We start from the raw sequence: 115343 nt of genomic DNA, 5'->3' as shown, positions 1-115343 counted from the left end.
ATTCTCTTATCCTTCAGAAATAGGTAGACAAGAAACCACAATAAAATAAATGTGATAAATGGCGCTACAGCCAGCATTGCATATAAGGTAGATAATAGATTAACAAAACCATTCAGCACGTAGCGTCACCTCTTAATTTTCTATCGCTTTAATCATCCTATACACCATACTGTGAAAGGGAAGCTCGAGGCCAACTTCATTCCCCATTTCAACCACGCGGCCATTTAAATAGTCTACTTCCGTTTGGCGTGATGCCTCAATATCTTGCAACATGGAAGAATGGTTCGTCTTGGTTGCCTGACAAACTTCAATGATCGTCTCCCACAGTTCATCTGGAAGCTTAATTCCTTTGGAGACAGCTACTTGGAGCACTTCTCGATAGAGATCCTTCATAAGTGAGCGTGTCCATTCTGATCGTAACAATTCCCCATTTTGAATACGTAAAATAGCTGTTAGCGGGTTAATGACAACATTGATCACGAACTTACTCCAGATTCTGACATCCATATTTTTCGACAATTCCGTTCGAATTCCTGCTAACTCCAACATATGTACGAATAAATTATGACGGCTATACGCACTTAGCCCATCATTTGATTCTAAGCTGCCAACATAAGTAACTCCCCGACCTGTATGTGTAACAGAAGCACAGCTAGTTCGTTTGGCCCCTTCCGTCGTTACAACAAGTAAAAGCCTATCAGGCCCAATAGCTTGACTTAATTTCAATTCATGACCGATTCCGTTTTGAAAACAAATGAGGCACGTATGCTCCGACATTTGACTTTGTATATAAAGGATAAGTTCAGGAGTAATCGCCGTTTGTTTCACCATGAGAAAGATATAATCGATCCCATGAGTGAAAGGAACAACCTCTTCACTTCTCTCATTTAAGTAGCTGCAGAATACGATCGACTTCTCAATAACAGCTTCTTGCGCATCTATACCAATGAAAGTAAGGCCACGTTCAGCGAGCTCTATCGCTTGCTCATGTGTCCTTGTTACTACCGTTAGCTGTGTACAAGATAAGGCAAGCTTAGACGCAAAAAGTAACCCTAGAGATCCCGCTCCAATAATCATAATATGCATGTAATTACAACCCCCAAACTGATGTGACCCTTACTATTATACAATAAAAAAGTCACAGACCAAGGCTTCCCTTGTCCTGTGACTCCTCATATATCCTTTGGTACAACAACTAGTCTACTCTTTCTAAATTCCCATTGGCATCCATTTTGAAGCGTGGCTTCTCTTCTTCCTCTTCTTCAACGAGGAAAGCCATTTTCCTAGCCCGGTCCATAATTTGAATAAGCGCTTTATAATCATCATTGACAACTCGATAATCCGTTTCAACTTCATTCACTTGCTTATTCAACTTATTATTTTCTCTGCCAAGTCTATTGAGTTCGTCCTCTTTGTCCTGCAGCTCTTTTTCCAATGTTTTAATATGGCGATTCATATCCTGATAGGTACTGCGCCACTGCCTTAAGAAACGAATGACAGCATCTATAGAGAGTGTTTCTTCTGTAAACACTTCATTTTTGCCTGTTGATACCTCCGGACTATCAAGTAGACCAATCGAAGAAGAACCGGAAATCGAAACAGGAGCGTGCTTTTTCAACTGCGTCCGTTTCTGACGCTGTGCTTTAGCGATCTGGATCGCCGCTTCATATTTTTTTCTAACAAAACTGTTCCAACGGAACCCACATGCGGCTGCCGTTCGTCCAATGCGCTCCCCTACTTCTTCAAACGCAGATAATTGTGTACTTCCTTCTCGGATATGACGCAATGTCAACTCCGCTAAAATTAAGTCGTCTTCATCGCTCCAAGCATCTTGTCTAATTGCCGACATAAGGCCAAACCTCCTAACATAATATAGGGAGCTTCGATTCCTGATCAAATTCTCTCCTATTGCGGATGCATCATAAAGAAGAATCAATTAATCAGACAGGTATCAATTGATTCGTTGCCATTATTACTATTTCTATGCCCGTACTAGAGTTCATAGAATCTATTTGATACTAAATGGTATTGCCAAATTTTTTGACCCTCATACATGGGATTCGTATAAAAAGACATACTACGTGTATATGATGAAATGTTTTGAAATTCGTCACCGTTTGACGGTTTACACCACTTGGATCAAACGGTATAATGTGTTGTAGTTAAAGTGCAACGTGGTATGAGAGGGGGATGTAACGAGAATGGATCGCATGTTTCGGGTTCTAGGTTTTTGGACACTTGTTATCGCACTAATGAGCTTAGCTGGCGATATGATACCTATGTCTCTGATTTTCTTTTTTCAAACTGCCGTATTCGTCATTCTAGGCTATATGCGCTTGTCAGAACGTACTTACATATTGTTGTTCTGGGGATATATGATTATCTCCTTCAGCGGATTTACGTACTGGTCATTTTTCAAAATGTCCATCTAACGCAGACGACAAACAAAAAGGTGAATCGGCCATTATGCCGGTTCACCTTTTTTAATAGCGATAAAAACCTTAAACAATTCACTCATTCCATCACTTAACAGTAATTGTCGTATCGAACGATTCCTTTTCGATACGGCACTAAAAGGATTGGGATCGTAATGATTTTGCAATTTCTCTAAAATACCTTGCTCGACTAAGAACTGGCGCTGGGTTTGTATAGGACATGATTCAAAACCACTCGCTGCCGCGGCTGCCTGACACATGCTAAAGTTTACATGAGCAGTTATGTCCTGCTCACCTTGAGCAATAAAGGGATTATCATGAGCCTCATGTTTGCGATAGCACATCAATGTCCCCTGATAGCGATGTGACGCAAATAGCTCAGCTTCAACATCCCCATAATCAATCGCGATGACGCACCCTTTAAGGATCCGCTGAGATAGTCGATCATACCAATCTGCCGCCTCCAGATTCACTTCACCCAATTGTCCATCTTGCCACTGAACTTCTAATGAGGTTAAATAGTCTACTATACGCCCAGATTCTAGGGGTAGCCAGATTTCTTCGAAATGCGGCTCTTGCTCTTGCCAGATCACATGTGATTCTTGGTACGCATGATCCTTATATCGAATGCGATGGATAGGGAATGCATCCAGCAATTCATTGGCCAGTACATATACATGTTCCTGTGGCGCCTCATGCAACCACGAAGTTTCATCCAAGAAACGAATATGTTTCTCATGTTCTACGAGCAAATCTTTTTGCAACTGGCAATGATATGGACTCGATTCAATGAGTGTATAACTTAAACGAACATACACATCAGGCGCAGCCCGCTTTAATTCTTCAAGAATTTGAAGTGCCATCCGCCCGCTCCCTCCACCCCATTCAACCAAATTAATGGATTCAGGTAGAGCAGACAGTTGCTGCAGCTGTTTATAAATGAATGCGGCTACCATCTCCCCCATAACAGTTCCTATGGAAGAGCTCGTATAGAAATCCCCTTGTTTACCAATCTTTATTTGATCGTTACGGTAATAGCCTGCCGAATCATGGTACAAACACATTTCCATGTAATCTCGAAAAGGAATACTAAGATTTTCCGCGGTTTGAATGCTTTCTTTTAGTGCTTCCACCACGCCAATGTGCCCTAGTTGATTCACGAATGAAAACCTCCAGTTCTTTACTTACAGACAAATGAATAGGAAACCCTTATAATGATAAAGGATTATGGAAGGAGAGACAGCCCAGCATGACAAAAAAGTGGATTACTCTAACAGCGATAACGGCAATTAGCCTAGTCTCGTTGACAGCCTGTACAGACAATACGAAAGTCAAAGAAGCTTTTCAACAATCGCTTAGCAAACAATCGGAAATGAAATCGTATACCTTCGATGGAAGTACGACGCTCTCGATCAGTGATGGTTTAATGAAATCAGCTAACCCTCTTACGAACGGATTGTTATCTTTGGTCAGAGAAAGCACGATTACGTGGAAGGGCATAAGCAATGTAGATCCCCTTCAATTTCAAACCGACTTACGCATAACGCCTAAGGGATCTACATCCCCTATCGATATACCAATTCTCATTAAAGATAGCAAATTGTATTTTAATATGCCAGCCTTAAATAAGACGGCAGATGAGTATTACACGATTGATATACAGAAAATGAGCGGAACGACTGGTTCACCTTTAACCGTTGACACATTGAAAAATACACCGCAAGTATCTACAACACTGAGCAAATTAATTTTTGAAGGTATAGACGCCAAATGGTTTAAGGAAGCCAAAGACCCCCTTAAATTGAACGACGGAACAACGGCTAAATCCATTCAGGTCGATTTGACAGCCAAAAATGTGAAGGAAATCAACACACAATTCCAAACTAAATTACCTGAGTTCGTTAGTTCCTTACAAACCAATGGTTTCTTGTCGGCTGATAAAGCCGAATCACTAAAGAAAAATGGGCTTGCCTCCCTTGCCATCAAAGCACCAAGCAGTATGAAAATTGCGATTGACGATAAAGGCTTTATTCGCGACCAGTCGCTCGACATCACGTTTACGGTAACGATGGATGGGAAAGCACTCGACAATCATATTACGCTTCATCAAACTTACGATGCTATTAATCAAGCTACGCCTTTGACGAAGGACGTTCCAGCTAAAGTGAAGAGCTTCGATGACATTCTCAAACTGTTAACACCAGCTCCAAAGAAATAGTAATAAGGTGAAATACTTACCTTTCCCCAAAGGTAAGTATTTTTTTGTGCTTCATTTAATAGAAATATGATAATCTATTCATAGGGGGAGAATACCATCAATGAATTCTAAAAAACTCACAGCTCATCTGTTGATTATTGTATTCCTATTACAACTCACATTGCCTTATGGCGGTGCTTTAGCCGAAGAAACCAAATCTTCACAAGACGAAGCCAAAGAGTTAGTCCAAAAAGGACTTACCATTTTCGAAATCGATAAAGAAGTGGCTCGCTTGAATGAGCAAGATGCCAAAATCGGTGAGCAAATCAAACAGAATGAACAAGACATCGTTAAGCAAAATGGCAACGTTGAAGCAACTCGAAAGCATGCGGGCAAAGTATTAAGAGCTTATTATACGGGAGATCGAGATTCGATCTGGATGCTGCTCTTTGCTGCAAACTCTTTCACAGATGTTCTGAAAATGTTTGAATACTTACAAATGATCATTACCAATGATCATCTTGCTCTGGCCTCTTTCACGGATTCGTTCGAAAAGCTCAAAATCTTGCAGACCGAACTCACCAATTCTCGAACTGAGCTGCAAAAAACCAAAGAAAAATTCCTGCAGCAGCGTGAACGGCTCGTCAAGCTTCAAGAAGAACTGGACAAACAGCTGGCGATCAGCGCCCAAGCCCAGGTCATCGCAGCCCAAATCAAGAGCTTGAATGATCAATGGAAACAAGAAGGCTTGCCTTTGGCGAGGGATTACTTAGACAATTTATCTATGGCTTTCCGCGAGCTTCCACAATTTTTGATGAAAGACAGTAAGAACATGGACTTATCTTCTATTAAAACACCCGTCATCAGCCTAACAGACGCAGATTTCAATGCGTATTTACACTCGAAAAGCGAGCTTCTTCAGACGTTAAATTTTGAATTCAAAGATGGGTCTATGATCGCAACAGGTAAGAAAGGTGAGTTGAAAATCTCGATCCAAGGAAACTTCAATCTATTAACGAACGCCGATATGAACGAAGTCCGTTTTGTCGTTGATAATCTTGAATTTAATGACTTCAAACTGCCGGATACGACGATTAACGATTTTTCAAAAGAATTTCAGCTAGGTTTTATTCCGAAAAAAGTAGTGAGCTACCTCGATGTGCTAAGTGTAGAGACGAAAAAAGGCGTGGCAGTTGTGAAACTCAAATTATCTCTGTAAACTAGTAGGGATAATGACGATAAAGTGAGGACGAACAACTATGGAACTCAAAATTGGACTTATGATGGATCTGCCCGATGGGAAAATACCTGGCTTTTACGCCCAGATAGTCAAAGCGCTAGCCGGCAAAGTCGAACTATTCGATCGCGATAAAGAAATGCTGATAGTAAGTAATGAGGAGCAGCAACGTGCTGCCCTTGAAGTCATGGCCCATTTTAACATCGAGACAACGATTATGGAACTTCGTTTGCTCAAAGTTGATGCAGAATTAACGGATTTGTTCAGTGATTATGGTTTTACAAGCCGCGCGGAACATAACTATTTGTATGATAAAATCGTTATTCCTTTCCGTTTCACGGCGACTAGTCCTCCTGCCGAGGTCGATCAAGCGGCTCTTCAAGTTGAAGAGCACCTCATCGCTCAGTACAAGGACGGAGATCACGATGTGTATGTCGTTGATCTACAGCTAGTGGAACTCATGCATGGCATTGCCAAAGCTTATCGTTGCAGTATCGACGTTTTGCGATAATTTGTAAAAAGCCCACATCGTCGGATGTGGGCTTTTCTCATTTACAGCAAATCTGCTGCCAATTGCGCCAAATGAGAGCGTTCGCCGCGCTCTAGTGTGATATGCCCGCTTATGCCTTCCTGTTTGAAGCGCTCTACCACATACGTCAGCCCATTGCTCGATGCGTCTAGGTATGGATGGTCAATTTGATCCGGATCACCTAGGAGGACGATTTTACTTCCCTCACCAACGCGCGATACAATTGTTTTCACTTCATGCTTCGATAAGTTCTGTGCTTCGTCAATGATAATAAATTGACCAGGTATGGACCGTCCACGAATATACGTTAACGCTTCTACTTGAATACTACCTAGACCGGCAAGTATTTTTTCAATATCACCTGGTTTTTTGGTATCAAATAAATATTCCAAATTATCATAGATCGGCTGCATCCAAGGACGCAGCTTTTCATCTTTTTCACCAGGCAGGTAACCGATATCCTTGCCCATCGGGACGACCGGACGAGCAATTAACAGTTTCTTGTATTTACGATCATCCTCAATTTTCATGAGCCCCGCAGCTAACGTAAGCAACGTTTTACCTGTACCCGCTTTCCCAGTTAGGGTGACGAGCGGGATATCGTCATTGAGCAGAAGCTCAAGAGCCATTCTCTGCTGCGCATTGCGCGCGGCAATTCCCCAGATGGGATCGTTGCTCATGTAAAGCGGCTCAAGCTTTTTGGCATCCGGCGTGACTTTGAGCAAAGCTGATTTGGAAGAACCGAGCTCATCGCGCAAGATCACGAATTCGTGAGGATGCAGCATGTAACTCAAATTCAGTGAAGTAACGGTCAAGAATCGATACGAGTAAAATTCATCAATGATCGATGGGTGAACGAACAACGTGATATAGCCGGTATACATATCGGTTTGAGCTACGATTCGATCGGTTAAATAATCCTGCGCTGGAATACCCAGTACATCGGCTTTGATTCGAACCAATGTATCTTTACTAACGATGACGACAGGTCTGGCTTCCTCATTTTCTTGCTCTTCTAGATGATAGTTAAGTGCAACCGCAAGAATGCGATTATCATTGGTTAATTCAGCAAACGTATCTTGCAGCTTGGCAAAGCTGCGATGGTTAAGCTCCACTTTAATGCTGCCCCCATGATCAAGGGTAATGCCATCAGATAAATTGCCTTTGGCTCTTAATCCGTCTAGCAATCTTGAGACATGTCTGGCATTGCGACCGATTTCATCCGCATTTCGTTTCTTAGAATCGATTTCTTCCAACACCACGGCGGGTATGACCACTTCATTATCTTCAAATGCGAATAAAGCATTAGGGTCCTGAAGCAGTACATTGGTATCTAACACGTAAATTTTTTTCATTGGTGTGTCCCCTCCCAGATTTGGCGTTAGATCATTGGTTATATTCATACATACAACCCAACCGTACAGGACAAACTAAACGCGAGATTCAAGGAAAGAAGGGAACGATTCTGGTGAGACTAATATACGTATGTGGACTGATACTGATCCTCGCGGTAGGCTGCAGTCAAGCGCCGAAAAGTGGTGCCCCCTCTCAAGATACGAATCACAAACAAGTAAAAGTTCAACAAATTGCTCCGCAAAAGCTTGAAATCAAAGATTCGAAAGCAGTTGCAGCGCATTTGGAAAACCTAGCATTGAGTATCCCTCAAGTAGAGAGCGCACATTGCGTCGTCTTCGGCAATACTGCTGTCGTGGGCATCAACATTAAGAAGGAGCTTGATCGTGCCAAAGTCGGTACTGTAAAATATTCGGTCGCAGAGGCACTCAAGAAGGATCCTTACGGCGTGAATGCGATTGTCACAGCAGATATGGATTTAGATCAACGCTTACGCAACATTCGGGATAACATTCAAGCAGGAAGGCCGATTACAGGCTTTGCGGAACAAATGGCTGATATCGTTGGTCGTGTTATGCCACAACTGCCTCGCGATATTCGCAATGCTCCAGATATCGATAACGCAGGTCCGAATGGGACGAGCCCACAGGTTCCGACCCGGTAATTCACTGAAGATGACAAAAAGCCTGACTGCATGTGCAGATCTAGGCTTTTTTTATCGCATCAAAAACTTGGCCGAGTGAAAAGATCGTGTCTCGGCTTTCACAAGCTTTCGCATATTCAGCTTTAATCAAGAGTTGGGCGCTATCCATCCATTGCATCGGTGTAGCTGTTAGATGTTCAGCCATATCGTTTGCGCCTCCTACTAGGTGGTTGAAAACGCTCCTTACACTTACAGTATAGCATAGCGAGTGCCAAGCGTTCCACCATTATGTATCTATTTTCAAATCAAGCAGGCTCTCCTTTTTGTCCAGATATACTTTAGTGTACGTTGATTTGGTAAAGTTATGTCCACAGATGTCCACAGCGTTAAACCGCTATTGATTGTTGTAAATGGGGTTCGAATTAATATCAGTCAACAACTTCTCCGCACTCTCACGATCGAAGCAATGCTTATGATATTCCCCTTCCTGCTCATACCCAATCCAAATCTTCATCGGATCCGCAATCGGTAAAATCTCAAGCTTACTAATTCCGTGATCCTCAACTAAAATGAGTGCGAAAAAATCCAACGTATCTTTAGCCGCTTCATCCTCAGGCCGAGCCTGCGACACAATATGCATTTGCAGCCAATTGAAAAAGGCATCCCCCAGCTTCATCTCAGCGTCCATCCTCTCTTAATAGAACAATGTTATAGCCATCTTCTAACCATTGCAACCATTGTTTCGTCCAAGCATTGTGCAGCCCATTGTTCGTTTCAATATGAGCTCCCATTGCTAGCAGCAACGCTCTCGCCTCCTGCCTGTTCAGCAAACGGTCCAGAAAGGCCTCTGCACAGTGTGAAAGGTGAAACGGTTCACCATTAAACACGATATCACCAGAAACCGTTAAATCTAATTCTACGAGGTCTGATCCGCATACGTCTTCATCATCGCTGAGCAGCAGACTCGATTTAAACATCGACAGTAAGCGAGGATGTTGACCTCCTGCTAATTGACGAAACATTTCAAATTCGGGATCGGACAGGATGCACATGCGGTCTTCACCAAGTACGAGCGGTGAATAACCAAGAATCGGTGTTAACCAATATCGGGTCATAAGGAGTCACTCCTATTAAGTCGGCCGCTTGCCGCTTCTTTTCTCAATGAAATAACGAATTCTCACCATAAACATCAGGGATATGGCAACCGCCAAGCAAAGTACAATAGGCAAGCCTACAATTTGAAATACGAGGAGCATCACAGAACCGATCGCTAACAGCACATAAATGAGTGCAGTTTTGAGGATAGGTAATTTGCGCGTACGGAACACTTTATTGTACACATAGGACATGAAAACAAAGATTAATAGATACGTAATTAAGAGGTGATTGGCAAACCATTCATTCAAGGCAGTCAACAAACATACACTCCATTTCGTTAATAAGTTAAAAAAGTTAAGTCATTCCCCATTATCCCTTAAAACCACAATAAAATAAAGGGAAATGCGGCTCGAAAGCCGACATTTCCCTTTATTCGAATACTTTGTGAATTAAACGTTAGCTTCTGCTGTTTTGCGGTGCTTCTCAGCACGCTCGCGCTCGCTCTTGTTCAAGATCTTTTTACGGATACGAACCGATTTCGGTGTAATTTCACAATATTCATCATCGTTCAAATACTCAAGTGCTTGCTCCAATGAGTACATACGAGGAGTTTTCATTTTAACTGTTTCTTCTTTGTTTGCGGAACGAATGTTGTTAACTGCTTTTTCTTTACAGATGTTAACGATGATATCATTGTCGCGTGTATGCTCACCAACAACCATGCCTTCGTAAACTTCGGTTTGAGGATGAACGAACAAGATTCCGCGATCTTCTACAGAAAGAATTCCGTAAAGTGTGGATACGCCTGATTCGCTTGATACGAGTACGCCTTCGTGACGTCCGCCAACGCCTGCACCTTGGTATGGACCATAGCTGTCAAATGCATGATTCATGATTCCGTAGCCGCGAGTCAGTGTCAAGAAGTTCGTTCTGTAACCGATCAAACCACGAGCTGGAATCAAGAATTCCAGACGAACATTTCCGCTGCCGTTGTTGATCATGTTAACCATTTCAGCTTTACGTGAACCTAGGCTTTCCATAACAGAACCCATGCTATCTTCTGGAACGTCGATGATCAAACGCTCAATCGGCTCCATTTTTTGTCCGTCGATTTGACGAATGATAACTTCTGGTTTGGAAACTTGCAATTCAAAGCCTTCACGACGCATATTTTCAATCAAAATACCTAAGTGAAGCTCACCGCGGCCAGATACGATGAATGCATCCGGGCTATCTGTATCTTCAACGCGTAAGCTTACATCTGTTTCAAGCTCTTTGTATAGACGCTCACGGATTTTACGGGAAGTGACCCATTTACCTTCGCGACCAGCGAACGGTGAGTTGTTCACGATAAATGTCATTTGAAGCGTTGGCTCATCGATTTTCAATACTGGCAATGCTTCCGGATTCGCTGGATCAGCTACCGTTTCACCAATGTTGATGTCTTTAATCCCTGCAATAGCAATGATATCCCCTGCAGCTGCTTCTTCAATCTCAATTCGTTTCAAGCCTGTGAAACCGAAAAGTTTCTCGATTCGAGCTTGCTTTTGTCCACCTTCACGTGTCATAACAGCAACGGTTTGACCTTGACGGATTTTACCACGGTTCACACGGCCTACGCCGATACGACCCAAGTACTCATTGTAGTCCATCAATGTAACAAGGAATTGAAGCGGTTGGTCAACGTCTTCCGTTGGAGCTGGGATGTGATTAACAACTGTTTCATAAATAGCTTCCATGTTAGCATCTTGTTTCTCTGGATCAAGACTTGAAGTCCCTTGCAAAGCAGATGCGTATACAACGTGGAAATCAAGTTGCTCGTCAGTTGCGCCTAGCTCGATAAACAAATCAAGAACTTCGTCAACAACTTCTTGCGGACGCGCGTTTGGACGGTCAATTTTGTTTACGACAACTACCGGAGAAAGATTGCTCTCAAGTGCTTTACGTAGAACGAATTTCGTTTGTGGCATTGTACCTTCGAAAGCATCAACAACCAACAAAACGCCGTCTACCATTTTCATGATACGCTCAACTTCTCCGCCGAAGTCAGCATGTCCTGGTGTATCTACGATGTTAATCAAGTAGTCTTTATAGTTAATCGCCGTATTTTTGGCAAGGATGGTAATACCGCGTTCTCTCTCTAGATCGTTGGAGTCCATCGCTCTTTCTTGAATAGCCTCGTTGTCGCGGAATGTTCCTGACTGTTGAAGCAATTTATCTACGAGTGTTGTTTTACCGTGGTCAACGTGTGCGATAATGGCAATGTTGCGAATCTTGTCTCTTGCATGCATGAATGTCAAACCCTCTCTACCCTATAATTTTCGTCTCTGTTCATAAAACAAGCGTCGGACATAAGCGCCGACGCTTGACATTTACCCTTAGTATACGCAGTTTCTCGACATTATGCAAGATAAAAGGCGCATAAAACAAAACTTTTAACTGGAAAAAGGCGAAATCACCACAATCTTCGCTTTCGGAAAATCATGGAAAGTCCAGCAATGACAAGGATCAAAGCGATTACATAAATGCCTAATTTGAATAGTAAAGTCAAGCCGAAAAATGCGGCTGAAATGATTCCCAACACCATGGCTGCGATCCAAATGCTTCGATCACTGCCACGTTCGAATAAATGAAGCTCGTATAACCCAATCGCTACCCCTAGAATAAAGCCCGGCCAAATATAGCTCATCGAACCCCAGCCGAAAAGATTGCAGAAGAAAAACATGAGGGCATAGGTTGTCAAAATGCCTCCAGGGACGAGCATGCCAGCTGGCAGCCTGCGGTTGAAATACAAGAAATGAAATAGCAGTCCGGGGATAAGTAATATAAGGGGCCAAAAAAAGGAAAGAAGTAAATGGAAAACCCCTAATTTGCCTAGCAACAACAGCACTGCCAAGCCAATAAATAAAATGCCAATGGAGTAGCTATTTCTAGCGATACGAATCCCTCCTAAAATGTACAAATGTTGAACGGATGATTCATCGATAAATAAATCGACACCCTTCAACAAATATTTTATCTCACCTAACAGCAAAATGGTAGGTGTTTTCGAGATCCATCTTTTGCGTTCATTTTCCTTCACATGGGTATACTAAAGCACCTGCAGATCCTTTTTTTGCTATGCAAAAATAGTATGCAGGTCAATTAGGGGAGGTATCATGAATCGGACTGTCGTCAGCAATAAGCAACAACGAAAACCACTTTGGACCAAAGCCTTTCTAATCACGGCTTTGGCAAATTTACTGCTTTTTTTCAGTTTTCAAATGCTCATACCAACCATTCCTATCCATCTATCACAATTAGGTGGCGACAATGTGCAAGTTGGTCTTGTGATTGGCATATTCACTATTTCTTCTCTTCTTACCCGGCCATTCGCCGGCAGAGCGTTAGACAAGCTGGGCAGAAAGCATGTACTTCTTGTAGGTTTGGCCATTTGCGCACTTACCATTGCAGGATATTCGTATATTGCAGCTGTTACCCTTATTTTGGCTGCACGTTTTGTTCATGGGATTGGCTGGGGATTATCCACAACATCCTTAGGCACCGTGATCGCCGATATCATCCCTCCCGAGCGCCGCGGGGAAGGAATGGGCTATTACGGATTGTCCAATACGCTCGCGATGGCAGTTGGGCCGCTCACCGGGCTCCGAGTGATACAGGCATACGGTTTTCAGTACGTTCTTTTGATCTCAACGATTTTGGCGATATTATCTTTATTTAGCTCACTTTTCATTACATATCCGAAGCCAACTCGGCCTTTGATGCCTGCGCAGCGAATTCGATTGGTAGATCGATTATGGGAGCGAACCGCGTTACTCCCCTCTGTACTCCTGCTTTGTACAGCGATTTGTTATGGGGGGATCGTGACCTTTATTACCTTATTTGGCCATGAAGCAGGTATTGCCAATGTCGGCCTTTTCTTCTTATGCAACGCAAGCATGGTACTTCTTGTTCGACCTATAACAGGCGTGGTTTTTGATCGTAAAGGACCAGAATGGGTATTGCTCCCTGGCGCGATCTTCACGATTACAGGGCTATTATTACTTTCCTTTGCACATTCCAACTTTAGTCTGGCTATTGCAGCGCTATGCTACGGTGTTGGCTTTGGCTCCATACAACCGGCTCTTCAGGCATGGACCATTTCTCGTTCTTCTCCTGAGCGACGCGGTGCGGCAAACGGAACCTTTTTCTCCGCTAACGACCTTGGAATCGGGTTAGGGGCGATGGTGCTAGGCGCCATAGCGAACTGGAGCGGCAGCTATGCCCTTATGTACCGCTGCTCCACTTCGTTAATTATCGTATTTCTCCTGATTTATGGTTGGTCCTTCTTAGCGCTAACTTTGCCAAAAAAAACAGCACATTGACCTCACAGTCCATGTGCTGAATTCTCATTCATTCCTTGTCTTGAATGGAAGCAATCGCACCCATTTGGCAATACCACCTGATGCAATCACAATAACCGTGGCCATAATGGGGATCCAAACATGCAAAAATTCAAAATCATGCAGCAGCCAATCAATCATCTTCTCATCTTTGACAAACATTTCCCCTGCCGTATATCCAAGAATACCCGCCCCCATATAAACAAGGATCGGATATTTCTGAAGTAAGTTCATGACGATTGTACTTCCCCAAATAATAATGGGAATACTCAATCCAATCCCTAAAATAATAACGGTATTATTCCCATTTCCTTTGGCTGCAATGGCTAAAACATTGTCCAAGCTCATCACGAAATCTGCAACAATGATAGTCCATATGGCTTTGCCCAGCGTTGAAGCTTCCTTAATATTCGAATGCCCATCTTCGTCCGTCAGAAGCTTAATTGCGATCCACAGCAGCAAGATAGAGCCCCCAGCTTGAATAAATGGGATCGTAAGCAAACTTACAGCAACGAGTGTCAGTACTAAACGCAAAGCGATGGCACCGAAAGCCCCCCACCAGATGGCAAGCTTACGCTGCTCTAGAGGTAGATTTTTGCTTGCTAGGGCAATGACTACCGCATTATCTCCGCTTAATACAATATTAATCAACATAATTTGCAAGAATAAAAAGAGCGCATCAATCATACTTCACGACCTCCTGACGAACATGGAGAGCAAGTGATTGGGAAGGGTGCGATTAGAGCTGCAGTGAGGAGCTAGAATAAATGAGCGTTAGATTCCTTTTTCAATTGTCCATGCACGATTTCAATAGTTTCTGTTTCTAAGACCGCTCTTTCAATGAGCTCATTTAGGAATGTCATGCCAGCTTCCAGCTTTTCCACCAAACGCAAGTTGGGATTCGTACTCGGGGAAGGCGGGAGAAATAAGGAACAGCAATCTTCATAGGGTAAAATCGAGATTGGAAACGTTCCAATGGATTCCGCAACACCAATAATCTCTTGCTTGTCCATCATCATCAACGGCTGAAGAAGCGGTAATGTAACCACGCGCCCAATGGCGTGAAGACTTGGCAGTGTTTGACTTGCCACCTGTCCTAAGCTCTCGCCAGTAACTAAGGCACCCAGTTCCTCACGTTCTGCAATACGTTCAGCAATGCGGTACATCGCTCTCCGTATGAGGGTAACCAACAGATTATCATTATACGCACGGTGAATAGAGGTTTGGACCTCCGTGAAGGATACCAGGTGAAGCTTTAATGAATCTGTATAGCCAGCCAGCTGATGAGCAAGCTCAATCACTTTATCCTTCGCAAGTTCGCTGGTATAGGGGTAACTGTGGAAATGTATGGCCTCTAACGTTAATCCCTTTCGCATCGCTAACCAACCTGCTACGGGACTATCAATGCCTCCTGACAGCATCAGTAGCGCTTTACCGCTCGTTCCTGACGGGAACCCCCCTGCACATGCAATGACATCGACATACAAAAGCACCTTATCCTCGCGGATTTCCACACGCAGTTCAACCTCAGGATTTCGAACATCCACTTGTAACCCCGGAATAGCCTGTAGCACATAGCCGCCAACCAAATAGTTCATCTGTTGCGAGTCATGCGGAAATGCTTTATTGACCCTCCGAACCGTTACCTTAAAGGTCGCAGGTTGTTTGGGAAGTGCCTGCATCATCCGCAGGGCCGTCTCTTGAATCGCTTCTAACTCTAGTGGCGCATGATAAGCTGGACTGAAGGATGCAAGTCCAAAAACACGCTGTAGCGCAGCAGAAGCCTGTTCATAATCGGCACCCCCTAGCTCCACATATACGCGTCCAAACTCAGGAATATACCTGACATCAGGAAAAGAACTTAAAACTTTGCGAATTTGAATCATCACACTTCGCTCAAATCGTTTGCGATTTTTACCTTTAAGCATCATTTCACCAAAACGCAATATTAAACAATCCGGCTTCATCTTCGCTTCCCCCTTAGACTGACAGATGGATTTCTCATGGGAGCAAGCTCCTTGACCACCTCTTGTAATGAGCGTAGGAATTGCTCGATATCTTGCTTTTCATTTTCATCAGAAAAGCTCACTCTTAAGCCACTAACAGCCAACTCACGACTGCAGCCTAAAGCCAACATGACTTCACTCGGCTCTGACTCGCCAGACGTACAAGCTGATCGCGTTGAGATGTAGATCCCTTTCTGTTCCAGGGCATGTACGACGACCTCTGCTTTCATGCGGGCAAAAGCAAAGTGAACGATATGCGGAGCCATCTCCCCCTCCACCTCAGAGCCTATAACACTTAGCTCAGGAATTCCCGCGATGCCTGCCAACAATTGCTGTCTAAGCGCATATTTATGAGCCATTTTCACAGATTGATTGTCCATCGAGATACGCAGTGCTTTCGCCATACCCACGATTAACGGGACGTTTTCAGTACCTGAGCGGACACCAAATTCTTGGCCGCCGCCTGCCAGCAATGGTTTCAATTGTACACCTGTTCTCCGATAAAGGAAGCCAACACCTTTCGGTCCTCGAAATTTATGAGCAGACGCGCTGCATAGATCGATTCTCCATGCTTTGGGATGCAGAGGTAACTTAGCAAGACCTTGAACGGCGTCCACGTGAAAAATGATTTTAGGATACCTAGCGAGGTATTGCCCTATTTCTTGAATAGGTTGAATCGTGCCTACTTCGTTATTCACATACATGATACTAACAAGAATCGTATCCTCACAAATCGCAGCTTGAAGATCCTCTAACTTTACTCTTCCTGCACGTGAGACAGGTAAATAAGTGACTCGAAAGCCTTCTTGCTCCAGCCCGGCAAATACTTCTTTGACCGAAGCATGCTCGATTTGCGTAGTAATAAGATGTTTCCCACGATGTTGATAGCTGTATGCTGCGCCTTTGATCGCCAAGTTATTACTTTCAGTCCCACCTGACGTACAAATGACTTCACTAGGCAAAACATCTATAACAGATGCGATAACTTCCTTAGCGCTCTGCAAAAGCTTCTTCGCTTCTACACCTAAACGATGTATAGAGGAGGGATTTCCATAATGTGATTTCATAACCTCAGCGATGGTATCAATAACTTCTTCATAAAGCGGCGACGTTGCCGCGTAATCCATATAAAGCATGGCTTGCTGATTCCCCTTCATAACCATAAACTGCAGCCTCCTTGTCCCCTTGGATGCCTTCCCTTATTAAAGCTTATAAACGACGAGAACTCAAGTAAGCTGGATCAAATGCGAAAAGCTGATCTCCGCATAGAACATGCGAAAACCAGCCAATAGTTACACCCATTATTGAGCAAAATTCTGACGATGATCAAGCACTTTAGAAACGTAAGCTTGCGTCTCTTTCGGCAAAAACTGAAGCTTTTTCGCCAGATCCTGATCTGTCTTAATGCCTAATCGATCTACGCGACCAGGTCCTGCATTATAAGCGGCAAGTGCAACGCCTTCGTTCCCGTTATATTTCTTAAGCAAGCTACTTAGGAATTGAGTACCTGCATCTATGTTCTGTTTCGGATCAAATGGGTTCGTTACCCCATAGCCGCTGCTTGTCCCATCCATGAGCTGCATTAAGCCTTTGGCACCTGCAGAAGAGACAGCCTGATGATTAAAGGATGATTCTTGCTGAATAACCGCCTTAACCAGTGAAGAATCCACCCCATATTTCTGACTAGCTTGCCCAATAAGCCCTTCAAACTGCGAGACGGATGATAACTGAGAGATCGCCTGCAAAGGCGTATATGATTTATTCAAGGCGCCTAGCGCACTTGGGAGATTGCTCAACGATTGTTCAAGTGTTGATGTGTCCAAAGCATTAGTCCCTGTACCCGCACCTTGTCCCATTAAGGTATTTAAAAGCTCACTAAAATCACTTGTATCGTCTGTACTTGAAGATGACGTGTCATCAGAAAACAGACTTAATTTACTCAACGTCTGAAGCTGAAGCAGCTCCTTCAATACTCTAGGGTCAATACTATTCATATTTGTATTCGTGATGCTGTTCATCGCTCAGACCTCGCTTATTCATGATCAATGTACCTATTGTACACGTTTTGAGCCCTGACGACTATACTTTTATTCCAAAACAAAGACATGGGGCACAGTCTATTGACTGTCCCCCCATGCCTTTCAAGAAATATTTTGCTGAAGCATTTCATTGTCATTCAATGATCTTCTCACCGTGACACGTGAAATGCGTAAATGATCGGTTTCTTCTACAATGAACATAAATTCATCATTGTAACTTACCTGCTGATTACGGCTTGGCGGAATTTCGGTTTGAGAATAAATCCAACCACCGATGGTGTCATAATCATCCGACTCGATCTCAAGACCAAAGTATTCGTTTACTTCGTCAATTAACAATAAACCATCAATCGAGAACGTATTCTCATCCTTCATTTCAATCGTTGGGCGTTCCTCATCAAACTCATCTTGAATTTCACCAACGATCTCTTCCATGATATCTTCCAGCGTTACTAAGCCCGATGTGCCGCCATATTCATCAATGAGCAAAGCCATCTGACTCTTGCGTTTTTGCATCATTTTCAGCAGATCGCTTATATGAATCGAATCCGGTACCGTGGTAATCGGGCGAATGATCTTCTTAATGCCTTTGAGATTCGCATCAGGCTTCAGCAAATCCTTTATGTGCACGAAACCAATAATGTTATCCTTATCTGGATCACACACAGGGTATCGTGTACGCATTTCTTTGATCGCGATAGCTAAGTTCTCGGCATAAGAAAGTCCTGCATATAAGCATTCCATTTCCGTACGTGGAATCATAATTTCGCGCGCTGTCGTCTCTGCGAATCCGAATATATTATCAACAAGCGTGAGCTCTGTGTTATCGATTAGTCCGTTTTTGTGACTTTCCTGCATCAGGACTCGAATTTCGTCCTCCGTATGCGCAGATTCGTGTTCCGTAGTGGGCTCAATCCCAGCACGGCGCAGCATCCAATTGGAAATGCCATTCAGTATCCAAATGAAAGGGTACATAATTTTATAGAATAATACCATAGGTCCTGCAGAAAGCAGAGTAATTTGTTCGGCTTTACGAATCGCATACGTCTTAGGAAACTGTTCACCTAATGTGATATGAAGAGTAGTCATTAAAGAAAAGGCAATAATAAATGTAATTGTGTGAAAAACAGTGTCTGGTAATCCCAGCGGAGCGAATAAAGGCTCTAAAATTTTGGCGAACGTCGGTTCACCCACATAACCAAGTCCTAATGATGTGAGCGTAATTCCTAATTGACAAGCACCGAGGTAAGCATCGAGATTATTCATAATCCCTTGAGCGAATTTCGCATTTCGGCGTCCTTCACCGACAAGCGATTCAATCCGACTTCCACGTACTTTCACCATGGCAAATTCAGCTGCGACAAAAAAACCGTTTAACAACACTAGTCCAAACATTAACAGAAAACTGATTAACGTTTCGGGCAAAGGATCTTCCAATACCTTACCTATCCCCTAACAAGTGCAAAAGCTGCACCGAGGAGAGTAGGTACACCTCCCTTAATTTTCGATTTTAATTTTTTAATATCACTACTCATTATATAATAATACTGTAATCATTCAAAGGTGCGAATATGACACTTGAAGCCAAATAGTACGAGCAAATGGGCGTAAACACATTAAAATGAGCCCTTATTGCGCTGTTACACATGAATAATGGCCTTCTTAAGCTCTTTTTCACGTTTTTTTCAGAAAAAAAATAAAGTAAGCCGATTTCTCGGCTTACTTTATCAAAGGTTAAGAATAGTAAGGAACCAATAAAAAATAGGCGGCTACGGCAATTAAACCAAGTGCAACGGACCAAGAGCCCATGCTCTTATTTCCCATTACAAAAGCAATAACACCGAGAATAATACCTGAAATCCCAAGCAATACTGGCCAAACAAATAACGAAGCTAGAGCAACGAACAGCGCTACATACCCCACTGCTTTATTGCGTGTTACAGCTTCTACTAGCTCAGCGACTTCCTCACTAGAAACTGTCGAGGTAGACTCAGAGCCTCGGTTTATTCTAGCCTGAGGTACAGCAATCTCAGCTGCATATTCTTCTTGGGCATGGAGTCCGCTCTCGATACGAAGCTGACTCTTCTGGAATCGCTCCTTGGTGGCATTGTCTAAAGATTTATCCTCTTTATTCATGCGACCTCCGCGTTACACATACCTAATGTTTGGTCGCAGGCTTAAACGTGTGGCAACACGTATTAGCCGCTTTGGTTGCAGTATCATGATGAGTTGTATCAAAAGATTCCTCTGACGCAAATTCTTCATTGTAGCTAGCATTAGCGTGCTGATCAACTTCAATCATAATCGTGTCTGCATGACAGTTGTTTCCTTGTGTCCAATATTCACAATTGGCTACTGCGCATTTGACTGCTGGCATCATCATCACCCCCTTAACAATTTGCCCGCCTTAGGAGTGATCTATGCTTATTGGAGTCTGTCAGATAAGACCAAGAACATGGCATGTGACCAGAGAAGTGGACGTGCAGGCTCACCATGTTTCGCTGCCCATTCCGCATAAACCGCGGGCTCTCGAAGGTTATCATCTACTTGTTCAGGGAAACGTCCCAGCTCGTCAGCCTTACTTGCTATCCAAGATAAACAACGCTGCGCTTCATCTTTATTTCCAAGCTCAAACTGAATCCAGCCATACCAAGCGGTTAACAATAACCACTCGCCGCCTCCATAATACCGATCTTCGAGGTAGCGTTGAATACCGCCATGTTTGAGATCAGCTTCGATTGTTTGAACGGTTCGGAGCATAATAGGATCACTTGGCTCACACACCCCAAACGGTAAGGCGAGCCAGAGTAAACTTGCATCAACGCCACTCAGCGCTGGTTGCCATACTTCATTTACACAGTGAATTGACTTCACGAATCGTCCATTACGAACAGCATTAGTATGTATAAAATGCCGAATTAGTTCAGCTTTCTCTATAAGATCTTGACGTGATTCTAGCTCACCTAGTGCCTTTAGCCCTCCATATAAACAGGCCAATGTTGCAGGATGCACATAATCCGGGTACTCTTCCCAACAATCAAAATTCGGATAATGCCAAAATGTCATGATATAGTCCACTGTCAACTCGATGCTCTCTCTGAATTCTTCCAAGAGTGTCGTATGGCCTGTTAAACGAATATGTTCCACAAGCCCCCATAACCACGCACCATAACCATCCATTTGAAAATGACCCCACTCCGAATGATCGTCTCGACCATCCAAATGATACCGAGTTCCTAGAAATTCCGAACGATCAATCCATTCCTTATTCTCGTGTTTTCGTAACAGTTCAGTAAGCCGCGAACGCTTGTTTTTCAGAACACGATGCACCCAACGGTAAAATTGCTCCGCACTACCTGTTTCTCCTAAGCGATCCATCGAATTAGCAATAAATGTGCCATCCCGCAACCAACTAAAGGAATAAGGGGGAAAAAGAGGAGAAGCCACATAGCCTCCGCTAGGATGCTGATTCAGCTTAATAATTGCAACGCTACTGCTAATTAATTGTTCTAACTCCATAAATGTCCTCCCCTTTTCTAAAAGAAAAAGGATGCGTTGGTCGCATCCCTTTGTATAGTTCTTTTCGATTGCAATTAAACTTTTTCACCTTGCATACGGCGTTGTGTAATGTAATCTGTTTCATAGTAAGCCAGATCTTCTCTAAGCTCTTCAAACACCTTGGACAATTCGATGGTTAAGTCACGAACTTCACGTGAAGGCTTTTTGCGGAAACGAATCGCATCTTGTCCTGTATAAGCGTAGCGACCGTCTTCGGAATAGCACTCATTCTTAGGATAGAAGAAGGTATTAACGCATGTATGATATACCTCATAGAGCACTTTTTCCGAAAAATCAACATTAAAAGTAGGACGTCTCAAGCTAACGCCCAATTTCTCATAAGCCACTTCACAAAAAACAAGAAGATGACGAGTGTCCTGTAAATACCCGCGGTAAAATTCATCCATTGCCGGATCATTTTCCACATTTAACAGTGAGAGCGAATGTTGATTAAGAAACAGTTCCATTTTGGCCGTCGTTTCTTTGAGCTTAGTACGCGTGGAATCACAAATATTTTTCACATTAAAAACAGCCATGTAAGAAGACCTCCTATAATTGCGCTACTTCTATCCTACCATAAATTATCCCGAAGTGGTATATGTAAAACACCAGTTACCATGCATAAAACAATCCCGCTCGCCTAACCCTACTCTTAAAAGGAGGGCTTCATTATGTGGCGTTATCTCACTACCATTACTCTCGTATTAGGATTAGGGGTCGTCCTCTTTCCTGAACTGCCCAATCATCGCACCAAACCTGGACCAGAGGTCTACAGCGCGAAGTATGAAACAACTTCCAAGTTAGCCCTACTCGAACAGGATGTGAAGCTTACTGATGAACTTTGCAGAAGTCAATGTGCCATCGATTATACAACCATGCTCGGTCAAATCCAAGGCGGCGAACCCGTTACGAATGTCCTGAAAAACATGCGAAATCATCATGAGAAAATGGAAGTGCTTGTATGGTCAAAGCGTGGACAGACCTGGGAACAAGGTATTAAATCAGGAGACCTGCCTCCCTCAAACAAAGACCAAGCTGCCACCTATTTGAAAGAAGCTAAAACCGCTGTTGATGGGGGCAAGCATTATCAGTCTCCTAAGTTCGGAGCCGGACATAATGTTTATTTCGTTCAAGGCACTCCTTCAACGAACGGTGAGGATTCTCTCGTTGGAGTTATCCATCAAGATGTGCTTGCACAAGTAACCGATCATCAGATGAAGAACTTAAGACTCGAGCCCTATCCAAACGAAAACCGTTGGAAAGTGGAGTCAGTAGAAACGAATACGTTAAAAGACAAGGTTGTGGATCATCCTGAAGATAATCAAGGCACTAGTCATTACCAGCAGAATGAAGTTGTTGTACGCTTCAAATCGGATCCAACTGAGGCTCAGCTTAATCAAATAAAAACTGAGATCAAAGCTATTTCAGCACAAAAACTAGGGTATACGTACGTTTTCCGCACGGAGGGAATGGACGCCAAAGCATTAATGGCCTATTTCCGCAAATGGAATGTCGCGTATGTTGAACCACATTTCCTTTATATGACCAATGATTACTATGATGATCAAGATCGAGCGGATTCAAACCCTTCCAGCACCAATACTAATACTAATCAGACGCCAGTCACATCGAACTTCATGCCGAATGACAATTTATATCAGCGGTATCAATGGAACCTACCTTTGATTGAAACTGTACAAGGGTGGCAGTTAAACCGCGGCGCCAATGATGTTATTGTTGCAGTTGTTGATACAGGTGTAGATATGAAGCATCCAGACCTGCAAGGACAATTATTGCCTGGTTACAATGTCATCAGCGGAAATGATACTCCGCAAGATGATGTTGGACACGGCACACATGTGACAGGTGTGATTGCTGCGCTTGTCAACAATAATCTGGGTGTTGCCGGGATGACTTGGTTTAACAAAGTTTTACCTGTTAAAGTGCTGGATCAAACAGGGGCAGGCAGCACCTACTCCGTTGCTCAGGGGATCATTTGGGCTACAGACCACGGCGCTAAGGTCATGAATCTCAGCCTGGGTAATTATGCGGATTCTGGCTTTCTCCATGATGCCATTCAATACGCCTACGATAAAGACGTTGCTCTTATCGCGGCAAGCGGCAATGATAATACGGAGCAACCTGGATATCCTGCCGCTTATCCTGAGGTATTCGCTGTAGCAGCTAGTGATTCTAAGAATGAGAAAGCACCATTCTCGAATTACGGCGACTATATAGATGTTACCGCACCTGGTGTCACGATCGCCAGTACGTATCCGAACAACCAGTATGCCGCGTTATCAGGCACTTCCATGGCAAGCCCCCATGTGACAGCACTTGCTGCGTTGATTCGATCTGCTAATCCCAATTTGAAAAATACAGATGTCTACGAGATCATGCGGAAGTCCGCTCAAGATCTTGGAGACAAAGGCCACGATAAATATTTTGGCGATGGGTTAATTGATGTGGCTAAAGCTATAGAAATGGCGAAGCAAGAAACTGCTCCTTTGTCATATTGGCCGCAGGATTTTGCGCGTCAATTGCATTTAGTACCAAGGAAATATGCGGGTAGTATTGAGAGGTAGAGGATAGATAAAAATTTAACCCAAAACACCTTCAATTCCACTAGTGTGGGATTGAAGGTGTTTTTGATTTTGCCGTATAAATGGAAATTTCATGCTATTTATGATGTACAAATGAAATACCCGCAAAGCCTAAGCCTTGCGGGTAACCGACAGTATGGAAAGTTTGCCGTAAGCCGGGTTCTGTACTTCCAGTGGTCATAACGGGCGTCTGCTCCCCTGCCACTATTGAAGCGACAATCATCTATCTAGGCTGTGCATTGCTACACAGCTCAAGCGACCAACCCGAACGCGTCTCAGGCGAAGACTGCTGCCTCGAAAGCAACTTGCGTTCCTCTAGGTCTTGCTCCAAGTGGGGTTTACCAGGATCTATGTCACCATAGAACCTCGTGGTCTCTTACACCACGGTTCCATCCTTGCCTGTGCTATATTTCAAGCCATCGGCGGTCCATTTCTGTGGCCCTATCCTTCAACTCGCGTTGACTGGACGTTATCCAGCACCCTGCCTTATGGAGCCCGGACTTTCCTCTCGCTATGGCTTACCCATAGCCAGCGATTGTCTGTCAAACTTCCCTTTGCATAGGCTAGTATACTAAGAATAGCTTCGAATTACAACACATGATCATTTCCTCAATTTCCATGTGGAGGTGCACGCCTCGTTCCTGCCTATAGGAATTGGAACGGTTCTGTATTGATTGTGGATGCAAGTACCTGCGTATCCGTCTTCGCGAGCTGCGCAGCGAGGTAGTCCGCGACGCCGCGCTTCATGACCTTCTCGACGTTGTGTCCAACGTCGAGGATAGCTAGCCCCGCCGCTAACGCATCGTGCGCGGTGTGGTAGTCGATGTCGCCGGTGACCAGCACATCGGCGCCGGCAAACATGGCGTGCCGCATGTAGCGGCCGCCAGAACCACCCAGCACGGCCACCTTCCGGATAGGCCGTGAGAGATCGCCGACGACGCGCACCGTCGGCACGTCGAACACCGCCTTCGCGTGCTCCGTGAGCTCGCGAAGCGTCATCGCCGCGGGCAGCTTGCCCACGCGGCCCAAACCGAACACTCTACCCTTCAGATCCATCGGGTAGAGGTCATAGGCCACCTCCTCGTAGGGGTGGGCCTTCAACATCGCAGTAACCGCTTTGCGCTGTACGCTAGCGGTTACGATCGTCTCTACGCGTACCTCTTGTACGCGTTCCAGCTTACCAACTTCCCCGATAAACGGATTTGCCCCTTCCTGCGGCAGGAACGTCCCCGTCCCGGGGATATTGAAGCTGCAAGAGCTGTATTGGCCAATGCCGCCTGCTCCCGCTTTAAATAGCGCATCCAGCACCACTTGATGATGCGTCTCAGGTACGAAAACAACGAGCTTTTGCAGCTTCTCTGTATGCACATCTTCCAAATGGGTCATATCCGTTAAGCCAAGTTGCTCCGACAGCAAATCATTTACGCCGCCTTCTGCCACATCTAGGTTCGTATGGGCGATATAAACAGCGATATCATTTTTGATTAATTTTTCGTACAAACGACCTGCCGGTGTTTCTGTTTGAAGATGAGCCAGTGGCCGGAAAATAATCGCATGATGCGCAATAATAAGGTTCGCACCAACTTCAATAGCCTCATCAACAACCGCATCCGTCACATCAAGAGCAACTAGAACCTTTTTGATATCTTTCTGCAACGAACCCAATTGTAAGCCGATTTTATCATCGGCCATCGCGTAATGCTTAGGGGCCAGCTGCTCGAAAAGTTGGATTACGGTTTGACCTTTTGCAAGCACGCGAGTACCTCCTTTATTTCATGCATTTCTCGGCTAACCTGCTCCGCTTTCGCAATGGAAGCTTCAGCAGTCGATAGCTTTAATTGATCTACAATCATCGCAAGCTTTTTCAGTTCGCTCTCCCACTTCACAAACCACACTTCAGGAGCTTCATTTATGAAATAAGGCCCCATTTGAAGTAACCGCTCCTTGGATACCCTGATACCAGCAGGTAACTGACGTTCCTCATATAATGTTTCTAAAGTACTTCGCTCCTCTTGAGCAATAGCAATCGCTGTTAAAATTTCATAAATCTTGCCATCCTCTTCGAGAATAGCCTCTGTCTCCAATTTCCACCCATTCTCCAGTAACCACCGACGAACGTGATCTTCCCCTACATTAGGCTGTAGAATCAAATGCTGAACACCAGGAAGCTTTGACTTACCAGCCTCCAAAATACTTGCCATTAAACTACCGCCCATACCAGCGATCGTAATTACATCTACTTCTCCGGTTTCTATAACCGCAAGCCCATCACCGGATCTTACTTGAATGATTTTGGATAAGCCGCTTTCTAGCACTTGTCTTTGCGCAGCTTCATAAGGTCCCGGATTTACTTCTCCTGCCACTGCTGCTGTAATAATTCCCTGTTGTGCCAAATACGTCGGAAGCAACGCGTGATCCGAACCAATATCCGCTACTTTGGAACCTTTTGGTACACGATCTGCAATCATTTGAAGTCTTTTCGATAATTTAACCATATGCTACATTACCCACTCTACCCATTTTTTTCGCAGCAGAAATAACGCCACGCCTACTGAAACTAATTTTGCTGTAAACGAAATTTGAATGATACGCGAGCTCATTTCTATATCCACAAGAAAGGTCATGGCTTCAGGAATAAACCAAACCACACCTCCCACTAGCATGAGCACGCTAGCCGCTTGTTTATTCGTATGATGTGCAAGCCAAGCCATCCATATGAGTACAACACTCACTGGCACCCAACTTAATTCGAGTGAAAACCATGAAGGTTGATTTAATTTCTGCATTAATAACCAACTATAGGTCCCGACTAGCCCTAACCAACCGCATATTTGGAAAATGGCCATCCGACCAATTAATCCGTTAAATAGCCATATACAACTACAGAACGCCAAATAACCAATATAAGTGGTTGAAGCATGAATACCCGATAAATCCATAATATGCAAGCCCAATAGCAACATGGCTATAGAACCAATACCGCACATTACATAGGATATGACAGGCGTACGACCAAATTGTCTATATGCGACAGCATAACAAATGATGACAAAAAGTGTGGAAATACCAATTTGCATTGGCAATCCAAAAGAGTTAAAATTAAGAGCAGATAAGGCAAGAGCGGCAATTATCGCTAAAGTGCCCAACCATATTTTCCAGTTACTGTTTGTTACAGCCGTTGCTGAAACTCCTAAAAGTGAAGCTGGTTTAGGTGTCATATCATCCACATACAAATTCATTAGAAAATCGCAATAATGCTCGGGAAGCAATTTGCTCCGGCGCCAATGATCGATTTCCCTTACAATTACTTTTCTTCTCTCAGCATCCATCTGTTCGCTCACCTTCCTAGCTACTTTATCGGTGATTTCATGCTCAGATTTTAGTAGATCTTTTTTATTAAGACCACAAAAAAAGACCCCGCCGAATCTGGCAGGGCCCACTCACAGCGATTTTATTCCAAAAAGTCCTTCAATCGTTTACTACGGCTTGGATGTCTTAATTTCCGCAAAGCTTTTGCTTCAATCTGACGAATCCGTTCACGCGTAACACCGAATACTTTCCCTACTTCTTCCAATGTTCTTGTACGTCCATCATCAAGTCCAAAACGCAACCGAAGTACATTTTCTTCTCTTTCCGTTAACGTATCAAGCACGTCTTCAAGCTGTTCTTTTAGAAGCTCATACGCTGCTGCATCTGCTGGTGCTAACGCCTCTTGATCCTCGATAAAATCCCCTAAATGTGAATCATCTTCTTCACCAATCGGTGTTTCTAAGGAAACAGGCTCTTGTGCGATTTTCATGATTTCACGGACTTTATCCGTACTCAAATCCATCTCTTTGGCAATTTCTTCTGGCGTAGGTTCGCGCCCTAATTCCTGCAGCAATTGACGTGAAACACGGATCAATTTGTTAATCGTTTCAACCATATGTACCGGAATACGAATCGTTCTCGCTTGATCGGCAATCGCGCGAGTAATCGCTTGACGAATCCACCAGGTCGCATAGGTACTGAATTTGTAGCCCTTCGTATGATCGAACTTCTCAACAGCCTTGATAAGACCCATATTACCTTCTTGAATCAAGTCGAGGAAAAGCATGCCACGACCCACATAACGTTTTGCAATACTTACAACGAGTCTAAGGTTCGCTTCCGCTAGACGACGCTTCGCTTCCTCATCCCCATTTTCAATACGTTTGGCCAACCCCACTTCGTCTTCCGCGGAAAGAAGCGGTACTCGACCAATTTCTTTCAAATACATCCGAACTGGATCATTAATTTTAATCCCCGGCGGCAAAGCCAGATCATCATCGAAGTTAAATTCATCGCGCTCATTTTCTTCAGGATTCATCGAATCTTCATCCGATTCATTCCCCACATCAATACCTTGCTCGGAAAGCTGTTCAAAGAACTCATCGATTTGTTCAGGATCCTGATCGAAGGGAGCTAATTTCTCCATGATATCCTTGTAAGTTAGTGAGGACCGTTTTTTCCCCTGCTCTATAAGTTGGTCTTTCACCTGGTCCAGGGTCAATTCTGTCTCTAGTTCTGTACGCTGATCATTCGCCATGGTACGGACTCCCTCCTCCCTAGTCATGTCAGTTTAGCTAAGATGACTTCAACCGTTTTTCTAGGGCAATAATTTCAATTGCTATTTGCGCAGCTTTAAGATGGTCGCCCGCGCTTACGGCGCGAACTTGTTCTTCTTTCTTACGTTCAACTTCTTCTTGCATTGGAACTTTGCGAATTTGGCGAATATAGTCGTCAATCACTTGTTCGTTTAATCCATGACCGGCTCCCATCATAACGATGGAACTAGCCAAGCTCTCCAGCTGTTCGTCTTGCAGCATGGCAATGTATCGGCTTGCATCGGGCTCTAAATACTGAGCGTAGTAAGCATATAAATAAGCAGCTAAGACTGCGTGAGCTTCAACATTAAACTGGTCACCCAATTGTGCTTCAACATGTGAGCATACGTCACGATCATGCATCATAACGGCTAAAATCAAACGTTCCGCATTATGATACGCAGGCAGTAACGAAGGTGATTTTTTCTTTGTTCGTTCCGCTGTTCTCCCATTATTCATAACATTATTCCACAGAATTGGTTTATTATCCCCATCTGGTCGGTTTTTTTCCGATTGCAATAAGATTTCATGGAGATCTAACTTCATGGCTTCATACGACGAATCCGGAAACTCTGAAGCTAACTGTTTGAGATAATGTTCGCGTTCCATTGGAGATTGCAACTGGCTAATTAATTTTACAGCGGATTGCAGATAACGTAGTCGGTCACCGTCCTCATGCAATTTAAAATTTTTGCGAATATATAAGAGCTTATATTTCATCGATGGCACGGAAGCTCCAATAATCTCCCGAGCAAATCGGTCAAACCCATATTGACGAACATAATCGTCAGGATCCTTGCCATCTGGCAGCATCGCAACCGTGACTCGGCTTCCTGTATCTTCCAACAACGGAATGCTCTTAAAAGCAGCAGATTGTCCTGCATTGTCTCCATCATAGCAAATGATGATTTCGTCCGCGTTGCGGTTCAGTAAGGATGCATGCTCTTTCGTTAAGGCCGTCCCCATCGTCGCAACACCATTCGTGATGCCAGCTTCCCAAGCTTTAATCAAATCCACATATCCTTCAAAAATAACGGCTTGCTGTAATTTACGCATATTAGGCCGTGCTAAGTGAAGGTTGTATAACGTCCGACTTTTATTAAAAAGTACAGACTCTGGACTATTTAAATATTTGGGTTGCGCATCCCCCATGGCTCTCCCCGCAAATGCGATGACCTTGCCTGTAGAGTCACAAATAGGGAACATGATACGTTCACGGAATTTATCCACGTAGCCATGACCTTCATGTTTGGCAGAAATTAAACCGCCTTTTTCCATAAGGGCTAAATCAAACCCTCTTTTTTCCAATTGTTGAACGAGCGTGTCCCACATTAAAGGTGCATAGCCAATCTGAAACGTGTCAATCAGCTTATCCGAGATCCCTCTAGAAGTCAGATATCCTTTGGCCGCCTTGCCTTGATCGGTATTACCAACGACATAATGATAGAACTTGGCTGCAAATTCATAAGCCTTTAATAAAGTTGCTTTCTCTTGTTGCTGTTCGTTCTGCTCGTCAGATACTTCTTCCCATGTGATGGGAATGTCCGCATCTTCTGCAAGCTTCGTGATCGCTTCAGCAAAGCTCAAGCCTTCAATCTCCATGATGAAGCGGATTAAGTTCCCGCCAGCCTGACAACCAAAGCAACGATAGATCTGTTTCTCTGGCGTGACAGTAAACGATGGACTCTTCTCCGAATGAAAAGGACAAAGTCCCTTCATATAATGCCCTTGTTTGCTTAAATGTACGTGCCTGCCGATGACATCAACGATATCATGACGCTTCAGTACAGCCTCAATTACCTCTTCAGGTATGCGTCCGTACCTCATTTCAATCCACCTACAATTCAGGTCGCTTTTCCGACTAATTACTATTCGCTACTTATTTTCGATTTCCTGCAAATATTCTAAAAGTTTTGTCAAACCATGTAGAAAATTTTTACGATCCGTCTCTGTGAAGGGTTTTGGTCCTTTCGTATGCTTACCATTTCTTCGCATTTTGGCGGAGGCATGGCGGCGTTCCAATAGGTAATCAATCGAACTATCGGTATATTCCTGCCCCCGATTCGTCAAACAGATCGAACCTTTCGCTAGTCCTAAAGCGGCGAGTCCAAAGTCTTGTGTTACCAAAATATCACCTGACCGAATCTGATTGGCAATATATAAATCGACAGATTGATCGGAACGATCTACTTGAACAACCTTCACACCCGGATTTTCCTTCATCTTATGATCGAAAGAAGCAACTAGAACAACTTGTACGCCAAACTGTCTACCTGCCTGCTCGATTTCCGACTTTACAGGACAAGCATCGGCATCAACAATAATACTTCTTGCACTCACGTGTCAGCCCCTGCCTTTAATTGAATCTCACCGTACTATTATATACGATGGACTTACAAAAAATCCTGCAAGCCAGAACATAAAACCTTACTAGATATGTTCGATATGATCCATGATTAAACTTGCAGTTTCTTCTACAGCGCGATTGGATACATCGAAAATGACACACCCGATTTTACTCATAATTTTATCAGCAAAATCCAGTTCTATTTTAATACGTTCTACATTCGCATAGGTTGCATTTTCTGCAAGTCCCAGTGTACGAAGGCGTTCTTGACGTATCACATTCAATTTATCCGGATCAATCCGCAAGCCGATAATTTTATCTTTGGGAACTGTGTAAATGGCAGCAGGAGGCTGCATTTCAGGCACTAGCGGGACATTCGCCACTTTCAATCTTTTGTGCGCCAAATACATCGATAACGGGGTTTTGGACGTACGAGATACACCTAATAGAATGATATCGGCTTTCTGAATGCCGCTAAAATCTCGGCCATCATCATATTTGACAGCAAACTCAACAGCTTCGACTTTTTTGAAATAATCTTCATCCAGTGGATGAATCATACCGGGTTGTCTCCGCGGCTCTTGACGTAAAGCGTGTCCTAACTTGGTGACAACTGGTCCAAGTAAATCGATATAGGGAATATCATATTGATTCGCTTTCGTAATGAGATCATCTCGCAGTTCCGGAATAACTAAGGTAAATACAACGATACCACCATGCGTCCGAATCGAATTGATGACTTTATCTATACCTTCGAAATCATGAATAAACGGCGCTCGCAAAATTTCAACAGGAACAGGATGAAACTGCATGGCAGCTGCCCGAACGACCGATTCTCCTGTTTCCCCGACGGAATCCGAAACTACATAAACCCGAGTAGGTTGTGGATGCTCCATATTCCTAACCCCTTTCAGCAGGGACAAGACCCTACACTAGACATTTGTATGTAAAGAACTACAGAACAGAACGATAGCATGAGAAAAACCTCACCGATATGCGGAGAGCACAAGGGCGAGGTGTTTTCCACCACATCATATCAAAGCGAGAATCACATGTCAAATGAGTCTAGTAGCGGTTAGATATTGTATTTCTCCATCTGTTCAATGAACCCTCTTGATTTCCACTGGACACCAATATGTACGTCCATATAAGCTCGCATACATTGCTTAAGCTGTTCCTTCGTCTCTTCCTTAACTTGAACCGAGCCCAGCCTGCGCATGTCCATTCTCGGGAAAAGTCTAAGCAATTTGTGAGCACCTTCACCAATTGGAATTGCAGATGCATCCTTAAAGCGACAACGTCCGCATAAAGTACCGCCCATGTTTGGGCCAAACGTCGTAATACCTGCTGTTTCACCACAAGATACACAAGCATCGGTGACTGGTAAATAACCAGCTAAATCGAACATTTTCATCTCATAAAGATGAGTAACAATTTGCATATCTTTATTCTCTTCGATCGCCATTAAACCGGCCTTGAGCTGTTCGAATATATAGGTATTGCCCTCTTCATCACCCAACATGCGATCCGTCATCTCCGCTAAATAAGAAGCATAGGCAGACTTATGTAAATCTTCGCGCAGCGCGTGATGAGCTTCGATAATCTCAGCACCGTTCAGCGATCCCATCTGACCTCTTTGTTTGTAAAAAACAAAATCGCCGTACGTGAACAGCTGCGTAACGGCGCCATGTTTGCTCTTCAGTTTCTTCGCCCCCCGAGCCATTACACCAACTTTCCCCAGCTCAGGGGTGAATAAACGAATGATTTTGTTGCCCTCTCCATAGTCCATGCTACGGATGACAATACCTTGAACGCTATGCAGCAAATAGCTTCCCCCATGAATGCCGCTCTGAACACACGAAGCCTTGCTATCACATATTCAGACCATCGAGCGGCTCTTCGTTACTTTGATCTTCTTCTTGCACTTCCGAATCCATGCCAGGTTCTCCCGTTACTTGCTTGTACAGCAGATAGGCGTCCACATCACCGGTCTTTGAAAAATACGTCCACGAAAAATCTTTCATGTTCAGCATCCTCCCCATCGAACGTGATGTTCATAGGATGTGCAGTGGACGCTTCCCTATGCGATGTAAAAACTGGTACTCTCAGGGAATTACTGTTTATTCGTGACGGAAACCAAGATCACGAAGCACTCTGTCTTGATTTCTCCAATCTTTCTTCACTTTCACCCATAACTCGAGGAAAGTTTTGGAACCAAGTAGCGTTTCAATATCGCGGCGAGCTTGTCTGCCGATTTCTTTCAGCAGCGCTCCTTGCTTACCGATGACGATCCCTTTTTGCGATTCGCGTTCTACGAAGATGACGGCTGAAATATGAACAACACCATTCGGTTCAACGCGCATATCCTCGATTTGTACCGCGATCGAGTGAGGAATTTCTTCCCGCGTCATATGCAAAATTTTCTCACGCACGAGTTCCGCGCAAACAAATTGCTCTGGGTGATCTGTAATTTGATCAGCAGGGTAGTACTGAGGACCTTCTGGCAAATAGCGAATAATTTGCTCCAGAAGCGTCGTTACGTTGTTCCCTTTTAACGCGGATACAGGAACGATCTCAGCGAAATTGTACAAGTCTTTATAATTCGTAATGATCGCAAGCAGCGCTTCAGGCTGAACGAGGTCAATTTTGTTCAACACCAAAATAACCGGTGTTTCAATATGCTTCAGCTGCTCAATGATATAACGGTCTCCCCCGCCAATGCCATCAGCTACATCGACTAAGAAAAGGACCGCGTCCACTTCACCAAGGGTTCCATGGGCTACTTTGCTCATGTAATCACCTAGTTTGGACGTAGGCTTATGGATACCAGGCGTATCGAGGAAAACAATTTGTCCGTTATCCGACGTATACACGCCATGAATCTTGTTTCTAGTCGTCTGAGGTTTATCGGACATAATAGCAATCTTCTGACCGATAATTTGGTTCATTAACGTTGATTTACCGACATTCGGTCGTCCGATAATCGCGACAAAACCTGATTTAAATTCTTTTTTGGCCACTTCTACTTATCCTCCATTTGTGTGCAAATCTTTCGTTGTAAAAGCGCCTGGCAATAAAGCAGCCACCGTTGTTTGAACGAAAGCTCCTTTAAGATTACTCAAATAAACCGGCATATCCGGTTCGCACAGTTCAATTAATACTTGTCGACATACGCCGCACGGCGAAATCGGCCCTTCTGTATCTCCAGTTACCGCGATTGCTTGGAACGATCCTCGCGGATGCCCATCAGCAATGGCACGAAATAACGCAGTTCTTTCCGCACAGTTTGTCGGTCCATAGGCAGCATTTTCGACATTGCACCCTAAGTGCACTTGCCCATTCGCATCCAATAGCGCGGCACCGACCTGAAAATTGGAATAAGGCGTATAGGCTCGCTTCATCGCTTCCTTCGCGAATACAATGAGTTCTTGCGGATTCATAGCGATCCACCCTTTTAATAAAATTATAAGAAATTTAAAGTTTCACTCCATAAGTTGGCTATATTTCTTCATAAACGCGCCCGTCCAAGGTGGACAGGGGATCTGTTTATTTTGAGTCATAGTTAAGTTATAGCATGTTTAAGCAGGAAAAAGCGAGGAGCGTCACGACAATGCCAATCATTGCCCCCAAAAAGAGTGCTGGGAATGGCCTTGTTTTCTTATCATACAAGACGATCAGGATAATAATAGAGAGCGTGTAGGCTAATAAAGCGGCAATCGTTTGGGTGACAAGTACCAAAATGACCGTAGCAATGGCAAAAGCAATCGCCGTTAACAAGCTCGGTCGAACTAATTTCCCTTTGTCCGAGAATCGCGTTTCAATAACAATCACAGTTAGCATGACAAGTGCAATTAATATCCATATCGTTCCTGCCGATAGCGGTGTTTCTTGGAGTCTGGCGTGATGCAGCAACTTATCGATCGGTTCATAGAAAACAACCATCCCCACAACGACAGCAAACATCGCAGACACCAATACGGACGCCGCGGCGACGTCCTTCGCAATTTTGGCTAACGGGTGACGATCCGGCATAGCCAGATCCACCGTTTTCTCGACAGCCGTATTAATTAATTCTGTAACAATCATAAGCGTTACCGCTAGTAGGATAAACAAAATATCTGTCTTGGATAAGTGAATGAAAAGTGCAGCTAATAACACGAGAAACGCAACGCAAAAATGAAACTTCATATTCCGTTGCGTGTCTAGTGCGTACTTAATTCCTTCATAGGCATACCGAAAGCTTCTGCGCCATTTACGGAAGCCGCCCGACATTATCGCGTCAAGCCTGCCTTCTGCAAAATGTCCTCCTGCTTAGCGAACATCACTTTCTCTTCTTCTTCGCTCTGATGATCATACCCAATCAGGTGCAAGAAGCCGTGAACAAATAAGAAGCCAAGCTCACGTTCGACGGAATGACCGTAATCTTCCGCTTGCGCAATCGCGCGTGGAACAGAGATGATAATATCACCAAGGGGCTCGATGAATGCTTCAGACACGGTTTCACCTTCTTCAGGCTCTCCCTCCGAATCCTCGCCATCATCCTCGTAATTAATTTGAATCTCATCATCACCAAATTCGCTCATCGCAAAGGACAGAACATCCGTTGGCTTGTCTAAATTACGATATTGTTTATTCAAATCTTGGATCGTCTCATCGTCAACGAACGTAAGGGCAACTTCGCCCTCCTTAACGCCTTCCAGCTCTCCTGCAAGTTTCAAAAGCTCTTCAAGCTTCTCAATGAAAGCTGGTGAGATTTCTTTTTCTTCCTGTTCACTGCTCCACGCTAATGTCAAATCTACACTTGCCATAATGAGTTGCCCTCCTATTATGCTCCTGGCTTCTTAGCCGTTATTTCACTTGGATACTCAATGCGAGAATGGAAGATGCCGAGCAATGTTTCGTTCAGTGTCTTGGCAATCTTATCAAGTTCCTTTAAAGTGAGGTCACATTCGTTGAATTGACCATCATCCAAGCGTGATTTAATAATTTTGGTTACCATGGAATCGATTTGCTCGAGGGTTGGGTTACGCAATGACCGCACCGCTGCCTCTACACTATCAGCAATCCCAACAATCGCTGCTTCCTTCGATTGCGCCTTAGGACCTGGATAACGGAAATCTTCTTCGCGTATCGCTTTCTCACTATTCTCTTCTTCAGCTTGCTTCTTCGCTTTATGATAGAAAAAGTGCAGTAACGTCGTCCCATGATGCTGCTCAGCAATATCCCGAATCGGCTTAGGCATTTTATAATCCTTCAGCATATCAACACCATCGCGAGGATGCGCGATAATAATTGATTTACTTAAGTTCGGATCAATGCGATCATGCGGATTCTCAATATTCGTTTGATTTTCAATAAAATAGCTTGGCCGCTTAGTTTTACCTATATCATGATAATACGAACCCACACGGCATAAGAGCCCATCTGCACCGATGGATTCTGCGGCTGCTTCAGAAAGGTTACCTACCATCACACTGTGATGATATGTGCCTGGTGTTTCTGTCAGCAGCTTTCGTAGCAATGGATGATTCGGATTGGATAGCTCGACAAGCTTCAATGGGGAAAGGATCCCGAACGAAGCTTCGAAAAATGGCAGCAATCCAATAACGAAAACGACCGTCACTAATCCACCCGCAGTCGCAAAAGACAAAGACATCAGAGCTTCTCTTTGTTGAAAGTGATCTTCCATCAGCAGCATCGATGTTATCATTAACATGGAGAAAAAGGCGATCATAAGACCAGCTTTCAAAATAGTTGCACGTTGACTCGCACGTTGAATCGTAAACACAGCACTAAAACAAATGACTAAACTGACCAAACCAAATCTGAAATCGAATAACAAATCGTGCTCCGTATTAAAAATAATACTAGCAATTATTGAAAATAAAACAGATGAAATAAACGCGAGCGGTGCGTCCAGCAATATGGCAATCAGGATACTCCCAAGCGCTGTTGGAGCTAGATACCCGATAAACGGATAATCAAAATTCTGGAGCAGTGAAATGATTTTCATCCCAGCAATATTCAGCAAAAAGATCAAAACGAGCATAACCAGTTGCGAATTATTGTATTTAACCTGTAAGTTACTCTGTCTAACAAACATAAAGATCACGAATGACAAGAGTGCACTAAGAATACCAAGACCAAACTGAGGCAAATGATTCGCCTTATCTTTTAATAATTTCAACTTCTCCAACCGCGTATAAATCTCTTCTGTAATGACATCTCCAGCTTTCACGAGGACATCATTTTTGTTAATATACACAGTCTTCATATTACCTCTAGCCTGTCCTTTGGCATCATCCGTGCCCTTTTGATCAAAAAACTTATTCGGGGTAATCAATGCTCTTGCGATCTCTGTTACCATCTCACGAGACGTATTCTTCGCCAGAGTCGATGTATTCACTACTTCAGCAACTTTGGCCCTCGCTGTTTGAGCATCGAGGATTTGGTCATTCATGAGTTTGGTCACGATCTCTTTCGTCACAGGACGCATGTCCGCGAGATCTTCCTTGGTCAACCGAGGAAGTTTGAAATAAACTTCCTCCGGCAGCGGATATTGCTGATCCGAAAGTCCAAGTTGAATTTGCTCCAATAACAAATCGTTGTACTGCCCGCTATTCCGAAGTGTTTTGATAGCATCGTTCGTCAGGTCAGTAATGAGTTGTGGAATGACGCGACGGTAAATACTAACCTTATCATCGAACTTTACTTCTTCATCTGCATTGATCTGAGATAATTTATCAAAAATAGCATCACTAATGACTTCATTTTTGAGGTTTACGATCCGATAGACAGGCTGGACTCGCTTCGCGGCGTCTTCTTTGGCTTGTTCCGTCGCAACAGCGTTCTCAATCTGCTCAGGGGCGTAAATCGTCTTCTCGCTCTTCATTCCTAACGTAATATCAAAAACTTGTGGTACAAGCTTAGAATAAAGTGAGGCATAAAATAGCAACCCCAAAATGAGAAACAAGAGTATTCTTAAGCCTGTATTGTATTTCCATCCACTCAGCCGGTAATGAAATTTGCCTTTCATCTGCACTTCATTTTTCATTACGGAGGTCATTCCTCTCTATCTATCCAACCTAACTTCGTTACTTATTCACTTCTGCGTTGTAGGCAACAATGATTTTCTGAACGAGTGAATGACGCACAACGTCCCCCTCATCAAAATGAATAAAGCCCAATTCTTCAATACCACTCAGAATTCGTGAAGCTTCAACCAGACCGGAGGACTTGCCTCGCGGTAAATCAATTTGAGTCACATCGCCGGTGATGACCATTTTGGAACCGAATCCAAGTCGGGTTAGAAACATCTTCATTTGCTCAGGAGTCGTGTTCTGTGCTTCATCCAAGATGATAAATGAATCGTCCAACGTACGTCCTCGCATATACGCTAATGGTGCGATTTCGATTAAGCCACGCTCCAGCGACTTCGCTACCTGCTCAGGCCCTAGGACATCATTAAGAGCATCATACAATGGGCGTAAATAGGGGTCAACTTTTTCCTGTAAGTCCCCAGGCAAGAACCCTAAGCTTTCCCCCGCTTCTACGGCTGGACGTGTCAAAACGATGCGTTTTACTGCCCCTTCTTTCAGTCGGGTTACAGCAAGAACAACTGCCAGATACGTCTTCCCTGTCCCTGCTGGACCAATTCCAAAGACAATATCCTTCTTCTTGATCGTTTCCACATATTTCTTCTGACCAATGGTTTTGACACGAATCGGTTTCCCTTTATGTGTGGACGTAATTTCACCTTTGAACAAATCGAGCAATTGATCCGCTTTCATCTGCTTCGCCAGTTCAATCGCATACAGAACATCACGTTCTGTCACGGTGTAATTGTTGCGAATAAGCTGTAAAAGAACTTCAAAGAGCTGCTGAAGTGAGTTCACTTCTGCAGCCCTGCCCTGTATCGTTATTTCGGCTTCGCGCGTAAAGATTTGAGCTTCAATTTCCCTTTCAATAACATGCAAGAATTTATCCTGCGGCCCAAATAAAGCTAGTCCCTCAGCCGGATTTTTCAAAGTAATTTGGACAGATTGCGCATTTTCTATCAACAGGCCTCATTCTCCTTGTGTCACAATTGGTTGTTCTTCGGCAATATTTTCTTCGACCTCAAAATGAACGTCTATATAAATTTTACCATTCTCTGTTTTTTCATGCAAAATTTTTTCTCCGACAATCCTCGCATCCTCACCTGCAGCAGCCAATAATTTGGCTTTAGCCTGCTCGATGCCCACTTTTTTCGCATTCGTCGAATCCACCTGCTCCTCCACCATATGAACTTCCATCACTTTCTCATGAAGCCATCCAAGCGGAAGTGAAAACGACCGCAAAGCGAGTGTTTTACGATCAGGTATCGTTTCAAAATGTTCAAATCCTGTCTTACCGTAACCGGTAAGCTGTAGAGCCCTCGTCCCAAATACAAGGTAGCTTCGATGCACCGTTTCACCCGTATAGACCTTATACTGTTTCGTAAGCGGTGCTTCAATTCGGGAGGTATACCAGACAACTCCTCTTATCTTACCATCTGCGACGACAACTTGACTATTTTGCTCATCACCAATCGTACCTGAGATCAGTACAGCCCCTTTACGAACATACGTATTCGGTTTGACCATCGGCCTTCCCTTTATCGATTGAATTTCGGTCACTAGCGCACTTTTGGAAGCTACAATATTTCGGGGATTTTTCAACGGTCCTCTATTCGGAATGGTCGCCTCAACAACCTTAATCGTGATGTGCGTTCCTCGGATTTCTACTCCAACCCACGCCGCACTCGGCAGCTGCTGCTGAATCGCACGAGAAAGATCCTCCGTCTTAGCCAACCTAAATTTCCACTGGAACTTATGAATGCCTTGCTTGGAGGCCGCTTGCAAAATCTCCGATGCCGCAATCCGATCATTCCCATCCACCGTTACCTGCCAGACAAGAGATGTTAGCACGTATAGACTGATAACGAAAGCCGCCAAACCGACAAATAATACTTTTCTACGTCCAATTTTATCCATAAAAAAAGGCAGCCCGTATCGCTCGACGACGTGCATTCTGCAGCCTGTCCGCTTCAGAAGCGGCCGAATTCGAAAGAAATCCTTGATGAGGATACAGAGCTCCAATTTCCCATCTTTTCCAGCTTGAATATCCCATATGGAGAAGCCGCCCTCCACCATGGGATGAATCAGCCTTTCACAGTCCTTGCCTCGAATTTGAATGCGTACATAGCCACGCAAACGGGCAATGAATAGGGATTGTTTCATGACTCAGCCTCCAGTTCTCATTCACACACATCACACTACCGATTAAGGCATATATTTCACATGATCAATGATGCCCTCAATAAACACTTCTTCCGAAAGAATGGCTCGAATGACCAATTGCTGGCCAGATACCTCCAGTGTTCCTTTCGTCAACTCCAGCTTCAGAATTTCACTGGAAAAATACAGTACGCCCCGATGATTCTCTACATATAGCTGTACGTTGCCGATCATTGTGATTCGCGGCAAATCCTGTACAACATCTTGGGGAAGATCAAGGATCTTGGCCGTGAATTGGTTCCATTTGCGGGTCAAGCGACGCATAGCTGGGCAGTACCCCCTCTAACTAGAAGATCATTAATGCAGAAAAGGCGCATAGACTTTCTACCAAATTATGCGAAGGAAGCCGCATTTATGCAAAAAAACGCCCTTCTCGCTCATGCGAGAGGGCGCTGCTTGATTGATCATCTGCGGTAAGGCTTTTTGGCACGTGGAGGACCTAGTATCTCTGCCCATACAACACCTTGCAGTACTTGTTCACGGCTCGTTTGGTTTAGAAATACACTCGATGATGTTATCTCTTCGGAATAAATAGGTGAATTGACGGGTGTTCCACTTTTCGTCGACTGTGATGGGAAGGGTGACGCCTTCTGCTTAGGCGCAGCTGCCGTGGTTTTACCTAGGCTAGACTGATTAAACTCGTCTCTGACGCGTTCCGAGCGACTCCCTTGCGCTACATTGCCGGGCTGATTTTTCTTCTCTTCTACAGGCCTCCTAGTGTTGCTTGGGCCATTCCCAAAGGTCGGCATGCCTGATCTTGTTGTGCCTTGCTCAGCTCTTTTTCGCCTGCTGCGCAGTTGATAGAAGAAGGTCAAGGCAATAATGACCAGATACCAGTTCTTAAATAAAAACACGATAAGCTGTTCCATCCGATCACCTCGCAAACCTTATTCTTTGTCATTTTTGCCGTCGTTTATTTTTCCAAGCGAGGAACGCATTTGCGTATCAGATTCGATATTTTTGAGATTCATATAATCCATTACACCCAATTGGCCATTGCGAAGTGCTTCAGCCATAGCAAGTGGAACCTGCGACTCCGACTCAACAACCTTGGCACGCATCTCAACAACTCGCGCTTTCATCTCTTGTTCAGCAGCTACAGCCATCGCGCGGCGCTCTTCTGCTTTCGCTTGAGCAATTCGCTTGTCTGCTTCAGCTTGCTCTGTTTGCAGATGTGCGCCAATATTTTTGCCCACATCGACATCTGCAATATCAATGGACAGAATTTCAAAAGCAGTCCCTGCATCCAAGCCTTTGCCAAGCACAGTTCGAGAGATCAAATCTGGATTTTCTAAGACATCCTTGTGGGATTCACTCGAACCTACTGTTGTAACGATCCCCTCACCGACACGTGCAATAATCGTTTCTTCACCGGCACCACCTACGAGCCGATCGATATTGGCACGTACCGTAACCCGAGCAATTACCTTTACCTCAATACCGTTCTTTGCTACAGCAGAAACATTAGGCGTCTCGATCACTCGCGGGTTTACACTCATTTGAACCGCTAACAACACATCACGACCTGCCAAATCAATCGCTGCCGCTCGTTCAAATTCCAAATGAATCTTAGCACGGTGTGCAGCAATTAATGCGTTCACAACGCGATCCACATTACCACCAGCGAGGAAGTGACTCTCAAGTTGATTGACGCTAAGATCAATACCCGCTTTCGTCGCCTTAATCATCGGGTTCACTATTCGACTAGGCGTAACACGGCGAAGTCTCATGGCAATCAAGGTAATAATACTGATTCTCACGCCGGATGCCAAAGCCGAAATCCATAACATGACAGGAACGACACTGAGTAAAACCGATAACACGATAATAATAATGGCCGCAATTAGCACCAAGTATAAGCCTGGTTCAATCGTCATTTTTTCATTTCCTCCTAAGTGTTATGTTGGTTATCTACTTTTCTTACAACAACACGAACCCCTTCTACTTCCACAACGACAATGGATTGACCTACAGAAATGAAGCTTCCATTCGTAACGACATCTACGCGTTCGCCTTGAATCATAGCCGTACCTGCGGGCCGCAGCGGCGTTATTGCTTCACCCGACTTACCAATCAGATAGGATCGATCGGGATTCGATGTAAAGCCCTTACTAGTCGTAAGCTGCTCTTTCAAAATAAAGCGATTCCAAACGCCGCGATGCTTAAATGTCCTAATCGCAACAATGACCGCTACAATAGCCACAAGCAAGGCAATGACTAGCATGAACGCAGCTTCCTTCGGATCCGAAGAAGCCATCATCACGCCGCCAAAAAGGCAGATCGCTCCCAGAACACTGAGAAGTCCAAAGCTAGGAACAACTAGTTCTAAGATCAGTAACACCAAGCCTAGCCCTAGCACAGCCAAATCTCCAAAACTTGCAAAGCCCGCTAAATAAAATCCTAGAAAATACAGTCCAAAGCCAGCAACCCCAGCCAAGGCCAGTAAGCCACTACTGAAAAAAAGCAGTTCAAGCGCGATGCCAATAATGCCAACCATGAGTAAAACCGTAGCCGTCACAGGATGAGTCAGAAAGGCGGATAAGTTATCAAGAAACATCGTCGTTCACTCCTTCCCCCATAAACTTCCTATCACTAGGTATGTACGTATTAGTTTATGAACTGTTTCGGAATTTTAGAAAAAAACAAAGAAAACCTCCTGAAATGGAAAAAAGACCAAGTGGAATAGTCCACTCGGTCTTCACAAAGCATATTTGGTGTTAACCTAATAATTGTTGAACTAACTGATTGATAAGCTTACCATCAGCGCGTCCTTTAACCTGAGGCATCAATGCCGTCATCACTTTGCCCATATCCGCTTTGGAAGAAGCACCAATTTGCTGGATGGTCTGCTGTACAATGGCTTTCACTTCTTCCTCAGAAAGCTGTTGCGGCATGTACTCAGCTAAAATAACAAGTTCCGCCTTCAGGTTGTCGGCAAGATCATCACGACCTGCCTTCGTAAATTCTTGGAGGGAATCCTTACGCTGTTTGATCTCACGAGTTAGAACATCAAGCACTTCATTGTCGTCTAAGGGTCTTTTCAGATCAATCTCAGAATTCTTAATCGTCGAACGCACCATTCGAATTACAGAGAGCTTAAACTTGTCCTGACTCTTCATCGCTTGCTTCATATCTTCGTTCAATCGATCGCTTAAGCTCATGTTGCCTCCTAGAACTTTCTTTTACGAGCAGCCTCAGATTTAAGCTTACGCTTAACGCTAGGCTTGTCATAATGCTTACGTTTCTTAACTTCTGCAAGAACGCCATCCTTAGCGATGGAACGCTTAAAGCGACGAAGTGCAGCATCTATAGTTTCGTTCTTACGAACTCGAGTTTCTGACAACAGTTTTCCCTCCCTCCGAACAGACCATCTAAGACAAAACGGTTCATCAAATCTCATTATAGGTGATAGTAATTAGGGTGTCAATCGCAAAACTGATCTTTCCTACTAGGAACGATTAGTTGTGGACACCAAGGGGTGCCAATCTCGCACCTGCCATCAAATGATAATGAAGATGGTGAACAATTTGACCAGCGTTTGCTCCAATGTTCGTAATCACACGATAACCGGATTCTTCCACCTCTAGCTCTCTAGCAATTTGCGCAGCAACACGCTGCATTTGCCCAACGACAGCCCAATCTTCGGTCTGTCCAGCAGCTAAAGATGCGAAGTGTTTCTTCGGAATGATAAGGACATGAATCGGCGCTGCAGGCTGAATATCATGAAAAGCTAGAATCTGATCATCTTCATAGACTTTCTTAGAGGGAAGGTCCCCTGCTATGATTTTACAAAATATACAATCCGTCATTGATCCGTTCGTCCCCCCGACATTGTTATCCTACTTAGATATAAGTTTATCGGAAAGCCTTCAAAAAATCCAATCCAAATTATATCCGAATTACCGATGAGGTTGGCTTTTGAGGGATTGATGGATCTTCTTCCATTTCGCTTTCTCAGCCGCCTGAAGTCCCTTATCTTCTTTTCGAGCTAAATATGCTAGCTCTTTCTGCAGTTTGACATAATTCTGGAAACGATCTGCAGCCAAAGCCCCCGAACTTAATGCGGCTTTCACTGCACACTTGGGCTCATTCTCATGTTTACAATCTTGGAAAAAGCATTGCTCCGCGAACTCTTCAATATCCTGAAACGAAGTACTTAAACCTTCCGAAGCGTTCCAAAGCTGAAGCTCTCTCATACCCGGCGTGTCGATCAAAATGCCACCGTCAGGCAAAAGAATGAGTTCACGATGTGTCGTTGTATGCTTTCCTTTATCATCACTAGATCGAATATCCCCGGTGTCCAAAATATCTCTGCCATAGATGCGATTCACCAACGTGGACTTCCCCACACCTGACGATCCAAGCAGTGCAACGGTTTGCCCACGAGTCATATAACCTGCTAACTCACTTAATCCGCGATTCTCGGCCGAACTAATAATGTGAATAGGAACCCCAATTGCTACTGACGCGACTTCGTTAGCTAGCTCCTCCGGATTATCGCATAAATCGGATTTACTTAATACGATCACGGGATTAGCTCCGCTTTCCCACGCCAAAACCAAGTACCGCTCGATACGGCGAACATTGAAATCTTGATTCAGAGCGTTTACCAGAAATACGGTATCGACATTCGTAGCTACAATTTGCTCTTCAGTGACTTGACCAGCCACTTTACGGGAAAACTTACTTCGACGAGGAAGCACGGCATGAATCACAGCGCGCTGTTCCCCTTCTCGGAGTGATAAGACAACCCAATCTCCTACAGCAGGGTAATCCTCACGACGTAGAGCTTGATGACGCATTTTGCCAGAAACTTCAGCCAGCATTTCGCCAGATTCCGTTTGAACGCGATACATATGCTTATGTTCTAAGGAGACGCGGCCTGCGACAAATCCTTCTTCGTTTAAATACGGCACAAATGCTCCTTCAAAAAATACATGCCATCCTAAATCTGCTTTATTCAAGTCGATGTTTCATCCTCTCAAGGTATTCTAAAATGAAGTATATACCTAAGATGATAGCCTCACACGGGAAAGAATCATTTAGATGATTTAATCCGAACGGTCGCATAATACATCGGGCAATTCATTTGTAGACTAATAGTCTACTTTTGCATATAATAGGTGTAAACTGATCGCCCGAATGGAGTGAGCGGATGAGCCAATTCATGAGAGCCTCGACCCGCAAAAAGCGTGATGTGATGATGGAAGTTGCCTTAGCGATGTTCATGGAAAAAGGCTATGAGAACGTCTCTGTTGATGATATTATCGCCGCAACCAGCACATCCAAAGGAACCTTTTATCATTATTTCAAAAGTAAAGATGCCATTATTTCAGCGTTATACAGTAAACAAATTAATTTGATTCAGGACTGGGTAAAGCAGCCTCCTTCCAAGGTGCAATCGCTTGAGGGACATATCAATCGTCTATTTTTAGACTTGGCGTCGAATATTCGATTCTCACCTAGACTTATTCGCAGTTTACAGGCACTTTCTTTGCAAAATGATACGGTAAAAATGGAAGAACAACTGCAATTACAGGTACTGACGAATAGCTTGATGCATTGGCTCCCGGAGCCCAAAAAGATCGAACTTCTCGTATGTATGTACACCGGAACGATCCGCACATGGTGCACACAAGATGATGCCGACTTACTCTCCATGATGAAAAACAACTTAGCCTGGCTTTGGGTAGGTCTTCGTTCCGAAGAACCTCACGCATCGCTGCAGGTAGAACCAGTCCCCAAGGAGGAAAACCTAATGAAAGTAGCTATTATCGGCGGAGGTCTTGCTGGATTAACAGCAGCCGCTTATTTGTCCGAAAACCCACATGTAGAAGGTATTTTATTTGAGCGTAGTCCGCAGCTTGGCGGTCGTGCATTTACGTATGAAAAAGCTGGTTTCACGCTCAACTACGGCGCTCACGCCATCTATGGGATCGATCGCCATACATTGACAACCATGGAACGCGAGCTCGGACTATCCTTCTCCTCCAAGCAAGTTGATAAACGCAAAGTCGTCTATGCTAAGCATAACCAACTTACAACTGCACCGCTTGATGCCATTAACCTTTTGAAAACGGATCTACTGAGCACGATTCAAAAAGTCCGTTTTGTCGGGGAAATTGCCGCCATTATTGCTAATATTCACAATATAAAAAATTACGCTACACTAGCCGACTATCTTGCTGAGTCTAATGCGGATGAAGATGTCAAAGAGCTATGGGAGCATCTCGTTTGCTCTAACTTCTTCATTACGCCTGAGGATGCCCGAAATGTATCCGGAGCTGTTATTAGTGAGTATTACCACAACTTGTTCTTATCTAGCAAGCCCGTCAATTACGTCTTGGGCAGCTGGGCTGTCATCACGAATCAGTTGAAACAAAAAATGACCACGTCCGGCAAATGGGAAATCGCCCTTCAAGAAGGAGTCGACGGACTTCGTTATGAGGATCGCAAATTTGTTTTAAAAACGAAAACACGTGAAATGGCGTTTGATAAAGTGATCTTCGCGATGCCAGTTCAGCAAGTTGTGAAGCTGCTTAAAGGTACCGCATGGGAGCCATTCCTAGCTCCGTATGAGTCCAACACGGCAACTGAGGTTATGGTTTACGACATTGGGCTTAGCCGCGTCGTCGCGAGACCGTTTAGTTACATCAGTGATATGGATAATAAGCTGTTCATTAGCGATGTATCAGCGACGGACCATACGTTAGTACCAGAAGGCGGGCAATTACTGCAAGGTATCGCTTATCTAAGTGATAATTTCCAAAGCGACGAAGAACGCAAAGCCTATTTGGACAATAAAACCTCGCAAATGGAAGCCCTATTCGAGATGCACTATCCAGGCTGGCGCGATGTTACCGCAGTTAAGCGTGTATCTAAGAAAGCCATGGTATCGAGCGTGAAAAACATTGCGACCAACAGACTTTTACCAACTCGCGTGGAAAATATTCCGTTCTACTTCTGTGGAGATGGATGCACTGGTAAAGGCGAACTTGCTGAACGAGCCTTCTCCAGCGCACGCAGCGCGGCTCTAGCCATTGTGCAAGAAGTGCAGCAAGCACTGCAAAACGCTTAATTTTATCACCGGAAATGGCAACCATTTATTGACAAAAGCTGCTCAAGATCTGACTTATCGTCAGAAATTGAAGCAGCTTTTATTTGTCGTAGCCTTATTTTGTCGTAATCGTTACCGTTCTGCTTACGCCATCCCAATTGACGGTGCCGCCGAAAGTCTCTCCTACGAATCTGGCAGGTGCAAGTGTGTAACCATTCACTAGTCTAGCCGGCTCTTCCAACTGAATCTCCTTGCCATTGACATATACCGTCGTATGATCAAGTGTCAGCTTCACCGTTGTACTTCCTTTGGTGGCTGTAACCGTTCGGGTTGCCGCTTCATAATCCACTTTGGCTCCCATGGCTTCGAAAATAGCACGCAATGGCGTAAATGTGGATCCATTTACAATGACTGGAGGCTGCTCAAACTCCTGACCGTTTCCATTGATATCCACAGAAACCTGTGAGGATATACCGAAAGTTCGCAAAGCAACCTGTTGTCCAGATTTATTAAGGATACGAAGTTGTAGCACTGAGCCTTCTGGCACATCGCCGGCTTTGAGATCTAACCCGTAAGGTAAGCTCGTTTGAGAGGCAATTACCCGACCATTTAATAGATATTCCACTTTACCGATGTAAACTTCAGGTATTTTGATAAAAGGAATGACCCGAGTTTGCTTGGTGAAAGCTTGATGCTCGGCATCAATCGGCACATAACCCACTTGATCTGCCGGTTTAGCAGCGTCCTTGACCTCAGAAAGTAAATACGGATTTGATATCAATTGACTGTAATAGCTTTGAATTTCAGAAGATGTCGAAAGTGAATAATCGTTCTTCGCATTACTCATTTGCTGGTCAACATTAAAATAGGTAATAGCTTTCAATCTCGGATATTTGTAAGGCATAATTTCATACAAACGTTGGAGATTCAGTTTCGCCCATTCCGTGTAATCTTCACTTGCGGAATGTGAGTAATGCGGAACGCCTGTCTCACTCAGCATCAAAGGCTTACGATCTGCATAAGTGTTGTACAATCTCGTAAGCCTTTCTACGTTACTTGTCGCAAGCATAGATGGCAGAGTTGGATCCCCATTTTCATAAGGTTCAATATACAAGCTGACGCCAACCCAGTCTACATACGCATCACCAGGATAGTAAGGGTCGATATCATTCGCTGGCACATCCCCTGGACTCCACACCATAGCCACATTCGGCGCTTCTGAGGCAAATACATCATGCAGCATTCTAAATTTCGCGATATACTGCGCAGGATTTCCGTGCCATTTCACCCATGCGCCATTCATTTCACCTGCAAAACGCAAGAAGATTGGAATCCCTGCAGCTTTCGCTTCCTTTGCCCAACTCCGCAAATATTCCCCATCTGTAACTGGATCTAGCCCATTATCCGGTTCCCACGCAATTTGCAAGGCCCCACCTGCTTCTTTGGCACGCTTCGCATAGGATGAAGGAAAGCCTTGTCCCCAATGCGCATAAGCTAAGTAAATCGCGTGCTTTTTGCCATAGACGGATTGCATTTTCGTGAATATGTTACCAACTTTGGGATCCTGCTCGGAATAAATACCTAAATATGTACCATAAGCTGGTTCAAATTTTGCGAGGTGTGAACCGGCTGGTTGGGAGAGCTCCTTAACAATGCTTTCTGTACGTTCTTCACGATACAACTCAACCGTTGTCCGTATTTGATCAGCCCGCTGTAATTTAACAGCTCCCCAATCCTTACCTGCATTCACCCAGTACTGATTTTCCTGCTCATAATAATGAATCGCTTGGTCATAATCACCAATCTTGTCAAAATACGCATCTAACTTCCCACTGAACAATGCAGCATTCTCCCAATCCCCAGTGCTCGCGTAGTAATCCGTCAGATATTGCCAATGGGGAACAGCCCCTTTGGAATTCCCCGATGCTTGTAGCGACTCAGCTTGTGTCCAATGATCCCAGACGACATCCGCACGTGCGGGTGTTGGCGATTGCGCGATACCAGCCGCTAAAATACCAACAGCCAGTGATAATATTCCTATTCGTTTATTCATTTTCAAGAAAACAGACTCCCTTTCATCGTGTTGTAAAATATTTGCCTGTACTTGATACGTTATGAGACCTGAAAAAGTAGCACGAAATTCAAAAAAATTACAAAATAATTCCTTTTGTCTGTCAAAATCGAGCAAATTTTCATAGATTCAGCACGACAGTTCGATACCTTCCGCAAATTCTAATTGTTAAAATATAGAAAAAATGATTGTGAGAGGGTTTTTCTTATGAAAAAAATAGGAGCAGCTCTCCTTGTGACGGCTTGTCTTAGTTTCTTAATTATGGGTTGTGAAGCTGCCTTATTACCCTCCGCTGAGAACCTTACGGTCTCCGTCGGAGATGACACCTCTCAGTCCTCACAGCCCGCTAAAACTACCCAGACCTCAAACACTTTACAAGGATGGCAGTCACTTCCAACGACATCAGTTACAGGATCAATCGAGGAAAACAGCAGCGAAGCTAGTCATGTGATGAATACATCGGCTGCATCCCCATCTGTCGTATATGTACAACCGTCTCAACCCAAACAAGAAACGCAAGAGCCGTTACATATCCTCTATGCAGGAGACGCCATGTTCGATTGGTCGGTCAAAGAGGCCATCAACCGTTACGGTCCTGATTATCCTTTCGTACATATTCAATCTGACATTGAACGAGCTGATTTCTCATTCGTCAATCTCGAAACGGCGGTTACTCTGGAAAACGATAAAGATACCAACCAGATTTATAATTTTAAATCTAATCCGGAATCCCTTACGGGTCTTAAACATGCTGGATTTGATATGGTTTCCGTCGCTAACAATCATTCAATGGATTTCTTGCAGAAAGGATTTCTCGATACACTCTCCCATTTGGATAAAGCTGGCTTACTTTATGTTGGAGGCGGTTTGAATGCACAAGAAGCCTACCGAGCAAGAAGCGTTACAATGAAGGGGAAAAAGGTAAAATTCCTCGCCTTCTCTCGATTTATCCCAACGGGAGACTGGTTTGCAGGCCAGAATAAACCTGGAATAGCCCAGGCTTACGATAGAAAGCCCGTTCTAGATGCAATTGCAAGGGAACGCGAAGGAGCAGATTATGTCCTCGTCTACCTTCATTGGGGGGTTGAAATGAATAATCGTCCTGAGCCTTGGCAGCGAGAGTTCGCTCGGCAAATGATTGACGCTGGCGCAGATGCGATTATCGGCAGTCATGTGCATGTGTTACAAGGTTTTGAGTATTACAAAGGAAAGCCCATTGCTTATTCAATCGGCAATTTCCTCTTCCCTGACTATGTAACAGGTCCAAAAGCAGATACAGGTTTACTTCATTTGACGCTAGCTGAAAAGCAGATAGAGATGTCATTTCAACCTTTTTACATTGAGAACAATCAAATCGTGTCCAAAGGTGATGCCTATGTGGATAAACAGATGGCTTATCTAACATCTATATCTTATGGCGTGACGCTTGATGGTCAGACGATTCGGGCAAATGAGGGAATTGCTAGTAGATGATTGGGGGGAGAATGGCAAAATAAAAGTGACGCAATGGGAATCCATACTTAAAGGAACTACGATACGATTGACCAGTTATACGAGGAAATGCCCTCGAATTGTTGGTAATACCGTAAAGTAGTTCCACTTGAGACTAACTTTCAGCTCTGTGATTTTAAATCACGATTACTTATGGGACTTCACCAAAATAGCTCGATTACGCTTCCTTTGCTGCTCTGTCAACGGTTGAACATAAGATGAATCGCCAATAGGCGCCATTCCTTTCACCTTACCTGCAATGAATGTCCCTCCTGCCGCTGGTATTGCCGTTCGCACGCCATAGGACGCCATAACCACACCAATAGGGTTGCTAATGGAACGTAAACCATCCGCAGGACCTGCAAAGTTAAGCGCAGCCGCATAGCGATCACTTGAACGGAGCCAGACGGAACCTGAATCACCTGGGAGTGAGACAGGACCCGTATCTCCAACGATCACCGTCTGATTGCGAAACAGTAAAGTACCGAGACTACCTCCATAAGAAACACGAACATCTACATTATTGGACTCCACAGTTCCTCTAACAAAGCCAGTAGTACGACCTGATTTAAACACTTTAAGTCCGACCGGATAGCTTAAAAGATGTCCTGGAACTGTAACCAACACGCCCGAAGCGCTGCGTAAATAACGAGGATTTAACAAGCTGTTTGTTGTTGGGAGTGCGATTGACGAATCTTGGAAATTAACTGCACCCGTGCGCAAAGGTACAAATTGAAATGCTCTTCCTACGCGATCCGTCCCCGATAACCCGCCATCAGCAGGTCCTGGCTGTACCGTTTCCGAGTAAGCAGTCGAGTTGTCTTTGATTAACACATGATTATTACTTAAAATGTAAAGTTGGTTATTTTTGATTACAATAAGACCCGCTGTTCCTGTGGAAAAGGGATTCGTTTTACCAATACTTACGCCGCCTGGGACAGGGCGATTTCTGCTTTGAAATGTAGTAACCTTATAAACTTTTGGTTTGGGAGCCGTTAGTACGTGAGCTTTGAAAGTACCTGACGAGAGAAAGCGCACGGGTACGGATGAACCTAATTTTGCAGCAACACTTTTGAGGTTGTTTAATCCGGATGGCACAATTTTTTGATGGGTATATACGATGACACTTGCGCCCAAAGTCGGTTTCTTGGGATCTGCATATCCGACCCCGACGGCCATAACTTCTGCTCTTTTCAATAAAACAGGCGAAATTCGTTTCTTATGTTTCAGTGCTTCATGAAATGTTGCCATGCACATTCCCCTTTACGTCATGTTGGAGCAGTGTATGCCAACTTGTACGAATCGGCTTAATACCTTTACCTAGAATCATGGTTTGGAATAAAAAAAAGGCTAATGACGAATACGTCATTAGCTTGTTTGTCCGAATATAAGCAAGAACAGGTTATACCGAAAAAGGACTTCTTGTTGATGACTCAAAGTTCTTCAAGTGAAATGCGACTTCCCCTGCCTGACGGCTCAGCGGGATGAACAATTAATTTGCGAACAAGTCGAGCACGAAGCTCAGGTACGTGAGAGATAACACCTACAGCTAGACGATCCGTATGAAGCTTTTCTAGGGCACCAATCACCATATCCAGCAGCTCTTGATCAAGCGTACCGAAGCCTTCATCAAGGAAGAAAAACTCCAACGGATATTCACCCTTCAACTGAATCTGGGCGGACAATGCTAGTGCTAACGCTAACGAAGTAAGGAAGGTTTCCCCTCCGGAAAGTGTCCCAACTGGACGCTTCACCCCGCCATTCGCATCATCACGAATGACGAAGCCACCACCAGAGTCGACTTCAATGCCGTAACGTCGACGAGTCAACTCGCCGAGTCGCTCGGACGCCGCGCGGCTCACCTGCATTAACTGCTCTTCGGCAAGATACTCGACGAAGGCGTTGGCCTTGAGCACGGCTTGCAGCTTCCCAAGCCGCTCTAGCTGCGTCGCTTGTTCAGCTCGCTGCGCCTCGAGCTCGCACCAGCGCAAGTGCCGCGCAGCGAGCTCGCTTGCGCCCTGCGCCGCCTTGGCCCGCGCCTCCAGCGCGGCCTCAGCGCCGGCTTTCGCGTCGCTCAGCTGCGCCTGCGACTGCGCCCACTCGGCCGCGCTCAACACGCGGCCCTGCAGCTTCGCTGCCAGCTGCGCCAGCTGGGCGCGCAGCGCCTGCTCGCGCTCGCGGTGCTCCGCCGCGAGCTGTGCCCACTGGCGGCGCTGCTCAGGCGCCAGCGCCGCTGCCTCTGCGGCTTCGCGCGACGCGAAGCCGTTGCTTTCGAGCGCGCCGTGCAGCGCGCGCTCGGTTTGCGCCAGCTGCCGCGCGGCAGCGGCAGCGGCTTCGGCGGCGGCGCTGTAGCGCTGCGCAGCCAGGGACTGCTCGCGCTGCGCACCCGCGTGCGCGAGCTTGGTTTGCTGCGCGAGCTGCCGCAGCTGCGCTAACGCGGAGGTCGCCTCCGCGATCAGCTGCGGCACGGCCGCGCCATGCGCGCGCAAGGCGAGCTGCCGCGACTTGTCGGCGGCGAGCTGCGCAAGCCCCTGCAGCCGTTCATGGAGCTGCAAGGCTGTACGATCGTGCTCTTGCGCAGCAAGCTGAAGACTCTCGATGTTAACGAGGAGCTCCTCGAGAAACGGAATGCTTTTCTCAATACGTCCTCTCAGCTCATCGGCGATCCGCTCATTCTCAAGAAGCTGCTGGAGCTGATCATCCACAACATCCCATGAAAGCTCTTGGAACTGTTCATGCCACCAACGAACCTGCGTTGCAACTGACTCCGATAAGCCAGTTAACCTCGATTCTGCATCTGCTAACAAACTAGCAGTTGCTTGTGTTTGTGCACGTAAAACTAGCTCTTGTTGCGCAAAATCAGCATGTTCCTTATGAAGTTCTTGGAAGAGCTTCTCGCAGTCTTCTACTTGAGCGACACTTGAGTGGAACGCTGACTCCAATAGCTGCCATTCCTTTTGCCAGTCCTCCAAGCTCATATTGTCATGAAAGCTGCTCAGCACTTCAAGCGTGACGAACTCCTGACCTGCAGCTGCTTCTTGATACGCAAGCATTAAATGTGCAGGATCCTCTTGTTTTCCAACCATCGCTTCATCTGAAAAAGCCAAATCAGTTGCCTGCTTGTGCACACCAGCCATTCTTCGAACGACTTGCGAACCTTGAAATTGTCGTTCTTTCACAAGCTGCAAAAGCCCCTCACCTTGTTGCATCCATCCTTCTGAAGAGCTTGTCTCACGCGAATCATCAGAAGTCGCTATTGTATTAGGTTGCGCAGGGTGCTCTGTCGAACCACATACCGGACACGGCTCACCCATTTCAAGTTCAGCAGCGAGCAAAGCCGCCAAGAAGTGACGCTCTTGATGCTTCAAAAGCTTTCGTTGTTTATCCAACCAGCTCTGCATACCAGAGACAAAGGATGTAAATAAGCCATCCTGTCTCCTTAAGTGACTTTCATACGTTGTATAAGCCGTAAACCAGCCCTTCAACTTTCCTTGAAGGACACGTTGTTTCTCCAAAATCAATCGGAGCGAATGTTCCACAGAAGCAATAGCTTTTGCTTTGTCATCCCAACTCTTCTTGGCTTCTAACTCTTGTGTCCGAAGTTGGATAATCCCTTTTTTCTCTTGCACGGCGCTTTGCAAAAGCTGCCTCTTCGTGGCATCCGTCTCCACCAGCTTCAATTGCGCTTTCAGCTCTGTTTGTTTCGCTACGGCTTTTTGCTTCGTTTCATTTGTCTTAGCGATTTCATATTCTAGCTTCGTTAGAGATCCCTTTACCTCAGTTTCTTGTGTTTGAGCAGTTTGGATTTGAGAATGTACCTGTTCGAGTTCCTGCCCAATGACGAGCGCTTGTTCCAACTGATCCAAACGGAGCAATAGCGGACCTTCCTGTAAAACCAGTTCCTGTTGGGCTTTCTCAAAGGCTTGTGTCGCTTGTTGGTAGGTTGTGTCCGCGACCGTCTGAGCCGCTGTTGCCGTTTCTAGTTGTGCCTGGCTCGACAATACATCCTTAGCCGCTAACTTATGCTGCGTTAAGTAAGGAATTACCCGTTCCGCTTGTTCCGCGAGCTTCAGGAGCTGTTCTTTTTTAGTAATAAGCCCATCCTGCTCTTGATGCTTCTGCTTCTCTTGCTCTAGCATTTCTGATTCCATCAACCATTGGTAGATTTGCTTATTGACTTCAAAAAGCTTCTCCTGCTGTTCCAAGTGTAGTCGACTCTGAACCGCTTCTCGCTCCGTTTCAAGAAGCCTTGAATTGGCTTCCTCCAAAGCCGATGAGCTCGCATCGCCCAATCCTTGCTGCTCAGCAGCAAGTTGTTTAACCGTGCTGTCCGTTTCTTTAACTTTAGAACTAACTTTTGCGCTTAAGTGGTCACCATAGGTTTCAAGATGAAAAAGCCGCTGCAGCATTTGCCTGCGATCCTTACCTGTCAATGTTAAGAACTCAGCAAACTTTCCTTGCGGAAGTACTACGGCTCTCGTAAAGTCCTGCATCGACAGACCAAGAATATGCTGAACCTGCTGATTGACTTCGCCAGCTTTATCCGCAAGTACGATCGTTTCGTTATCACGAATATGTAAAAGACGCGCAATCGTTCCGTTGATGGACATCTCTGCACCACGCTTGAATTGTCGCTCTACCCGGTAACGCTCTGTACTCGTCGCATTGGTCAGTTCAAATGTAAAAGAAACGAACAGCGTTTGCTCCGCATGATTCATAATCGCTTGCGTGCCCCCGCTAGCTCTTTCCACTTTGCCATACAAAGAAAGCGTTATGGCATCTAAAATGGATGATTTCCCGCTTCCCGTCGGCCCAAATATACCAAACACACCTGCATCAACAAGTTGACTGAAATCGATCGTTTGCAGTTCCCGATAGCTTTGCAGTCCGGACATCTGTAACTGAATTGGACGCATCGTACTTTCCTCCTTTCATTTACCTAATCAAGTTATCCACAAGCACTGATTGGGAATAACTTAACTATCATCTTTCCTCGCTCGCTTACTCGCCGGATGCGTCTCCTAGATCCTTCTCTTGCAGCAGCTCTAAAAACAACTGCACCAAGGCAGGTTCTGGCTGTGCGCCGCCCGTTTGTCGTGCATAGAAGCGTGTAAAATGTTCCTCCATCGAAAAAGCAGCTTTTGGCAACGTCGTACGAACAGCTTCCATTTCCGGATAGATCGGTCGAATATGAACGAAGCCTTCATAAGCTTTACGTAAGGACTGAATTTGTTCAATCGACATCGCGGATGTCATTGTAATCTCCAAATCAATCCAAGCGGTGCTATCCTTTTGCTCATCTAACCATTGATGTACCTGCCCAATGCCTTCCTTAGCCTTCCAACTAACTAGCGGGCGACCAGATGTTAAGAAAATCTCCTGCGGTTCAGCCACCTGCCCTGGTGTAAGATCAAGAATCGTCACGGACTTGGCTTGACCCGCTTCCGAAAAGCTATAGGCAAGCGGCGATCCGCTATACCGTATGGGTGATGAAGCCTTCACATTTTGCGGACGGTGTAAGTGGCCCAAAGCGACGTATTGCGCACCAGCGGTCAAAGCTGATGTATCCACGGTATACGCTCCGCCAACTTGAATCGGTCGCTCGGATTCTGTTTCATGCCCGCCTAATACATATAAATGACTCATAATTAAATTCACTGTATTATCCTCGAAGAAAGCTGCCTGTTTACGAATAAGTGCTCCAACACGTTCTGAATATTTACTGCGCAGCACTTCTTCTTCCGCGACCTCGGAAAGCAGTTCCTTCAATCGAGATTCCGAAGGATAAGGCAAGGCGATTAATCGAGCAAGTTCACCTGTCCGCGTAATCCCAATCGATTGAATGTCCTGAACAGGCAAACCAATTAACGTAATACCTTGCGTAGCCGCCAACGGTCCCGAAGCCGCAAGCCGGTCTGGATGATCGTGATTACCCGAAATGATCGCTACTTGCCTTTTACCACCATCTGCGAGTCTCGCTATCCCCTCGTAAAATAACTGCTCTGCCGCCGCAGGTGGGTTCACACTGTCATAAATATCTCCAGCGATCAGAACGAGATCGATAGCTTGATCCTCCACGATGTGCACTAGCTCATCCATGAAAGCGATCTGCTCCTCCATTCGGCTGCGCCCCTCCAAGGCTCGTCCAAAGTGCCAATCGGCCGTGTGTAAAATTCGCATGTCTCATCTCCTTTCTGAACATCGCATGGGTTCACTCTGTTCAATGACCTGTTCTATGACCCTACATTTCTACTAGCTTGGCACCATCGAAGAAATAAAGGAACTTCCCATGAACCGGACGTTTCCAAATGTGTTCCACAGCCCGAGCATATAGACTTATTTGCTTCTCATAGCGAAGCTGCAGCTCAGAATCTGTGCTTCCTTTTACAGCATCCGTCTTATAGTCGACTAGAACGAGTCCTAGTTCATCTTCAAAGAGACAATCAATTACCCCTTGAATGAGCACAGTCTCTCCTAGCGTTGAAGGATCCGTTTCAGTATAAACCTCACCTGCAGGAAGCCCATAACTAAATGGAACCTCTCGCTGCACATTGTGCGCTTGGATCATCCGTTTGCCAACCGGCGTTTCGAAAAATTTCAAAATGACAGGAATATTTACGACATCTCGCTGATCTTGCGTCATCGTTTGTTTATCCAACATCTCTTGAAGTGTTGACTGTATACTCGCTTCTGTCAGCATGTCAGATAGAGACAAATTCTGCATAACCGCATGGACAACAGTCCCTTTCTCCGCTGCCGTTAACTTCGTCTCTTCCATGAATCTGGGTCTGCGCCAAATCGAGGTTGCTGGCCTACTCATGGCTGGCAAAACTCCTGTATTTGGTGACGATTCAACTCGGATAGGTGACTCGTACTCATCTATGATTCGGTTGACCTCGGATAACCGTTTCATTTCTGAGACCGTCGTTTTGGCAAAGTGCTTTGGGGCATCTGTGAAAGCATATTGCCATGATAAACGATCTTCTAAAGCTTCTTTCCATTTACCCGATGTGTTGACAGCCACACGTTGACCAATCGCCATGAAACGATCGCTATCGGGCACAACAGCCACATCTTCTACGAAATCTTCCATCTGCAAGCTTTCTGGTGTAATCACGGATAGTTTCCATTGAGATGAATCACGCAGCAATCGCACATCGGAAGAAACGTCATTGATCCCCAGCCGCTCACGCCACAAGGCCGCATCTGGGTGCCGAAGAAGAGCAGGTCCTACCCAGTCCAGATAACTCTTCGCTTTAGCCAACTCAAAATCAGGCAAGTACCAAGCCTGTCTAGATAAGTGACGCGCCCAACTGCGCAGAAGCTTTTCGATAGATTTCACAGTTCCAAGTAGATACAATTTCTCGCGGGCTCTGGTAAGTGCAACGTAAAGAACTCGCATTTCTTCTGCTAGTAGCTCTAGCTTTAGCCTCTTTTTAATCGCAAGCGCAGGTAAGGTCGGGTAGCTTACACGCAATGTCGTATCTACAAAACGCGGACCGAAGCCCAGTTCTTTATGCAGTAAGAAAGCCTCATTTAAATCCCGTTGATTGAACATTTTAGCCATGCCAGCTACAAAAACAACCGGAAATTCCAAGCCCTTACTCTTGTGTATGGACATAATGCGAACAACATCTTCCTGCTCACCAAGTGCACGCGCAGTCCCAAGATCGCCGCCGCTTTCTTTCATCCGTTCAATAAAACGTAAAAAGCGGAATAACCCACGAAGGGATGTACTCTCGTATTGTCTCGCACGGTCATACAGCGCTCTTAAATTAGCTTGTCTCTGCATACCGCCAGGCAAACCGCCAGCGAAATCATAATAGCCCGTTTCTCTAAAAATACGCCAAATCAAGTCTGCGAGAGAGCCTTGTCTTGCATCATTGCGCCATTGTTCCAATCGCTCAAGAAACTTCATCAATTTGATTGGCAGGTCATCGAATTCACTGTTACTTGCTTGATGAACGATGCGTAAAACAGACTCATAGAAAGGCACGGATTTATCCGCTACCCGAATTTGCGCCAAGTCCTCTGCTGTTAGCTGTACCATTGGGGAACGTAACACGGCAGCCAAAGGTATGTCTTGATACGGATTGTCAATGACCTTCAACAAAGAAAGCATGGTCTCGACTTCTGTTGCCGAGAAATAACCTGTACTGAGCTCTGCATAAGCAGGAATCCCCTGCTTTTTCAGCTCATCAATTAGAATCGGTGACCAAGCTTGGGTAGCTCGCAATAAGATCACAATATCCCGATAAGTTGCAGGGCGATCGCCACCTGATCTCTTATCAAAAACTTGAAAAGAACCTTGACCAGCGGCACCTAAAAGTCCTTTAATTTCACGCGCAATCGTTCGAGCTTCCAGCTGTGCGGTTTCAAGCTCTTCTGCTTCTAAAGCAGGATCTGCCCCACTTTCAGCATCCTCAAGATTGCGATCATCCCCAAGCTCGTCTGCTTCCTCCGTGAACGAATCGCTTTTGTCCGTTCCATCTTTACCACGGTCAATGATCAGCATCTCAACCGCGCAATCTGATGCGGAAGGCGGATAACCCGCTCCATATACAAGTTCAGCCCGTTCATCGTAGGCAATCTCACCGACGGTTTCATTCATCATTTGCTTAAAAATAAAATTAACAGCATCGACAACTTGAAGTCGACTGCGAAAATTTCGCGCCAAATCAATTCTTCCACCGATCATCGCGCTTTCTGATGCTTCTTCCTTTTTAGAACGATACGCTTTGTACTTTTCCAAGAATAGACCTGGCTCTGCTAGTCGAAACCGATAAATACTTTGTTTCACGTCGCCAACCATAAACCGATTGCCTGGCTTTGATGTTGAAATCAATTCAACAATCGCCTCTTGGACACGATTCGTATCCTGATATTCATCAAGAAGTACCTCAGCGAATTGCTTCCTATACGCTTGTGCCGCTTCAGAAGGATACAATTCGCCTGGCATAGATCCAGGAGCAGTAAGAATCTGCAAACAGTAATGCTCTAGATCAGCAAAATCAATCAGACCCTTGGCTGCTTTGGCCGATTGATACCTTTTGCCGAAATCCACAATGAGATCCACAAGAACGTGAAGCAAAGGAGCCATCTCAGCAATTTCTTGATGAAACTGTTCAGGTGTTCTTCCGAACAATTCTTCTTTTAATTTGTTAATTTGCTCTTTGGCTTTGTTACGCAACTCTTTGACTTCTTCCTGCAGCGTTTTGTCGTAGTCATCGCCTTTGCAGGCTTTGAGCTTTCCGAACTCAACAGTTTGAAAGCCAAGATACAGAACGGACCACGGATACGTCGTTGTTTCCAACAAATTCTGAACGAGCAACAAATCGTCTCGTAAGTTCTCTACATAGGGAGCAGGTCCTCCCGGGGATTCAGCAATGTTAAGGGCTTGCCCCAGCAAATCCGCCGCACCCTCAAGTTCAAGAGAAAGATCACGAACGAGACTTTGCTCCCAAATGGAATAATCGAGCGGCGCAGACGCAGCAGCAACAAAAGGAAGCGCCTCCTCCATGATGGAAGCTGCCTCACCCGCCATTTCCTGTTTCATTTGAGCTGCTGGAGGTCCGAACATCGACGCCGTCTCTCTTAACCAATGCTCCGGCCATGGATGGCTGCGCGAGACATCATACAGCTTCTGAATGAGCTGCATAATCGCAGAATCGTTGCGTTCACCGCTAAAGGAGTCGACTAAGCGCCAGAAGGCGCTGTTCTCATCACTCGCAGCATAATATTCTTCAAGCATCTCACCGAGCAGATCCTGGCGAAGTAAGTCCGCTTCTGTCTCGTTCGCGATACGGAAGCCAGGGTCTAATTTAATAAGACTGAAATATCGCTGTACAACTTCCAAACAAAAGGAGTGCAGCGTTGTAATTGACGCTTTGCCCATCAGAGCAAGCTGCTTCCGCAAGTGTTGTGAATGCGGCTGTTTCATCAGTTCTTTCTCCAGCGCCTCCCGAATCCGATGCTTCATTTCCGAAGCAGCTGCCTTCGTAAAGGTAGCAACGAGTAAACGATCTACGTCAATCGGTTCCCACTCATTGGAGATTCGGCGAATAATGCGCTCCACAAGCACGGCTGTTTTGCCGGAGCCAGCAGCAGCGGCAACCAACATGTTTTGTCCCTTGAGGGTAATGGCATCCCATTGATCATCCGTCCACGTACTACCGATGGGTTTAGGTTCTTGCTGTTGTGTCACCTTGTACGCTCCTCTCTACCTTCACGGTTGGCTTACTTGTTCCGCCAGCTCCGTCCATACCTGATCCTTCGCACGCGGCCGAAATACTTGAATTTCATTCCCTTCGAATAAGGGATCTATTTGACAAATCGCCGTATAGGAACAATGTTGACAGGCTGTTTTCTTCCCTAAGCGATAGGGCGCAATATCGACATGTCCGTCCGTGATATTCGTACCAATTTGTTTAACTTGTTTACGCACATAGGTACGAAGCGTATCCCACTGTTCGTCAGTCGCAACGGAAGAGGTGGAGTAGAAACTTCCATCTTTCTTCAAGGCTACTGGAATCAGCTGTGAATGCCCAGAACTATGGATAAGTTCATCATCCATCAATCCCGCTACTTCAGCATCTGCTGTAATCAAGCCCTTCATTTTGAACCGTTTACGCAGTTCTTTCTCGACAGAATCAGGATCAAGTGCATTTTTTTGCTGAAGCATCGGGTTATGCACGTGGAAATAAAGCACGCCAGCCGGCTTCGCTTCAACACCAAGCCACGTCTCGGCATGTGTAAGAATAACGTCAAGATACGTAAGCATCTGTAAGGATAGACCGTAGTACACCTCTGAAAGCTGCAAGGCCGTTTGACTGGATTTATAGTCAATCACACGTAAAAGAACGCCTTGCTCACCATCAGCTCGATCAACACGGTCGATCCGGCCGATAATCTCCATCGTACAACCGTTTTCCAATTCAAACGTCAGCGATGGCAAATCCTTGCCTGGTCCGAAATCAATTTCCAGCCCAAGAGGTTGAAATTGACCATGCTTGGCATGTTCGCCGAGTATGACAGCCGCCCTGCCAACCACTTGCTTTAGTTTCCGAGTTATATACGCATAGCGACTTGAACTTAACAAAATCTCACCTTGGAGTCTTGGTGCAAGCTCGTCTACGACTAGCGCAGTTCTCTCCATGCACTGCTCTGCGGAAAGTGATCCCCAATCGAGTTGATCCTGCTGCAGCTTCTGAACGAATTGATTCAGCGCAGCGTGGAACAATTGACCGATATCCGGCGCATCCAAGCGATAGACACGGCGCTCCTGTAGGCGTAAGCCATGAGAGACGAAGTGCGAGAAAGGACATGCGACGTACTTTTCCATCCGTGATACACTAGCACGTAAATGCTGGCCGTACAACATCTTGCTCGTCTTGGAAGAGAGTCCCTTTTCTTTGTTCGTGTATTGCAACGCCTGTACCACGGATTGCAATTTCATTTGCCAATCCGGTTGATCGGTATACCAATTGTAAGCATCCCACCAAAGTTCTGACATGCGTCCACCCAGCATCCAGTGTTTCATGCGGACAGCTAAATAGGAGATCGCCTGTGTCGGATGTGATAGATAGGCAACCTGCTCATCTTCGGACGATTCTGCCGATGGCTCTGCAAGTAGGAGCGGCTCATCCGTCCCAGGGACAAGATGACGCATCTGCTTGATTAACTCCGAGGGTAACAACGACTTCCCTTCTTCATCCGCTAACGGGTAACTCATCCAGAGCCGCTTGCCCGGCACGGTCAGTGAGGTGTAGACGATAAATTGCTCGTCTAGCAGCTTCCGGCGGCTCCCGTCAGCCATTGGCAACCCAGAGTCCATAAGTACACTTCGTTCCGCCTCTGTAAGTACCCCTTTTTCAGCCATCTGTGCAGGAATAACCCCATCGTTCACACCTAAAATATAAGCATAACGAATACCACTTGAACGAGTTCGATCCATACTTCCGATCAGTAATTGATCCATCGAAGGCGGAACTAGCCCTAGCTTCATGCTTTCCATGCCTGTTTCAATAAGTCCGTTAAAAAGCTCCAAGGACAGTTCATCTTCACCCATGGTTTCAACCAATTGATCTAGCATATCCATGACACTGTTCCACATTTGGCCATGTTCGCGGGCTTTTTCTGGCTTTCCATCTAATGTGGCTTGCTGCGTCCATGCTTCAAGCTTTTCTGGTGCCTGAACCGTAACCAATAAATCGTAAACGGCTTCAACCTGCTCTTTGACATTACGAGCTCGTCCAAGTCGATTAAATAGGGCAAGCAATGGACCCACAACCCATGATTTACTCGTATTTAAAGCTTGGAGTTCAGCAGTTTGTTCATTAACCTGATCTTCCGCTTGTTCTAAATTAGCGCGAAATTTAAATGTCCAAGGTTTACCATCTGTCCATCTATAACCTTGAATTCCGAAGGCGAGCACATAATTTTCTAATTTATCCAGCTCTGTCCGTGCAGATGCCGCCCCCGAAGGTAATAGTAAATCGGTCTTAATGCATCGAAATACCGCATCATAATGCCAATTGTGTTGGACGACCTCAAGCGCGGACCGAATGAATTCCACAAGTGGATGGTGGAGCACCGATCTCTTCTGATCAAAAAAGTGAGGGATCTCAAAATCGGTAAGCACCGTGTTCAACAAGTCTTGATAGCCTTCCATATTTCTCACCATGATCGCCATCTCGCGCCACCTGACACCATGCTCACGAACGAGCTGCAGCATGTCACGCACTGCGCCTTCAACCTCCGCACGGCGATGCACAGCTTCACGAATTACAAGCTGGTCGGCTATCTTCTCTCCTGGAGAAGCCTTATATTTAGACGCTCCACCACCGATTCGACGATCAAAATTCTGCTCCAAATAGGCAAGTGCAGGACTATCTTCATATCGCGGCGAACGGTCTGGTGCAAGTTGAAGAACTTCAGCAGCACCTAATCCAAGCTGCCATATCATCTCTTGCAAGCGAACCATCGTCGTTGCTGTTGGATGAAATAAATCCAATTCGTCTGGCTTATCTCCTGCTTGCAGCTCTCGATCTAGACATAAGGTAATGGTCACTTGCTTACAAGCCGCAAATAAAGCGCCAAGAGCTTTGAATTCTTGCGGAGTGAAGCCATGAAACCCATCAATCCACACTGAGGCTGATCGTAAATAAGCCGAGTTAGGCACTTGCTCAGCAAGCAGTGTCAAATAATCCTCGCCATCCAAATACTGTTTCGCTAGCACTGCCTCAAACTGCCGATACACCAGTTGAATATCATGCATTTTATCACGAAGCAAACCGTACTCTCCTAGGGTAGTTACTCGTTTGCTCTCATGTGTTTCAAGTTGTTCCGCTGACACACAATAGCGTTTCATTTCCGTAAAAAGCTGATTTAATCGATCAACGAAGCCCATTTGTTCTGCGGAATGACCGAAGAGACGAAGCTCGTCTTTGTATTTATGTAAAATGCTCGTTAAAAGCAATTTTTTTCCTGTATCATCAATGGGCAGTCTTGCTGTGCCGCCTTCTTCCTGCATCACACGCCAAGCTAAACGATGAAAACTAAGCACTTGCGCGCGGATCATACCGCGAATTTTCGGGTCTGAAACAAGCGCATGTTCAGCTTGAAAGGTGGCTTGCTCTGGGACTAGTAAGATGAGAGGATCACCTTCAGGCGCTGTCGCTAACTGCTGTTTGATCTCTGTCAGACAGCGTTCACTTTTTCCGCTTCCGGCTCTACCAATCACGAATCGAATGGACATTCAGGGCCTCCTTACACTTTCCATTAGGAAAGCTTGCTTCGTAAGCATTTCTAGTTTTGTATCTTTCTATTCTATCATATTTCTAGTAGAGAGTCGGCGTGGTAGATGATGGAGGAGTTGCGTAAAGAGCCACATTGAGTTAAATGCGAACGTATATTCTATTATAACATGGAAAACAAAAAAGCAAAGCTAGAAATACCAGCTTTGCCCACTTATGAGATTATTCGTAAGAATCTAGTCTTACTTACTGCGCACTTCAAATATCGCAAATTTCAAATAATGCCCCTCATCTACACCGAGAATACGTGGATGATCCATCCCCGCTCCACGGAATTCGATCAATCGCAAGAGCTTACCTGCATCCGTCGCTGCCGCATGGATGGTCTCTAGGAAAAGTTCAGGATGCATGTGATAGGAACAGCTTGCCGTCACGAGATAGCCACCTTCATTCACAAGCTTCATGCCGTGCAGATTGATATCTTTATAACCGCGGCAAGCTCCTTCTACCGCACTTTTCGTCTTGGCAAAGGCTGGCGGGTCCAGAATAACGACATCCCATGTCCGCCCTCCTGAGCTAACAGGCTTCGAGGTGTCCACTTTAGCTTGTCCTGCAGCGCCTGCTGACGCACGAAGCTTACGTTCATCTAAGCCTTTAACTTGCGTACGTAAATACTCAAAAGCATCTGCAACTACAAATTCAACGCGATCTTCGAATCCATTAAGCGCGACGTTCGTACGTGCACTCTCAATCGCATGTTCGGAAATATCGAGACAAGTTACTTTTTTGGCACCAAATTGGCAAGCATTGAGTGTGAAGCTACCGGTATGCGAGAAGCACTCCAGCACGGAGGCGCCGTCCCAAAGTGGGAACGTAACGACTTTGCCATTTGCATTTACAGGCAACATTTGAGTTACGCCATTCTCTTCTACTTCCGTCAAATTGATGCCGCTGCGGTGACCCCAACCCGTCATTAATGGCGCGATCGCTGCGCGATTCTCACGTTGGTCGAAGAAGTAACCCGTCTTCTGACCTTCCTCAATATCAACTCGGATACGCAGTCCATTTTCTAAAATATCAACATGTTTGGCACAATCACCGTATAGTAACCCCTTAGTCTGCTTTAAACCCTCCAACTCACGAACGGAAACGTCACTTCGCTCATAAATCCCAGCAGGCTTCATGACTTGAACAAGTGCTTCCACGATATTATCTCTACAAAGGTCCATCCCTAATGTCAAAAGTTGAACAACCAAGGTGTTCTCGAATTTATCAACAATTAATCCAGGCAAGAAATCAGCTTCCCCATAGACCAAACGATAGGACAGCGCTCCCTTCACGAAGCGCTGACGATGTTGGAAGCAACGCGTGAATCTTTCTACAAAAAAGTCAGTCGACATCGCTTCAAGCGGGCTGTACGATACAATACGTACCGTTAGCTGAGAAGCTTCGTTATAATAGCCTGTTGCTAGATACTTGCCTAGATGGTTTTGCACAGAGACAAGCTGTCCAGGCACAATGCTCCCATCTGTACGCTCAATTTCACTTTTGTACACCCATGGATGTCCTTGCTCCAAACGTGGTTTGCGTTTCTTATGTAAAAATACTGCTGCCATATCGGTTTAGCCGTCCTTTGCGTGAAACCGTTCACCTACATCATCAGGCTTGTCATGCTTGTCTGTACGGTCACATATATTGGTTGAATAAAGTTAAAGTCGTACACTTGCGAAAAGGAGATCCTTCCCATGATTCATGCTATTATTGTGCCTGTTGTCGCAGGCTTAGCCTTATTTCTGCTTGGAATGAAGCTGATGGAAACCTCGCTTCAAACCTGGGCAGGCCCCCGCCTCCAGCTGTGGCTGGAGCGGTTTACCCGCACACCGGTGCGAGGCCTCGTCACCGGCACTGTGCTCACAGCGGCGCTTCAGAGCAGCACCGCCATCACAGTCATCGCCATCAGCCTCGTCGGCGCCGGCATCCTGTCCTTCCCGAGAACACTAGGCGTGATTCTCGGAACGAACATCGGCACGTGCCTCACCACTGAGCTGATCGGGCTCAGCTTGGGTGGCATCGGCGTGCCGATCCTGCTTGCGAGCGCCAGCGTCTGGCTGGCGAGCTGGCTGGCCGGGCCGCTGCCTCAGGCAAGCAGCCCACGCTACACAGCCGCGCTGCCTTCCGCAGCGGCGGCACCAACGAAGACCGCCGCCATGAACGTCGGCGGTCGCCAGTGGCTGTGCAGCGTCCGCTACGGATCGCTCGCGGTGGCTGGCTTCTCTCTCGTGCTGCTCGGCATCGAGATCATGCAAACCATCGGGCCTGCGCTGCAGTCCCGCGGCCTCTTCGCCTGGTTCGTTCACCAGGCACAAACGAGCCTGCTTTGGGGCATCCTCGCAGGCGCTATCGTCACAGCGCTCGTGCATAGCAGCGCTGCCGTCATCGCGATGGCGATGGGCCTCGCCGCCGGGGGAGGCATTCCCGTCGAGCTCGGGGTCGCAATTACAATCGGTGCCAATGTCGGCACCTGTGTTACCGCCTTGATCGCCGGTATGAGCAGCTCCCGCGCCGGGCGATACGTCGCTTGGTCACATGTGCTGCTCAATGTCGGGGGCGCGATCCTCTTTTTCCCTTTTATTCATGGGCTTGTTAGTCTCTCTGCGCTGCTTGCTGACGACGCCTCTTCACAGATCGCCCGCTCTCAAACCATATTTAATATCGTAGGGTCCTTAGTTGCATTGCCCCTCTGTTATCTTAATATGTGGAAGCGCCTTGAGTTCCGTTCACAATAGCTACGCCTGAGCTCGTACCCAATCTCGTCGCGCCCGCTTCAATCATCGCAATCGCCGTCTCTACATCACGTACGCCGCCTGATGCTTTCACGCCGATCGTACTTGATACATTTTGGCGCATCAAGCGAACGTCTTCTACTGTTGCTCCACCAGGGCCAAAGCCTGTCGAGGTTTTCACGAAATGAGCGCCCGCTTCTTCTGACAGACGGCAAGCTGCAGATTTCTGCTCATCGTTGAGGAAGCCCGTTTCCATGATCACTTTTACAATCGCTTTCCCTTGAACAGCATCTACAACTTGCTTAATATCTGAACGAACAGCATCCAATTGTCCTTCCAAAAGCAAACCAATTGGCAATACCGTATCAATTTCAGCTGCACCGTTTTCAACAGCTTTAGCTGCTTCGAAGGCTTTCACTTCACTCAAGCTCGCGCCAAGTGGAAACCCAACCACAGCAGCAACCTTAACACCAGTTCCTTCAAGCGCTTTAGCAGCGGTTGCAACAAACTGCGAATTCACACACACACTGAAAAATTGATGCTGAGCAGCTTCCTCACACAATTTGTGAATCGCAGCTGTGCTCGCATCTGCTTTTAATAACGTATGGTCAATATAGCTTGCAATTTCTTTGGCATTTAGTGTCATTTTTGAAGCACCTCATCTGATATAGTAGTTACATTCATTCCTTACAAACTCCCGTCTAATGGAGAAAACCTCTAACGCAGTCATTCAAAAAGGAACGACCACGAGTAGAGGTAGGTTATTGCCTTAATCATTTCTTACAAATTCACTACGCCTTCAAGAACGCGCACGAGTTGTCCCTTGCTTTCATTCACACCAGCCTCAGTAACCTTCACACGGCATACTTGGCCAATCATATCTTCCGAACCTTCAAAAACTAGCTGCACATAGTTATCGGAATAACCACTGTACAATCCGCTATCAGGAGCACCTTTGTACGTACGCTCTGGAATGACTTCCAGAACTTGCCCAACAAACTTTTGAGCATACGCTAGCTGCATTTTCTCGGATAGATCAATTAGTTCATGAACACGTGCATTTTTGATTTCCTCGTCCACTTGATCCTCCATCCGCGCAGCAGGTGTACCTGTCCGTTTGGAATAAGGGAAAACGTGCATTTCGGAGAACTTCATTTGCTCCATGAACTTGTAACCATCGCGGAACATCTCTTCCGTCTCTCCAGGGAAACCAACGATGACGTCTGTCGTAATCGCTACATCAGGCATAATTTCGTGCAGACGTTCAATCTTACGAGCAAACTCTGCAGTCGTATATTTGCGACGCATCCGCGCCAGCACTTGATCATCGCCAGCTTGCAGCGGGATGTGCAGATGACGGCACATTTTGTCCGAGGATTTCAGAACTTCAATCACTTCATCTGTAATTTGACTAGCTTCGATCGAGGAAATCCGAATACGTTTCAGTCCTTCAACTTTATCCAGATCCTTCAGCAGCTTCGCCAAACTGTAGTCTTCAATATCTTCGCCATAGCCCCCAGTATGAATACCTGTAAGGACGATTTCTTGATAACCAGCAGCTACTAGCTGCTCCGCTTGTGCAATAACGCTTTGTGGTTCACGACTGCGCATCAATCCGCGGGACCAAGGAATAATGCAGAAGGTACAGAAGTTGTTACAGCCTTCTTGAATTTTCAGAAATGCACGTGTACGGTCTGCAAAATCAGGAACATCTAATTCTTCGAATGTACGTGTTTTCATAATGTTTCTAACCGCATTAATCGGTTGACGATCCGACTCAAATTGTTTCACGAGCGGAATGATCTTTTCCCTATCCTGCGTTCCGATGACCATGTCCACACCTGGGATAGCCATAATTTCTGCAGGTGATGTTTGTGCGTAACAGCCTGTCACAGCGACAATCGCTTCCGGATTACGACGAATTGCGCGACGAATCATTTGACGACTCTTCTTATCCCCTGTATTCGTTACCGTACATGTGTTAATTACATAGACATCTGCCGTATTTTCGAAGTCAACCTGCTCATAGCCCTCATTTTTGAAAAGCTGCCAAATTGCTTCTGTATCATAAAAGTTTACTTTACATCCCAGTGTATGAAACGCTACCGTTGCCATCTTCGCTCATCCTCCCATTTCTCCGGTTTCATAGAACAGACACGTAAGACCTACCATCGCTGCCGTCTCCGTCCGTAAAATGCGATTCCCCAGCGAAACCGAGCGAAAGCCAGCTTCTTCAGCTTGCTTTATTTCTTGCTCTGTGAATCCGCCCTCGGGGCCTACTGCAATCAACACTTGCTTGCCTGGACCAATTTGTCCTGTTGCAATTGCAGACTGAATCGCAGGTTTCAACTGTTGACCGTCTTCCTTCTCATAACAAATCCAAGCGACATCTGCTTCCTTCGCCCGTTGCAGCAGTTGCTTCCACGAATAGACGGATTCAATCTGCGGGACACGGTTGCGATGGGCTTGCTCTGCCGCTTCCTTCGCGATTTTCTGCCAGCGATCTGTGCGCTTAGCTTCCTTCTTCGCATCATATTGCACAATGGTTCGTTCCGATAAAAAAGGAAGAAACCGGGCTGCCCCGATCTCGGTCCCTTTTTGAATAATAAGCTCCATCTTGTCGCCTTTGGGCAAGCTCTGTGCAATCCACACATGAACAGCCGCTTCCGCATCCATGGCTAACTCTTCCACGATTTCAGCAGTGACAGCACCTTTATCTAAATGAGTGATTCGGACGAGCACCTCACGGTCTACGCCATTGCTGCAGATAACCTTATCCCCTACTTCTGCTCGCATAACCCGCCCAAGATGATGAGCGTCGTCCCCCTCGATGGTGACTGTTTGTGTAGCTGCATGGAACTGCTCAAGCGGCAGAAAATAACGTTGCATAGTCAAAGCCTCTCTATCTACGTTCATTTGAAATTCATTTGAACAATAACTTCTGCGTGAAACATCCACACACCATCATACCTCGTTTGACTCTGAAAATCCATATGGAACTCTTTGGCGAGAGTTTACATACCCAATATGTTAGTTATCAAGATTGCAAATTGATTGATAATGTCATCGCCCAAACTTAGATATGGATCTAGCGTAACCTGACGCAAAGGTCTAATGAACACGACTAATAGGAAAATGACGGAAGCCCATTGTTCAAACTTTTGAAGTGTTTCCGTGTATCTAAGGTCTACCAAATCTTGAATAATTCGATACCCGTCAAGCGGCGGAATGGGAATCAAGTTAAACAGGAATAGTGTAATGTTAATGTTCAGCATCAACTTCAAGAACAGGACAATCGCATCGCTGCTACCCTTGGACATCCCATCGAGCCAACCATATTTCTGGAATAGCGCGAAAATAAATAAAGTGATAAAGGCCAAAATCAAATTGCTAATGGGTCCCGCCGCTGTCACAATAATCCCAAACAAGCGAGGACGCTTGAAGTTGCCACGGTTTACTGGTACCGGCTTCGCCCAACCAAAGCCGGCAATCAGGAGCATAATCGTCCCGAAAAGGTCCAAATGGACCATAGGGTTCAATGAAACGCGACCAAACTGATACGCCGTTGAATCTCCTAATTTATAGGCGCTATACGCATGTGCCCATTCATGAATCGTAAACGAGAGCACGAGCACCAAAATTACAAAGGGCAACGTGTTCCAATCGTAAAATAATAAGCCTCCCATAACCCAACACCTACAGCTTTCTAGCTACGATCACAACCCAATTCGAATCATAGTTTTTCTCTACAATCGTGAATTTAGCTGCAACCAGTGCTTTTTCTACATCCGCTTCTTTGTTCGTAATGATGCCTGAAGTTATGTAATAACCGCCTTGCTGCAACACCTCGTACACGTCATCCACGAACATGACAATGACCTCAGCCAAAATATTCGCAACTACAAGCTGAACTGGGATCGATACGCCTAACTGAGTATCCCCTTCGGACTCGCTTTCTTTTAGTACGCCAAGAAGATCGCTAAGTTTCACCGTAATTTTATCTTCGAGTTGGTTCTGCTTCGTATTATCCAATGCACTTGTAACTGCAACCGGATCGAGATCAACGGCCAATACATGCTTCGCGCCAAGCTTAGCTGCAGCAATGGATAAAATACCTGAACCAGTTCCTACGTCAATGACGTCATCTCCAGGCTTCATGACTTTCTCCAACGTTTTCAAACAAAGCGATGTCGTTGCATGTGTCCCCGTTCCGAATGCCATTCCAGGGTCTAATTCCAGGATGATTTCACCCTCGGATGCCGTATAGTCTTCCCACGTTGGCTTAATCGTCAAGCGATCGGATACGCGAATCGGTTTAAAATACGTTTTCCAAGCATGTGCCCAGTCTTCATCATCGACTTCGACAACTTCAAATGTGGGATTTCCCGTATCAATATCAAATTCGGTTAGTTGTTCGACAGATGCCTTCAAATTAGCGAGAACAGGCTCCATGTCTGTGCCATGGTAAAAGTAACCTTTAATCACGGCTCTTCCCTCAGGGATATCGTTGAATGGCGTTTCGTATAATTGACCAAACGAAGTATCTCTCTCTTTATTTAAGGTGCCGGATTCCTCGATGGAAACTCCTCCAGCACCTAATTCATGAACAAAGTTGGTGATCATTTCTATCGCTTCTTCTGTTGTATGTACAGTTAATTCTTGCCAAAGCATCGGTATTGCTCCTCCTGTCGGTTATTCCCTATGTGAAAACTCAAATAGTTCGGGCTATTTTCACAAAGAACATTGTACTACACTTCGCTTCTCGGGTAAAATGAAGACAGCGATGTAAGCGCTATATTTTTATTTATCCTAACAACTTCCTAATATGTTCATGGTACATTGAAGTTGTCATCATTAATATTCATCGTACGAACGGAGACTTCCTATGCGCAAAACACTCATGGTTCTTCCTGTTTTCCTTGCAATGGCACTAATTGCCCCTCTTACAACCAAAACCATGCTGGCTGATAATTACAGCCAAGTTACGGCACATCGCGGAAGTTCAGAGGACGCTCCCGAGAACACGCTGGCTGCATTTCAACAAGCCATCCTCGATCATGCAGGATATGCGGAGTTGGATGTTCAAGAAACAGCTGATGGTGTTGTAATGCTCATGCATGATGACAACGCCTATCGAACGACTGGCATCAACAAAAACATGTGGGAAGTCACCTCTAAAGAACTTAAACAAGCTAGCGCAGGAAGTTGGTTCCATAAGGATTATAAAGAGGAGCATGTTCCTACTCTACATGAAGTTATTAAACTCGCGAAGGGCCATATCAAGCTGAATATCGAGTTAAAAAATAATGGACACGTCATACAGCTTGCAGAAAAGACAGTTGATCTCATCCAATCGCACGATTTTGTAAAAGAATGTACAGTGACCTCCTTCGATGGCGACCTGCTGCATAAAGTGAAAACGCTTAACTCATCGATCAAAACGGGCCTTATCGTTAGCCAAAAGACCGAGGGAATCGATGACCTTATGAAAAACTCTGATTATGATGTAATTTCTGCGGCATACCCGCTTGTTAATGAAGCCTTTATACGGCAAGCCGAAGATCACCATAAAGAAGTATATGTTTGGACCGTAAATGACACAAGGACGATGAGACTAATGCTTGCACTTGGTGTTACGAGCATTATAACGAACCAACCGGATAAGCTCGTCAAATTGATGAGCAATGAATAACCATTTACACTATTAAAAAAGCACCTATCCCTTTGACCCTTAATAGAGGTCTCTTGGAATAGGTGCTTCTTATTTACATTGTGCCACCCGCAGTTTCAATCACACGGACGGCTTGCTCATAGATCCCCTCATCAATCACAGCTGCTAATACAATATCAAGTCCGACGGCATCAACTTCATGATCTTGACTGATTAGACTATCAGCCATTGCCGACTCTAACCCACTGCCGATATCATTCGAGAAGCGGTCAACCTGCACATCGACAGCTCTTAAAGCTTTTAGCTTGGAAGCGGCACCCTCAGCTTGTTCTGGGGAATGAAAATAGGCAAGAATCCCTCTCTCTGCCATTACTGATCTTCCTGTCGATCATCTGCCGCTTGTGCGCGCGCTGCAGCCTCGAAATCATCCTTATCCGCTACTTCTGCTGAAAATTCAACATCCTCCTGCTTCGCAACTGGCAAGTTGTTATTCGCTTGATTCTTCTGATTCTGATTCATGTACCCATGCCTCCTATAAACCGTGAATTTATCAAGTAAAGCCCAGTTTATCGTTTGCCAACCGATGACACTTTATACAAAAACGAGATCAGGTTTATTCCTTTATTTTCTCAACCGAAGCATCATACATACGAAACATCGTTTTGTATCCTGATTCATCTAGCTTAATCCCCACATCCAGCTTCCCCGTGATCAATAGAGGACCCGAGGTATATCTCAGTTTAAGGTAGTCCGGCACGTAAATAATCATGATCTTATTCCAATACGTCTCATCCCCATTATCAAATGGACACTCTGCTCCAGGCTGCGGAATCAGTAGGAACCAATGTTTATCAAAGGAGAGAACTTCCCCCATAAAACCTTTGATCTGGACCGACTTTCCATTCAACTCCCAAAACTTATTGGAAGGTGTTTCTTGCTTAGCTGTATCGAAAAAATCAGTCCATTTGATCTCATTGGACAGTTGAGGTTGTTTTGGTTTAGGTGTTTGTGTTGTGACAGGCTCTGTCGGTTTGGTTGCCATCGTTTCGTCCGTACTTTTAGTTGACTCGGAAGGCGGCTTTGGCGACGACAAAGTGGTTGTAGATTTAAGCTTTTCTGCTCCTGCCTCTGGGACAGGCGATGGTAGGAGTGACGGCGTTGGCGCTGAAGAAATGGCTTGAATTGTAGCACTTGTGCTAGATGCCTCGATGGGAGTCTCCTTAGGAGACTCACTACTGCTTGGCATTTGAGATGCAACAGGCTCCACGTTCGTCACGATACTCCCGAAGGATTGCCCTGCGATCTCGGCCCCCTTTTGCCCGCAGCCTGAAATAATAACGAACATGGCTAACATGATCAGTCCTGTGGTTCTATGTCTTTGTCTCATTCTTCACTCACCTCAAGACCGAAATAATTGCAAGGGATCAACTCTGTAAGCTTGAATCGCTGGTCCGATGGATGCCGCAATGGCAATCAGCAAAGTGACCAACACGAGCAATGACTCCCCTGGTAAGAATGATCCCGCCTGTATTTGTAGACCCGTAGCAGCAAAAACCGCATCGCCACTCAGATAACCTCCGACATGTCCGACAGCTAACCCCAGAAGTAAGCCAATCAAGGTTAAAATAACTCCTTCACCGATCAAAGAAAACCAGATAAACAGCTTCGATTTCCCGATCAGCCGAAGTAGAGCGACATCTCTTTTGCGTTCATGTACCGCAGCAATCAGAGATAATAGAACCGATCCTGCTGCGAGTAAAATACATATCACCGTAACGAACTTCACCGCCTGAGTTCCTTGATCGACCACATTTACAACATCAGCAACAGCTTTGCTCGTATATACAGCCTGCGTATTGTTGTATTGTGCGAATGTCGTTTTTATCGACTGTGCGCCTAGGAGCGATTTCGGTTTAACAACGATCGCTGTGATATCCTTCGCATCACTTTGCTGGCTTTCGTGAACAGCCCACGCATAGTCCAAGGTCGTAAATACAGCTCGATCATCCGATGTGTGTAATTGCGGTAAAATACCCACTACCGTGTAGGTGAAGGAATGATGGTGCTCCTCTTCCTCTGAACTGTTTCCGTCATCCGTTTCCTCCGCTTCGTCCAAACCTTTAATAAGACCATGCGCACCAGTAAACGTGTCTCCCACATGAAGCCCAAGTGAATTTGCCACATAGGACCCAACGATCGTTTCTCCTAGCTTCCCATACAAGTTACCTTGAGCCATTTGTTTGGCTGAGCCATAACGGGTTAAGAAATAACCAGGTTCCATGCCTACAATCGGAAATCCATTGTAATTATCCCCTGTGGTCATAGCATAAGCCGACTCCACGAATTCATTTTTGCGTACCTCTTCTAAAATTGAAAAAGGAATATTCCCAGTAGGTGCACCGATATGGTAGTAGGTATTAAGAGCAAGCTGTGAAGCGCTGCCTTTAGCACCTATGGTTACTTCAAAGGGCCCGTAGCCTTTTTCAGCTCCTTGCTCCACGCCTTGACTACATAGCAGCAGGAAAACAACCAGCGCCGCTGTTATTGCAACGGAGCAGATGGTCAGAAGCGATAAGGTTTTGCGATGCCAGACTTGGCTCCAAAGCAAGGAAAATACTTTCATCCCAATACACTCCTAAGTCTGTCATTCAGTTCATGCATATAGACACGTTTGGGAAACATCTCAGCAATATGTCGATCATGTGTGACTGTCAACAAGGTCAATTGCTCATCCCTACAAATCTCAAGCAGCAATGACATCATCTCACTTGCTGTTTCCCAATCCAAACTGCCCGTCGGCTCATCCGCTAAGAGGAGTGGAGGGTTCGCAATTAATGCACGAACGATGGCTGCTCTTTGCTGTTGGCCTCGAGATAATTGAGAAGGAAGATGATGCCTGCGATCATGTAACCCTACACGTTCAAACCAATAATTAAGCTTTTCTTCTCTTTCCCGCTTCTTCCATGTGCGCGGCAGGATTAATTCCACGTTTTGCTTTACAGTTAGCGAAGAAATTAAATGAAACTCCTGAAATATATAGCCTATTTTTTCTGCTCGGAAACGGTCTCTCTTACTCTCGGCGAAGTGATGAACAGGTTGACCATCCACCCAAATGTCTCCCTGATCCGCTGTAAGAACACCGCTTAGAAGATGCAAAAGCGTACTTTTCCCACAGCCGCTCGGCCCCATTAGCGCAATTCTTTCGCCCCTTTGAACCTGCCACTCGGCAACTTTTAGGATAGGTAAGCTTTGACCGTGCAGTTGGAAAGATTTCGATATGTCTAGCAGTTTGATCACACGAACACCCCACATTTTCGATTCGACTTCAAAAGAAAAGAGGACACAGGGAAGGAGCTCCCCATGTCCGTCTGCTCCTACGATTAATTTTTCACAATGCGCTCGTTGAAGGAATCCCACGTATAGTTTTTACCAGTTAACTGGTTAAAGGCTTCAAGCGGCAGGTAGAGTTTACCGTTATCTACATTGCCAACCCATGCGCTTGCTGCACCATTTACAGTAACCGCACCAGTAGTTACAAGAACAGATACCTTTTGGCTGTCTTTCGTCAATGTAACTGTACGAGTTACTTCATCCCATGCTACTTGAATGCTTAAGGACTCAGCCAAGGATCTTGCTGTGAATAATGTTTTGCTATCTCGTGTTACTTTAAAGAGAGGATATAGATATTTATCCTGCAATTCTTTCGTCGCTGCCGCCAAATCAGCGCCAATCACTTTTGCACCATTTAGAGCAATATCCGTATTATCGACATCGCCTTTCACAAGCGCAGCGATCGGACCGTATGCCCAAACGCCAACATCAACACCCGTATGACCATGACCCGTCCAACCTACACCAAGACGCTTCGACACGACCATGTTATAACCGCCGCCACGACCATAGGAAGAACCATCGCCTTTCAAAATCAGTTGAACTTCTTCATCGGACAGATCCGTGAAGCCAATGTTGTCGGCAACAATTTTACGGATATCATCCGCTGTTTGCGCTTTTTTCAAGAGCGCATCCACATACTCATACGAATGCTTTTCTTTGCCCCACAAATCAACATTCAGTTCATAGACATTGTCTCTTGCAAGTGACAACCCGCCTGTCTCATGATCGGCCGTAACGACTACGGATGTATTCCCATCTTTTTTGGCAAAATCAACTAACGTTTTGAAAGTGGCATCCAATTCTAGCATTTCTTGAATGTTCGCAGGAAGATCGTTGGCATGCCCAGCGTGGTCAATACGACCTTGCTCAACCATCAAGACGAAGCCATTTTTATTTTGGGATAAAATATCCAGTGCTTTTTGCGATAATTGCGGCAGACTAGGCACAGAATCTGTACGGTCTAGCACATAAGGAATTTCGGCATCTGCAAAAAGTCCAAGTGCCTTACCAGCTGTTGCCGGAATCGCATCTAGCCCCTTTTTATCAAACGCTGTTTGGTAGCCTTTTGCTTGAAAATCAGGAATGATATTTTTGTCAGTCCGTTTCCCTTTGTCTTCTTTCGTCATGAAGTTGATCTTACCGCCGCCGAAGAAAACGTTGACGCCACTGTTCAAATACTGTGAAGCAATTGCATTTTGGTTACTGCGTTGACGAACATGAGACGCCCAAACTGCAGGGGTAGCCCCCGTAATGTTGTCTGTTGTTACAAGACCTGTTGCTTTACCTTGCTTGATTGCAGCTTCGATTACGGAAGCATACGGCTTGGCTACTTCGCCGTTCGATACGCTGATGGCGTTGTTGTAGGTTTTATTACCTGTCGAAAAAGCGGTACCCGCTGCAGCAGAATCCGTTACTGCTCCCGATTCCGTCGTATAAGGGCTAGCTTGTGAATAGGTAGTTGCTTTCCCCACATAATAGCCGCCATCCAATTCCAAATGGTCTTTATTCAGAAATTTCTTCGCATAGTAACGAGCCGCTGTTACTTCAGCAGGACCCATCCCATCGCCAATGAGTACAATCAAATTCTTGGAAGGTGCCGCTGGTGGTACTGCTGGCGTTGATGTTGAATCCGCTGCTGATACGGTGCCTGCTAGACTTAGAGCTAATAAGGAGAACGCCATACCTGAACCCATGATTTGCTTTAACCCTTTTTTCAAATGTTTTCCCTCCAGAAATAGTATTCACCTTCCTAGCATAAGGCTCATAGATTTGGAGAGCGTCAATTCTATATGGATTTCTTGTAAAAGTGGTAGATTATGTTAAGTGATGATTAACCGGATCTTTTTATCGGAGGTGGGGATGGATACCATGTATTCTGATTCATTGGATAAATCCAACAGAATGTTTAAAATAAAAAACACCTCAAATGCCTTGAATACACAGAAAAAATCTGCAATTCACGCACTCGAGGTGTCGAATACTCTCTAGTCGCCTAAAAAGGCTCTTTTCATTCGTTCAAAAATAGACTGGCTCTGCTCATGCGTATGCTCACCGCTTTGCTTGCCGAACTGACGAAGCAGATCCTTCTGATCTTCCGACAAATTCGTCGGTGTCATCACAATGACCTTCACGTGTTGATCGCCTTGACCAAAGCCGCGAAGATGTGGAACACCTTTGCCTTTGAGACGGAAATACGTATCGGTTTGCGTGCCTGCTGGGATCTTAAGCTTTACTTTCTCAGTTAATGTTGGGATTTCGATTTCATCGCCAAGCGCTGCCTGCATGAAAGTCAAAGGAACTTCACAGTACACATCATTGCCTTCACGTTGGAAAAACTCATGTGATTTCACGCGGATGACAACGTAAAGATCGCCAGATGGACCTCCACGTGTTCCGCCTTCACCTTCACCAGAAACGCGTAGTTGAGCACCGTCATCCACACCCGCTGGAATCTTAATGTGAATCGTACGTGTTTTCTTCACTTTACCAGCGCCATGACACGTTCCGCATTTTTCTTTGATGATTTTACCCGAACCATTACAAGACGTACAGACACGGCGGTTTACAATACGGCCAAACGCTGTATTCTGTACCACTTCCTGTTGTCCGCTGCCGTGACAGCCGCCACATGTTTCCGGCTTCGTTCCTGCCTTAGCACCTGAACCATGACACGTATCACAATTTTCAGTACGCGGAATGTTAATATCCGTTTCTTTACCGAAAATCGCTTCCTTGAACTCAACTGTCATTGTATACTGCAAATCGTTACCACGCTGTGGTGCATTTGGGTTACGACGATTACCACCACCGCCGCCGCCAAAGAACATATCAAAGATATCCCCGAAGCCGCCGCTGAAGTCTTGGCCGCCCATACCTTGATTAGGATCTACGTGTCCGAATTGATCGTACTGACTACGTTTCTGATCATCGCTCAGAACATCATACGCGTCCTTCGCCTCTTTGAATTTATCTTCTGCGTCCGCCGCTTTGTTCACGTCAGGGTGATATTGACGCGCCATTTTACGGTAAGCCTTCTTGATCTCATCTTGTGAAGCATTCTTACCGAGACCTAACACTTCGTAATAATCACGTTTACTCACTTGTTCCACTCCCATGTTCAAGACTACAAACGGAAAGTCAAAGCCACGGAGAAACCTCCCCTTGGCTTTGACTCTTACGTTAATTGATAACAAACAGTGTTTAAAAAATTTCTTTAAACTTCTATTTAGTTAGAATATGTTTATTTTTTAGGTTCGTCAACCACTTCGTAGTCAGCGTCCACAACATTTTCTCTGCCTTTAGGAGCTTCGCCTGCGCCTGCGCCAGCGTTAGCATCAGGACCTTGATCTTGAGAAGCTTGCTCATATAATTTAACAGAAAGTTGTTGGATAACTTCTGTCAATTCTTCAGTAGCTTTTTTGATCGTTTCAAGATCGTTGCCAGCTAGAGCAGCAGTCACTTTCTCTTTCGCTGCATTCGCTTTGTCGATCTCGCCTTGGTCAACTTTATCGCCAAGATCCTTGATCGTTTTGTCAACGGAGTATACCAATTGATCTGCTTCGTTACGAGCTTCTACAAGCTCTTTACGTGCGCGATCTTCTTCAGCATGTGCTTCCGCATCCTTCACCATTTGTTCAACTTCCGCATCGCTTAAGCCGCTTGAAGAAGTAATAGTGATTTTTTGGCTTTTGCCTGTTCCTTTATCCAAAGCAGACACGTTAACGATACCGTTAGCATCGATATCGAAGCTAACTTCGATTTGCGGTACGCCGCGTGGAGCTGGAGGAATGTCACCTAGCATGAAGCGCCCAAGTGTTTTGTTACCGCTAGCCATCGAACGCTCACCTTGAAGTACGTGGATCTCAACGCTAGTTTGGTTATCTGCATAAGTGGAGTACACTTGTGATTTCGTCGTTGGAATCGTTGTGTTGCGGTCGATCATCTTCGTGAATACGCCGCCTGCTGTTTCGATACCTAAGGAAAGTGGCGTTACGTCAAGAAGAACAACGTCTTTCACTTCACCAGTCAAAACACCAGCTTGAACAGCTGCACCAAGAGCAACAACTTCATCCGGGTTAACGCCTTTGTGAGGCTCTTTACCAGTCAACTTCTTGATTGCTTCTACTACCGCAGGTATACGTGTAGATCCACCAACAAGAACGACTTTGTCGATTTGGCTTGTGGACAAACCGGAATCTTGTAGTGCTTGACGAGTTGGTCCAAGCGTTCTTTCAACAAGGCCAGCAGAAAGTTCTTCGAATTTCGCACGAGTCAAGTTCAACTCCAAATGCTGAGGCACGCCGTCTGCAACCGTAATGAACGGAAGGGAAACAGTCGTAGTCAAAACACCGGAAAGTTCTTTTTTCGCTTTTTCTGCCGCATCTTTCAAACGTTGAACCGCAGCTTTATCTTTGGAAAGGTCAATGCCTTGCTCTTTTTTGAATTCAGCAACAAGGTAATCAATGATCACTTGGTCAAAGTCATCGCCACCCAATTTGTTGTCGCCGCTTGTTGCTTTAACTTCGAAGAAACCATCGCCTAGTTCAAGGATGGATACGTCAAATGTACCGCCACCAAGGTCATAAACGAGAATCGTTTGATCTTCTGTTTTTTCCAAACCGTAAGCTAGTGCTGCTGCTGTTGGCTCATTGACGATACGAAGAACTTCAAGACCAGCAATTTTACCAGCATCCTTCGTCGCTTGACGTTGGCTGTCATTGAAGTAAGCAGGAACCGTAATTACCGCTTGTGTAACGGATTGACCAAGGTAAGCTTCCGCATCAGCTTTTAGCTTTTGCAGGATAATCGCGGAAATTTCTTGTGGCGTGTAGTCTTTGCCATCGATATGTTCCTTGTGGTTCGTACCAATGTGACGCTTGATTGAGCTAATTGTTTTATCAGGGTTTGTGATTGCTTGACGTTTTGCTGTTTCACCAACAACACGCTCGCCATCCTTTTTGAATCCTACAACAGATGGGGTTGTGCGATTACCTTCTGGATTTGGAATTACGACAGCTTCTCCGCCTTCCATTACGGCAACGCAAGAATTTGTAGTACCTAAGTCAATACCAATTACTTTACTCATGTAAAGATGCCTCCTTATGTTCCCTAGGAACGTCATTAGTTTATTTAGATGTTAGAAAAGATAAGAACCCTTATACGCTAACTTTAACCATCGCAGGTCGGATGACCTTATCCTTAAGGATGTAGCCTTTTTGCAATTCTTCTACGACGATACCTTCTTCATGCTCCTCAGATTCCACTTGCATAACGGCTTGATGGAATTCAGGATTGAATGGTTGACCAACCGCTTCGATAGGCTTAAGCCCTTCAGCTGTTAAGAGTTGATCCATGCCACGGTACGTCATATCCAAGCCCTTCACCAATGCGTCGAAATCCTTCGTCTCTTTGCTTGAAGACAGCGCGCGATCAAAGTTATCCACAATCGGTAGTAGCTGTTCAATCAATTTTAGTGAAGCATATTTCGCGAAATCTTCCTTCTCCGCTCTTGCGCGGCGACGGAAGTTGTCGAAGTCCGCTTGAACGCGTAATAAACGCTGATAGTTTTCTTCGGCTTGCACACGCGCCTGTTCCAATTCGCTTGATACATTCGCTTCCTCGGAAACTTCTACGTTGTCAACAACCTCAGCTTGTTCAGTTGTTGCTTCGTTGTCGGCTGCGTATGTAGTGTCGATGTCTTGCTCGGCTGTTTTGTTATCTCCAGTACTCAATTGTCCTTCACCTCCTATACATAATACACGGCTCATTTTGGCTTAGTTTGCCCATCTTTAGTTCTCTTCAAAAGGCTGCTTCATCTTAATCACTGTATGGATACGCAGCACCGCGGCGGCGACTTCACCAGCCGCTTGCAGAGCGTGAATTTTCACATCTGTCGGATCCATGATACCTGCTTCCACGAAATCGGTGATCAGCCCTGTATCACAATCGATGCCTAGGCTGTCCGTATCTTGTGCGAGCTGGGCCGCTTTCAGTTCTTCCACCTTCTCGAGAGGGTTGTAGCCTGCATTCACTACGATTTGCGACAATGGCTTGCGAAGTGCCCCTGCGACAGCGGCCACACCAAAGCCCTCCATGCCCTTCATCGTCTCGCGCACACGCTCCAGATCATGCGCGACGGCCATCTCCGCTGCGCCGCCGCCGGGTAAATACCCGCCGCGCACGGCGGCTTGAACGGCTGACGCAGCGTCCTTCGCGATGCGCGAGCGCTCGTGCGCCGCTTCGCGTGTCGCGGCGCCAACAATCACGGTCACGTGCTGCTCACCGTGACCCTGCGCCACGCGCACGCGCTCTAGCCGCTCGTCATACGCGGTGTAGCCCGCGTGACCGAGCGCAGCGCTCAGCTCCGGCGCGCTTTTGCGCAGCGCCGTGCGCCGCACCGGCCTAGCGCCGGTGTGCTCGCTCAGCAGCTGCAAGTCCCTGCGGGACAGCCGCTGCAGCACGAGAATGCCATGGTCGGAGCAGAACTGCTCCGCCTCGGGGTCAACCCCGCGGTCTGATGCGATTAGACCGACGCCAAGCTCCAGCAGCGAGCCTAGGCTGCTGCGGAAGAGTTCCCGGAGCTGCATGTAGCGCTGGAAGCCTGCCTCGGTGACCAGCGATTCCTCGCTGACCGCTTCAGGCTCCAGGGCATCATGCAGCACGAGGATGCGAGCATCTCGCCGCTCGTGCTCGAGATGCAAATTCATCGGCTTCTGGTTCAACAGAATGCCGGTCCAGACCTCGCTGCTCGCTTCTTCATGTGCAAGCACGCTGTCCGCGAAGCGATAGCCATCTTCGCGCAGCTTCTCCTCACCGACCGCTTCGGCCGCTTGAATAATAAGCTTAGCGATGTCTGTCTGCTCACGACCAGCCGTATATGCGATACGCTGTAGCGCTCGATCTTCCAAGCTCACAATCGACCGGCTTCGACTTTGCAAGCTCGCTACGGCCAATTCAATGCCCTGCAGCATACCAGTGACTACCTTCGCTACAGGAACGCCGCGCGTAACTTGAGCGACTCCTTCTTGCACCATCGCTCCTGCAAGTACGGTAGCCGTCGTTGTGCCATCGCCAATCTGGCGTTGCTGGCTGCGAGCCACTTGGATCATCAGCCTGGCAGCAGGATGAGTAACATCCATCTTTTCCAAAATAGTGACACCATCGTTGGTAATTATGACATCGCCCTGACCACCGACTAGCATGGTATCTAGCCCTTTGGGTCCAAGCGTACCTTCGACTGCTGAGCAAATGGCTCTGACTGCCGCGGCATTGTTAACTAATGTAGAGTAGCGTTCTTCACCTTCACCGTGTATAGGTTTTATTCCACTCATTTGCCATACCAACGTCCTAGGACCAGTTCCATATGCTTCGATAGATGCTCCATCAAACCGATGACTCTGCCATACTCCATGCGTGTAGGCCCCAAAATGCCAATTGTACCTAGCGGCGTGCCGCCAATGGAATAAGAGGCCGTAATCAAACTGCAATTCGATATCGCTTCAATACTATTTTCAGCACCAATTTTAATCTCAATGCCTTCGTTCGATGGGGTAAATAACTTGATCAGGGTCGGCGCTTCCTCCAGAAGATCAAAAATGCTCTTCACTTTCTCCACATCCTTGAACTCAGGCTGTGTGAGCATATTCGTCATTCCACTTAGGAAAACACGATCCTTCTCATCACTTTGGAGCACGCTTTCTACCACACCAAGAAGCTCTTGATACCCATTCACATATTTGCTTAATTCATTAGAAATTTCATTATAAAGCTTAGATTTAAACTGAACCAATGGCACATTCTTAAGCCTTGTATTCAGAATATTAACGACCTTCTCGATTTCCGACATCGGAATTCCTTCCGGTATCGTTACTGTCTTATTTTCAACATGACCCGTATTCATCACCAGGATCGCAACAGCCGTTGTATCCGAGATCGGGATAATTTGGATATGCTTCAATGTCGTGCTAAAAACCTCAGGACCGAGCACAATAGACGTGTAATTCGTAAGATTGGAGAGCATGCCAGCAACGTGCTGAATAACACCTTCCATCTCTTGAATACGTTCTGCGAAGGCACCCTTCATGGAGTCCAAATCATGACTCTGCAAGGAGCCGTGCTTCAACAAATGGTCGACATAATAGCGATAACCTTTGTGGGAAGGAATACGACCTGCGGACGTATGAGGCTGCTCCAGATAGCCCATTTCTTCGAGATCAGACATTTCGTTACGTATGGTTGCAGGACTAAACCCAACATTCCCACGCTTCGAAATACTTCGCGAACCAATCGGCTCCGCTGAACGAACGTAATCATCAATGATTGCACTTAAAATCATGCGTTGGCGCTCAGTCAACATGAGTACCCCTCCTCCTCACTTATCACTATTCGACGCTTTCGTTAGCACTCGTATTTAGTGAGTGCTAAATCCTAATACAAAAATAACAGACCCTAAGGTCTGTTGTCAAGTCAATCCAAACGTTTAAGTACGGCGATTTCATCGCAGCAATACTGTTTTTTGCAATGCATGCAATCTCTCCAAACCTTCTCCGGAAAAATCTCTTTTGGAACGAGTGTAAAACCGTTTTTTTGGAAGAATGCAACTTCATACGTAAGTGCCATAACTTTAATGATGCCTTGGCTTCTTGCCTCTTCAACTAAGAAATTAACAAGCTTACCGCCGATTCCTTGTCCTTTGTAGCCTGGCGTCATCCCAAGTGAGCGAATCTCAACAAGATCTGGCCCCAGCCTCGTCAGTGAACCGCAGCCAATCAATAAGCCGTCAAATTCAGCGACAACAAAGGTATCAATTTGGTCTTGGAGCATTTCCCTGCTCCGCGGCAGCATGATGCCCTGCCCCGCATACCCTTGTATAATTTCGTAAAGCTTATCGATATCATCCACCGAAGCTTTTCTTACGGACACCGTAGTTGATGTATTCATTCTCATCCCACCAATCGCAAAAAATGCATAAAAGCCACGCTAGCGCCCTGCGGCTTTCCGCTGTTTCGCTTGTGGATTCATGTATAAATATACAACAATACGTATAAATGCACAAGCGTTTTTTGCTGATTAGGCCTGTCTTATGTCAAGAACGAAGCGAACACTTCATTACCCAGTAAAATACCATGTTTAGACAATCGATACCCTTCAGAGGTTTGTTCAAGTAAACCTTTTGTCAACCATCCTTGAAGTGTGGTGCCGAATTGAGATTCAATCGTGATGCCGAATTGATCCATGAAATCCTTGTTCCTCACACCCTCAAGCAAGCGTAAGCCAACCATCATGAAATCTTCCATCGCTTCCTGTGGCGTAACTTCGAATTGTTCCAGAATTGGTAAGCCTATCTTGCTCGCATCAATATAAGGTTGAATACCTTTTACGTTCACATGACGTTGCCCATTCATATACCCATGTGCCCCAGCGCCAAGCCCATAATAGGAACGATTGCGCCAATACATCGTGTTGTGTCGGCTCTCGCGGCCAGGCTTTGCAAAGTTGCTGATTTCATATTGTTTATAACCAGCTCCCTCCAACCTTCTCATAATGAGTTCATACATATCAACTTCCTCATCTTCACTTGGGAGCGGCAACTGATTTTTGTTAAACAACGTGTGGAACAACGTGTTTTCTTCGACTTTTAAACTGTAAATCGAGTAATGCTGCAAATCGAGCGACAGCGCCTCATCTAGCGTTGCCTGCATAATGTCCACTGTTTGCTTCGGAAGCCCAAACATCAAATCGATCGATAAGTTATCGAAGCCCAGTTTCTTCGCATTGGCAATACTTCTGTGAACATCATCTGTATTGTGAATGCGACCGATCGCCGCCAGAATGTCATTGTTAAAAGATTGCACACCAAAGCTAATGCGATTCACGCCGCCAGCTTTCATCACAGCTAGCTTATCCTCATCAGTCGTTCCGGGATTGGCTTCCATAGAGAACTCGACTTCCGTGCTGTCAGCAGGGAAATAGGTGCGGACGATGCGTAGGAAGCGTTCCATTTGGTCTGGCAGCAGGACCGTTGGTGTTCCTCCGCCTACGAATATTGTCTCTACCTTCTGCGGGGGATTGTTTCGTACGGTAAGTTCCATTTCGCGTTCAAGTGCATCTAAATATTCCATGACAGGCTGACCTTTGAGAACGTACGAATTGAAATCGCAATAATGACATTTGTTTGTACAAAATGGGATATGAATGTACACCGCCGTTGGCGTTGTATAGGTAACTAACATAAGGGTATTCCTTTCTACCTGCAAATTGAGAAAAAGCCAAGGGACAGCGTACGCTGCCACCCCAGCTTTTCATTCCATGCATCTATTCGTCGATTTTCAGAACTGCCATGAACGCTTCTTGCGGTACTTCTACGCTGCCAACCTGCTTCATGCGTTTCTTACCTTCTTTTTGCTTGTCTAACAATTTACGCTTACGCGAAATGTCACCGCCATAACATTTGGCAAGTACGTTCTTACGCATCGCTTTAACCGTCTCACGAGCCACGATTTTTTGTCCAATCGCCGCTTGAATCGGCACTTCAAACATTTGCCGCGGGATAAGCTCTTTAAGTTTATCACAAATGATTTTGCCGCGGTGATACGCTGTATCACGGTGAACGATGAAGGAAAGAGCATCCACTTGCTCAGCATTGAGTAAAATGTCCATTTTCACAAGATTGGATTTCTTGTAGCCAGATACCTCATAATCAAAGGATGCATACCCTTTGGTCCGTGATTTCAGCATATCGAAGAAATCGTAGACGATCTCAGATAACGGAATTTCATACGTCAATGTAACGCGATTCGTATCTAAGTATTCCATATTCAAATATTCGCCGCGCTTACCTTGGCAAAGCTCCATAATTGTACCTACATAATCATTCGGCACGATAACGGAAGCTTTCACGTAAGGCTCTTCAACGAAATCAATCCTTTGAGGATCCGGGTAGTTTGACGGGTTATCGATATCGATAACATCGCCATTTGTCAACGTAATCCGGTAGATAACGCTAGGTGCTGTTGTAATTAACGGAATGTTGAACTCACGTTCAATCCGCTCTTGAATGATTTCCATGTGCAAGAGCCCTAAGAATCCGCAACGGAATCCGAAGCCTAAGGCTGTCGAGGTTTCAGGCTCGAAGCGCAAGGAAGCATCATTCAGTTCAAGCTTTTGCAGCGCTTCACGAAGATCGTTATAATCCGTCGTTTCAATTGGGTATAATCCGCAGAATACCATTGGATTAATCCGACGATACCCTGGAAGTGCATCCGGTGAAGGACGATCTGCTTCCGTTACCGTGTCACCGACACGCGTGTCTCCGACATTTTTAATACCGGCAACGATAAAACCAACATCCCCAACTTCAAGGGAAGGAACAGATGACATTCTTGGTTTGAACGCACCAACCTCGATGACTTCAAACACTTTGTTCGTCGCCATCATTTTGATTTTGGAGCCTGCTTTAATCGAGCCATCCACAACACGCACATACACGATTACGCCCTTGTAGCTATCGTAATGGGAATCGAAAATCAAAGCTTTCAACGGTGCGTCAGGATTACCTTGCGGAGCTGGTACCTTCAAACAAATTTGCTCGATGATATCTTTAATCCCGATTCCTGCTTTCGCAGAAGCGAGCACCGCATCACTGGCATCAAGTCCGATCACATCTTCGATCTCTTGTTTCACCTTTTCGGGATCCGCACTAGGTAAATCAATTTTATTAATGACTGGTAAGATTTCAAGATTATTTTCCAATGCGAGATATACGTTTGCAAGTGTTTGAGCCTCAATCCCTTGAGCCGCATCTACAACCAACAATGCGCCTTCACAAGCAGCAAGGCTTCGAGATACTTCATACGTAAAGTCTACGTGTCCTGGTGTGTCAATCAGGTTAAGAATATAATCAACGCCATCATCAGCACGGTAAGCCAATCTTACCGCTTGAAGTTTTATCGTAATCCCCCGTTCGCGCTCCAGATCCATCTGGTCGAGAACTTGCTCTTGCATCTCACGTGAAGACAATGCACCTGTATATTCCAGTATACGATCAGCTAGTGTTGATTTACCGTGATCGATATGAGCGATAATTGAAAAATTGCGAATTCTTTGTTGTCTTTCTCGAATGTCCGTCATGCTAAAGACTAACCCCCACTACATGCAAATAATTTTCATTATAGCAGTTGTGTGAAGTCGGGGCAATGCACACCTACCCTTTGCCTAAAACAGCGTCAAACAAAGACACGAACAATTTGATGCCATGGTGCGTCATGATCTGTAGGAATTCACCCAATTTATTGCCAACATGGTTCAGCGAATTGTCGTGATCTGCAACGGGCTCAATCTTTTGCTCTGCTGGTTGTTTCGCTTTGACAGCTGTCTCTTTGACCGAAGGTGGGGGTGAGGCTTTAACGGTTACCCCTGTAGTCACTGTTTTGCCTGTTGTATTGGAAGGTGCTTCCTGCACGGTTGCTTTGGAGGTAGGCTGAGGACCTTCAATACGTTCCATGCCGCTGGACGCCAGACTGACGCCGAACAAAATACAGAATAGCAGCAGTAAACCAAACAAGCCTACCTTGATATAAAAGTGCCTCAGCCTCATCGTTTTTCCTCCTAAGCATTATTCATTCATGCGTTACTATTGCATGGCTTACACATTGTCGCCTCGTCGTGATTTCATTTAGGACTTCTTAGATGTTACTGCCGGTGCATCTACTTTTTTGGCGTTCAAAATAACTTCCGAAATTGCTTCTGCCAGCCAATCTGTCGTACGGTAGCATTCTTCTAGGGTATTGTAAGGTCCCCCTACTTCTATCAAAATACTATTCGGCGAGATGTTCTGGTTATACAAGCCATTGCCCTCGCTCGCTTCTTTCGCATGAATCCCTTTGGAGACGCCCGGGTGCTTCTCTTCAAGTACTTGGTGAATTTTGCTGGCAAATTCCTCGTTCTTCTTCCAGTTTGGATTTTTACCCCCGATTATAAAATACACCTGTGCAACATCCTTACCGTCTATTGTTGCCGTTGTTTTGTTGCGAGCAGCCGAGTCCCGATGAATATCGAAGAAGTATTGTAAATCCTGATGCGAAGCCATCGCTTCTTGCAGCGTTTTTAAAGAATATTTGTAGGAATAAGGATATTCGAAATTTTTGACTGTGCTCGGATACACCGTTTCGGAATGAACAGCGCCAATGCCGTCTTTCTCCAAATTTTGAGCTAGCCGCTGACCGACCGAGATAATATTGACTTTATCGCTGTAAGCTTTATCTGGGTCTGTGACTCCTTTAAGCTCTGGTAGAAAGGATTCATTACTATGCGTTTGATAGATAAAAGCAATGTTGTCGCCTGCGGTTTTCGGTGGTTGGCCCACTGCATTAGGTGTTGGCGTTGCGCTGCTTATTGGTGTTGGATCCGCTGATGGCGATGGGAGTGGGTTCCTAGCCTCAGCCTCTAAATCAGCATTACTTCCCGGGCCGTAATCAATCGGTGAGCTAGGATTTGTTGCACTACCATTCACCAGCACCGTCGAATTATTCGCTTCCATCCCTGGAACTTCGCTCGCGACTAAGCTTTTGGGATCACTCGGATTAATATCTGTTAGGAATTGAAAAGCGAAATGAAAAACATTGTGCTGGGAGAAGGTGAATTTTTTCTGATTCTTATTTAAATGAGGGACTTCCATACCCAGCATATCGATGAAAAACTGATTCGTGACGGAGGCGGCGAGACCTTTCATGGAAGAAACTGGCGAAGTGGTCATCATTCTACTTTGTAGGACGCCACCCAGTCCAATAAGAACAAATAGAGCTAAAGTCGAAGTGCTAAGTACCATAAATGTTTTCCCGACGGAACTGGCGCTCTGAAAGGTTTTGCGAACTTGGCTGAAATTCAAAGTGGCTGATGTCCATTTCATAGTTTGATTCCTCCTAAACTATCTTAATTCAATCTATGAAACGAGCCCGAACGATAGAACTAGTTTCGATAGATTTTTTTGATAGAGGAGGAACAGGAGATGAGATTACAATTCGGGAGACTCGGACGCCAAAAAGAACCGCCCCCACCTTCCAATGGGATCAGTTCTTCTATTTAAAATCAATGAGTATAGGCTGCTACGTTATCGACATCCACTGCGTCATGCAGAGCCGCATTCAAGCCGCTGGCAATAATATTCGCGATGTCCTCAATAAATTGGTCAATCTCCTTCGGCGTGACGAGCAGATCGTGCCCTACGGGGTTAAGTACTTCTTTCACAAGCTGCAATCGCTCATCTTCATTGATATTGTCCAAGAGTCCAAAAATCTGTCCCGTATTGCTCGTTTGGCCGCTGAAATGCTTCTGCATGAGATCAAAGGCATTGTTTACAATCGTTGATGCATACACAACGGTCGGGACGCCAATTGCAATGACGGGTATACCAAGTTGCTCCTTCGTCAAGCCTTTGCGCTTGTTACCGATGCCTGAACCAGGATGGATACCTGTATCCGCAATTTGAATGGTCGTGTTGACACGATCCAAGGATCTTGACGCGAGCGCATCTATTGCGATGATGAAATCAGGTTTGGATTTATCTACAATTCCTTGTACGATGTCGCTGCTTTCAATCCCCGTTGTGCCTAGAACACCAGGTGCCACAGCACTAACAGCCCGATATCCTGGACTCACATCTTCAGGAACTAGCTCAAAATAATGTCGTGTCACCATAATATTCTCAACAACAAGAGGCCCAAGTGCATCGGGGGTTACATTGCCATTCCCCAATCCAATAATAAGGGCTTTCGCGTTTTTCGGAATTCCGATTTGACGCAAAAACTGCTCAAACTCCTGAGCTAGCTTGGTCGCCACACGATCTTGAAGTTGGCTGTCTTTCTCCCGCAGCGCAGGTACTTCTATCGTTATATAATGACCCAGAAGCTTACCAAGCGCTTTGGAGCCTTCTTCATTTAGGACGTTAATTTTGGTGACTCGTATGCCGTTTTCACGTGTAAACTCCTGTTTAATCCCAGGAATCGGCTGCCCCTGATTGGCTGCATGGGCCATATCCCTTGCATCAAGTGCAAGATCCGTTTGTGTGTTAAATAAGCCTAAGTCCATTGGCGGTCCCCTTTCTCACATCCCTTGCATCCCTTATTGTGTGACAGATTACACCCCCTTATACAAAGATGAAGACCACTGAAAACCTATTGACAGCTCTTGCATTTTCAAATATTGCGTGGTAGAATACTTAAAGTTGTCAGCAAACATACAAATGTAACGTTGAACGTGTTTTGTAAGTAGGAGGTGAATTTCATGCCAAACATTAAATCCGCTATTAAACGAGTAAAAGTTAGCGAAAAGCGTCGTCTTCGCAACGCTTCCCACAAGTCCGCTTTGCGTACTGCTGTGAAAGCTTTCGAAACAGCTTTAACCCCTGAAGCTCTAGTTTCTGCTTCTAAGAAATTAGACAAAGCTGCTTCTAAAGGTTTAATCCATAAAAATGCCGCTAACCGCAAGAAGTCCCGTCTAGCTAAAAAGCTAAACGCTCTTACGGCTCAAGCGTAATACACGGACATAAAGCAAAAGACTAATTCTCCTCGGAGAATTAGTCTTTTTTCCATTTCTCCTAGGCAGCCAGCCTAAGCAGGAATAATTCCAACCCTAATACCTTATCGATTTTCCCCGTTTTCATCTGCAAATCGAGATCTGCTAGCTCTCCCATGATCCGGCTCAGCTTGTCACCATCGTACTTCCGCGATTGTCCCTCCGCTACCTTAACTGCAAAAGGATGCAAACCAATCTGTGAAGCCATTTGTTGCTGAGAGTAGCCTTGTTTCCCAAGTTCCTTAACCTGAAGCATAATGCGGAACTGTCTAGCGATGAGCGAAGCGATTTTAATCGGCTCCTCGCGCTGCTTCAGCAGCTCCTCTAAGATCACGAAAGCTCGCTCTAACCGTACATTAACAATATCCTCAATAAGAATAAATACGTTCTGCTCCGTGCTCCGAGCGACCAATTGATCAATGACGTCAGGTGTCGCTTCACCATCAGCGCCTACAAATAGCGAAATTTTCTCAAGCTCGGCCGATAACGATTGCAAATTACCACCAGTGTACAAAATCAGCTGGTCAGCAGCCCCACCTGAGAATGTAAAGCTAAGTTGACTGGCTTGCTTAGCTACCCATTGCGTCAGTTCTTCTGGACTCAAGGAAAGGAAAGGCACAGCGGCTTCCATGTCCTTTAAGGCTTTCACGATCTTCTTACGCTCGTCCAATTTATCTGCATCAACCGTAAACACCACAATGGTGTGCTCCGCGGGTGATTTCAAATAGGCCGTCAATCGATCCAAATTGTGCTCAATCTTCGTATTTTCCTTTGCCCCCGTGAAAAATAACGCATTTTTGGCAATGACCAGTTTCTTCGGCACCATAAAAGGTAACGTTTCAGCGTCATCTAATGCAGAGGATAGCGGCATCTCGCTTAAATCAAACTTACTTACAGCAAATTCGCGATCTTCCGGCCCCATCAACGAATCTGTTAAGATTTGAATAAATTCGCGCATTTTATATTTCTCAGGACCGTAGCACAAATAAACGGGCGCCGGGCGGCCTGCTTGTATATCTTTTAATGCTCGTTTGGCATCCATGACTGGCATTCACCCCTCCACTTCATTTTACCAACAACAAAGGGATTACGTCAAAGTCCGAAGACCTTGAAGCAATCCCTTTGCCAGTCTATTTAAACACCGATTTAAGGCCCTAGAAACCCTAACTCGTGTGGATGAATGAACTGATACTTTGTTCCCTTCTGCTATAGATTACGCAAACTCAGACGATTTGGTGCATATTAATCTTACTTTTATTTATTGACTTCTGTTTTCTCAATCACATCGATAAGGATAGTTTGAATCGTACCTTTACTCGTAACCTCATAAAACAGCTTGTCATCCTTCGACCACTCTAGAAGCGTAATTTGATCATCTGGCTGCCATGCATGTTTGGACGTAAACACAATCTCATGCGTACTGCTATTTCGAATAACAACATGAGCCTCTTCAACAGTTGCCTCATATACACCCGTTGATGACTTAAGCATAGTACCACCAGGAGGTATACTTAAAGAAAGTATACCTTGAGTGGCATTGGTACGGTCAGCATTCGTTGGATCAACGGTTGGCACCGGGGTTATTTTCTTGGCAGACGTATCCGTCTTCGATTCTTTCGATGAATTCGGTACGGTTAAGCCTGCTGCAGGAGTAATGGCCTCTGCATTCGGGTCCATCTTAGCAGCATTCGAAGTCTCCGGATTCTTCAGTTTTTCTGGGGCAGTAGTTGATGGCGATGTCTGTCTAGCCAAAGAGTCAGTCCCACCTAGCGGTGTACTGTAAACACCTGGCTTCTCCAGCTTCGCATCTGTTGTTGCCTGCGGCATGCTACCACTGGCAGCAGACGAATCGGATTTCGGCGTTCCTTTACCAAACTGATCTGTATTTGCAACGCCAGGCAACGCCTCTTTACTCGTTGCGGTTTCCTGCTTTTTAACACTGGCATCATTCTGCTCTGCATTACTCATGTCTGAAGCAGCCGCGGAAGGTTTCTCAGCTAAGCTCTTTGATTCAGAACTTGTTTTGAGCATCAAACCATCCGCATTATCGATAACAGGATGCTGCATATTAAAAGCAAAGAATCCAATAATTAATCCCGCGGCAACGACACCGCTTGCGATTTTCCATGAGAACTGCTCTTTTAGTCGGTTCAAACCTGAACGCTTAGGCACTTCAACAGATTCCGTCCGAGCAACCGTAGAAGAGAAAGATACGACATTGTCCGACTTTGAAATCCCATCTTGCTTATCAAATTGGAGCAGTTGCGGCATAATCGCATCAACCAAACTGAAAGGCGGCATAACCTTAGGTAGCTGGGACAATTCGTCAGACAACGCTTGCAGACGTTCAAACATCTCTGCGCAGTCCAAACAATGCATTAGGTGAGCATGCAGCTCATCTTCCTCATTTGGAGCTAAATCTCCATCTAGCTGTCTTTGCATGTACATCATCACCTCTTGACATTTCATCCCCGAACACCTCCTTTCTGATAATCTTGGAGTAACGACTGTAAGGTGTGTCTAGCTCGGAATAAGTAAGACTTCACCGTATTAAGTGGTAAATTGAGCGATTCTGCAATTTCATGATACGAAAAGTCCTGCAAATAACGAAGTACAACCACAGTGCGGTGGTGTTCGGGAAGCTTTTCAATAGCTTCTCTAATATCTTGGGCTAGGTAGCCCGTCAATATTTCTTGTTCTACATTATTATCAGCTGTAAACGTCATCTCATGCTCATCCATAGAAACCGTTGGTTTCGCTCTGCGAAATTTATCGATGCAGACGTTCGTAACAATCCGCTGCACCCACGTTTTGAACAAGGCTTTTTCTTCGTAGGAATTAATTTTGGTATAAATCCGAAGGAGTGCTTCCTGGGAAGCATCTAGCGCATCCTGTTCATTATTCAAAATATAAAAAGCAGTTCGATAAACGTGAGATTCAATCTCTCGCAATAGGGTAATGAGCGCATCACGATCACCGGCTTGTGCTGATCTTACCAGTTCGGGTGCTATCACTGGGATCCCTCCCCCTTGCAATCTTACAGACGCAATCACATCTCATAAGGTTGCAATTCTTTTAGAATAAATATAATGGTATCTTGCATCTATCAGAATAACAAATAATAAGCCATATAACACCTTTTAGACGTAAAAAAGAAGAATTAGTTTCAAAATCGCTTTGAATTCCATAGAAAAAGCCTTAGAAGAACGCCTCCCAAAGAGGCTGCTCCAGCAAAGGCTTGATCTTCTTTAACCGAATGAATCTGTTCTTGGAAAACAGGATAGACTTCGGATAATACCGCAACTGTATCCTCAATTTCATTCTGTATCGTTTCTGTAATCTGTCCGACATAATCGATCGACTGCTTCGACTGAACCGCTTGCTTGCGAATTTCATCCGCTATGACCATAAAGCCTTTGCCTGCGCTAGCCGCCCAGCTGCGCCACCTCAATTAAAATTATGTCAAAAGACCCTTTATTTTAATAATTTCACGATTCATTCCTTAAAACCTTTCAATCGTGTGAATATCCCTTCTTTACTAACCTCCATTTGCACTTCCCCCATAGTATCAGTACGAAAAATGCCAATATTGGCTGCTTCTAAGCGGTCAATAATTTCAGGAGCTGGGTGCCCATACGTATTCATGGAACCTACCGAAATAACAGCAACAGCTGGCTTCCAATAAGCAAGCCACTCTGGCGTCGTGGAGGTTTTACTGCCGTGGTGAGCGACTTTGAGAACGTCGATTTTATGATAAGCGGTGTTTGGGGGAAGTGAAGAAGATGGAGATGGTTCGTTTTCATGCAAATATTCGAGCACAATCGCTTCAGACTCTTTCTCCATGTCTCCGGTAAACAGCCATCGAGTTCCTTGCATGTCAAGCAAGAAAACAACCGATCTAGCATTCTGCTCTTTGACGATTTCAACCATCGTCTGCTTCGTTTCAATCGGATATATCACCTGTAATCTCGTAAGTGGATCAATGTCAATCCAATCCCCAACCTGCGCTGGTAATAAGGGAACTCGTTTTTGCAAAAGTGTTGAAAAGAGGGTCGTCATGCTCGCACTTTCCTTAAAGGTTCCATTAAAAAGAAACTGTTTTACAGGTATTTGCTCCAAAACTGCCTGTAAACCACCACTATGGTCAGCATCTTCGTGAGTAAGTACAACGAGATCTAGTTGCTGAATCCCCCGTTTCTTCAACAATGGAGTAAGCAATTTTCGACCTACCTCGAAGGGATCTTTGCGAATTTTCCATTCTTCCCCAGGTTTGCGAAACGTGAGCGTTCCTCCTCCATCAATTAAAATGTGACGTCCATAGGGCGTACGGATAAGTATTGAGTCTCCTTGACCGACATCAATAAATTGTACAAGGCCTGTACGTTGAAAGCGATGCGGCGAGTATCCGATCCACAAGAGCAGAAGAAATCCACTTACTGCAAGCCATATGCCTAGTTTCACACTTAAATTGTTTGTGCTTTTCCTGCTATCGAAGTCCAACCGAATGGGCGGCTCTTCGGTAGAGGCCTGATAAACACGGTACCATAGCACATAGATCAGAATTAGAAATCCATAGTAAAAGCAGATCCACGGTATACTTGGCGATGGCCAAATCATTTTGAGATGAGGAATCTGCTGAAGTTGATCCGTAATCCAAAATATAGCTTGATTTAGCCAAGCGATCAGCGAGCCCAATCTTTGCCCTATGGGGAAGTAAAGCAAGCCGAGAGCTAGAGCAACCAAGCCTGCTGGAAACACAATCATGCTGATTACGGGAACCAGTACAGCATTTGCTAGCCAAGACAACAAAGAAAATTGATTAAAATAGTAAATTGAGACGGGAAAGGAGACGGATTGAGAGACCAGTGTGATTGCGAGGGTGTTTCTGAGCAGAGGAGAAGTTACAACTGGCGACAGTAAGTTAGTCACCCTTTGCACGCCAAGGATGAGTCCCAGTGTGACTAGGAAGGAAAGTTGGAAGCTTACATCGAGCAAAAAGTATGGATCCCACAACAGCATAGCCCACGCGGCCACGGCCAATATATGCAGTACCTCTTTCATCCCTCCACGCCGAGCAGCGTATAAAGCAATCATCGACATGAGTCCAGCCCTGACTATCGATGGTGACGCCCCTGTAACGAGGACATAGAACGGAAGTAAACACATACAGATGAGCAGGTATGTCTCTTTCGCTACCTTGAAGCGGCGCAAGAGCCATATGCATACGCCTAGAAAAACAGCAATATTTAAGCCTGATATCGCTAAAATGTGAGTCAGCCCCAGCTCCGAAAATTGCTGGAAGCGGTCGGGATCCAGATCGTCTGTGAGTCCGATCAACATGCTCTTCATGAATCCCGCTTGTGACGCGGGAAAGATCACGTCCATGCGCCTGCTGAGCGCAGCTCGCAGCTCGTCGTTCCAGCGCAGCAGCTGGACGACGCTAAGGCGCGCAGCCGCAGGCTGCACCTGCGCCCCATCCACCCCTTTGGCTGAAACCAGCCAATGGGTGTGGTGAAGGCGCAGATATCGGCGGTAGTCGAAACCGCCGAAGTTGCGAGCCGCGGACGGGCTGCGCAGCGTCCCCGTTAGCGTCAGGGCGTCGCCTCGGCGCCAGCCCGACGCCACAGCTTGCTGCGCCTGCTCCATCAGGCGCAGTGAGACCTGCACGCTTTCTCCGCCGAGCGGGAAAGCGGTGGTGTCCTGGAAGCGGACGGATTCCGCTTCCACGGTGAAGCTAGCCCTGTCACCGTCAATGGTGACAGGGCTAGCGAAACGGCCGAGCAGCGTGACCTCGCTGCCGCCCTCGCTTGCCTGCTGCTGCTGCTGCGCCAGCGGCAGCGCAGTGATGTTGCGCTGGTCGGTCCCTTGGTAATAGCCGTAGGCGATGACGACCAGCAGCAAGGCACTTAGCGGCTGCCGGCCAGGCAGACGCAGCGCGTAGATGATGACGAGCGCGGCTAGCAGCAGCGCGCTCGTCATCCAGGACAGCCAAGGGAGCTCCGTGTAGATGGCGAGCACATAGCCACTTATCCACAGACAGCATCCTTGAACAACTGGTCTTTTCATAGTGTGGAAACACTCCTTTTTATGAGAATAAGCTTGCGTGATATTCGCTTTAATTCAGCCTTGAGTCCCGAACAATAAGTTCACTTTCCGAGCCTATCGCCATTTTATAACATTCAAAAAACCTCCCCCTAGCGCACCCCAACGGCTGCTTCTAGAGAGAGGTTCTTCCCCTCAGAGCTCATTATTTAGTTCACTACCTCAGTTACCGTCCCAGCTGGCGGTTCATATCCCGTCATTTGACGGAACGAAATACCTCTCGCCCCCATCAACTGGCTAACCTTCTCATGATCCTTTGGATACCCCCGATGAAACACAATCTCTGTTACACCGCTGTTGGCCAGCATATTAGCACAGGTCCAGCAAGGCTGATCCGTCACATAAACAGTGGAACCTTCGCGATCTTCACGATCGGTAAACAACAGCAGATTCTGTTCGGCATGGATGGTGCGAATACAACGTTGCTTACGAACGACTTCCTCCACGTCTGCAATGACCTTTAGCTCGATTTCTTCCACAAGCATACAGCCCGCCTCTGTACAATCCGGCACACCCATCGGGGCACCATTATAGGCTGTACCGAGCAGCTTTTTCCCCTGAACAAGGACGGCTCCAACATGTCTACGGTTACACTGCGAGCGTGTAGAGGCCATATAAGCAATATCTAGGAAATACGTATCCCAATCTTTCCGGATGCTCATGATGTTAAACTCCCTCCTGATGACTCGATCTTGTATTGTTAATGAAACCCAAAACTATTTCTAGTATTTTCTCATATTTCAATTGAAATGAAAAGATAAGCTAGGATGGAGCCACATAGATTAGCCCTTTTAGCTTTTCAAGCATTTTCTCCCCAATGCCTTTCACATCCATCAGTTCTTCAACACGTTTGAAGCTTCCTTTCTTTGTACGGTATTCGAGAATGGCTCTAGCCTTACTTTCGCCAATCCCTGGCAGCTTATCCAATTGCTCTACAGTGGCTGTGTTTAAATCTAACATTCCGTTTTGGGTTTCATGCGATGGTGGTGTCACTTTTGAAGAGGTTGACGTTTTGGAAGATGAAGGCGCGGAGCTGGCAGCAGCAGGTGAAGTCGGAGTCACTGCTGAAGATGGCAATTGAATGTCTGACTCTGCAGCGTGTGATGTTGTCGTTCGAGTCATTGAATTTGGTACTGTCTTTGAACTCGCCTTCGGCGTTTGAGCCGCTTTTACTGTAGGAGCTGGAGTAGACTTCCCTACTCCCTCTTTGTTCTCCAGAGCCTCCTGCGTTAGTAATTCTTGCATTTGTGTATTGATCGGCACAAGACTCGTTCGAATCGTGGTTTGACCCCCGCGGAGGAATGGCCAAACTACCCAAACAAATAGTGCAATACCCCCTAGGCTGAACAGAATTCTCTTTATTTTATCCACAGACTACCTTCTTTCTTAGCATATTTGTGAATAGTCAACCATATACATGAAAAAGCGTCCAAATTACTACACGAAAAGTCACCTTGCTAACAAGCTGATTCGTACAACGTTATCGAATTTATTTCACGGATGAGCGACCGCGTTTGTAGGTTGGTTTTATCACCAATAAGTAAGACGTTTTCGTTAACCGAAGACTTAATCTTGCTTGTGTGGAGTATAAAGACTGATTTTTTTCGGGAGGGATTACTTGATGAAAGCTGGATTCATCGGTACTGGGAGTATGGGAAGTATTCTGATTGAAGCATTCATTCATTCTGGGGCATTCAATCCCGAGCAAATTATCGCTAGCAATCGAACATTACGTAAAGTTGAACTACTCGCGGAGAACTATCCTGGCCTGCAGGTTGCAGAAACGAATTGTGAAGTCGTACGTGGAAGCGATCTGATTTTCTTATGTGTGAAACCATCTGAATTCAAAACTGTTATTGATGAAATCAAAGAGGACGTGCTTTCCTCTCAATTTATAATATCCATAACGAGCCCTATTCTAATTAAACATCTGGAAGGCCTTTTGCCCGCTAAAATAAGTAAAATTATTCCAAGTATCACGAACTATGTGTTAAGCGGAGCGACGTTATGCATCCATGGGAATCGCATGCAGCCTGAGGATAAAGAGTGGCTTGAAAATATTTTCACGCATATTTCTACACCGATCCGAGTGTCTGAAAATTATACGAGGATATCATCTGATTTATCTAGCTGTGGTCCTGCCTTTCTTGCTAGCTTCATTCAAGCTTTTATCGATGCTGCTGTGGAAGAAACGGGAATTTCTGCTGAGGAAGCCACATTGCTGGCTAGTGAAATGACTTTAGGCACTGGAAAGCTGCTCACCACGGGAGGCTTCAACCCTGCTAGCTTGCAAAAGCGAGTATCTGTTCCTGGAGGCATTACTGCAGAAGGCTTACGAATTTTGGAAAAGGAGCTTTGCGGAGTTTTCTCTCAAGTTATTAATGCCACACATGCGAAATATGAAGAAGACATTGAGAAGGCCGAACTGCTCTTTACACTAAAGCAGCAGTAGCCCTCTCAACTGTCAAGTTTCTTTGATTACCCTACAACGATATTGACTAATTTACCCTTAACGACAATCAATTTGCGAACGGCCTTTCCGGCGGTCGCTTCTTTGACTTTGTCGAGTTCAAAAGCCATTTTCTCCATCGCTGCTTCATCTGTATCTTTGGAAATCATCACGCGGTCAACGATTTTACCATTGATCTGTACAACGATTTCGATTTCATTATCCACTGTCCATGCTTCATCATAAGCTGGCCAGACTTCGTAAGTAATGGATTCGACGCCGCCCAATTTCTCCCAAAGCTCTTCAGCTAAATGCGGAGCGATCGGGGATAGCATTTGCACGAAATTTTTCATCGCTTCTAAAGGTAGACGCTCTGTTTTGTAAGCCTCATTGACGAAAATCATCATTTGGCTAATCGCGGTATTGAAGCGAAGTGCTTCGAAATCCTCGGTAATTTTCTTGATCGAACGGTGCCACGTACGCTTGAAAGTATCGCTACCCAGCGTTTCGTCCCCGCTAATTTTCGCATGAACCTGACCGTTGTCATCGACGAACAATCTCCACACCCGATTCAAGAAACGGTAGATTCCATCCACACCCGTTGTATTCCACGGTTTTGTCGCTTCCAACGGCCCCATGAACATTTCATAAATGCGTAATGTATCCGCACCTTGATCGCTCACGATGTCATCCGGATTCACAACATTGCCTCGTGATTTACTCATTTTCTCCATATTCTCGCCAAGAATCATCCCTTGGTTGACAAGCTTATGGAAAGGCTCTTTGGTATGAACAAAACCAAGATCGTAAAGCACTTTGTGCCAGAAACGCGCATATAGCAAGTGAAGAACCGCATGTTCAGCTCCGCCAATGTACAAATCTACAGGCAACCATTGCTTTTGCAGTTCATCCGAGCAGAAGGCTTGATCATTTTTCGGATCGATGAAACGCAGGTAATACCAGCAGCTTCCCGCCCATTGTGGCATTGTATTCGTTTCACGGCGAGCTTTCATACCTGTTTCTGGATCAATCGTATTCACCCATTCAGATACGTTGGCAAGCGGTGATTCGCCAGTACCGGATGGTTTGATTTCATCCACTTGTGGAAGCAATAACGGCAACTGATCCACAGGAACTGGCTTCATTGTCCCATCTTCAAGGTGAAGAATCGGAATTGGCTCACCCCAGTAACGTTGGCGGCTGAACAACCAATCTCTTAAGCGATACGTCACTTTGCCGCGGCCATTGCCATTTTGCTCCAACCAAGCGATCATATGGCTGATCCCTTGCTCAATGTTCAAACCGTCGATCGGACCTGAGTTTACATGCTTACCATCGCCAGCATAAGCTTCCTTCTCAACGTTCCCGCCTTGTACGACCTCGATAATTGGTAAAGCGAATTGCTTCGCAAACTCCCAGTCGCGTTGATCGTGTCCTGGTACCGCCATAATCGCGCCAGTTCCGTAACCGCCAAGCACATAATCAGCGATCCAAATTGGCACCTTCGTGTCATTTACTGGATTGATCGCATAAGCCCCTGTGAACACACCGGATTTGTCTTTCGCCAAATCTGTGCGCTCCAAGTCACTCTTGCGTGAAGCTTTCTCTTGGTATTCTTTGATCGCAGCAGCTTGCGCTTCTGTCACAATGTGCCCAACAAGCTCATGCTCAGGCGCCAATACGCAGTAAGTTGCTCCGAACAAGGTATCTGGACGTGTTGTGAAAACAGTTAAGTTTTTCTCAGCATGCCCCTCAATCGCAAATTGAACTTCAGCACCCGTTGATTTCCCAATCCAGTTGCGCTGCATATCCTTAATACTTTCGGACCAATCGAGCTCCTCAAGATCTTCAAGCAAGCGCTCCGCATACTCCGTAATTCTCAAAATCCACTGACGCATCGGTTTACGAATAACTGGATGATTACCACGTTCACTTAATCCGTCAATGACTTCCTCATTCGCGAGAACCGTACCTAAAGCCGGACACCAGTTAACAGGTACCTCATCGACATAAGCAAGTCCTTTATTGTACAGCTGGATGAAAATCCACTGCGTCCATTTGTAATACTCTGGATCCGTCGTACTAATCTCGCGATCCCAGTCATAGGAGAAGCCCAATGATTTAATTTGACGGCGGAACGTATCGATATTTTTCTTTGTAAACTCACGCGGATCATTCCCTGTGTCCAAAGCGTACTGCTCAGCAGGAAGTCCGAACGCATCCCAGCCCATGGGGTGAAGAACATTAAAGCCTCTCATCCGCTTGAAACGAGAGACGATGTCTGTTGCTGTATAGCCTTCTGGATGCCCTACGTGCAAGCCTGCGCCTGATGGGTATGGAAACATATCCAAGGCATAAAATTTCGGTTTATCCGAATTTTCAAGTACTTTAAATGTTTTCTTAGCATCCCAATACGCTTGCCATTTGGGTTCAATCGCTTGCGGATTGTAGCCCTGTTGTTCCTTGGTTTCTTTCGATTCCTGTGTCATGATACAAATCCTCCTTCAAGTTGCTTTTGCCTGCGTATGCGCACAAAAAAACCTCACATCGCTAGCGGATATCGCTAGGGACGAGAGGTATAATTCCCGTGGTACCACCCTAGTTAACACAAGGCATACTTTACCTGTGTTCACTCTGCCCCTTAACGCGGGTGAGACGATCCAGCTAGCGCTTCTGATCTTGGATCAGGCGGTTCACCTTCTAGCTCCGAGGCGAGTTCTCAAGACGAACATCTGCCGGCTCACACCCAAGCTCCGACTCTCTGAAAGATGCTGTACAAGGTACTATTCCTCATCTAAGCTTTCCAAACAACTGATTAGCTTTGATTATATGTAAAATAATGCCGCACTGTCAAGCCGAGGGCGAATCGTCATCAGTATTATTTCTTCGCAATAAAGAAAGCTCGCTCCGTACTAACCGTAGGCTGCTCCCAAGTAAAGTCAGCTGCTTGATAAACCTCACGGAAGCCTACCTCAAGCAGCATCTGCTCCAGCCACTCCAGGGAATATGCTCTTTGCTGATGCGTTTCATCTATGCGGCGGAAGGTTTCGCCCTGCCCGCTGTCCTTGACGAAGATCGTTAAATCATGTTCAATCTGAACCCGTTCCTCATCCAGCTCGCTTGTCCAAATGTAAGCAACATCGTCTTCATTTAGAAAAAAAGGCTGAGAATCTGCATACGCAAATAACTGCTCTGCGGTATGTACATCGAAGAGAAATAACCCTCCTGGCTTGAGTCCCGCCAACGTCTGACGGAAAGCATCCACGATGTCATCTTCTTCTAATAAATAATTGAGACTGTCGCAAAATGAAATGGCCACATCGACTTCCTCGCCTAACTCCCATTCACGTAAATCCTGTTGAATCCAACGAATGGCACCGCCGCGAAGTTGACCGGGTTGTTCACTTTGCTTCTGCTCAGCAACGGCCAGCATATCCTCGGAGAGATCAATCCCCGTCACCTGTAAGCCTTGTGCGGCTAACGGAATGGACAAATTGCCTGTACCGCAGCCTAAGTCAACAAGGGTTGTCGGCTTGACATCAAAGCGTTCAAAGCTTTCCTTAACGAACCGCAACCAGTCTTCATAAGGCATGCTATTCATCAAGCGATCGTACGTATAGGCGAATTTTTCGTAACTCATCTCAACCTTGCGTCTCCTCTTGTTTCAAATAGGTCCAATCCGCTTCCTGATAGATGAGCCCATCTTTCATAAGCTTGCCTAAGGCACGTTTGAAGGCTGCCTTACTTAGGCCGAATTTATCCTTGATGATATCTGCCTGTGTTTTGTCTGAGAATGGCATTGCATTCCCTGGACGTCCACGGAGCACTTCTAGAATGCATTCCGCATCTTCGTCGCGTCCTTTTTCCTTTGGAAGCCTCATCGAAAGGTTAACTCGTCCATCCTCTTCACGCACAAATGCAATCCTCACATCGACTAGCTCACCTACACGAAGTAACCGAGTTCGTTCTTGCGGAATGATAAGTCCGATGACTCCAAATCCAAGGACACCCGCATCACAAATCACGAATGTACCCATTTGAAGCGGTCGATAGACGCGCGCTTTCACCCATTGATTGGTCCAGCTTGAAGGGGCTCGTACACAAAGAGGTGCCAGATCTTCTTCAAGTGCTAGTTTAGCAATTAATCGACCTTGACGATCGTGAGCAAGCGTCGCGAACACTTTGTCACCTACTTGAGGACGAAGCTCTTCAAGTTCAGGCACATGACGGTAAGGTAAGAGTAGGTGACGACCAAGACCCATTTCTAAGAAATAGCCAAACCGCGGATGTATATCAACAACCTCTAGAAGTCCCACTTGACCCATAGTCAGTAGTGGACGCTTCATGGTCGCCATGATTCGATCCTGCGTATCGTGGAATAAGAACACTTCCACTTGGTCTCCTGGACTAATTCGATTCCCTACGATTTCCGCATAAGGCAGCAGAAAATCCTGATAACCATCACTCAGGAAAAAGCCGTTTGGCGGAACTTCCCTTGCTACCTCTAGGGTAACAAGGGATCCTGCTTCCATTCTCATACGCGCTCCACAACTTTAGCGTCGGACCAAAGTCTTTCGATATTATAGTATTCACGGTCATCGCGATGGAAAACGTGGAGAACAACATCCCCTAGATCAAGCAGCACCCATCTTGCTGTATCAACGCCTTCAAAGCCTCGAATATGAACACCATGCTCATGCGCTTTTTTACGAGCTTCGCCTGCGATTGCCTGTACTTGCGTTTCCGAATTCCCGTGACAAATCACGAAATAATCCGCGATTAGGGATACGCCTTTCAAATTCAGGCTTACGATATCTGCCGCTTTTTTATCTTCCGCTGCCTCAACAACGAATGCTAATATTTCTTCTGGGTTTTTACTCATGCAATCATCCTCCATGTCATTAATTCTGTATTTGTTCTAATAAATCATTCCGTGTCAAAATGGTAAGTGGATAAATGCGCTTTCCTTTGGACAGCAAAAAGTTGATCGTTGAATCGAAGCCGGCAATCAATGCGTGCTCAAGACTCGTCTTAGCTAGCTCACGAATATGCTCGACGCCGGGGAAATCACGCCCGGGTTCCATATAATCCGCTAAGCAAACGATTTTGTCTAGCAGCGTCATTTGTTCGCGACCTGATGTATGATAGCGGATCGCATCCAAAATTTCCTCATCGTCGATGCCGAATTGCGTCTTCGCAATAAAAGCACCTGCGTGCGAATGCCATAGTTCCTTATCGAAAGCTAACAAGTCCTGCGGTAAATCGTTCTCACGAATAATCTTAGCTTGCTCCTGTACGGGCCAATACTTGCAATAATCATGCAAAATTGCCGCGACATCTGCTTTGACAGTATCTCCGCCAAATCGTTCGGCGAGCATAACGCTCGTTTCCATCACACCTAAGGTGTGCAGCCAGCGCCGTTCAGGCATTTGTTCCTTCACAGCCGCCATGAGATCTTCACGTTTCATATAAGCGATTCACCTCCATGAATTGCCCTACCTTATCTGGCACAAGGTACCTGACAGGATCATGTTTCTGCCTCAGCGCACGAATAGCTGTAGACGAAATTTCAACAAGCGGCATCGGTACCAGCTTCACTCGATTTCGTATAAGCTCGGGCAGTTGTGTCAAGTCCAGCTCGTAACCAGGTCTGGCTAATCCAATAAAATGAATATGCCGCACGATGTCATCGATGCGATGCCACTGCGGCAAATACTGAACCATATCCGCGCCAATAATGTAGGTGAACACGATGTCCGGATACTGCGATTTCAACAGTTCGATCGTATCGATACTATAGGATACGCCGCCTTTGCCAATTTCGATATCGACAGGACGAAAAAAAGGATTGCCTTCCGCAGCAAGGCAAACCATCTCCCAACGCTGCTGGCTTGTTGCCCTTGGCGCATTAGGCTTATGCGGCGGGACGCCCGCAGGCATCAACCACACCTCGTCCAAGCCTCCTTCTACCCTCGCACGTTCAGCTGCGATTAAATGACCGGTATGAATGGGATCGAACGTGCCTCCCATAATTCCGACAAGCATACGTCCACCTCATTAGCGCGGCAGTTCAATCTTCTTGTTGTCACGCGATTCTTTGTAAAGCACAACGATCTTTCCGATAACCTGAACAAGCTCTGCGCCAGATTTTTCGGATAATTCTGCACCTACTTCTTGACGATCTTCTCCGCTGTTGTTAAGCACCGTAATTTTGATCAATTCACGAACTTCGATTGCTTCTTGAATATGACGAATTAAATGCTCGTTCACGCCACCTTTACCTACTTGGAAAATCGGGTCTACATGGTGTGCCATGGAGCGTAAATAACGTTTCTGTTTGCCTGTTAACATAGATGTCCCTCTATTCATTCTTATTCAGTTAATGACTGTTCTACCACCTGTCTCATCGCCTCAACCGGCGCAGGGGTACCCGTCCAATACTCGAACGCATAAGCGCCTTGATAAATAAACATACCAAGCCCGCCATGTATGCGTGCTCCTATGGCTTCCGCTTCACGAAGAAATCTCGTGATCCGCGGATTATAAATAAGATCACTCACGAGGTGGTGCTGCCGAAGGAGGTGAAGCGGTAATGGAAGCTCGTCCACGTTAGGATGCATGCCAGCCGAAGTCGTGTTAAGAACAAATTCAACGTTATCCATTACGCTGTCAAGTTCATCCATGCCTAAAGCAACGGTCTCGGTGAAGGCACCTATCGTATTTGCAAGTTCCACTGCACGTTCTTTGGTACGATTCGCGATATAGATGCAACTCGCACCTTCCTTAGCCAGCGCATAGGCAACGCCTCTTGCCGCACCGCCAGCGCCGAGAAGAAGAACACGTTTCCCTTTGAGCTCAATCCCCGTCTCTTCCTTCAAGGAACGCACATAACCAATTCCATCCGTGTTAAAGCCTTTGAGCTTGCCAGCTTCATTCACAATAGTATTGACTGCGCCAACGATCATAGCCCCTTCATCGATCTCATCGAGGTAGTTCATAACATCTACTTTATGTGGAATGGTAACATTCACTCCGCGGTATCCGAGAGCCCTAATTCCCCGAACTGCCTCTCCAAGCTCTTCAGGTTTAACGTGAAAAGCTGCATAAACCCCATTGATCCCCGCTTCCTGAAAAGCACGATTCAACATGATCGGAGAACGGGAATGCCTAATAGGATCCCCGAATACCCCGTATAGTACTGTATGACTGTCGATCCTCGTCACAAGCTTCTCCATGATCTCCCACCATGCCCCCCGAAATAAACGGCTACGACGTCTGTAAAGGACGACGCGTTTATCAGAAATATACCCGATTAATGATGTGAAACTTATATTTTCTAATATTTTAAATCAACGACTCCCGTGTAATCACTTTAATACCTTTCGGTGCATGAACAGCGAGCTGTGCACCAGCTAGACTATTCACTTTAATCCAGCCTAAACCAGAAATGAGCACATCCATCTGTTTCCCCTTTGGAATGTGCAGCGGATGCTTAACTAGCTTAGGAAGCTCGTCAAGATCAGCTTGCCCCGGCGGCGTCAGCATGACTCCTTTGTGTTCTTCATACAAGTTATCCGCTCGCTCCAACTTCGTGCGGTGAATTTGAATCGCATTCGACGTGTAGCATGTAAAGGATTGATGCTCCCCTTGGATGAAATCGAACCGAACTAACGCGCCAAAAAATAAGGTTTGTGCCTCATTCAATTGAAATACCATCGGTTTAAGTGGTTTATCCGGCATAAGCGGCGTTAAATCCCGCTTCTTCACAACCTCAGTCAAACGATGCTTGTACACAATCCCTGGTGTATCAATAATGAATCTTCCATCATCAAGTGGAATTTTGACAAGATCAAGGGTAGTTCCCGGATATTGCGATGTCGTCAATTCGGCTTCCAAATCGCTATAATCACTGATCAGGCGATTGATCAAAGTCGATTTCCCCACGTTCGTAGCGCCGACCACGTACACATCCATGTTGCCGCGATATTCTTGTACAGCAGAAATAACACGATCAAAACCGATGTTTTTCTTCGCGCTGCACAGGACGATATCAACAACCTTCAGGTTCTCTTCCTTCACTCTTCGTTGCACCCAATTGATGATTTTGTTGGCATTCGTTACTTTAGGCAGTAAATCAATCTTATTCACAACAAGCAGAACAGGATTGTTTCCAATAAATCGGGCAAGTGAACTAATCATACTGCCTTCAAAATCAAAAATATCCACGATTTTCACAACTAACGCCTTCGTTTGACCAACATGTCCTAATAATTTCAGGAAATCGTCCTGTTGAAGGGTAATACTTGAAGATTCATTATAGTGCTTAATCCGGTAACAGCGCTGGCATATCAAAGGTTCCTTCTGCAATGCAGCCTCTGGAATAAAGCCAAGCTTACTTTTGTCTTCTGTTTGCAGCCCAATGCCGCAACCCGCACAATGTTGTATTGTTTCTGTACTCATGAAACCTCCTATTTCTTCATCCTTGCTAAAGCCCATTTTTCAATGAGGCGATTCACTCTAGTGAATAGGCCTTCATCTTTCCTTGAGATGGGTTGAACGAGGATCGTATACAGCCCCATTCGATTGCCGCCAAGCACATCAGTCAGCATTTGATCCCCGATAACTGTGGTCTGTCGTGCACTCGTTCCAAGCAGCTTCATCGCTTTATGGAAGGAAGCATTCGTCGGTTTTTTGGCACGGTGAATAAACGGAATGCCCAGCGGCTTTGCAAAGGTCGAAACCCTGTTATGATGGTTGTTCGACACAATGACAACTTTGAAGCCGATCTGCTGCAAATGATTCAGCCATTCTATTAACTCAGGCGTCGCATGTGGATCGCGTGCGCCGACAAGTGTATTATCAAGATCCGTTATAATTCCGCGAATACCGAATCCCCACAGGTGATTGGCATCAATATCATAAATTGTATGAACAGACTGTCTGGGTACAAGCTTTTTCAGCAAACAAATTCCCTCCAACTGCTTCCTTGACATATACGTGAAACTATACCATAGTGCCTCGTTTGTTGCAAAAAGAAAAGAACATATTTTCCCACTAGCCTCTCGTTGGCAGCGGTAACCAGTCTAATACGCTTTGGATTTTGCGATCCCAGTAGCCCCATTCATGTGTGGCAGGCTCTTCTTCATATGTCATTTGCAACCCCTGTGCTCGGCAATAATCGCGAAATCGAATGTTGTCTTCATACAGAAAGTCTTCCGTCCCGCAGCATTGAAAGAGCTTCGGTCTATCTTGTTTACTAGCAACGAGCTGATCTGCTAGATAGAACAAATCATTAGGGCTATCTTTTATCTTCGTTACATCGCCAAAAATCAATTGAAAGTCATTTGGAAATGCAATGGCTCTCTCAACAATATCAACCGCACCAGACAAGCTTGCCCCTGCTGCAAAACGATCCGGATGTGTGAGTGCGAGCTTCATAGCGCCATACCCGCCCATTGAAAGTCCTGCCACGTAATTCAACTCTCGTTCTTCTGCTAAGGGGAAGAATGATCTTGCTAACGCAGGCAATTCTTCACTAATAAATTCCCAATATTTCGGTCCTGACGCCATATCCGCATAAAAGCTGCGATTCACTGCAGGCATTATGACCGCAATACCGAGCTGGGAGGCATAACGCTCAATCGAGGTTCTCCGCATCCAAATCGTATGGTCATCGGACAAGCCATGAAGTAAATATAAAGTAGGGTGCTTTCCCCCATAAGCATGAGAAGCCAACCCAATTTGACTTTTGGCAGCTTGAGGTAAAATAACATGCATAGAAGCAGACACACCTAGGGACTCAGAGTAAAAATGACAATCCATAAACGCCATTTGGGTAGATCTCCTCTCATAGGAAGCCACCCTCCATTATTGGAGAGTGGCTTCATACCATGCCTATTTCATTTGTTCTTTTACACGGAGAATCAACTGATTCGCCTGTTGATATTCGATTTCTGAAACAGCTAACTGACTGTATTTAGCCCGTTCAAAAAGTTCAATTAACGCGTCAAGTTCTTTCTTCATCCATTTGCTCTGCGTCGCCCATCGTGTTATAGCTTCACGAGCAGTTTCATGTTCGTGTCTAGTGTACCCTTTTCGACGGCTAGAACGAAGCATTTTTTCAAATTCAACGATGATTTTCTGATTAAAATTGACAATTTGCAGCTCTTTCCTACGAGCTCGCCAATTCCGCCATGCTTCACTTCTCATTAGGAAGAATGTAGCAGTAGTTAGTAGTCCTGCGACCGCTACACTACTAAGCGTTAGCCAGATCCAAGTGAAGCTTGGTGCTTCTGTTGTCACTTCAGGCAATGTACTCGTTTCTGTATCGGTTGTTAAATCCTTTGGCGGTGGTGTCGCTTCTGGGAATACATTTGGCAGCTTAAAGCCTGAGGTTGGCTCAAACGATATCCAGCCAAAGCCTTCAAAGTAAACTTCTACCCAAGAGTGCGCATCTGAGTTGCGAATCGTATACGTGCCTGCCCCGTCCAAGTCAATGGTTGTTCCTAATTGGCTTAAGATACCCTGCTCGCGAATATCATCAGTTATCGATGAGGCACCGGAAGAATAACCTTTCACCCATCGTGTTGGTAGACCAATAGAACGCGTGAGCACAGCCATCGCAGTCGAATAATAATCACAATACCCTTGCTTCACTTCGAATAAGAATCGATCTACGAAATCTTTGCTCTTCCCCTTTGACTCATCCGGCGTATTCGTATAAGGATAATGCTCGGACAAATACTTCTCGATTAGCTTAGCTTTGTCATAGGGATTTGTTGCAGATTTTGTAATATCAACAGCCAACTGTTTGACACGTTCAGGAAGGTCAGCCGGTATTTGCAAGTATTCAGCCCACTCTGGCTGGTTTGTATAATCCGCTTTGGTCGTACGCAGCAGTTCTTCTTCTAGAACAGGCTCCTGCGTTACAATCGCGTAATCTTTGGGATAGTTGTTTCGTCCCATGAAGCGAAGCTCGGATTGTCGAGGTGACCAAATGATCCGTTGGAACGGGTTTTCACCTTTATTGATGTCAACGATTTTCTGAATCGCGTACCCCCCGAATAAGACGGGAAACACCTCTTCTCTTTCCATTACAATGCTTTGAGTAACTTCTTTGGTTTTCAACTGCGATATGTTGAACCTAGGATCAAGTGGCAACGGGTTCAAATTCACCCGATAAACTGGCAGCCTCTTTTCTGTTGGTCCTAACTCCCAACCCTTTCCGTTATACAGGGACCTCGTTTCACCACGGAAATAGGTGCGTTTACTAGTTTCAACCGTCATCACGGGCGTGTAATCGAAACGAAACCCGCCACCGAGCCTACTATCGTCACGACTATATCCAGAGGAGGCATCGGCTGTCGATGCCGTCACGCTAACTCCTTTGCCAATCAATGGCACCTCTTCCCCGCGACTCACTTTCCATGCCGTATATGGATCCGTTAGTATCGGATTTACCGTCGGAGCGAACACACCTGCCATAACAACTACACCTATTAAAATACAAATGGGAACGACGAAGGAAGATGGGTAATCCGAAATCGTCTCCCAAACGTCCGGTGCCTTTTTCTTCAACTGGGAAAAATGTTTAACAATTAAGAGCAGAAATCCACAAAGCAGGATCATCGCCACTTGCGGCCATAAGAAAATCATACTGAACGAATCCCTTACGGCAAAAAATAAAATGCTAACAAAAATGAGGACGACAATTCGAAATTTGGATTCGATGGACCACATCGCGAATAAATAAATGAACCACGTGCCTAGACTAAACCAGATATATGGTTCTAATTGACCGGCATTGAGCCCAATCCAGCGCAGTGCCTCTTTCCAGCTTGTCACATCGACGGAGACCCAATGATACCCCATACCAAAGCCATGGAGCCAAATAATGAGTACGAATTGAAATAATGCGCGCAAGCCCGTTTTGATTTTCGGTATACAATATGTTGCCGTAATAAGGGCTAGGGTCCAGGTTACGAATGAAACTGTCTCAGCAAGCCACAGTCCATCTTCCTTCATAATCCAAATTACAAATTGATACAGGAAGATACCTACGAAAATCGCTGAAACTCGTAACGCCCAGTCCTTGAGAAGGAGTCTACCCCACCATGTGTTAGGCATACCTTTTCGCCCCTCCCAGAAGGTTAGGCAAGTCCGCTAATTGACTAACCTCATACCCCATGTAACCTTGTGAACGAATCGCCTTAATGTAGTCCTCGTGTGTGGACATGTACTCAAGACCCTGCGCCCCAAAAGCTTGATCGGCATGTGCATGAATCCAGATGTGGCAAGGCTTCATTTGAAGAAGCGCCATTTGTTGAAACATTTGCAGCATGCTACTACCTTTTTGGGGAGATATAAGAACAATTAAACTTCCAGCTGGCCAATCCTGTACGCGTTCCTTCAATATCTGGCTTAAAGATTGATAGCCATCGGCATCAACACCAACAAGATGTTTGACAATTTCCTTATAATGATGCTGTGTGTGTTTTGGTTCAAAATAAGTGAATTCTTTGCCGATCGAAAGCAAGCCCAGCGACATTTCACGGCCTGTTCCGTAGCGGAACAAGGAAGCCGCAACAGACACGGCAAGTTCAAATTCAGCCTCATCTCGGTACGCGCGCGCGGTCCGGTCCAGTAAAACAATCGTTTTCGGCAAGGATTCCCGCTCGAATTCCTTCGACTTCCAGGTGCCTGTCTTCGCCGTTGCGTTCCAGTGAATACGTGAGAGTCGATCCCCATAAATATATTCGCGAACACCATTAATTTGCGTAGTTTCCCGGTGTGCGCTAGTCACAGTGGAGTGATGCTGCATCCCTTTAAGCATTTGATGAAATTGCGCCCATTCCCGGATCGTTACGGTTTGCGGATATACGGTAATCGGCTGCTGCAGATCTAATCGACCTTTATGCTGGAAAAAGCCAAATATATCTTCCGTTAAGCACTCTGTCTCCCCGAAACGGTAATACCCTCTTCGGAGTGGCGGCGTGCTGTATGTGAACTCACCCCGACGTTTCCAATCCGGTACGATCGACCCTTCGAAAACAGATTCATCACCATTTTGACGAATGAGCTGATCTTTGATCATCACGTACGGAATCGGCCAATAACCCGGTATTTGTATACCGATCTGAATTTGTAGAGATTGACCTGCCTCGAGTTTAGCCTCCAAGCCTGTATTCGTAAGCTTGCGATTCCCCTGTGCACGTTTGATTCCGCTCCAATTTCCAGACAGCAAATACACGGTTAAAAAAGTCATCATAATAAACAACATGGAAGCCAGCTTACCACCTTGAAATAACATGAATAATAAGCTAGCCACCAAACAAGTTAAAAGTAGCCAAAAAGCTGCCGGAAAGCGAGGAAGATCCTCGAATCGTTTGAATACCGGTCGTATCATAGGCTCACTTCTCCAATCTGACCGGAACCCGTACTCCCTCAAAAATCGTAGCGAGCACTGAAGCAATACTGATGCCATCCATGCGCGCTTCCATTTGAAGGATCATACGGTGACCCAGCACAAAAGGAGCTAAATATTTAATATCATCCGGAATGACATAATCGCGTCCATGTAAGAATGCATACGCTTTGGAGGCTAACACTAAGGAAAGTGTCGCCCTTGGACTCGCACCGAGGAATACCGCGTGATGTTCCCGTGTTTTTCTTGAAATCGTGACTAAGTAATCAGCAACAGCCTCATCCATATGAACATGACGAACATGCTCTTGAATTTCAAGCACCTGTTTGGTATCGACAATCGCATGCAGCGATTCCATCGGATGTGCTTTACTTTGTGAAACGATCATCTGTTTCTCTGCTGCTTCACTCGGATACCCTAAGCTAAGTTTGATCATAAAACGGTCTAATTGAGCCTCTGGCAACGTATATGTACCTTCAAAATCAATAGGATTCTGAGTCGCCAACATCAAGAACGGGGATGGTAGCTCATGTAAGTCTCCATCTACCGTAATATGCTGCTCTTCCATCGCTTCCAGGAGGGCTGATTGTGTTTTGGTTGTGGCCCGGTTAATCTCATCAACCAGCAAAATATTCGTCATGATGGGCCCAGAACGGAATAGAAACTTCTCTTCTTTGGGGTGATATATAGAAACGCCAGTTATATCCGTTGGCAATAAGTCCGGGTTACATTGAATACGGCGGAATTGCCCGTTAATGGATTTCGCTAGCGCTTTTATGAGTACTGTTTTGCCTGTTCCTGGCACATCCTCTAGCAGAACATGTCCACCGGCCAACATCGCAGTAAGCAACAATTCAATTTCAGCGCTTTTGCCAAGAATACATGATTCTAAATTTGCTTTCAGCCTAGCTAGTACTTCTACGTGATGCTGGGTGGCAGTTTCCATGTGTTGATCCTCCTTAGAGTTTTCGAAGAAAACTTTCTTCGTAAGCATGTACTGAATATTGCTTGCAAAACTTAATTCGTAAGCATTGCTGCGTTTCCATAGAAACCATTTTTCGTGAGCGTGGACTCGCGTTTTGCTAAATCTCACCGAAAACTTGTATGCGTAAACATTGCCAATTTGGTTAGAATGCTTCATCTTCCGTTTGGCGCAGAAAAATAAAGAAATATGTACATAAATCTAGTTTACAGGAAAGTTTTTCGTCCG

Annotated in this window: 105 protein-coding genes, 1 other RNA gene, 2 pseudogenes and 1 other annotated feature (1 of these 109 only partly in view); of the genes and pseudogenes, 13 read left to right on the top strand and 95 right to left on the bottom strand. The window is 45.6% G+C overall.

The window, feature by feature from the left end; translation table 11 throughout:
- From AC58P7_RS07045 to AC58P7_RS07035, 3 genes and pseudogenes are all read right to left on the bottom strand, one after another.
- On the bottom strand, positions 1-119 hold the 5' portion of the coding sequence (locus tag AC58P7_RS07045) for a DUF3397 domain-containing protein (protein ID WP_497341212.1). 283 nt of this gene lie to the left of the window's left edge; 119 of the gene's 402 nt are visible here — the first part of the coding sequence; it begins with the start codon at positions 117-119; its stop codon lies off the left edge, out of view.
- A gap of 13 nt (positions 120-132) precedes the next feature.
- Positions 133-1095, bottom strand: a pseudogene (locus AC58P7_RS07040) (ketopantoate reductase family protein); the annotation flags it as partial.
- Positions 1096-1195: 100 nt separating this feature from the next.
- On the bottom strand, positions 1196-1849 hold the full coding sequence (locus tag AC58P7_RS07035; protein WP_497341210.1) for an RsfA family transcriptional regulator: 654 nt from the start codon (positions 1847-1849) through the stop codon (positions 1196-1198).
- Between the two features lie 352 nt (positions 1850-2201).
- On the opposite strand from AC58P7_RS07035, the gene AC58P7_RS07030 reads away from it, so the two are divergent.
- On the top strand, positions 2202-2432 hold the full coding sequence (locus tag AC58P7_RS07030) for a DUF2626 domain-containing protein (RefSeq protein WP_028558057.1): 231 nt from the start codon (positions 2202-2204) through the stop codon (positions 2430-2432).
- Positions 2433-2464: 32 nt separating this feature from the next.
- Here AC58P7_RS07030 and AC58P7_RS07025 read toward each other — a convergent pair whose 3' ends face one another.
- Positions 2465-3595 (bottom strand): class I SAM-dependent methyltransferase, encoded by a 1131-nt coding sequence (locus AC58P7_RS07025; RefSeq protein WP_497341208.1) that lies wholly within the window; start codon positions 3593-3595, stop codon positions 2465-2467.
- 89 nt (positions 3596-3684) lie between these two features.
- On the opposite strand from AC58P7_RS07025, the gene AC58P7_RS07020 reads away from it, so the two are divergent.
- From AC58P7_RS07020 to AC58P7_RS07010, 3 genes are all read left to right on the top strand, one after another.
- On the top strand, positions 3685-4653 hold the full coding sequence (locus tag AC58P7_RS07020) for a hypothetical protein (RefSeq protein ID WP_497341206.1): 969 nt from the start codon (positions 3685-3687) through the stop codon (positions 4651-4653).
- A gap of 100 nt (positions 4654-4753) precedes the next feature.
- Complete coding sequence (locus AC58P7_RS07015) at positions 4754-5851, top strand: coiled-coil domain-containing protein (protein WP_497341204.1); 1098 nt, start codon at positions 4754-4756, stop codon at positions 5849-5851.
- 40 nt (positions 5852-5891) lie between these two features.
- Entirely contained in the window at positions 5892-6380 is a 489-nt protein-coding gene (locus AC58P7_RS07010) for a hypothetical protein (RefSeq protein WP_497341202.1), read from the top strand.
- A gap of 41 nt (positions 6381-6421) precedes the next feature.
- On the opposite strand, the gene AC58P7_RS07005 is transcribed toward AC58P7_RS07010, so the two are convergent.
- Positions 6422-7753, bottom strand: a complete 1332-nt coding sequence (locus AC58P7_RS07005; protein WP_497341200.1) for a PhoH family protein — start codon at positions 7751-7753, stop codon at positions 6422-6424.
- A 113-nt stretch (positions 7754-7866) separates the two neighbouring features.
- Here AC58P7_RS07005 and AC58P7_RS07000 point away from each other — a divergent pair, with 113 nt between their 5' ends.
- Positions 7867-8415 carry a YhcN/YlaJ family sporulation lipoprotein gene (locus AC58P7_RS07000; protein WP_497341198.1) on the top strand — a complete coding sequence of 183 codons (549 nt, stop codon included), beginning with the start codon at positions 7867-7869 and terminating at the stop codon, positions 8413-8415.
- 40 nt (positions 8416-8455) lie between these two features.
- Here the strand turns inward: AC58P7_RS07000 and AC58P7_RS06995 are convergent, their stop codons facing one another.
- From AC58P7_RS06995 to AC58P7_RS06970, 6 genes are all read right to left on the bottom strand, one after another.
- A complete protein-coding gene (locus tag AC58P7_RS06995; RefSeq protein WP_497341196.1) occupies positions 8456-8599 on the bottom strand; it encodes a hypothetical protein in 144 nt (47 codons plus the stop codon).
- Between the two features lie 189 nt (positions 8600-8788).
- Positions 8789-9070, bottom strand: coding sequence for a hypothetical protein (locus tag AC58P7_RS06990; protein WP_497341194.1), 282 nt, complete (start codon positions 9068-9070; stop codon positions 8789-8791).
- A gap of 1 nt (position 9071) precedes the next feature.
- Positions 9072-9509: a hypothetical protein gene (locus AC58P7_RS06985; protein ID WP_497341192.1), complete on the bottom strand. Its 438-nt coding sequence runs from the start codon at positions 9507-9509 to the stop codon at positions 9072-9074.
- 15 nt (positions 9510-9524) lie between these two features.
- Positions 9525-9800 (bottom strand): YlaH-like family protein, encoded by a 276-nt coding sequence (locus AC58P7_RS06980; protein ID WP_497241971.1) that lies wholly within the window; start codon positions 9798-9800, stop codon positions 9525-9527.
- A gap of 141 nt (positions 9801-9941) precedes the next feature.
- Positions 9942-11783 (bottom strand): translational GTPase TypA, encoded by a 1842-nt coding sequence (gene typA, locus AC58P7_RS06975; protein WP_497341190.1) that lies wholly within the window; start codon positions 11781-11783, stop codon positions 9942-9944.
- Between the two features lie 164 nt (positions 11784-11947).
- Positions 11948-12574 carry a hypothetical protein gene (locus AC58P7_RS06970; protein WP_497341188.1) on the bottom strand — a complete coding sequence of 209 codons (627 nt, stop codon included), beginning with the start codon at positions 12572-12574 and terminating at the stop codon, positions 11948-11950.
- Positions 12575-12650: 76 nt separating this feature from the next.
- Between AC58P7_RS06970 and AC58P7_RS06965 the strand changes: the two genes are divergently transcribed.
- Complete coding sequence (locus AC58P7_RS06965) at positions 12651-13856, top strand: MFS transporter (RefSeq protein WP_497341186.1); 1206 nt, start codon at positions 12651-12653, stop codon at positions 13854-13856.
- A 24-nt stretch (positions 13857-13880) separates the two neighbouring features.
- Here AC58P7_RS06965 and AC58P7_RS06960 read toward each other — a convergent pair whose 3' ends face one another.
- From AC58P7_RS06960 to AC58P7_RS06920, 9 genes are all read right to left on the bottom strand, one after another.
- Positions 13881-14561, bottom strand: coding sequence for a TerC family protein (locus tag AC58P7_RS06960; RefSeq protein WP_497341184.1), 681 nt, complete (start codon positions 14559-14561; stop codon positions 13881-13883).
- Between the two features lie 71 nt (positions 14562-14632).
- A complete protein-coding gene (thiI, locus tag AC58P7_RS06955; RefSeq protein WP_497341182.1) occupies positions 14633-15841 on the bottom strand; it encodes a tRNA uracil 4-sulfurtransferase ThiI in 1209 nt (402 codons plus the stop codon).
- Positions 15838-17016, bottom strand: coding sequence for a cysteine desulfurase family protein (locus AC58P7_RS06950; protein WP_497341558.1), 1179 nt, complete (start codon positions 17014-17016; stop codon positions 15838-15840). Before AC58P7_RS06950 ends, thiI begins: the two co-directional genes overlap by 4 nt.
- 165 nt (positions 17017-17181) lie before the next feature.
- Complete coding sequence (locus AC58P7_RS06945; protein WP_497341180.1) at positions 17182-17874, bottom strand: lytic transglycosylase domain-containing protein; 693 nt, start codon at positions 17872-17874, stop codon at positions 17182-17184.
- Between the two features lie 147 nt (positions 17875-18021).
- Positions 18022-19314, bottom strand: a complete 1293-nt coding sequence (locus AC58P7_RS06940) for a hemolysin family protein (RefSeq protein ID WP_497341178.1) — start codon at positions 19312-19314, stop codon at positions 18022-18024.
- A gap of 339 nt (positions 19315-19653) precedes the next feature.
- Complete coding sequence (locus tag AC58P7_RS06935) at positions 19654-20055, bottom strand: hypothetical protein (RefSeq protein ID WP_497341176.1); 402 nt, start codon at positions 20053-20055, stop codon at positions 19654-19656.
- Between the two features lie 22 nt (positions 20056-20077).
- The gene (locus AC58P7_RS06930; RefSeq protein WP_497341174.1) at positions 20078-20296 is read right to left on the bottom strand and encodes a DUF1540 domain-containing protein; all 219 of its coding nucleotides are present in this window, start codon (positions 20294-20296) and stop codon (positions 20078-20080) included.
- A gap of 47 nt (positions 20297-20343) precedes the next feature.
- Positions 20344-21438, bottom strand: coding sequence for a glycoside hydrolase family 15 protein (locus AC58P7_RS06925; RefSeq protein WP_497341172.1), 1095 nt, complete (start codon positions 21436-21438; stop codon positions 20344-20346).
- Positions 21439-21512: 74 nt separating this feature from the next.
- Positions 21513-22013, bottom strand: coding sequence for a YpuI family protein (locus AC58P7_RS06920; protein ID WP_090816021.1), 501 nt, complete (start codon positions 22011-22013; stop codon positions 21513-21515).
- Positions 22014-22148: 135 nt separating this feature from the next.
- Here AC58P7_RS06920 and AC58P7_RS06915 point away from each other — a divergent pair, with 135 nt between their 5' ends.
- On the top strand, positions 22149-24062 hold the full coding sequence (locus AC58P7_RS06915; RefSeq protein ID WP_497341170.1) for a S8 family peptidase: 1914 nt from the start codon (positions 22149-22151) through the stop codon (positions 24060-24062).
- Between the two features lie 154 nt (positions 24063-24216).
- On the opposite strand, the gene rnpB is transcribed toward AC58P7_RS06915, so the two are convergent.
- The 25 genes from rnpB to rsgA all read right to left on the bottom strand — a co-directional run bounded on the left by rnpB (position 24217) and on the right by rsgA (position 45333).
- Positions 24217-24631: RNase P RNA component class A (rnpB, locus tag AC58P7_RS06910), an RNA gene on the bottom strand.
- Between the two features lie 94 nt (positions 24632-24725).
- Positions 24726-25835 carry a Nif3-like dinuclear metal center hexameric protein gene (locus AC58P7_RS06905; RefSeq protein ID WP_497341168.1) on the bottom strand — a complete coding sequence of 370 codons (1110 nt, stop codon included), beginning with the start codon at positions 25833-25835 and terminating at the stop codon, positions 24726-24728.
- Positions 25811-26575, bottom strand: a complete 765-nt coding sequence (locus AC58P7_RS06900) for a tRNA (adenine(22)-N(1))-methyltransferase (RefSeq protein ID WP_497341166.1) — start codon at positions 26573-26575, stop codon at positions 25811-25813. Before AC58P7_RS06900 ends, AC58P7_RS06905 begins: the two co-directional genes overlap by 25 nt.
- A gap of 3 nt (positions 26576-26578) precedes the next feature.
- Complete coding sequence (locus tag AC58P7_RS06895) at positions 26579-27520, bottom strand: hypothetical protein (RefSeq protein WP_497341164.1); 942 nt, start codon at positions 27518-27520, stop codon at positions 26579-26581.
- Positions 27521-27531: 11 nt separating this feature from the next.
- Positions 27532-28647, bottom strand: a complete 1116-nt coding sequence (gene rpoD / locus AC58P7_RS06890) for an RNA polymerase sigma factor RpoD (protein WP_028558036.1) — start codon at positions 28645-28647, stop codon at positions 27532-27534.
- Positions 28648-28684: 37 nt separating this feature from the next.
- Entirely contained in the window at positions 28685-30532 is a 1848-nt protein-coding gene (gene dnaG, locus AC58P7_RS06885; RefSeq protein ID WP_497341162.1) for a DNA primase, read from the bottom strand.
- Between the two features lie 48 nt (positions 30533-30580).
- Positions 30581-31045 (bottom strand): YaiI/YqxD family protein, encoded by a 465-nt coding sequence (locus AC58P7_RS06880; protein WP_497341160.1) that lies wholly within the window; start codon positions 31043-31045, stop codon positions 30581-30583.
- 90 nt (positions 31046-31135) lie between these two features.
- Positions 31136-31948: a pyruvate, water dikinase regulatory protein gene (locus AC58P7_RS06875; RefSeq protein ID WP_497341158.1), complete on the bottom strand. Its 813-nt coding sequence runs from the start codon at positions 31946-31948 to the stop codon at positions 31136-31138.
- Between the two features lie 179 nt (positions 31949-32127).
- Positions 32128-32877, bottom strand: coding sequence for a DNA repair protein RecO (gene recO, locus AC58P7_RS06870; RefSeq protein WP_497341156.1), 750 nt, complete (start codon positions 32875-32877; stop codon positions 32128-32130).
- A gap of 46 nt (positions 32878-32923) precedes the next feature.
- Positions 32924-33076 (bottom strand): YqzL family protein, encoded by a 153-nt coding sequence (locus tag AC58P7_RS06865; protein WP_082593664.1) that lies wholly within the window; start codon positions 33074-33076, stop codon positions 32924-32926.
- 96 nt (positions 33077-33172) lie between these two features.
- On the bottom strand, positions 33173-34072 hold the full coding sequence (gene era, locus AC58P7_RS06860) for a GTPase Era (protein WP_497263897.1): 900 nt from the start codon (positions 34070-34072) through the stop codon (positions 33173-33175).
- A 6-nt stretch (positions 34073-34078) separates the two neighbouring features.
- The gene (cdd, locus tag AC58P7_RS06855; RefSeq protein ID WP_497341154.1) at positions 34079-34492 is read right to left on the bottom strand and encodes a cytidine deaminase; all 414 of its coding nucleotides are present in this window, start codon (positions 34490-34492) and stop codon (positions 34079-34081) included.
- A gap of 127 nt (positions 34493-34619) precedes the next feature.
- The gene (locus tag AC58P7_RS06850; protein WP_497341152.1) at positions 34620-35324 is read right to left on the bottom strand and encodes a diacylglycerol kinase; all 705 of its coding nucleotides are present in this window, start codon (positions 35322-35324) and stop codon (positions 34620-34622) included.
- Positions 35324-35860, bottom strand: a complete 537-nt coding sequence (gene ybeY, locus AC58P7_RS06845) for an rRNA maturation RNase YbeY (protein ID WP_497341150.1) — start codon at positions 35858-35860, stop codon at positions 35324-35326. Before ybeY ends, AC58P7_RS06850 begins: the two co-directional genes overlap by 1 nt.
- A gap of 17 nt (positions 35861-35877) precedes the next feature.
- Positions 35878-38106 (bottom strand): HD family phosphohydrolase, encoded by a 2229-nt coding sequence (locus AC58P7_RS06840; protein ID WP_497341148.1) that lies wholly within the window; start codon positions 38104-38106, stop codon positions 35878-35880.
- A 40-nt stretch (positions 38107-38146) separates the two neighbouring features.
- Positions 38147-39109 carry a PhoH family protein gene (locus tag AC58P7_RS06835; protein ID WP_497341556.1) on the bottom strand — a complete coding sequence of 321 codons (963 nt, stop codon included), beginning with the start codon at positions 39107-39109 and terminating at the stop codon, positions 38147-38149.
- A gap of 9 nt (positions 39110-39118) precedes the next feature.
- Positions 39119-40312, bottom strand: a complete 1194-nt coding sequence (gene yqfD, locus AC58P7_RS06830) for a sporulation protein YqfD (RefSeq protein ID WP_497341146.1) — start codon at positions 40310-40312, stop codon at positions 39119-39121.
- Between the two features lie 42 nt (positions 40313-40354).
- Positions 40355-40633 (bottom strand): sporulation protein YqfC, encoded by a 279-nt coding sequence (yqfC, locus tag AC58P7_RS06825; RefSeq protein WP_497341144.1) that lies wholly within the window; start codon positions 40631-40633, stop codon positions 40355-40357.
- A gap of 140 nt (positions 40634-40773) precedes the next feature.
- Positions 40774-41238, bottom strand: coding sequence for a YqfB family membrane protein (locus AC58P7_RS06820; RefSeq protein WP_497341142.1), 465 nt, complete (start codon positions 41236-41238; stop codon positions 40774-40776).
- 18 nt (positions 41239-41256) lie between these two features.
- On the bottom strand, positions 41257-42246 hold the full coding sequence (floA, locus tag AC58P7_RS06815) for a flotillin-like protein FloA (protein ID WP_497341140.1): 990 nt from the start codon (positions 42244-42246) through the stop codon (positions 41257-41259).
- Positions 42247-42260: 14 nt separating this feature from the next.
- Positions 42261-42926, bottom strand: a complete 666-nt coding sequence (locus AC58P7_RS06810; RefSeq protein WP_497341138.1) for an NfeD family protein — start codon at positions 42924-42926, stop codon at positions 42261-42263.
- Positions 42927-43086: 160 nt separating this feature from the next.
- A complete protein-coding gene (locus AC58P7_RS06805; protein WP_497341136.1) occupies positions 43087-43530 on the bottom strand; it encodes a GatB/YqeY domain-containing protein in 444 nt (147 codons plus the stop codon).
- An 8-nt stretch (positions 43531-43538) separates the two neighbouring features.
- Positions 43539-43712, bottom strand: a complete 174-nt coding sequence (gene rpsU / locus AC58P7_RS06800; protein ID WP_028558020.1) for a 30S ribosomal protein S21 — start codon at positions 43710-43712, stop codon at positions 43539-43541.
- Between the two features lie 115 nt (positions 43713-43827).
- Complete coding sequence (locus AC58P7_RS06795; RefSeq protein WP_497341134.1) at positions 43828-44178, bottom strand: histidine triad nucleotide-binding protein; 351 nt, start codon at positions 44176-44178, stop codon at positions 43828-43830.
- A 90-nt stretch (positions 44179-44268) separates the two neighbouring features.
- Complete coding sequence (gene rsgA / locus AC58P7_RS06790) at positions 44269-45333, bottom strand: ribosome small subunit-dependent GTPase A (RefSeq protein ID WP_497341132.1); 1065 nt, start codon at positions 45331-45333, stop codon at positions 44269-44271.
- Positions 45334-45536: 203 nt separating this feature from the next.
- On the opposite strand from rsgA, the gene AC58P7_RS06785 reads away from it, so the two are divergent.
- Positions 45537-47447 (top strand): FAD-dependent oxidoreductase, encoded by a 1911-nt coding sequence (locus tag AC58P7_RS06785; RefSeq protein ID WP_497341130.1) that lies wholly within the window; start codon positions 45537-45539, stop codon positions 47445-47447.
- A gap of 94 nt (positions 47448-47541) precedes the next feature.
- Here AC58P7_RS06785 and AC58P7_RS06780 read toward each other — a convergent pair whose 3' ends face one another.
- Positions 47542-49479 carry a stalk domain-containing protein gene (locus AC58P7_RS06780; protein WP_497341128.1) on the bottom strand — a complete coding sequence of 646 codons (1938 nt, stop codon included), beginning with the start codon at positions 49477-49479 and terminating at the stop codon, positions 47542-47544.
- A 225-nt stretch (positions 49480-49704) separates the two neighbouring features.
- Between AC58P7_RS06780 and AC58P7_RS06775 the strand changes: the two genes are divergently transcribed.
- Entirely contained in the window at positions 49705-50970 is a 1266-nt protein-coding gene (locus tag AC58P7_RS06775) for a CapA family protein (RefSeq protein WP_497341126.1), read from the top strand.
- Positions 50971-51135: 165 nt separating this feature from the next.
- Here the strand turns inward: AC58P7_RS06775 and AC58P7_RS06770 are convergent, their stop codons facing one another.
- From AC58P7_RS06770 to AC58P7_RS06745, 6 genes are all read right to left on the bottom strand, one after another.
- Positions 51136-52239: a chymotrypsin family serine protease gene (locus tag AC58P7_RS06770; RefSeq protein WP_497341124.1), complete on the bottom strand. Its 1104-nt coding sequence runs from the start codon at positions 52237-52239 to the stop codon at positions 51136-51138.
- A gap of 182 nt (positions 52240-52421) precedes the next feature.
- Positions 52422-55904, bottom strand: coding sequence for an SbcC/MukB-like Walker B domain-containing protein (locus tag AC58P7_RS06765; RefSeq protein WP_497341122.1), 3483 nt, complete (start codon positions 55902-55904; stop codon positions 52422-52424).
- 85 nt (positions 55905-55989) lie between these two features.
- Entirely contained in the window at positions 55990-57168 is a 1179-nt protein-coding gene (locus AC58P7_RS06760; RefSeq protein ID WP_497341120.1) for an exonuclease SbcCD subunit D, read from the bottom strand.
- Between the two features lie 61 nt (positions 57169-57229).
- Positions 57230-61192 carry a helicase-exonuclease AddAB subunit AddA gene (gene addA / locus AC58P7_RS06755; protein ID WP_497341118.1) on the bottom strand — a complete coding sequence of 1321 codons (3963 nt, stop codon included), beginning with the start codon at positions 61190-61192 and terminating at the stop codon, positions 57230-57232.
- Positions 61193-61213: 21 nt separating this feature from the next.
- Positions 61214-64744 (bottom strand): helicase-exonuclease AddAB subunit AddB, encoded by a 3531-nt coding sequence (addB, locus tag AC58P7_RS06750; protein ID WP_497341116.1) that lies wholly within the window; start codon positions 64742-64744, stop codon positions 61214-61216.
- A 240-nt stretch (positions 64745-64984) separates the two neighbouring features.
- Positions 64985-66358: a class I SAM-dependent rRNA methyltransferase gene (locus AC58P7_RS06745; RefSeq protein ID WP_497341114.1), complete on the bottom strand. Its 1374-nt coding sequence runs from the start codon at positions 66356-66358 to the stop codon at positions 64985-64987.
- Positions 66359-66487: 129 nt separating this feature from the next.
- Between AC58P7_RS06745 and AC58P7_RS06740 the strand changes: the two genes are divergently transcribed.
- Complete coding sequence (locus tag AC58P7_RS06740) at positions 66488-67528, top strand: Na/Pi cotransporter family protein (protein WP_497341112.1); 1041 nt, start codon at positions 66488-66490, stop codon at positions 67526-67528.
- Here the strand turns inward: AC58P7_RS06740 and deoC are convergent.
- The 5 genes from deoC to prmA form a co-directional block, all read right to left on the bottom strand.
- Positions 67491-68171, bottom strand: coding sequence for a deoxyribose-phosphate aldolase (gene deoC / locus AC58P7_RS06735; RefSeq protein ID WP_497341110.1), 681 nt, complete (start codon positions 68169-68171; stop codon positions 67491-67493). The genes AC58P7_RS06740 and deoC overlap by 38 nt on opposite strands.
- Before the next feature lie 134 nt (positions 68172-68305).
- Entirely contained in the window at positions 68306-69640 is a 1335-nt protein-coding gene (gene mtaB, locus AC58P7_RS06730; protein ID WP_497341108.1) for a tRNA (N(6)-L-threonylcarbamoyladenosine(37)-C(2))-methylthiotransferase MtaB, read from the bottom strand.
- Between the two features lie 6 nt (positions 69641-69646).
- The gene (locus AC58P7_RS06725; RefSeq protein ID WP_497341106.1) at positions 69647-70414 is read right to left on the bottom strand and encodes a 16S rRNA (uracil(1498)-N(3))-methyltransferase; all 768 of its coding nucleotides are present in this window, start codon (positions 70412-70414) and stop codon (positions 69647-69649) included.
- Between the two features lie 125 nt (positions 70415-70539).
- Positions 70540-71211, bottom strand: coding sequence for a site-2 protease family protein (locus AC58P7_RS06720; RefSeq protein ID WP_497341104.1), 672 nt, complete (start codon positions 71209-71211; stop codon positions 70540-70542).
- A gap of 10 nt (positions 71212-71221) precedes the next feature.
- Positions 71222-72196 (bottom strand): 50S ribosomal protein L11 methyltransferase, encoded by a 975-nt coding sequence (gene prmA / locus AC58P7_RS06715; RefSeq protein WP_497341102.1) that lies wholly within the window; start codon positions 72194-72196, stop codon positions 71222-71224.
- Between the two features lie 214 nt (positions 72197-72410).
- On the opposite strand from prmA, the gene AC58P7_RS06710 reads away from it, so the two are divergent.
- Positions 72411-73217, top strand: a complete 807-nt coding sequence (locus AC58P7_RS06710) for a glycerophosphodiester phosphodiesterase (protein WP_497341100.1) — start codon at positions 72411-72413, stop codon at positions 73215-73217.
- Positions 73218-73290: 73 nt separating this feature from the next.
- Here AC58P7_RS06710 and AC58P7_RS06705 read toward each other — a convergent pair whose 3' ends face one another.
- The 17 genes from AC58P7_RS06705 to gpr form a co-directional block, all read right to left on the bottom strand.
- Positions 73291-73566, bottom strand: a complete 276-nt coding sequence (locus AC58P7_RS06705; protein ID WP_497341098.1) for a hypothetical protein — start codon at positions 73564-73566, stop codon at positions 73291-73293.
- A complete protein-coding gene (locus tag AC58P7_RS06700) occupies positions 73566-73715 on the bottom strand; it encodes a YfhD family protein (protein ID WP_497341096.1) in 150 nt (49 codons plus the stop codon). Before AC58P7_RS06700 ends, AC58P7_RS06705 begins: the two co-directional genes overlap by 1 nt.
- 94 nt (positions 73716-73809) lie before the next feature.
- A complete protein-coding gene (locus tag AC58P7_RS06695) occupies positions 73810-74583 on the bottom strand; it encodes a hypothetical protein (protein ID WP_497341094.1) in 774 nt (257 codons plus the stop codon).
- A 12-nt stretch (positions 74584-74595) separates the two neighbouring features.
- A complete protein-coding gene (locus AC58P7_RS06690) occupies positions 74596-75819 on the bottom strand; it encodes an ABC transporter permease (RefSeq protein WP_497341092.1) in 1224 nt (407 codons plus the stop codon).
- On the bottom strand, positions 75816-76493 hold the full coding sequence (locus AC58P7_RS06685) for an ABC transporter ATP-binding protein (RefSeq protein ID WP_497341090.1): 678 nt from the start codon (positions 76491-76493) through the stop codon (positions 75816-75818). The genes AC58P7_RS06690 and AC58P7_RS06685 overlap by 4 nt, the downstream gene beginning before the upstream one ends.
- An 83-nt stretch (positions 76494-76576) precedes the next feature.
- Positions 76577-78307 (bottom strand): alkaline phosphatase, encoded by a 1731-nt coding sequence (locus AC58P7_RS06680; RefSeq protein WP_497341088.1) that lies wholly within the window; start codon positions 78305-78307, stop codon positions 76577-76579.
- Positions 78308-78574: 267 nt separating this feature from the next.
- On the bottom strand, positions 78575-79705 hold the full coding sequence (dnaJ, locus tag AC58P7_RS06675) for a molecular chaperone DnaJ (protein WP_497341554.1): 1131 nt from the start codon (positions 79703-79705) through the stop codon (positions 78575-78577).
- A gap of 125 nt (positions 79706-79830) precedes the next feature.
- Positions 79831-81675 (bottom strand): molecular chaperone DnaK, encoded by a 1845-nt coding sequence (gene dnaK / locus AC58P7_RS06670; RefSeq protein ID WP_497341086.1) that lies wholly within the window; start codon positions 81673-81675, stop codon positions 79831-79833.
- Between the two features lie 70 nt (positions 81676-81745).
- Positions 81746-82357 carry a nucleotide exchange factor GrpE gene (gene grpE / locus AC58P7_RS06665; protein ID WP_497341084.1) on the bottom strand — a complete coding sequence of 204 codons (612 nt, stop codon included), beginning with the start codon at positions 82355-82357 and terminating at the stop codon, positions 81746-81748.
- Positions 82358-82378: 21 nt separating this feature from the next.
- Positions 82379-83920, bottom strand: coding sequence for a TCP-1/cpn60 chaperonin family protein (locus AC58P7_RS06660; RefSeq protein WP_497341082.1), 1542 nt, complete (start codon positions 83918-83920; stop codon positions 82379-82381).
- Positions 83917-84945, bottom strand: coding sequence for a heat-inducible transcriptional repressor HrcA (hrcA, locus tag AC58P7_RS06655; RefSeq protein WP_497341080.1), 1029 nt, complete (start codon positions 84943-84945; stop codon positions 83917-83919). Before hrcA ends, AC58P7_RS06660 begins: the two co-directional genes overlap by 4 nt.
- Before the next feature lie 110 nt (positions 84946-85055).
- Positions 85056-85529, bottom strand: coding sequence for an N-acetyltransferase (locus tag AC58P7_RS06650; protein ID WP_497341078.1), 474 nt, complete (start codon positions 85527-85529; stop codon positions 85056-85058).
- 140 nt (positions 85530-85669) lie between these two features.
- Complete coding sequence (hemW, locus tag AC58P7_RS06645) at positions 85670-86821, bottom strand: radical SAM family heme chaperone HemW (protein WP_497341077.1); 1152 nt, start codon at positions 86819-86821, stop codon at positions 85670-85672.
- Positions 86822-86903: 82 nt separating this feature from the next.
- The gene (lepA, locus tag AC58P7_RS06640) at positions 86904-88718 is read right to left on the bottom strand and encodes a translation elongation factor 4 (RefSeq protein ID WP_497341075.1); all 1815 of its coding nucleotides are present in this window, start codon (positions 88716-88718) and stop codon (positions 86904-86906) included.
- Positions 88719-88791: 73 nt separating this feature from the next.
- On the bottom strand, positions 88792-89184 hold the full coding sequence (locus tag AC58P7_RS06635) for a DUF3679 domain-containing protein (RefSeq protein ID WP_497341073.1): 393 nt from the start codon (positions 89182-89184) through the stop codon (positions 88792-88794).
- 78 nt (positions 89185-89262) lie between these two features.
- A complete protein-coding gene (gene spoIIP, locus AC58P7_RS06630; protein WP_497341071.1) occupies positions 89263-90495 on the bottom strand; it encodes a stage II sporulation protein P in 1233 nt (410 codons plus the stop codon).
- Between the two features lie 179 nt (positions 90496-90674).
- Positions 90675-91673 (bottom strand): GPR endopeptidase, encoded by a 999-nt coding sequence (gene gpr, locus AC58P7_RS06625; protein ID WP_497341069.1) that lies wholly within the window; start codon positions 91671-91673, stop codon positions 90675-90677.
- Positions 91674-91868: 195 nt separating this feature from the next.
- Between gpr and rpsT the strand changes: the two genes are divergently transcribed.
- Positions 91869-92120 carry a 30S ribosomal protein S20 gene (gene rpsT / locus AC58P7_RS06620; protein ID WP_065850436.1) on the top strand — a complete coding sequence of 84 codons (252 nt, stop codon included), beginning with the start codon at positions 91869-91871 and terminating at the stop codon, positions 92118-92120.
- A gap of 61 nt (positions 92121-92181) precedes the next feature.
- Here the strand turns inward: rpsT and holA are convergent, their stop codons facing one another.
- The 7 genes and pseudogenes from holA to AC58P7_RS06585 all read right to left on the bottom strand — a co-directional run bounded on the left by holA (position 92182) and on the right by AC58P7_RS06585 (position 99632).
- Positions 92182-93201, bottom strand: a complete 1020-nt coding sequence (holA, locus tag AC58P7_RS06615; RefSeq protein ID WP_497341067.1) for a DNA polymerase III subunit delta — start codon at positions 93199-93201, stop codon at positions 92182-92184.
- 212 nt (positions 93202-93413) lie between these two features.
- Positions 93414-94628, bottom strand: coding sequence for an anti-sigma factor family protein (locus AC58P7_RS06610; RefSeq protein ID WP_497341065.1), 1215 nt, complete (start codon positions 94626-94628; stop codon positions 93414-93416).
- Positions 94625-95173: an RNA polymerase sigma factor gene (locus tag AC58P7_RS06605; RefSeq protein ID WP_497341063.1), complete on the bottom strand. Its 549-nt coding sequence runs from the start codon at positions 95171-95173 to the stop codon at positions 94625-94627. Before AC58P7_RS06605 ends, AC58P7_RS06610 begins: the two co-directional genes overlap by 4 nt.
- Before the next feature lie 230 nt (positions 95174-95403).
- Positions 95404-95592: pseudogene (locus tag AC58P7_RS06600) on the bottom strand (methyl-accepting chemotaxis protein); the annotation flags it as partial.
- Positions 95593-95654: 62 nt separating this feature from the next.
- Positions 95655-98225, bottom strand: coding sequence for a DNA internalization-related competence protein ComEC/Rec2 (locus AC58P7_RS06595; RefSeq protein WP_497341061.1), 2571 nt, complete (start codon positions 98223-98225; stop codon positions 95655-95657).
- A gap of 185 nt (positions 98226-98410) precedes the next feature.
- Positions 98411-98923, bottom strand: a complete 513-nt coding sequence (locus AC58P7_RS06590) for a deoxycytidylate deaminase (RefSeq protein ID WP_497341059.1) — start codon at positions 98921-98923, stop codon at positions 98411-98413.
- A gap of 100 nt (positions 98924-99023) precedes the next feature.
- Positions 99024-99632, bottom strand: a complete 609-nt coding sequence (locus tag AC58P7_RS06585) for a ComEA family DNA-binding protein (protein WP_497341057.1) — start codon at positions 99630-99632, stop codon at positions 99024-99026.
- Between the two features lie 250 nt (positions 99633-99882).
- Between AC58P7_RS06585 and comER the strand changes: the two genes are divergently transcribed.
- Positions 99883-100713: a late competence protein ComER gene (comER, locus tag AC58P7_RS06580; RefSeq protein ID WP_497341056.1), complete on the top strand. Its 831-nt coding sequence runs from the start codon at positions 99883-99885 to the stop codon at positions 100711-100713.
- Positions 100714-100739: 26 nt separating this feature from the next.
- Here the strand turns inward: comER and leuS are convergent, their stop codons facing one another.
- The 14 genes from leuS to AC58P7_RS06510 form a co-directional block, all read right to left on the bottom strand.
- Positions 100740-103199 carry a leucine--tRNA ligase gene (gene leuS, locus AC58P7_RS06575; RefSeq protein ID WP_497341054.1) on the bottom strand — a complete coding sequence of 820 codons (2460 nt, stop codon included), beginning with the start codon at positions 103197-103199 and terminating at the stop codon, positions 100740-100742.
- 73 nt (positions 103200-103272) lie between these two features.
- Positions 103273-103516: a binding site (T-box leader), on the bottom strand.
- A gap of 72 nt (positions 103517-103588) precedes the next feature.
- Positions 103589-104350, bottom strand: coding sequence for a class I SAM-dependent DNA methyltransferase (locus tag AC58P7_RS06570; RefSeq protein ID WP_497341052.1), 762 nt, complete (start codon positions 104348-104350; stop codon positions 103589-103591).
- A 1-nt stretch (position 104351) separates the two neighbouring features.
- Positions 104352-105248 (bottom strand): CvfB family protein, encoded by an 897-nt coding sequence (locus AC58P7_RS06565; RefSeq protein ID WP_497341049.1) that lies wholly within the window; start codon positions 105246-105248, stop codon positions 104352-104354.
- Positions 105245-105592: a ribosome silencing factor gene (gene rsfS, locus AC58P7_RS06560; RefSeq protein WP_028557974.1), complete on the bottom strand. Its 348-nt coding sequence runs from the start codon at positions 105590-105592 to the stop codon at positions 105245-105247. Before rsfS ends, AC58P7_RS06565 begins: the two co-directional genes overlap by 4 nt.
- A gap of 19 nt (positions 105593-105611) precedes the next feature.
- Positions 105612-106178: a bis(5'-nucleosyl)-tetraphosphatase (symmetrical) YqeK gene (yqeK, locus tag AC58P7_RS06555; RefSeq protein WP_497341047.1), complete on the bottom strand. Its 567-nt coding sequence runs from the start codon at positions 106176-106178 to the stop codon at positions 105612-105614.
- The gene (gene nadD, locus AC58P7_RS06550) at positions 106168-106755 is read right to left on the bottom strand and encodes a nicotinate-nucleotide adenylyltransferase (protein WP_497341045.1); all 588 of its coding nucleotides are present in this window, start codon (positions 106753-106755) and stop codon (positions 106168-106170) included. Before nadD ends, yqeK begins: the two co-directional genes overlap by 11 nt.
- A gap of 12 nt (positions 106756-106767) precedes the next feature.
- Complete coding sequence (yhbY, locus tag AC58P7_RS06545) at positions 106768-107061, bottom strand: ribosome assembly RNA-binding protein YhbY (RefSeq protein WP_497341043.1); 294 nt, start codon at positions 107059-107061, stop codon at positions 106768-106770.
- 20 nt (positions 107062-107081) lie between these two features.
- Positions 107082-107945 carry a shikimate dehydrogenase gene (aroE, locus tag AC58P7_RS06540; RefSeq protein WP_497341041.1) on the bottom strand — a complete coding sequence of 288 codons (864 nt, stop codon included), beginning with the start codon at positions 107943-107945 and terminating at the stop codon, positions 107082-107084.
- Between the two features lie 109 nt (positions 107946-108054).
- Entirely contained in the window at positions 108055-109170 is a 1116-nt protein-coding gene (yqeH, locus tag AC58P7_RS06535; protein ID WP_497341039.1) for a ribosome biogenesis GTPase YqeH, read from the bottom strand.
- A gap of 8 nt (positions 109171-109178) precedes the next feature.
- Positions 109179-109673: a YqeG family HAD IIIA-type phosphatase gene (locus tag AC58P7_RS06530; protein WP_497341037.1), complete on the bottom strand. Its 495-nt coding sequence runs from the start codon at positions 109671-109673 to the stop codon at positions 109179-109181.
- 91 nt (positions 109674-109764) lie between these two features.
- Positions 109765-110541 (bottom strand): alpha/beta hydrolase, encoded by a 777-nt coding sequence (locus AC58P7_RS06525; protein ID WP_497341035.1) that lies wholly within the window; start codon positions 110539-110541, stop codon positions 109765-109767.
- 63 nt (positions 110542-110604) lie between these two features.
- Positions 110605-112836 (bottom strand): transglutaminase TgpA family protein, encoded by a 2232-nt coding sequence (locus tag AC58P7_RS06520; protein ID WP_497341033.1) that lies wholly within the window; start codon positions 112834-112836, stop codon positions 110605-110607.
- Positions 112829-114115 carry a DUF58 domain-containing protein gene (locus AC58P7_RS06515; RefSeq protein ID WP_497341031.1) on the bottom strand — a complete coding sequence of 429 codons (1287 nt, stop codon included), beginning with the start codon at positions 114113-114115 and terminating at the stop codon, positions 112829-112831. The genes AC58P7_RS06520 and AC58P7_RS06515 overlap by 8 nt, the downstream gene beginning before the upstream one ends.
- 4 nt (positions 114116-114119) lie before the next feature.
- Positions 114120-115079, bottom strand: a complete 960-nt coding sequence (locus AC58P7_RS06510; RefSeq protein ID WP_497341029.1) for an AAA family ATPase — start codon at positions 115077-115079, stop codon at positions 114120-114122.
- Positions 115080-115343: the final 264 nt, after the last annotated feature.

It is taken from the genome of Paenibacillus sp. J22FR5 (genome assembly GCF_059691975.1).
The sequence above is the reverse complement of the archived record's forward strand: the minus strand, read 5'-3'. Positions and strand labels throughout refer to the sequence as shown.

Bases quoted from the DNA above. Each gene is read 5' to 3' on its own strand.
- AC58P7_RS07035 (WP_497341210.1), bottom strand. From the start codon at position 1,849: ATGTCGGCAATTAGACAAGATGCTTGGAGCGATGAAGACGACTTAATT.
- AC58P7_RS07030 (WP_028558057.1), top strand. From the start codon at position 2,202: ATGGATCGCATGTTTCGGGTTCTAGGTTTTTGGACACTTGTTATCGCA.
- AC58P7_RS07020 (WP_497341206.1), top strand. From the start codon at position 3,685: ATGACAAAAAAGTGGATTACTCTAACAGCGATAACGGCAATTAGCCTA.
- AC58P7_RS07015 (WP_497341204.1), top strand. From the start codon at position 4,754: ATGAATTCTAAAAAACTCACAGCTCATCTGTTGATTATTGTATTCCTA.
- AC58P7_RS07010 (WP_497341202.1), top strand. From the start codon at position 5,892: ATGGAACTCAAAATTGGACTTATGATGGATCTGCCCGATGGGAAAATA.
- AC58P7_RS07005 (WP_497341200.1), bottom strand. From the start codon at position 7,753: ATGAAAAAAATTTACGTGTTAGATACCAATGTACTGCTTCAGGACCCT.
- AC58P7_RS06995 (WP_497341196.1), bottom strand. From the start codon at position 8,599: ATGGCTGAACATCTAACAGCTACACCGATGCAATGGATGGATAGCGCC.
- AC58P7_RS06990 (WP_497341194.1), bottom strand. From the start codon at position 9,070: ATGAAGCTGGGGGATGCCTTTTTCAATTGGCTGCAAATGCATATTGTG.
- AC58P7_RS06985 (WP_497341192.1), bottom strand. From the start codon at position 9,509: ATGACCCGATATTGGTTAACACCGATTCTTGGTTATTCACCGCTCGTA.
- typA (WP_497341190.1), bottom strand. From the start codon at position 11,783: ATGCATGCAAGAGACAAGATTCGCAACATTGCCATTATCGCACACGTT.
- AC58P7_RS06965 (WP_497341186.1), top strand. From the start codon at position 12,651: ATGAATCGGACTGTCGTCAGCAATAAGCAACAACGAAAACCACTTTGG.
- AC58P7_RS06960 (WP_497341184.1), bottom strand. From the start codon at position 14,561: ATGATTGATGCGCTCTTTTTATTCTTGCAAATTATGTTGATTAATATT.
- thiI (WP_497341182.1), bottom strand. From the start codon at position 15,841: ATGAAGCCGGATTGTTTAATATTGCGTTTTGGTGAAATGATGCTTAAA.
- AC58P7_RS06950 (WP_497341558.1), bottom strand. From the start codon at position 17,016: ATGCTTTATATGGATTACGCGGCAACGTCGCCGCTTTATGAAGAAGTT.
- AC58P7_RS06945 (WP_497341180.1), bottom strand. From the start codon at position 17,874: ATGAATAGTATTGACCCTAGAGTATTGAAGGAGCTGCTTCAGCTTCAG.
- AC58P7_RS06940 (WP_497341178.1), bottom strand. From the start codon at position 19,314: ATGTTTGGACTAGTGTTGTTAAACGGTTTTTTTGTCGCAGCTGAATTT.
- AC58P7_RS06935 (WP_497341176.1), bottom strand. From the start codon at position 20,055: ATGAATAAAGAGGATAAATCTTTAGACAATGCCACCAAGGAGCGATTC.
- AC58P7_RS06930 (WP_497341174.1), bottom strand. From the start codon at position 20,296: ATGCCAGCAGTCAAATGCGCAGTAGCCAATTGTGAATATTGGACACAA.
- AC58P7_RS06925 (WP_497341172.1), bottom strand. From the start codon at position 21,438: ATGGAGTTAGAACAATTAATTAGCAGTAGCGTTGCAATTATTAAGCTG.
- AC58P7_RS06920 (WP_090816021.1), bottom strand. From the start codon at position 22,013: ATGGCTGTTTTTAATGTGAAAAATATTTGTGATTCCACGCGTACTAAG.
- AC58P7_RS06915 (WP_497341170.1), top strand. From the start codon at position 22,149: ATGTGGCGTTATCTCACTACCATTACTCTCGTATTAGGATTAGGGGTC.
- AC58P7_RS06900 (WP_497341166.1), bottom strand. From the start codon at position 26,575: ATGGTTAAATTATCGAAAAGACTTCAAATGATTGCAGATCGTGTACCA.
- rpoD (WP_028558036.1), bottom strand. From the start codon at position 28,647: ATGGCGAATGATCAGCGTACAGAACTAGAGACAGAATTGACCCTGGAC.
- dnaG (WP_497341162.1), bottom strand. From the start codon at position 30,532: ATGAGGTACGGACGCATACCTGAAGAGGTAATTGAGGCTGTACTGAAG.
- AC58P7_RS06875 (WP_497341158.1), bottom strand. From the start codon at position 31,948: ATGGAGCATCCACAACCTACTCGGGTTTATGTAGTTTCGGATTCCGTC.
- AC58P7_RS06865 (WP_082593664.1), bottom strand. From the start codon at position 33,076: ATGAAAGATTTTTCGTGGACGTATTTTTCAAAGACCGGTGATGTGGAC.
- cdd (WP_497341154.1), bottom strand. From the start codon at position 34,492: ATGAATCCGCAAGAACTCATTGTATTCGCGAAGGAAGCGATGAAGCGA.
- AC58P7_RS06850 (WP_497341152.1), bottom strand. From the start codon at position 35,324: ATGTCGGGCGGCTTCCGTAAATGGCGCAGAAGCTTTCGGTATGCCTAT.
- ybeY (WP_497341150.1), bottom strand. From the start codon at position 35,860: ATGGCAAGTGTAGATTTGACATTAGCGTGGAGCAGTGAACAGGAAGAA.
- AC58P7_RS06840 (WP_497341148.1), bottom strand. From the start codon at position 38,106: ATGAAAAATGAAGTGCAGATGAAAGGCAAATTTCATTACCGGCTGAGT.
- yqfD (WP_497341146.1), bottom strand. From the start codon at position 40,312: ATGAAACAATCCCTATTCATTGCCCGTTTGCGTGGCTATGTACGCATT.
- yqfC (WP_497341144.1), bottom strand. From the start codon at position 40,633: ATGCGTCGCTTGACCCGCAAATGGAACCAATTCACGGCCAAGATCCTT.
- AC58P7_RS06820 (WP_497341142.1), bottom strand. From the start codon at position 41,238: ATGGAACAGCTTATCGTGTTTTTATTTAAGAACTGGTATCTGGTCATT.
- floA (WP_497341140.1), bottom strand. From the start codon at position 42,246: ATGACGATTGAACCAGGCTTATACTTGGTGCTAATTGCGGCCATTATT.
- AC58P7_RS06810 (WP_497341138.1), bottom strand. From the start codon at position 42,926: ATGTTTCTTGATAACTTATCCGCCTTTCTGACTCATCCTGTGACGGCT.
- AC58P7_RS06805 (WP_497341136.1), bottom strand. From the start codon at position 43,530: ATGAGCTTAAGCGATCGATTGAACGAAGATATGAAGCAAGCGATGAAG.
- AC58P7_RS06795 (WP_497341134.1), bottom strand. From the start codon at position 44,178: ATGACGGATTGTATATTTTGTAAAATCATAGCAGGGGACCTTCCCTCT.
- AC58P7_RS06785 (WP_497341130.1), top strand. From the start codon at position 45,537: ATGAGAGCCTCGACCCGCAAAAAGCGTGATGTGATGATGGAAGTTGCC.
- AC58P7_RS06780 (WP_497341128.1), bottom strand. From the start codon at position 49,479: ATGAATAAACGAATAGGAATATTATCACTGGCTGTTGGTATTTTAGCG.
- AC58P7_RS06775 (WP_497341126.1), top strand. From the start codon at position 49,705: ATGAAAAAAATAGGAGCAGCTCTCCTTGTGACGGCTTGTCTTAGTTTC.
- AC58P7_RS06770 (WP_497341124.1), bottom strand. From the start codon at position 52,239: ATGGCAACATTTCATGAAGCACTGAAACATAAGAAACGAATTTCGCCT.
- AC58P7_RS06765 (WP_497341122.1), bottom strand. From the start codon at position 55,904: ATGCGTCCAATTCAGTTACAGATGTCCGGACTGCAAAGCTATCGGGAA.
- AC58P7_RS06760 (WP_497341120.1), bottom strand. From the start codon at position 57,168: ATGCGAATTTTACACACGGCCGATTGGCACTTTGGACGAGCCTTGGAG.
- addB (WP_497341116.1), bottom strand. From the start codon at position 64,744: ATGTCCATTCGATTCGTGATTGGTAGAGCCGGAAGCGGAAAAAGTGAA.
- AC58P7_RS06745 (WP_497341114.1), bottom strand. From the start codon at position 66,358: ATGGCAGCAGTATTTTTACATAAGAAACGCAAACCACGTTTGGAGCAA.
- AC58P7_RS06740 (WP_497341112.1), top strand. From the start codon at position 66,488: ATGATTCATGCTATTATTGTGCCTGTTGTCGCAGGCTTAGCCTTATTT.
- deoC (WP_497341110.1), bottom strand. From the start codon at position 68,171: ATGACACTAAATGCCAAAGAAATTGCAAGCTATATTGACCATACGTTA.
- mtaB (WP_497341108.1), bottom strand. From the start codon at position 69,640: ATGGCAACGGTAGCGTTTCATACACTGGGATGTAAAGTAAACTTTTAT.
- AC58P7_RS06725 (WP_497341106.1), bottom strand. From the start codon at position 70,414: ATGCAACGTTATTTTCTGCCGCTTGAGCAGTTCCATGCAGCTACACAA.
- AC58P7_RS06720 (WP_497341104.1), bottom strand. From the start codon at position 71,211: ATGGGAGGCTTATTATTTTACGATTGGAACACGTTGCCCTTTGTAATT.
- prmA (WP_497341102.1), bottom strand. From the start codon at position 72,196: ATGCTTTGGCAAGAATTAACTGTACATACAACAGAAGAAGCGATAGAA.
- AC58P7_RS06710 (WP_497341100.1), top strand. From the start codon at position 72,411: ATGCGCAAAACACTCATGGTTCTTCCTGTTTTCCTTGCAATGGCACTA.
- AC58P7_RS06705 (WP_497341098.1), bottom strand. From the start codon at position 73,566: ATGGCAGAGAGAGGGATTCTTGCCTATTTTCATTCCCCAGAACAAGCT.
- AC58P7_RS06700 (WP_497341096.1), bottom strand. From the start codon at position 73,715: ATGAATCAGAATCAGAAGAATCAAGCGAATAACAACTTGCCAGTTGCG.
- AC58P7_RS06695 (WP_497341094.1), bottom strand. From the start codon at position 74,583: ATGAGACAAAGACATAGAACCACAGGACTGATCATGTTAGCCATGTTC.
- AC58P7_RS06690 (WP_497341092.1), bottom strand. From the start codon at position 75,819: ATGAAAGTATTTTCCTTGCTTTGGAGCCAAGTCTGGCATCGCAAAACC.
- dnaJ (WP_497341554.1), bottom strand. From the start codon at position 79,705: ATGGGAGTGGAACAAGTGAGTAAACGTGATTATTACGAAGTGTTAGGT.
- dnaK (WP_497341086.1), bottom strand. From the start codon at position 81,675: ATGAGTAAAGTAATTGGTATTGACTTAGGTACTACAAATTCTTGCGTT.
- grpE (WP_497341084.1), bottom strand. From the start codon at position 82,357: ATGAGCCGTGTATTATGTATAGGAGGTGAAGGACAATTGAGTACTGGA.
- AC58P7_RS06660 (WP_497341082.1), bottom strand. From the start codon at position 83,920: ATGAGTGGAATAAAACCTATACACGGTGAAGGTGAAGAACGCTACTCT.
- hrcA (WP_497341080.1), bottom strand. From the start codon at position 84,945: ATGTTGACTGAGCGCCAACGCATGATTTTAAGTGCAATCATTGATGAT.
- AC58P7_RS06650 (WP_497341078.1), bottom strand. From the start codon at position 85,529: ATGAATACATCAACTACGGTGTCCGTAAGAAAAGCTTCGGTGGATGAT.
- hemW (WP_497341077.1), bottom strand. From the start codon at position 86,821: ATGTTAGTTACCTATACAACGCCAACGGCGGTGTACATTCATATCCCA.
- lepA (WP_497341075.1), bottom strand. From the start codon at position 88,718: ATGACGGACATTCGAGAAAGACAACAAAGAATTCGCAATTTTTCAATT.
- AC58P7_RS06635 (WP_497341073.1), bottom strand. From the start codon at position 89,184: ATGAGGCTGAGGCACTTTTATATCAAGGTAGGCTTGTTTGGTTTACTG.
- spoIIP (WP_497341071.1), bottom strand. From the start codon at position 90,495: ATGAAATGGACATCAGCCACTTTGAATTTCAGCCAAGTTCGCAAAACC.
- gpr (WP_497341069.1), bottom strand. From the start codon at position 91,673: ATGGACTTAGGCTTATTTAACACACAAACGGATCTTGCACTTGATGCA.
- rpsT (WP_065850436.1), top strand. From the start codon at position 91,869: ATGCCAAACATTAAATCCGCTATTAAACGAGTAAAAGTTAGCGAAAAG.
- holA (WP_497341067.1), bottom strand. From the start codon at position 93,201: ATGGATGCCAAACGAGCATTAAAAGATATACAAGCAGGCCGCCCGGCG.
- AC58P7_RS06610 (WP_497341065.1), bottom strand. From the start codon at position 94,628: ATGAAATGTCAAGAGGTGATGATGTACATGCAAAGACAGCTAGATGGA.
- AC58P7_RS06595 (WP_497341061.1), bottom strand. From the start codon at position 98,225: ATGAAAAGACCAGTTGTTCAAGGATGCTGTCTGTGGATAAGTGGCTAT.
- AC58P7_RS06590 (WP_497341059.1), bottom strand. From the start codon at position 98,923: ATGAGCATCCGGAAAGATTGGGATACGTATTTCCTAGATATTGCTTAT.
- comER (WP_497341056.1), top strand. From the start codon at position 99,883: ATGAAAGCTGGATTCATCGGTACTGGGAGTATGGGAAGTATTCTGATT.
- leuS (WP_497341054.1), bottom strand. From the start codon at position 103,199: ATGACACAGGAATCGAAAGAAACCAAGGAACAACAGGGCTACAATCCG.
- AC58P7_RS06570 (WP_497341052.1), bottom strand. From the start codon at position 104,350: ATGAGTTACGAAAAATTCGCCTATACGTACGATCGCTTGATGAATAGC.
- AC58P7_RS06565 (WP_497341049.1), bottom strand. From the start codon at position 105,248: ATGAGAATGGAAGCAGGATCCCTTGTTACCCTAGAGGTAGCAAGGGAA.
- rsfS (WP_028557974.1), bottom strand. From the start codon at position 105,592: ATGAGTAAAAACCCAGAAGAAATATTAGCATTCGTTGTTGAGGCAGCG.
- yqeK (WP_497341047.1), bottom strand. From the start codon at position 106,178: ATGAAACGTGAAGATCTCATGGCGGCTGTGAAGGAACAAATGCCTGAA.
- nadD (WP_497341045.1), bottom strand. From the start codon at position 106,755: ATGCTTGTCGGAATTATGGGAGGCACGTTCGATCCCATTCATACCGGT.
- yhbY (WP_497341043.1), bottom strand. From the start codon at position 107,061: ATGTTAACAGGCAAACAGAAACGTTATTTACGCTCCATGGCACACCAT.
- aroE (WP_497341041.1), bottom strand. From the start codon at position 107,945: ATGGAGAAGCTTGTGACGAGGATCGACAGTCATACAGTACTATACGGG.
- yqeH (WP_497341039.1), bottom strand. From the start codon at position 109,170: ATGAGTACAGAAACAATACAACATTGTGCGGGTTGCGGCATTGGGCTG.
- AC58P7_RS06525 (WP_497341035.1), bottom strand. From the start codon at position 110,541: ATGGCGTTTATGGATTGTCATTTTTACTCTGAGTCCCTAGGTGTGTCT.
- AC58P7_RS06520 (WP_497341033.1), bottom strand. From the start codon at position 112,836: ATGCCTAACACATGGTGGGGTAGACTCCTTCTCAAGGACTGGGCGTTA.
- AC58P7_RS06515 (WP_497341031.1), bottom strand. From the start codon at position 114,115: ATGATACGACCGGTATTCAAACGATTCGAGGATCTTCCTCGCTTTCCG.
- AC58P7_RS06510 (WP_497341029.1), bottom strand. From the start codon at position 115,079: ATGGAAACTGCCACCCAGCATCACGTAGAAGTACTAGCTAGGCTGAAA.